We start from the raw sequence: 86,230 nt of genomic DNA on the forward strand, positions 1-86,230 counted from the left end.
AACATCACTGCTCGGGGAATCTTTGGGATTGAAGCTCGTTCCAAACCATCAGAGCAAATAAATGACATTACTGCCAGTTCAGACCTGGGTTTATCGGGTACTATTAATCTGAATTCTCCTGATAACAGTTCGGTACAAAACAGCCTCAGCCAACTCTCTCAAAACTTGGTTGACTCTAATGCCCTAATTGCCAGTAGTTGCATAGTCCGAAGCAATCAAAAACAACAAAACAGTTTTACCATCACAGGTACTGGTGGTTTACCCAACCGTCCCGGCGATCTGTTAGTGTCAAATTATGCAACTGGTTCTGTAAGGAATGTTACCTATAGCAATCAATCCAGTTCTATCAATTCGGGAATCTGGAAAAAAGGTGACCCAATTATCGAACCTCAAGGTGTTTATCGCACGACATCAGGGCAAATAGTTTTAAGCCGCGAATGTCGGTAGAAATTGCTACCCAATTACAACTTTTTGACAACCGTAAAGATCGGTATCCAGATGAAAACAGCGATCGCTAGTTCGCTCCAAATCCACATTTTCTTGACAACCATGAATATTCTTACTCAGCAATATCAAAGTCATTTAACACTAACACTTGCAATTCTGTAATGCGCCTAAATATTACATCATTGGTTAAAAATGCTTCACAGCCTGCTGCCAAGGCAACAGCAATTTGAAAAGCATCAAGTAATTGTAAGTTGTATTTGGCTCGGATTTGAGCAGCACCTATTGCTATGCTTGAGTCAGGAACGGACTCAAAAATCATGTTATTACTACCAAGCAAAAGGTTTATGAAGTTTTGCTGTAACCGTATCTGTCCTAAACGATAAGGATGTACTAAACATTCAGCTAATGTGACTGGTGAAGTAACTCCTAATACTAAACCATTTTGAATCCGCTCAAATACCGATCTAACAAATAGAAAGTATTGTGGGTTTTGTTCGACAAAGTATATGACTGGTGCGCTATCCAAAAACAAGAGCGTTACACCCTCTAAACTCTCTTCAAGATTCACTGTTTTTCCTAGATTCTATCTCTTCAATTTCTAGTTCTGGAAACTCCCCACGTCTCATGCGTGTTATGTATTCCTGAGCATCCATCCCTCCTAGGTGATTCGGTGCGATGCCAGCAAATTCCATCACATTATGGTGTGGTTTAGATGTAATTTCACAAAGGCTCAGTTTTTGTAACAAATATGAGATTAAACGCAACTGCTCATCAGGTGCTAGTGTGTCCACTTGTTTCTTTAAATCGTTTAATTTTTGAGACATTTTGGATTATTCTCGCTTTTTTGTGCTTTTTCTTCCTAAGATACACGGAGCGATGGCAAATAGTAATAAGGGATTATGTCAGTGTTTTGCTGCTTCAATTCCCTGCCGATGCCTGAATCGGTTGCACACTGAGGTGATAGCCGAGATTGTGCAGGATAAGGCGACCCAATTATCGAACCTCAAGGTGTTTATCGCACGACATCAGGACAATTAGTGTTAAGCCGCGAATGTCGGTAAAAATTGCTGCCCAATTACAACTTCTTGACAACCGTAAATATTGGTATCCAGACGAAAATAGCGATCGCTTATCTGGAAAATCTTGCTAACAAATCTTCACGAGATAAATTGGACAATTGCAGTAGTAAACTACTCATCACGTTATACAGAGTGATACGAGTGCCTGCGATCGTGAGCCCACGTTCTGTTCGGATAACTGTCCCTTGTTGGTCAGGTGCTCAAGTCATACCTGTAGCATTTTGAATATCAACTTCATAATAACCTACGGGTAAACTAAATCTGTACAAATGTATACAAAGGGCAACAGAAGTGTCTTAGCAATCCTAAATCATTTGTAAATTCTCTCAATACTACAAGAGTTCTCGAATTTTTGTGGGTTGGGATCGCCCTGAAGAAACTTAACAAATGCCTGTAAATGTTGGGTTTCGTTCCTCAACCCAACCTACTTACCTTCGTATTTTTACACAAAACCTACGCAGTATTGAATTCTCTCTTCTCTCTTTTCTTCGTGCTCTTTGCGTCTTTGCGGTTGATAATTACAGTATTTCACGCGTTGTAGATCCCCCAACCCCCCTTTTTAAGGGGGGCTATGCGTAAGTCCTGCTGGTCACTGGTCACTGATTACTGGTCACTGAAAGGAGGTAATTCTCCCAGAATTGTAAAGCGAATGTGATTAATCGCTAACTCCCCAATGGAAACATCTTCTTTTGTCAGCTTTGCACCTTTACTCGTCAAAGTTTCAAAAGAAATACCTTTGCCAATTTCAACGTGATACCAACCCAAGCCCATAAAAAAGCGAGTGGGATAGGGTCCGCCATAACCCATATCATCAGGATTGGATTCCATTGGTATCCAACCAAAACCAGGTACGTAGAACTCCAGCCAAACATGATTGTACTGAGGCTGCATGGGAACTTGCTGGTATTCAGCATAGCTTGGGCATTTATACCGACCTACTGTACGGCAAGGAATACCATTTAATCGGCACAAGGCAAGCAAAACACCCACGTACTCGCCACAGGAACCCACACCCCGTTCTAAAACAATATCTGGTGTATCTATGTGAGGTTTAATACCATAGGACAACTCGTCATAAACGTAGTTGCGAATGCTATACATTTTTCGCAGCAAATTGGTTTCCGTTCCTATGGCTTCACGGGCGGCGCGACGGACAATACTGGTATCCATTGCCAAATCGTCATTGTCCACTAGATAACCCTCTTGTAGCTCTGGCGAAGGTTCGGCAATATCTTCTACATCTGACGGGGTAAGACGATACTTAATTCCTCTGACTTCTAAAATTGCCTTCCAACCAAATAAATGTCGTTCGCCTGGAGTGAGGGCATCAAATTTAAAGACTGCTACTCTTTGGCCATCGACTATCTCTTCTGTAAAAGGTAAACCAATGGGTTCGACGTGTTTCACCTTTTGGCGATCGGTTTCTGATGGCAATGCAATGCGCCATTCCACCTCTGGTATGTAGACTTCATCTAAAGGCGCAATTTCCTCTACATAAGACATCTCTAGGAGATAACCGTTAGAAAGGGCATAGCGTTTCTCTCGATTGTAATGGTAATGTAACGGATGAATAAAAGTGCGATCGCGATATGATAGCTCGTGACTTGGGTCAGCATTCGGATTATCTCGCACATAAGGCTCTTCAGAAGCATAGGCGATGTGGAGAGTATTCTCCCCCGTCTCGGTATTTTTGTAGATCGCTATGCCTGAAGGCTCATCAAACGGCGTCAGTACGCTAAATTGAACTTCCCCAGTCGCTCTATCAATGCAGTACACAGTTTGCTCCGTGCGATCGCAAACCCAAAGCGTTTCTTCATCCACTGCCAAATTTTCTACTCCAACCCCAGGTGCGTAAAACTGAGTAATTTGTTTGCGTGTATTGCGGTCAAAAATCAGTATATCTCCCAGCTTTTGGCAACTGACATAGACAGTAGATTCCCAAACAGCAATACCATCAGCTGGATACGGCAAGGTGACAAAGTGCTCCAATCCCAACGATGCCAATTTACACAAATAAACACTATTATCCCGAGTCACCCAAAGAGTATCATCCCATACTGCCAAACCAGTCACGCCCGTAAATTCACGGTTTTGATGGGGATTGAGAACTTTTGTATTATCAGAGTGGGGGTCAATTGAGAGCAAATGACCTTTAGCAGTATCAATAGCAATGAGTGTATCCTGGATAAAGGTAATGCCACAGAGGGCGGCAGCGCTATGGGGTCGAATTGTCCTTTGCCCAATCATTTGGTTAGTAGGAAAACTGGGGAGTGCAAAAGTCATATTAAACTAATTTATTCAACTGTTTAACATCTTAGGAATGAAATTGTTATGGTTAGGTGGTATGAAAATAGGGGTTAGGGAGTTGTAGAGACGCGCCATGGCGCGTCTGTACGGGAGTAGGGAAAATAACTGAATGCCCAATGCCCAATGCCCATGCCTAACCTAATGTAACTTTATGTTGATGGTTTTCCAGCCCTTGCTCATCTATGATCGAAGTTTGTAACCATTTCCTGTGACCAAGACGATGTCCGCTCATTCTCTATCCGAACAACCCGCCGCTTGGCATAGTTTAGAAGTTGATAAATCACTAGAACTGCTGAAAACAAACGCAAATACTGGTTTATCTCCCCAAGAAGTACAACAACGGTTGGAACAATATGGTCCAAATGAACTAGAGGAAACTGCTGGACGCAGTGCGTGGCAGATTCTGATAGATCAGTTCACAAATATCATGTTGTTGATGCTGATTGCCGTAGCCATCATTTCTGGGGTTCTAGACTTGATAGCTTGGCAACAAGGCACATTGAAACCTGGGGAGTTACCATTTAAAGATACGATCGCTATTCTAGCGATTGTTATACTCAATGGCATACTCGGTTACGTTCAAGAAAGCCGTGCGGAAAAAGCCCTAGCAGCTTTAAAAAAACTCGCCTCACCCAACGTGCGCGTCCTGCGCGACAGTAGACCAGTAGAGGTGCCAGCGCAAGAGTTAGTGCCAGGAGATGTCATGCTAGTGGAAGCTGGCGTCCACGTGGCAGCAGATGGACGTTTAATAGAAGAGTCCAACCTGCAAATACGGGAATCGGCGCTGACAGGTGAAGCGGAAGCAGTCAACAAACAGGCAAAAGTTACATTGCCAGAAGAGACATCCTTGGGCGATCGAGTTAATTTAGTCTTTCAAGGTACTGAAATTGTCCAAGGACGCGCCAAAATTCTAGTGACCAACACTGGGATGAAAACTGAATTGGGTAAAATTGCTACCATGTTGCAAGCGGTAGAAACAGAACCTACCCCCCTGCAACAGAGGATGACCCAACTAGGTAATGTCCTGGTAACAGGTTCTTTGATTCTGGTAGCCATTGTTATCGGAGTAGGTCTTCTCCGTGGAGGTAACTTACAAGAATTGTTGGAAGTTTCCCTCAGTATGGCAGTCGCCGTAGTGCCAGAAAGCTTACCTGCCGTTATTACTGTTACCCTGGCACTGGGAACTCAGAGAATGGTACGCCGCAACGCGTTAATTCGGAAACTACCTGCGGTAGAAACTTTAGGTTCCGTCACAACCATCTGTTCCGATAAAACTGGGACTCTCACACAAAATAAGATGGTGGTACAGTCAGTTTACACAAATTTTTCTGCTCCAAGTTCAAGCCCTAGTAGGGATTTAATTTCTGAAGATGGAAACCACTCACCTCAATCGCCACAAAATACAAATAACCAATCGTTGAGCGTTACAGGTTCTGGTTACGACCCAATTGGAGAGTTTCAACTTCAAGGTCAAAAAACGGAAGCCCAAGAGTATCCAGAACTTCAAGTGCTACTAGTTGCCTGTACTTTATGTAATGATTCCTTTTTACAACAAGATAAAGGACAATGGAAAATTTTAGGCGACCCAACAGAAGGTGCTTTGGTGACACTTGCTGCAAAAGGAGGAATCGAAAAAGACCAATGGGAGAGCAAGTTACCTCGTGTTGCTGAGTTCCCCTTCTCCTCAGAACGCAAGCGCATGAGTGTAATTTGTCAAGTGGAGCAAGTAGAAACAGGAATATCGCCAGTATCAGAAGTTGACCCCATTATCAATCACGTGGTGCAACCGTCAGAACGGTACTTAATGTTTACCAAAGGTTCACCAGAGTTAATACTTGCACGTTGTACTCATATTTACGTAGGGACTAGCGCCATCCCAATCAATGACGAGCAACGCAGCCAAATTCTGGCAGAAAATGACACAATGGCAAGTAAAGGTCTGCGGGTTTTGGGTTTTGCTTACAAACCTCTTACCGAAATCCCACCGGAAGGTTCAGATGAAGAATCCGAGAAAGAATTAGTATGGTTGGGATTGGTAGGAATGCTCGATGCACCCCGTCCAGAAGTTAGGGTTGCAGTGCAAGAGTGTCGAGATGCGGGAATCCGCCCAGTTATGATTACTGGAGACCACCAACTCACCGCACGCGCAATTGCTGTAGATTTGGGGATCGCTCAATCGGGCGATCGCGTCCTGACAGGTCAAGAATTGCAGCGAATGAGCGACACAGAACTAGAAGAAAACGTTGATTTGGTGAGCATCTACGCTCGAGTCGCTCCCGAACACAAACTTCGCATCGTTCAAGCACTGCAACGCCGGGGTCGATTCGTCGCCATGACAGGCGATGGTGTCAACGATGCACCAGCCCTTAAACAAGCTGACATTGGTATCGCGATGGGTATCACCGGTACTGATGTAAGTAAAGAAGCCAGTGACATGGTACTCCTCGATGACAACTTTGCCACGATTGTCGCCGCTACGAAGGAAGGTAGAGTTGTCTACACCAACATCCGCCGCTTTATCAAGTATATCCTTGGTAGCAACATTGGTGAAGTGCTGACAATTGCCGCAGCACCTATCATGGGATTGGGAGGTGTACCTCTAACACCACTGCAAATTCTGTGGATGAACCTTGTAACAGACGGTTTACCAGCTCTGGCATTAGCTGTAGAACCTGCAGAACCTGATGTGATGAAACGCCCGCCGTTCAGTCCCCGTGAAAGCATTTTTGCGAGAGGCTTGGGTTCTTACATGATTAGGATTGGTATTGTCTTTGGTATCATTAGCATTATTCTCATGGCATGGGCTTACAATCACGTTAAAGTCGTGACTGGTCCGGGACTCGATCCAGAACGGTGGAAGACGATGGTCTTTACTGCGTTATGTATTGCCCAAATGGGTCACGCATTAGCAATTCGCTCTAACTCTCAACTGACCATTGAGATGAATCCTTTTTCAAATCCATACGTACTAGCAGCTGTTGTTGTGACGAGTATTCTGCAACTGCTGCTAGTTTACGTACCACCTCTGCAAGCTTTCTTTGGAACTCATTACTTAACTTTACCAGAGTTGGGAATTTGTCTTGGCTTTAGTGCCTTAATGTTTGTGTGGATTGAAGCGGAAAAACTTTTCTTCCGATTAACGGGTAAGAAAATTGTTTAGGGACTGGGAATTGGGTACTGGGGATTGGGGATAGGGAGTTTTGAAGCACCCAAAAATTTCCGACTCCTCAAAGGATACAGAGTCGCGAATGATAAGTCTGACCCCCCATCTCGTTCCCAGGCTCCGCCTGGGAATGCCTTATGTAGAGGCTCCGCCTCTTATAGTTCAAAAAAATAATTTTTAACCGCAAAGACGCAAAGAGCGCAAAGGTAAGAAGGCAACAGGGAGAAGTTAAATTAAGTATTGTATAGTTACCAAATAATTCTACAAGTTGAGCAATTTCTCTTGAACTGCGAAATCTTCCAGTTGTTTTATAGCATTCCAGTCAATGGCAGCAACCCATAAATTTTCTTCTGTTGAATATTGCACTACCCCATCTACTTCTAAATCCTCACTATATAGTGTAAGCAATTGACCATCTTGCAACTCAAAGTTTTGACTGGCTAAGTCCTCAATTGTACCAATACAATTTAGACGTAGGCGTCCCTGAATGTCAGCGTTATGAAAATCTGCAAAAACTTTAGGATGGTTCATGTTACTGGCTCCCATAATTAATTTTGATAGATGGGGTTAGGAATTGTGGGTGTCAGAAGAGCGCTTACTTGTTCTGGAGTCAAGCCAGTCAAAGTAGCATGGTAAAAACTTCTTCCAGAGGTTCTAATGACATCGCCACCAGCTTTTCTCACTTCACTAACTGTAGTTATGCCAACTTGCTGATGAGGAATAGCTGATACTAATTCACTTATAGACAAGCCTACTCCACATTCGACTGAAATGCCAGTTATGCCGCTTGGGTGCGTCCCTGTTCCACGCTTGATATCTTCTGGACGATTGCGCCCTCCTCGCACGACTAAAGCTTCATCTAAGATTCTCTCCACATACACTCCAGTTGAAAAATAAATAAGCTTTTGAAACAAAAAAACATGACAGCAGGTGAGTTAGTCTGTGTACCATAACATTTGATGAAAGTTAATGTAAATGTTTCCATAATGTAAAATTGAACCAGTCACCCATCCCTCATCTATTTGAAAACTCTTCTCCTCCAACAATTTCGTAACTACAAAGAACAACAGGTTGAATTTACTATTCCTAAAATAAGATGATCGCACCGCATGGCACGCGATCGCCAAAAAAAATCATTTTTAACCGCAAAGACGCAAAGAGCGCAAAGGTAAAAAGGTAACAGGGAGAAGTTAAATTAAGTATTGTGTAGTGTGAGTAGCCCAAGCAAAGCTTGTCCAATCCAAAATCTAAAATCTAAAATCCACGCATGGTATAACCCATCCCTCATGTACTTGAAAACTCTTCTCCTCCGACAATTTCGCAACTACAAAGAGCAGCAGGTTGAATTTACTGCTCCTAAAACAATATTGGTAGGTAATAATGCTCAGGGGAAATCAAATTTGTTGGAGGCGGTAGAATTACTGGCAACATTGAGATCTCACCGCATGGCACGCGATCGCGATTTAATTCGAGATGGGGAAGAAACATCTGTACTTGTGGCGTCTTTAGAGCGACAAGCTGGGGTCAGCGATTTGAGTATCATCCTACGTCGGAATGGTCGTCGCACTGTTTCTCTAAATGGTGAGAATCTCAGGCGTCATATGGATTTTCTTGGCGTTTTGAATGCGGTACAGTTTTCCAGTTTAGATTTGGATTTAGTTCGTGGAGGTCCTGAAGGTCGCCGTCATTGGCTGGATACACTTTTGATTCAACTGGAACCTGTTTACGCTCACATATTACAGCAGTACAATCAGGTGTTGCGACAGCGCAATGCTTTTTTAAAAAGCTTTCAGCAGCAAGCGATTAGCCATCAGCCAAAAGAATTAGCTCTTTGGGACGCACAGTTAGCAACCACAGGTACGCGGGTGATAAGACGACGCGATCGCGCTTTAACGAGACTTGCTCCCATAGCGATCGCTTGGCATTCTAGCATTAGTGGTAGCACAGAAATTTTACAACTTAAATACTCGCCTAATGTGCCTTTAGAGCAAAACAATTTAGAAGAAGTACAGCAAGCTTTTTTAGACAAAATTCAACAGAGAACTGTCGCTGAGTTACATCAAGGAACTACCCTTGTCGGTCCCCATCGCGACGAAGTAGAGTTAACAATTAATCATACACCTGTCCGTCAGTACGGTTCTCAAGGTCAACAGAGAACGTTGGTACTAGCACTAAAACTTGCAGAATTACAACTTATCGAGGAAGTTGTTGGAGAACCACCTTTGCTCTTACTAGATGATGTTTTAGCAGAGTTAGATTTATCTCGGCAAAATCAACTTTTAGATGCCATTCAAGCTCGTTTTCAAACTCTAATTACCACCACACACTTAGGTTCTTTCGATTCACAATGGTTAAATTCTTCCCAAATTCTTTCAGTAAATGCAGGTCAAATATCGAAAGAGCATTAGTTGTTAGTTGTTAGTTCTTAGTTGTTAGACTGGTCACTGGTCACTGGTCACTGGTCACTGTTCATTGTCTTTCAAATCGCTTAAAAACATTTAAAACTAACAAACACAACAATGCTCCTATTAATCCTAGCTGCCACAAACCACAACCGGCAGCAATTCCGAGAGCAGAGGAAACCCAAATAGCTGCTGCTGAAGTTAGCCCTTGAATTTCAGATCGGGTTGATTCGTGAGAAGATTGACGTAAGATTTCCCCTGCACCAATAAATCCTACACCAGCTGCAATGCCTTGAATGACTCGTGATAGAGGTTCCGCCTCCGGAGACACATTGAATTGCAAGACTATTAAACTGAACAGAGCAGCACCAAAACTAACCAGCATATGAGTTCTTAACCCTGCAGGTTTATTGCTCAGTTGACGTTCTATGCCAATAATTGCCCCAACAAACAGAGCAAGGCAGAGTCTGAAGGTTATGTTTAACCAATCGTTCGATGCAAGGTAGTAAGTAGTGGGCAACGTTTAATCCTTTTGAATCCCCGATAAGAATCAATATACTACAATCACCACCGCACCTAGTGGTAATATCCTGATAGATACTTTCGGAGTTGAAAGTACTTTCATCACCAGCGTTCGTATTTTCTTTAATAGATCTATCAATAATTACGTAATTGAGTGGACAAACTCTACTGGCTTAATCAAATTAAACTCCAAGACCGCACCAAAGTTGGTGATAAAGCATTTCAGTTGAGCAAATTAATACAGCGTGGATATCCAGTGCTTCCTGGTTTTGTGGTGTCAGCAAGAGTTATGCAGGAATTTTTAGAAACTCTCAATAGTTCAGAAGCACTAGTTGCTGACTTACCCTACTCTTCCTTTCACTTAGATGTAGCTAATTGGCGTCAACTTCAACAAGTGGCTAGGCTTTTTCGTCAAGAAATTACTCAAGCCAATCTACCTCCGGGTTTGCTTAGCTCTATCTTGGAAGCGGTTAGAGAACAAGAAGGCACAGACGACCATCATCTCATTTTTCGCCCCTCTGTTGTCGCACCCACTGCAAAACAAGGGTTGGGTAATATATCTGGACTGCTTGAATCCCAAGTTTGCTCGTGTGACGAAGAAGCGATTGCACTTGCTTTGAAGCAAACTTGGAGCCAGATGTTTCGCGCTAAGAGTTTACTTTACTGGCAGTGGGCAGGAATCGATCTCAGACAAATAAATTTGGGAGTTTTGGTACAACCTTACAGAAATGCGATCGCTAGTGGTGTACTTAATGCTACCTCTTTTGAATGGGAAATCTTGGCAACTTGGGGATTAGGTATGTCCATTTCCCAAGGGGATGTATTACCGGATGTTTTCTACATCCAACCAGATACGGGCAATGTCCGAGAACAGCAAATAGGTAATAAAACTATAGCTTACCGGACTTATAATGCAGCATCAATTATGATGTCGGAACCTTCGGACATCATAACTGACCTGTTGGCAGAAGAGCAACAAAAACAATATGCACTGACAGAGGAATATTTACAGCAACTCATTCATCTAGCGAGTCAGCTAGTTAAAGAAATAGGTGCAAACTTCACAATAGAATGGACGATTTCTTATGAAACCACAACAGGAGTGTTGTACATAACACAGATTAACACCCCTCAATCTGCTATTCCCAATGTCTCCTCAATCAAAGGATTGGGCGCAGCAACAGGACGCGTGTCAGCAACTGCTTATGCGATCGCTAATTCACAACCAAAGCCAGAAAAAATCCCAAAAGGAGCGATTCTCGTCTTACCAAGCATAACGCCTGATTGGTTATCGCTTCTACAACACGTTGCAGGTATTGTGACAGAGCAAGGAGGGTTAACCAGTCATGCAGCTATTCTTGCCAGAGAATTAAGTATTCCTGCAGTAGTGAATGTAAAAGATGCGACAAAAATTATCCAAACTGGGGAACGATTGCAGATAGATGGCGATCGGGGAGAAATTTATCGTGTTGCACGAGGCGAAGAGGAGGTAAAGCAAGAAGACGAATCAGTTCAAAATTCAAAATTGAGAAATACTCCCTCACTCCCTCACTCCCTCACTCCCTCACTCTCGTCTCACCTACCCATTATTGCAACTCAACTGCTTGTGAACGTGAGTCAGCCAAGTGCGATCTCAAAGGTGCATTCTTTGCCTGTGGACGGTGTGGGGTTATTAAGATCGGAACTGATGGTTCTCAATATATTAGAAGGGAAGCACCCTAGTGTTTGGATAAGGGAAGGAGAACGAGTACAATTACTAGAACGGTGGTACGATGCGATCGCGCAATTTGCTAGTGTTTTTGAAACAAAACCTGTTTTTTATCGGTCTTTGGATTGGCGAGAGTCGGAACTGCGATCGCTGGAAAGCAGTTCACACACTCCTGTACAATCAGTGTTAGGAGAACGCGGTACGTATAGCTACCTGATAAACCCTACAGTTTTTGAGTTAGAACTGGCAGCTTTAGCAAAAGTACAGAAAGCAGGTTACAGCAATATTCATCTTTTGTTACCTTTTGTTCGGACAGTCGAAGAGTTTTCTTTTTGCCGCCAAAAAGTTGAGCAGGCGAAATTAACTCAGGTAAGGCAGTTTCAATTGTGGATTATGGCAGAAGTTCCAAGTATTCTTTTCTTGCTGCCAGAATATGTGAGAGCAGGCGTGCAGGGAATTTCCATTGGTACAAATGACCTAACCCAACTTCTACTAGGAGTCGATAGAGAACAAGGACACTTGGCAAAAGCATTTAATGAAAGCCATCCAGTTGTGATGGATGCAATAGCTCAACTTATCAAAATGGCACAAAAGGCAAATATTCCTTGTTCGCTCTGCGGACAGGCACCAGTATTGTATCCTGAAATTATTGAGCAACTGGTGCGATGGGGTATCACTTCTATCTCTGTAGAACCAGAAGCAGTAGAAAGGACATATCGAGCGATCGCACGCGCTGAGCAAAGGGTGATTTTGGAAGCAGCGCGACGCTGGTTGAAGGATTAAGAGTAAAGTATCAAGGATGAAATAAAGGTCATGAATGAAACTTTAACTAATTTTCTCTTTGGATATAAAAAATACATACAAACATTACACTGCTCCCACAGTAGTTATACTACTATATTTGTAGTGTTGGTAATCATACATTTGTGAATACGGATATTTGTGCTAATGAATTGAAGTCTCCCGTAAAAATACAGAATTTTTTATATATTTGAACCACAATCAAACGTAAGGGTGCTCAGTCCGTCTACCCTAACAATGTGGTCTATTTGCTCAAAAATTACTGTCAATCAAGTCACGATTCAGTTTTTGTTGCAGCTATCTCCATAACATTACAAAAAAAGCTTTCAAGCTCTTCATTGCAATACGATTGGAAAGTACTTATTGATTTTTCTTCAACTCATGAATATTACCGATCCGCTCCCTCATAATACAGACAATTTGCAGCCTTTGTTGAGTCAAACTTCTGCATTTGCCGAACCTCATTCAATCCATGACTTGTCCCGGCACTCTAAACATTTAGTTTTTATTGACTCAAAAGTTGAACAGATTGATACATTAATAGCGGGTATCAAATCTGCTGAATTTGAAGTTACAGTGCTAGATGGCGATCGCGTCGGTATTTTCCAAATCAGCGATGTCCTCAAACAACATAGCAACGTTAGCAGCGTTCACATTTTTTCTCATGGAAAAGTGAATCATGTGGAGTTGGGTAACACCTCTTTGAACCATGACACTCTAATTAATTATCAAGACGAGCTGAAATCTTGGAGTCAGTTCTTGTCGGAAGATGCAGATCTACTCCTCTACGGCTGCAACGTGGGACAAGGCGATGCTGAATTGGCTTTTTTACAACAGATGTGACAGCCACCAGTAGCAGCACGCGTTTGGAGTTTCAAGGTGGTGGTACTAGCGATGGTAAAAGTGCTTTGTTGGACAATGTTCAAGTGCGGGAAATTCTTTCTACAACCGCGACCATCGCCCTTGAGCAAAATACTTATAGTGTTAATGAAGCGAATGGAGTTTTAGAATTTGCTGTTGTCTGTAGTGGAAATACGAGCACATCTGCCTCTGTGGAATACGAAATTTATGATGGTACTGCCACATTAAGAACTGACTTTAATGGCACAGATGGCACAGATGGCAGAGTTGGCACAATTCACTTTGCTCCTGGCGAAACCCGTAAAACCGGCAACATCTCCATAATTAACGATATGTCCACCCAATTCATTCAGTTTCTGCCATCACGATTTGGGCGCTTCCTCGTATACTTCCTGAACCAAACGATTTTTAGGATTGCTCCCTCAACACTTTTTCTTCCTCATCTATCTAATCTCTCCGCGTCTGGGCGTCCCTAAGTCTCCGCGTCGCACTTCGAGCGTGCCATTCGGGCCTTACCCCGTGCACTGATTTAAGACCACCAACCAAGGCGTATGGTGGGGGCGGTGTGTACCCGGTTTGGGCAAAACAGAGCAGAACCATGTGGATAAAATAATGTACAAAAAATCACGCTTGCCTTCTGCACCCCGCAACAAGGTCATGCCTTGCCCGAAGGGCTGGTCAAAAGTTTTAAGCGAAACTTCTTTCGGCAAGCTCCCGTGTTATCCAACTTTTTCGCGTTGCTCCTCTCCTCTGAGAATCCGAGTTACTCCCGCTAGCACCATCGCTGCACCCACAAAACCAACAATTCCGAACGACTCGCCGAGGAAGAAAAATGCAAAAATAGCCCCGAAAACAGGTTCTGTAGCGCTGAATATCGCAGCTTCGTGAGAGGGAATCCAACGCTGTGCAATAGTCTGAAGCAAGATGGCGAGGGCGCTACAGGCGATACCCATGTAGGCGATATAGCCGAGCGTCTCAGGATGTGCCTTCACGACCTCAAACTGCTCAGTCAGCGTAGGGGCAGCCCATAATAGACTCAGCAATGCTATAACCCAAAATTGGATTGCCGCCAGGGAGGCAGGGGGATGGCGCGGTGCGAACACTCCAAGCGCAACGATTTGAGTTGCGTCTATGAAAGCACAAGTGAGCAGCCAAAAATTGCCAGCCAGAGGCTCTCCACTCTCCAAAATTATGAGTCCGATGCCAACAAACGCAAGCAGACACGTTGTTGCAACCCTGGTGGATAGACGCTTGTTTAACAGAAACTCGAACAGCATCACAAAAACTATGTTAAGACCGAAGATGAATGAAGCTCGGTTGGCAGAGGAGGTTAAAAGCCCAATTGCCTCAGTAGCGTAGATACTGAACAACAAAAGTCCAAGGATAGCTCCGTCACGGATTAGCTTAGTATTCAGGTTGCGAATAAATGGGGTGAAAATGATTGCCGCGATTGTACAACGCATGAACAGCTGCCCGGCTGGCGAAAGGTTAGCGATGACTTCCTTGATTGCCGTAGGCGCTGAACCAAGCAATAAAGCTACACCCAAGCTGAACAAGTAGCCCAAGAAACGTCGGACATTTTTTGAGAGAGATAATTTCATTTACTGTTACTATGATATTTTACTGGAGTTTAGACTAGTTAGAAGTGCGAAACTTCAAACTAGTACATGAAGGCAGAAGTAAAAAGGCAGAGAGCAGAAGGCGTAAACGCTTACTACTGAAGCTTTTATTTCAATGCTAATGGTATGGTTATTCCCGCCGCACTGTACTAGTCTAAACTCCAGATTTTAACAAACCCCAGATTAGCTTCAAATGAAAAAGAACGTATGATTGTTCTCGAAACTTGAAACGATCACCAATTAGTAAATGGAGACGATGTAGATTATGAGATGGAATCGATGGGTAAGCATGGTGTTCTGCATGGTAGTTTGAATTCCAGAGTATGTACCGGAGAAAAAAATTTGAGGAAGTGCTGCGGGTATTGCATAAAACATTTGCTCCTTGGTCGCAACCATAGTGATCCAGAGAATTTAACCAGAACTCCATTGGTAAAAAAACTATTAGCGGAATCCAGTAAAGCCGAATAGTGTAATCAGGCCAAAGAGCAGTTGCGGTGACTATCATTAAAAGCCACACTAACAGAGCAATGTTATCAAGGTGTACATCACGACGCGCTTTCTCTGAACGTATAAAGTCAGGGAAACGTCCAAATGCTGCGCGTACAGACATCAACCAGAAGGGGATAGAGAAGCTTGTGCCCGGAAGATTCTGAACATAATCCCAGAGATTTGAAAAAACTCTTGGCGACTCTGGGTCTCCTTGTGCATTTGCATACCTGTGATGTTCAAAATGAAAGTACTTGTAAAGTGTAAAGTTGAGAAGAATGATTAATGACCAAAAGATACCTGCTAAACGATTGACTAGAAGAGACTTTCTGAAGGAAGCATGAGTACAGTCGTGGCAAGCATTAAGACATCCACCAAGAATGCATCCTTGAAACCACCAGACGACAAGCCAAACCCACCAGATATTCCACCAAATTCCCACTGCTCCTAGAAAAGCATACAGGCTAATATTGAATAGACTTTGAAGGCAGGTTTTGACTGAGTCGTGTTTTCGGAGTTCCTTGAGAGTCTCACTATCAATCAATCCAACAGAGATAGAAAGTTCTTCGAGAGTTTCACTGCCAATCTGTTCAACCGAAATAGTTGAATCTGGAATACTAGTCATTGCTTTCTCCCTAAAATACTTAAGAAAAGAATCATTGAACTGCCAAGCTTAAAGCGGGTTGTTGTGTTTGTCCACTTGAATTATGTTTGGACGATGTAAATAAGCTTCTTCTGGTGTCATCACGGCGTAGGCTATCACTATAATCTCGTCGGTAGGCGCATTTAGACGAGCTGCCGGACCGTTCAAACAGATGATGCGGCTTCCCCATTCACCAGGAATAGTGTAAGTTTCCAGACGCGAACCGTTGTTGACGTTGACTACCTGTACCTTTTCACCAGGCAATATATTAGCAAGCTTTAGTAATTCTTCATCAATGGTAATCGAACCTTCGTAGTACAAGTTAGCATCAGTGACTGTTACGCGATGCAACTTGCTTTTAAACATCGTAATAAGCATTTTTCCTCCTCGTCATCAAATTTATATCAACTTGAAAGATTTTATCTACCTAGGGCTTGCTGAACACAATTGGAGGCTAGAACAGATAAGGGTTTCAGACCTTTTTTTGCTAAACAAGTGCAAGTTTATAATATCTATAGTCTCAAAAACCTTGCATTTTCGTCAGCGATCGCTGGGTAAATTGAGAAACTAAGGGATAAAACTACCACTTTGTCAGCTGTGTGGCTTCTAGAGTCGCTAGGCTCAACTTTTTCAGCAAGCCCTACCTAAACAGTTGCATTTACAAGCGCTTTTCTACCAGGACTGCCTCTTTATGAGTTTTAGCAATGCTGGAAAAGATTCGCTCGCCTTCAAACTCAAAAACATCATAATCAATGGCGTATTTTCGTTGATATCCCATCTCTTCCAAGGCAATATACCTTGTGAAAATTTGCGTACAAGTTGTAGCGACCCGCTTGTAATTGAAACTTGCTGCTACCTCCAGCACCTTTTTTTCCAACGCTAAGACAATAGCAGTGCTGTCTACATCGGAAGCTGCGCCTGATAGCTGAACGTAAAGAATATCTCCTGGCTTTACCTCGCCATAACTGCTTTTGTACATTTCTTCGAGAGAGTGCCACAGTGCAAAAATCGGAGTCATGGATTCTGGCAATTCACTGTCACCGTTGTCCTGTTTCTCAACTTCTGCAAGCAGGTAATTAGCAAAATCCTCACTCAAACAGTATCCAACGACTCGCCCAGAAGCCTTCTGAACCGCGACATAGGAAAGATTTTTTAGCCTGCGCCTGCAACAGATTGCAGCGTAAACATCAAACTCTTGTTTCGTAATCCCTAGCGCCACTACTTCGGGTTCTCTTGTTGTAAAAGACTCACTGACTAATTTCACGGTCTTTTCCAAGTACTTATTTTCAAAAGGAACAATCTCAACATCCGTCAGGCGCACCTCATCAACCGAACATAGTTTTGCTCTTTTGTATTCGTCGAAAAGCCTAGCTAAAGAGGCAAGGGACGGGTCATTGACAAAGTTGGGAATGGGAAGAAGCACCCCAAATTTTTCCTTCAGCATTTCTAAGAAAGCCACAACAGACAAAGAGTCGCCGCCGAGTTGAAAGAAATTATCTTGCCTGCTGACTGGGGAAACACGAAACATTTGCTGCCAAATGTCTGCCAGCAATTTTTCTGTCTGACTTTGGGGTAGGAAATGTGGTTCTATAACTCTGAAACTCCAGGAACTTATGCGAGACAATGCTTGACGATTTACCTTACCATTTGGGGTCAGGGGTAGTTCATCCATCACCACGAACTGTGTTGGCACCATATAGTTAGGTAGCTTGGAAAGGGCGTACTTTTTCATCTCATCTACGTTGACAGTAGAAGGTACAACAAATGCCACCAACTGCTTTGTTTCTGGTAAACTCTCATTCTCGCAAACCACGACGGTTATGTTAGAGACGGACTTGTCGAACTGTCCCAAGACAGACTCAATCTCCTCTAGTTCAACTCGAAACCCCCGGAGCTTCACTTGATTATCAATACGACCCACATAATACAGAACGCCATTGTCGTTCTGTATTACCAAATCTCTTGTTTTGAAGAGTAAGCCGTTGTCAGAAAATGGATTTGGGATGAATCGTGCTTTGGTCTCCTCAGGCTTGTTGTGGTATCCCCTTGCCAGAACTGGACCACCCACCCACAACTCGCCCACCTTACCTGAGGGAACTGGTTGCAAATTCTCGTCCAAAATGTAGCTCTCGACATTGAGAATCGGTTGACCGATAGACACGCTGCTATCCAGGTTTCCTAACTTCCCAGAAAACTCGGCACAGGTTACATCACCAGCTACCTCGGTACTGCCGTAGAGATTCAGCAAGATACCGCCAGATACGCTTTCTCTAAATTTCTGCAATAGATTGGGGGTAAGCTGTTCCCCGCTGACTGTCCAAATCTTTATGGCAGGGAGGGCGTTCCCTAAGTCTGGGCGAAAGAGGAGAAGAGATTGGAGTAAAGAAGGCACCAAGGTGAGGCGCGTCACGGACGTTTTTTGAAGTATGCGAATTATCTCGTGAGGATTGGCACTTGCCTCATGGGGAAGAATAACCGTTTTGATGCCTTGGAGTAGCCCCCCAAACATCTCCCACACTGAGTCTACAAAGTTAAGAGTGGTTCGGTGACAGCAAACTTCGTCAGAGTTAAAGGGGTATTGGTTCCACATCCAAACAAAGCGATTGACTGTAGCCCGATGAACGCCACAAACTCCTTTAGGTGTGCCAGTGCTGCCAGAGGTGTAGAGAATGTACATCAAGGATTCGGGTGTGATGGGAACATCCAAGTTACTGCTGTTCTGTTGCAATAGGGATGCGTCGTCTAGCAGTAGCGTATGTCCCGCCAACGAGGGAACATGGGTATTGAGCAGGGCTTTCTCTGTTATCAGCACCGACAAGCCTGAATCCTCAATAATGAACTGTTTCCTGGCTTCTGGAAAGTCCGGATCTACGGGAACATAAGCTCCTCCTGCCTTCAAAATACCGAGGATGGCAATTACCGCCTCTGGGGAGCGTCGCAAGCACACACCCACTGGGGTTTCCAAATCTACACCTTGTGCTCGTAGGGCATTTGCTATCTGGTTAGCCCGTGAGTTCACTTGTCTATAAGTGAACTCTCTTTTTTCCATAGCAAGAGCTATCTTTTCCGGTGTTTTAGTTGCCTGCTTTTGGAATAGCTGGTGGATGCACTGATTTGAGAAATAGCCCGTCTTAAATGCAGCGAGCGCCAATGCAGTCTTAGACAACTGTTGTTGTAGTTTTTCTAGTTGATTGGTCATCGGTTAGATACAATAGACTTTAAGAGGTGGTATACCGTTGAAGCCAACAGATGAATACGTATGAGTGTATGCACCTGTACTGAGGATGTCGATGCGATCGCCAATCTGTAGGGAAAGCGGTAGTTTATAGCCTGCCCGCTCGTAGAGGATGTCGGCACTGTCACAAGTTGGACCTGCCAACACCACAGAACCTACTGCACTGCCATCGTAAGGAGTACGAATGCGGTACTTGATACATTCATCTAGGGTTTCCATCAGACCATTGAATTTGCCTACATCAAGAAATACCCATCGCTGATCGTCGGTGTAGGATTTCTTAGCAATCGACACGACTTCAGACTGGATTGTCCCAGCGTCTGCTACGAGGAATCGCCCTGGTTCCAGCATCACTTGTGGTGGATTGTCACCAAAATGATGGCTTATAGCTGTTTGAATGGCTTCTGCGTAAACTTCTTCACTTGGGATAGGCGATTGATATTGCGCGGGAAAGCCACCCCCCAAGTTCATCACCTGCAAGTCAATACCTTGTGCAGCGAGTTTCGAGAACAATAGAGCTACTTGGTGAATTGGCTCATTCCACTGGGTTGGATCAGTTTGCTGGGAACCGACGTGAAAAGCAACACCGTAAGGTTCAAGACCCAAAGTGCGGCTATGTAGGAGAAGGTCAAACGCCATATCCCACGCACAGCCAAACTTGCGAGCCAGTGTCCACTCTGCGCTTTGGGTTTCAATCAGCAGACGGCAGCAAACGCGGCTACCAGGAGCGTGAACCGATAGCTTTTCCAGTTCCCCCCAGCTATCAAAGCTGTACAGCTTCACCCCTAACTGATATGCACGGGCAATATCTCTTGCTTTCTTCAATGTACTACCGTAAGAAATTTGTTCCGGTCGGGCACTGACAGCGAGACACTGCTCAATCTCACCAATACTGGCAGCATCAAAATTTGCTCCAAGCTTAACCAAAAGCCTCAAGATTTCCGGTTCGGGATTAGCTTTAACAGCGTAGTAAATTCGCGCTTTCGGCAGAAGTTTATGTAGGGTTAAATATTTTTCTGCTATTACATCCAAATCGACAACTAGAAATGGCGTGTCTAGCAATTTACTTTTTAGGAACTGCTCAACTTTTAGAGTCACTAATCTTCTCCTCATTCTCAGAAACTTTATCTGGAAAAGGTTCCAGGCATTTTTGACAAAAACAATTCAAAATTCAAAATTGAATGAAAAATGCTCGTTGTGGGTAGGCTACCCACTTTCAAAAAAGAACAAACAGAAAGCGCAGCGCGAGGTATAAAGCGTCCACATTCTAAGGCCCTCGGATTTATCCGTGGGGTCTTTAATGAGCGAATTTTGAATTGATAATTTTGAATTCCCGCTTGATCCAGTGACGGATAAGAAATTTTGACAGAGTGTTGAATGGCTTCTTTTGCCGTCAATCTAGGTTACATCAGCCTTTTATGAAATCGTGGTGAGAAATCCGGACTACGCTACTCTTACGCCTGGTTAGCAAAAGTTTGCAATGCAGAGATAGCCTCAAGAAAATGAGGAGATCGCTCGCAGAATGCAGAGAATACAGCCTAACTTTTGCAGATAATTTCGCTGTGTATAGCAATCCGGAATCAAAGGTTAATCCCATTTGTTTTGTGGTTGCTACAAACAGTTAATTATGTATTTGTATGATATCAGTTGCTTGTTGTTAATACTAATTTAATATTTTCAAGACCATCAGGGCGATATGTCCAAAGATAGATGTTCTCCTTTTGATTGACTATAGTAAGCATTAATTACCCCGAATAAAAGACAAACAGCAATGAATGCTCGGCTGGAAAACTCTACTGGACACCTCTTGCCTCTGCTTAACGGCAGAGACCTTATCCGGAGCGATCGCACCCCCAACTCACTCACCAACAACTTTCACCACCTTCCTGGCTGACTGATTGCCAATCTATACACTTAGAGAGCGTTAATATATTTGAGCTAACCAAATTGTAGGATAATTGCTCTGTTTTTACTCTATAAATTCACAGCCGACTGTTTAAAGTATAAAGTTGCCGGATTTAAATTAAAGTAAAAGCATGCCACTGCGGCAATCAATTCCTTTAAGTCACACTGAGCAGCATAACACTGTTTGAAAAATGTTTGTTTTTCCAATCTGGCTGCGATCGCTCCTAGTAATTCTTCTATTGTACAAGGTTTAGTAAGATAGTCATCTGCTCCCAAATCCATGCCTTTGCGAATGTCAGATCGAGTCGCTTTATTAGTGACAAAAATCAAGGGAATTGTTGCTGTTATAGGATTTTGGCGCAATGCAGTTAAAACCCTGTAACCATCAATATCCGGCATTATAATGCCGCTAATTATTAAATCGGGCAAGTGTTGTTGTGCCCACTGAATGCCGACAAGTCCATTTTCTACACCAATGGGGTCGAATCCTTTTTCCTTGAGGCATTCGAGGAAGATGTTGCGGCTCTCGATCTCCGATTCAATCACTAAAATCTTTGTCATTGTCTTCTCCGCACGATTTAGACCCGATTATCATTAGATAATAGGACTTACGCATTGACAGAAAGCATTAGATATGGGTTGGGTATTTTTAGCGTCTCAACGTTTGATTTTTTAACACATGAAAACTTCATCACCTACCGTAGGGGCGCAATGCCTTGCGCCCCTACAAGCCTGAAATGACCATTATTCGTTGAGCCATATGAATGTTAATTTGTACAGTGCGTAAGTCCTAAAAACCCTGTAACCATCAATATCGAGTATAAAATATACCTGTAGCTATCCTCAATCATTCAAGATAAAATTAGAAACCCGACAACTCATGCGAAGTCGGGTTTCTGAAACCGCGATCGGATGAATATTAAAAATTTATTACCTAGCTAATCAAAGGATGGCAAGGAAGTCCTTATCACATAAAGCATGACTGTGATTTTATAGGTAAGAAACCCCAAAAATATAGGCAGGATTTCCAATTGCTCTAACCGACTTGCCAATATACTCAAGCCTATCAACAAAGCGAAGCGTCCTTTGCTGAGTTGTGTTTTTTCTGAGCCTAATTGCTCTACATCTTTAACCAACATCCTTAAGTAAAGCAGTCCCGCGCATGCTCCCATTAAATAGTTTAGGGCAATATTGGCGGAATAAAAAATCCACACGCAGCCAAAAGAAATTCCTATCAATGCCAGGGTTATCAGCAGTAACTCTTGTACGAGTTGGTAAAACTCTACCATTGAGGAATCTGTGTCTGTTGTGTTGTCAGAAACAGATTGAGATTCGGCATCAATTTTTGGTGTTTGTTTAACGTCTTCGCACATGATGCGATCGCTTTTTTCAGCCCGATTTGCATTAGTTATATTATTACTAGAAAAGCCCTCTAAGTCTAATTGCTCTAACTCAATTAATGAAGAGCGTTCTAGCATAGCACTGTGGAGTCTTAACATAATTAGGGTGTAGGGTGTAGGGTGTAGGGTGTAGGGTGTAGGGGAAAGAACTCCCTTCTCCCTTTGGGAGAAGGGTTGGGGATGAGGGTATATTAAAGTATATCTTTTAAAGCGCGAGTCCACATCTCGGCAACAAACTTATTACCCTCATCATTAAAGTGAAGCCCGTCACCATTAAAAATCTCGCCTTTCTTCATTTGAGCAATGATTGCACCATGCATATCAAGGAAGACGATTCGCTTGCCTTTTTTAGAAAGTTCCGTGACACGATTCTTGAGAAATGCGTTGGCTGCAGTTCTAGTTTTATTGGCATCAACGCCATTTTGAATATCCCATTTAAAGGGAGGCATTGAGGCGACTACAATTCTGGCATTGGGACTTACCAAGAAGATTTCATCAATAATCCCTTGAAGCGATTTTGTGAGAAAGCTAGAGGTATTATCCCCTCTTACATCACTACCAAAGAAATCATTGGTGCCAAGCATCATAAGCACTACATCAGGCTTAGTTTCTTGAACCCAGTTCCGAATGCTTCCTGGCTTTCCTTCCCAGCTTGGTAGACGAACATTTGCGCCCGGTTGTTGCAAAACTTGTGCCGCCGACCAACCGCCGTGACACTCATGATCTGGGTCTTTATATGCACCGTCTTTTTTGGTTCCTACCCAATCTATGGTAGAGCCAAATTTGGTCTTGGCTACCGTACTACGCAAAACAGCAATATTGCCTGCACACAGCGAGTCTCCCAAGGACATCACTTTGGTAGCAGCAGTAGCAGTGCTAATCGGGAAAAAACACAATATTGTGGCAGCTAGATCTATAAGACCCCACTTACCTCTAGGTGTTTTTTTACTTACGGACTCGCTACTCTTGTTTTTAGTTAACAAATGACAGGCTTGGTTTTGGATAGCCATTACAGATTTTTTAGCGTACTTTCCCATCAATAAAAGTATAGTTATTTTGCTCTAATCCACCAACGGACTATCTTCAAATTAGATTCTATTTCCTTCCAACTGTCTGCTGTAGAATCTGTTTTTTTTATCGCTCCAAGTGTTTTATCTACATAGTCTAAATTTGTAATACCTATCTGTTTTTTTAAGTCATCATTGGTTTGAATATCTTCTTTAAAATATTCCAAATGATTAGGTAACTCTCCTTTCTCTCTTTTTGGTAAGTTGGGAATTTTATCAAGTTGTTCTTTAAGTTTGTCTACTGCTTCAATGGCTTCTTTTTGGCTTGGCTTCTTAGCCTGTATTGTTAAATCTTCTTGACGGAATTCTTTTTCCTCTCCAGAACTATCTAATTTGACTTTCATTTGTGGGTTTGAGAAGATGGCAAATAATCCATTATAAATGTTATCATCAATAACTTCGCCTTGTCCATTTGGAGTTATAACTCTATCACCTTTTTCAATGCTCATAATTGATATTCCCTCTAAATAGTTATGAAGAATTCCCTGTTTATCCGGGTTCTTATTTATTGTAACTGTTGTTAAGGGTTAGTGTAGAACGAAGAACAACTTCCAATTGAAGATTCGAAGCTCCGCCTCAAGTCATTCATTCCCAGACGGAGGCTGGGAACGAGGAACAACGGGGTTACGTGAATGATGCTTTAGAAGATGAACTCAAACACTCATTTCCTCTTGCAGATTGTAAGTAACGATAAAGACGATTGACTGCATTGATATAGGCGTAAGCTGATGCAACAACAATGTCCGTGTCGGAAGACTGTCCGGAGAAAATGCGGTCTTGATGGCGCAGGCGAACGGTGACAGTTCCCAAAGCATCAATTCCTTCTGTCACAGATTGGACGGAAAACTCAATTAATTGGCTAGATATTTGCACCATTCGAGCGATCGCTTTATACACTGCATCCACAGGTCCCGTACCGACTGCCGCATCAGTCAAAATTTCTCCACTTGGGGTCACAATCGTGATAGTTGCTGTTGGACAAGTGCAATCTCCACAAGTCACTTGTACGTGTTCTAACTGAAAACCGCTTTCTACTTGAATTTGAGTTTCATCTCGGACAATTGCCTCAATATCCCAATCGGACATTTCTTTTTTCTTATCAGCAACTTCTTTAAACCTGATGAAGGCTTTATGAAAGTCCGCTTCGTTGAGGTCAAACCCCAATTCTTGCAGCTTGCTTCGGAAGGCGTTACGTCCTGAGTGCTTACCCAACACGATACGATTTTCTGGCAACCCAATGTCCGCAGCATCCATGATTTCGTAAGTTTCTCGGTGCTTAATCACACCGTCTTGATGAACTCCCGATTCATGGGCAAAGGCGTTAGCTCCAACGATCGCCTTATTTGGCTGTACTGTGATACCTGTCAATTGAGAAACCAAACATGAAGTTTTATAAATTTCTTGAGTTTTGATATTGACAAGTGGTACATCGCTCTCCGTAGGACGACCCAAGTAGGGATTGTAATAGGGTTTGCGAACCTGTAAAGCCATGACAATCTCTTCTAATGCGGCATTACCAGCACGTTCGCCAATACCATTAATTGTACATTCTACCTGACGGACTCCATTTTCAATTGCTGCCAATGCATTGGCTGTGGCTAAACCCAAATCGTTTTGAGTGTGAACGGAAAGAATCACCTGTTCTATATTGGGTACGTTCTTCCGAATTCCCTGAATCAACTTTTCCATTTCTTTTGGCGTGCAGATTCCAACGGTATCGGGAACGTTAATTGTGGTAGCACCTGCAGCAATTGTTTTGGACAAGACTTGGTAAAGAAACTCTGGCTCGGTGCGGCTTGCATCCATCGGTGAAAATTCCACATCTTGCACGAAGGACTTGGCATAAGCAACCATTTCTTCTGCTATTGCCAGAACTTGGTCGCGGGACTTTTTCAACTGGTATTTGAGATGAATATCTGACGTGGACAGAAAAACGTGAATTCTCGGATGAGCCGCCGGTTGCAGTGCTTCCGCAGCAGCTTTAATATCTTCGCGAATGGCTCTTGCCAAACTGCAAATGATGGAACCACCTGGTACCCCAACTTGTTTGGCTATGGTTCTGACAGCTTCAAAGTCTCCTGGACTTGCGATCGCAAATCCGGCTTCAATGACATCAACTCCCAGAAGAGCTAGTTGGTGAGCGATCGCTAACTTCTCTTCTACATTTAGTGTAGCTCCAGGTGATTGTTCTCCATCTCTAAGGGTGGTGTCGAAGATAACGATTCGGTCTGGGTCGGAAATACTCATAACTAGCTCCAGAAGAGTCAACTTTGTATATTGTATACAAAAAATCGTATACAATATATATTATGCATGAAAAAAGTTATGAACTTAAATGACCTAGCAGCCAACGTGCGGCAACAACAACGTAGTACCCCAGATTTAATTGCCAACACCTTACGAGAAGCGATTTTGCGAGGAATTCTTCAGGAAGGACAATCTCTCAGACAAGATGAAATCGCTACGCAATTTGGAGTCAGCCGCATCCCTGTAAGAGAAGCGCTAAGACAACTAGAGGCAGAAGGATTAGTTACGTTTCATCTCAATCGAGGGGCGATGGTATCGGTACTGTCACCAAATGAAGTGCAGGAAATTTGCGAGATTCGTTCCGCTTTAGAACTGACAGCCATTCAACTTGCGATTCCCAATTTGAGTGAATCCGATTTAGAAAAAGCAGGCATGATTTTAGATGAAATCAATCGAATCAAAGATGCTACTGACTGGGCAAAGCAAAATTGGGAATTTCATGCAGCACTCTACACCCAGGCAAATCGACCGCGATTGCTCAAAATGATTCAAAATTTACACACCAATCTTTTTCGCTATGCTCACCGTCAGATGGGACAAGATTATTTAGAACGCACCCAAAAAGAACACTATCAACTTCTAGATGCTTGTCGGCAAAAAGATACAAAAACTGCTGTTAGGATATTAAAACGACATATTGATGCAGCCGCAAATCAGTTACAGTCGTCGGTGTAGCCTAATTATTTTAATTGTCTTGCGTTATCTTGCATTGCAAGGCATACTAAAAGTAGTGAGCATAACTATAATCCCGAATCATGATCAAAGAAAATATTACTTTCCGCCTTGAGAGTGACAAGCGTGTTATTTTAGATACTATTGCAGCTGGTCTTGACCGCGATCGAACTTACGTGCTGAACGAAGCCATTGACCTTTATCTTGAGGTTTACCAGTGGCAGATAGCAGAGATTAAGGCAGGGATTGCCGAAGCTAACGCCGGAGACTATGCTACTGATGAAGAGGTTCAAGCTGTTTTTGCGAAGCTGACCAATGCCCATTAAATGGTTAAAGAAAGCCCTTCGCAATGTAGAACAGGCGCATGACTATATCGCTAGAGATAATCCAACAGCTGCTATGCGCGTTGTGTTAAAAATTCAGGCAGCTGTTGCCCAGCTTGAGAACTCCCCTAATATAGGCAGACCTGGACGGGTTGAAGGAACAAGAGAACTAGTTGTTTTGCAAACACCTTACATCGTAATTTACAGGGTAACATCGACGACAGTAACGATCGTTCGGGTCTTGCATTCGTCTCGGAAGTACCTTTCTTAAACCAAGATATTTTCTAACATTTCTGAGTAACTGTTAACGGAAAAGTATCAGGTAGTTTCTTCGGCAATAAACTCATGCTGACAATGGAAACTTCCTTGCAAATTAATTATAGTCTTCAGTACGATTCGGTTATTTGTCGTTTGTTGCTAATCTCTGTAATACAAACTTTTAGGCTATAATCAAGTTGGAAATATCTCAATAACATAGCTATGTCAACCAAAACACTCGATCTTAAAGAATTACAAATGAGTGTGACAGAATTACTCTCATTGATTCAAGCTGACCAAGAGATAATCATTACTGAGGGTGACACACCTGTGCCTCTGTTAACAGTACTTAACCCTGTAAATAAAATTCCTTCAGAGTCAGGAAAAACACCTCAACCAGGATTAAATTTAGGTGCAATGAGAATGAGTAATGATTTTGACCAACCATTATCAGATGATTTTTGGTTACAAAATCCATGAAGTTACTATTAGATACACATACGTTTATTTGGTGGGATAGCGAACCCTCAAAACTCTCGAAAAAAGTATTAGAGTTGTTAATAGATAAAGATAATGTTAGGTTACTAAGTGTTGTGAGTCTTTGGGAAATACAAATTAAGCATCAACTAAGCAAACTTACATTAGATAAAGCTTTAGGAGAAATTATTTCTATTCAAAAAAAGAATTATATTGAAATATTACCAATAGAGGTTAGTCATGTTTTAGCTTTAGATGGTTTGCCTATTCATCATAAAGATCCTTTTGACAGATTATAGATTGCTCAAGCAAACATAGAAAATGCTGTGTTGATTAGTTGTGATTCTGTTTTCAGTAATTATTCAGTTAAAGTAGAATGGTAGATGATTCTCAGCGATCGCCTTCTATGTACTCGATCGCCAATCACTTCCTTCTCAAAGCTGTTGCAAGACACAGACAGATTGAAAGTGTGGCGATCGCAAAACCAGGTGATAAATTCTTACAGAGGATTGCTATCCAACAGATAACAACCCAGCTGATACCTGTTTCTGCCCAAATAACATATGATGGCTCGTAGTAAAGTTTTTGATAGAGAGTCGTATAATTTTTGATTAATGACACATAGATACAAGCAAGAGTAGGAATGATAATATTCATTGCTGTGTCAACAAATATAGTAGGGATCTGAACGGGTAAACTTGTAAAAATTTTCATAACGTTTCCAACAAAGAGAATCACACATAACTGTAGCCAAAGCTTTGTGTCAAACATTACCTCCTCCCATAACTTACCCAGGACATACACGCGATTGTTTTTCCAATCATTAGTATTCCCAGATCGTAAGGGAGAATAACAACTAGCCGATTTTGTAGGCGTTAAACTCACGTTAGCTTTAATCACTCGTTTGATTGCCATCGCCAACTGCACCAAACGCTCAACCTGTATTCAGGTTTATCCCTCAGACTACCTGGTTTATCTCCCGGAGCGAATGCTTGGCTCAACCTCATGTTGATGTGTGCGGGAATTGGTAGTCCTGGTACTCTGGCGGAAGTGTTTCGCGGATATAAGGGCGACGCAAAAGCACCTCAGTTAATTGGCGATGAAGAAATCGTTCAGGCTGCTCCTTTGCCTCCACTGAAAGGTTCATTCTTCAAATGGGCTGGTGGGAAAGATTTTCAGCGTCCGTTTGAGCTAGCAACTTTACGATTGCGAAATATGGGAGAAGTGCTAAGTAACTGGAAGACGTATGTTCCCAATCCTGCTTATCTTACCCAACGAGGAGCAACTTCCCTGTTTAACGATCGCGGAGAATTGCTTTACGAGCATCGCGATCGCGAAGCGCAAGCTGTACCCAGCTTATCGCGCCATCCTTGGTTTTGCTGCTGATATGAGTCATCCCCTGTCTTTTCTCCAGAGTTTACCGATGAAAACTGAAGAAAAACTGTAGCAAAGGGATTGGCGTCATAAGTCAATTTTACGGCACGCTCGGTCAATGAGTTTTAGAGATGCACTGCGTATTCTTTGAAGTGTGAGTTGAAACGCAAGTAAAACCAAACGCTGAATACGCAAGGAGATTTCTCATGACCTTCACAAAACTAAATTCTACAACAGATGCAATTGAAACCTCTGAAGTTATTATCAACCCAGTGACGGGTGACCGCATGACAATTACGCATTCATCTCTCCACAGTCACCATGAAAACTTTCAATGTTGTTTTGACTTGCCACCTGGAGCGCACGGTGCGCCACTTCACTATCATAGAGGTATGGCAGAGACTTTTGAGGTGTTGGATGGTGAATTAGAGATGGAATTGGGAGCAAAAAGCAATGTCAAAATTTTACGCCCTGGTGAAGTGGTTTACGTTCCCCCCAGAATGCTTCATAGTTTCCGCAACGCCTCTAATAACTGGACAACTTACAGAACTGAAGTGCGATCGGGCGCATCCTTCGAGCAATTTATCAGAGGAATGTTCGGTTTAGCAATTGATGGCAAGGTTAACTCCACTGGAACGCCATTGAATCCTCTGCAATTTGCCTTATTGATTGAAAAAGCGGATTTAGTGATAGCTGACGCACCTGCATTTGTCGAATCCATCGTTAAAAGACTGGCTCAAATAGCTAGATGGATGGGCGTGGAAAAATCTTTAGTTAAGTATTGGTAAGCCTAAGATGCTTTGTAGAATTTAAGTTGTTTCTCAATTGTACTCTTAGGGACTTCCAAAAAAATATTCAACTTTCTCTTGTGGTGCGGGCGTCCCCGCCCGCCACTAACACTCAGATTTTTCGTAGTATGACTCAGAACTTCTTAGATGTACTTCTCAAGATAGACCAACTGAATAAAGTGGCACAAGCTTTGCGTAAGTATCTTCTTTGAGCATGAAGCATGAAACAGACAACGCCACAAAAACTTACCTGAAATTAAAAATGTTTGAATTACAGGGTTATGACAAATTTCACCAACTTCGCAAACTAGATTACCGTCCGTCAAATCTTGGTTTTGGAGCTAATGTAAAAACAGGTGATATAGTTCGATTTGCTAGTAGAATAAGGTTGGCTAAAAGTTTTAGAGGCATTAAAGTTGAGGGTTATTCACAAGAGACTGTTTCTGGCTATGATGCTTTTTTCATAGTCTTCCTAACTCATTCGGCTTTGGAGCAGTTTCTTAAAATCAACTCGCTTGATTCAAAAACTCTATGTTCTCTTATAGCTACCTACAATTCAGAAAAAGTCATTCAAGAATTTATAAAAAAAGATAAGGAAGGAAAACTTTATAATTTTCTCTATGAGAAATTACAGGACAAGAAGCTAAAAGCCAAGTTGAACGAGTGCCGGAACCAGAAAAATACAAATGTAGCTGACCTTTCTGCCTCAATCCGACATATATTTGCTCATGGTTATCTATGCGCTCATACTAACGGTATATATCCTAAAAATGTCTCTTCTATCTGTACATCTATATCTGATTTTCTCTTGAATTTTATGGATGCTGAGTTTTCAAAAAAGATAGAAGAGTTTTATAAGAAATTATACATGAATTGACCCTTGAAAGTTGGAAGTTATTTGATAAAAGGAATGAGCGCTTCAGCAAATATTTGAAAATGATCCCAGCAACTTCAATAGCGATCGCATAAATCATTATTTTGTTGGCTCTATAATTCTTCATAAAAGCACACATTTTATGTTATAAATAACTAGAGTGTCCAAAATGAATTCCAAAATAGCAGCGATGAAAGTCAAGTACGCTATTAATCTCAGTAAAGGGCTAACTTTTCCTTTTATTTTAGGCTTGATGTTTTTCTATCAAAACTTCACGTTAGGGCCCTATGTTTACTTAGCATTACACGGTACTTATGGGTTCCTTTGGTTACTTAAAGACCGCATTTATCCAGACAAGCAATGGGAGCAACAAATTCCCGTACCCTTAAGTATTTTTACGTTTGGATTGGTATGTTTGTACTGGATAGCACCATTGATTCTGATTAGTAGCGGCAGTATACCATCTCTGCCCTTAGTAGCGATCGCCATATCCCTCAACATTTTAGGTGTGTTTTTACATTTCGTAAGTGATGCTCAGAAATACTTTACTCTTAAGTATCAACGCGGACTCATCACAGAAGGCTTTTTTGCTCGCTGTCGCAATACTAATTATTTAGGAGAAATATTTATCTATAGCGCTTTTGCCATGCTAACTCAACATTGGTTCCCGTTCTTGATTCTTGGCAGTTTTATCATTGGAATTTTCATTCCAAATATGCTTAAGAAAGACCAGTCTCTTTCTCGTTATCCTGAATTTGCTGAGTACAAAAGTCAATCGGGGCTAATATTTCCAAAGTTGTTTGGTTCTACAACTCCCAAACAAGAGGACTCTACAGCACAAACATAAAACTTATCTCACAATAACTTATCCTGTGTATCGACACTGAAAGGTCAGATTAAGATAGTATCATGCGATCGCGGCGGGTTAGAATCTGTTTGGTAATTTCTACCCATATCTAGACAATAGTGCGTAAGTCCTATAGATGACCAAATCTATCATTTTTTAGCCCACTGAAGAATAAACTTATCAGCGTCCATCTGCTACAGGGTGCGGTTAATTCTATCTTCTCTGTATCTTATGAAATGGGCAATTATTTCTACCGTGGCAGGTTGAGAAAATACACACAGCCACGGTCAAAATCTCTAAATTGAAAGAATAAATAGCTCTTACAATCTGTTTTGCCTACATCTCATACAACAGAGATTAATAACGAAAAATTGCTGCTACAGGCGTGCTAAACGGAATTTGTTCCGTGCCAATAGTGTAAACTGTCCCACCGTTAAGCAAAGTGTAGGCTGCGGCAAAATCTAATAAATCGTCATCACCAGTTTCTTCTTCTTGATGCAAGAAAACTGTATCTGAAGACGGGTCAAAAAGTCCCCATTGCTCCCGGTTGGCTGCAACTATTAAAGAATCAATTCTTTGGTAATAAGCTGCAGGGATGATTTCTTTGAGGTCGTTGGATGCTTTGCCAGTGTTGGAACCATAAAGCATATTAAATCTTTCCACAACCTCTTGCTGCGATCGATAAAAAAGAGGCTCAACAATAGGCCAAGCGCGTTCGTGCAGTCGATCTGCACTTAGAATTTCTTGATTCCCAGAGATACCATCTTCTATTAAATGCTGGTAAGTATTTGCTTCTCTGTACAATGGCATTAAGTACTCTACCCCAGCCAGCATCAAAGGCGCTGTTTGGTTTCGGAGTTTCTCTTGCAATGCACCATTAACGGCGTGGAAGAATTGCAGGATGCTTTCCTGGTGTTTATCCCTGTCAGGGCTACCCTGTCCGTGAAAAGCTCCGGGCTGTTGAAAAGAATTGGAAGTTCCTCCTTTAGAAGTCCCAATACGGAACTGACCGTCTTGGGAAGTTTCATCGTAATTGAGAGCTTCATCTAAACTAGACGGCATATTTTCTACCTCGACTTCTTGAAGACCGTAGCGATCGCCCTCAAAGAACCGGACATCTTTTTGACTCAAAGCCAAGAGATAAAAACGCCCATCGCCATTTAAAATTGGTAGCAGTGGCTTAATATGAAATCTGTCTGTTACCACAACCATCTCATCAAATTCTAGAGGCAAAGTATAGTAGCGAAAAACGTCATTGGAAATAAAAACTGCCAGTCCTTGGTCTCCTGTTTGTTCCCAAAAATCTGTCTGATCGAGTGAATGGGATTTTGCTAGTAATGCAACAGCATCATTATGCTCAATTCCAGCATCAATTAAGCGAGCTTCAGCATCTTTCACCAAGTTTTTAAACCGAATAGAGTTTTGTCTTACCTCCGGTCCGGCTGTTTGGATTGGCATATAAATTGAAACAGAATTTTGTCTTGGCAGTTCTAGTAATGTCTTGATTTCCTCTCTAGAAATTAATGCCATGCTATATACCTCCTAAGGATGAGAACACACATCCCAAATTAGACCGCTACTATTCCAACGGTCTGATGGGATGTTTTTCCCAGATTACTCAATCTGGCTTTATTTCACGTCAAATAACGTGAAGTTTCATCTTTCTTATGGCAGGCAATAGATGTAAAACTTTTTCCCGACCTTATTCCCTTATCTTCTGGCATTTAACTGTCCTTTTTTTTCCGCCAGTTCTCTAGAGCACTAATCACAAAACTAGCTATCTCAATTAGGCTTGACACAATAAGTCAGAAGAATCTAAATGTAGTGACAGGAAAACAGACAAAAAGGATTTAAACCATATAGTCGTTAGTAAGCGAGCTATAATTGGTGTAATGCTCAAACCGCGCCATCTCCTTCAAAGTTCCAGATTTTCTTGGGATGAATGCCAGAACCGAGCAACACTAATTTGCTTCTTATCCTCTTCGACTCGATACACAATACGATATGGCTTGAGAATAACTTGCCGAATATCAGAACTGTTGAATTCCGGCACCATCTGACCGAACAATCGCTTCTAAATCTCCAAGTGCTTTCGGAGACAATATTACATTGTAGTCCATTCTGCCATCATTTGCTCTACGGACTCCACAGATATACCCTGTCCCCGATCGATTTCGTCTAAACCTTCTTTAACAGCCGCAATAAACTCTATCTTCCGCACTATTTCGCGCAAAGATATGGTCGTAGGTAAACGCTTTACAAGTTCAAGCACTGCTTCTTTGTCACTCATTACAAATCATAGCTTGTTTAGATGGACATAGATATTATACGCGGAAATTTGCGAAATATTGCAGCTTTACTATTTCTAAGAAGTTGTCTAGCTTGTGCTGGATGAATTGGGTCGAAGGGGTCAGCTAACTAAATATTCGGGGCATGAAGCCCCGTCACTAAGCGTGCGGGGTGCTGACTAAATATTAGGCGGATCTGGGTTAACGTGCTTTGGGTTTGTAATCATATCACTTTTGCCTTGGCTGGTAAACCCCAAAGTCACGCGTTTCATAATCCAATGCAACACTGCTAGTACTCCAAAAGTAATAGCAATAATAACTAAAGGTTGTTTGCCCAAAATTTCTTCTATACCCTTGGTCAGCACAGTATCCAATTGAGTGACAAAATCCCAACTATTAAAACGCAAGAATCGCCCCCAATACACCCCAATGGCGCAGAGAGCATGAGTCGCCATCTCAACTCCTAAAATCCATTGGCTCTTGCCTATCCTATGTAGGTAATAACCTAAGTTAATTAAAGATATAACGTAAGCTTCAAATCCTGCTAAGATGACTAGTAGATACAGTGGTATGAGTACAAGGGTTATCATCCATATGGATTGGATTGTACGGACATCATCTATCAAGTGGATGACATCGGTTAACAAGTAAGGGGCATTAGGTAGAAAAGCAAAGAAAACTAGGAATCCCAGCCACCAAACCCAAGACCGTCCTCGCTTAACGCGAAATAGCCACACACTCAAAGCCAATGGTATAAATGCCAGAAATAGATTCCAAGTCATCCAACGCATATTAATTTGCAGGACTTGTATGACTCTGGCTATCAATTCAATCATTTCCTCTTTCATAGCTGCTTCCCTAAAAAGCGTGTAAATGGTTTAAAGACCCCATGTATTTTTAAGCTAGCTGATGATCTGACAAAACGTCATCAGGTAATTGGGCATTGGGCCTTGGGCATTGAAAACACCTTCTTCTTACTAACTATAAGGACAACTTTGCGAGATTAGAAGTTTCATCTCTGGAATGTTGCCCTTACTTAGCTATTATATTACTCGTTACCCACTTAGTTTAGTTTTTAAAATGGCATCAACGGAGCATCACTCGACTGCGGGGACCGATTGATGGTTTGGGTATATATATTTTTTTCCTGCACTGGGTTGAATTTTTCATGTTATCTCGCGAACATATAGCGGAAGCAAGGGTAGAGGGGTCAGTTCGACTCGTGTTTAAGGAATTTCCATTGCTAAACTCTACCTGAGGCAAAGTAGAGGGTGATGGAGAATTAGGCTCGTTGACATCTATGCTGGGTGTGGTCAAAGGTATCACATTGCTGTTATCAACGCTGTTATCAACAATGGGTGTAGTAGGTGCTGGTGTGAAATTACTAGCAATGGGTGTAGTAGGCGGTAGTGTGGGATTGCTAACAATGGGTGTGGTAGGCGGTGGTGTGGGATTGCTAACAATGGGTGTAGTAGGCGGTGGTGTGGGATTACTAACAACTGGTGGTAGGGGTGGCGGTGGTGTGGGATTGCTAACAACTGGTGGTGGTGGGGGCGGTGGTGTGGGATTGCTAACAATTGGTGGTAGGGGTGGCGGTGGTGTGGGATTGCTAACAATTGGTGTGGTAGGTGCTGGTGTGGGATTGCTAACAATTGGTGGTAGGGGTGGTGGGGGTGTGGGATTACTAACAACTGGTGGTGGTGGCGGTGGTGTGGGATTGCGAACGATGGGTGTGGCGTCTGTAGGTACTTTAATCGTCAATCTCACTAAAGGGCTGTTTGCCATTTTTAAGGACGTGACGCTTGGTTTACCTGGTATATCGGATCGCAAATCAAAGACTGTGGGACTTTCACCACCGTTGCGATCGCTATATCGAGGTCCTTGTCCGCTAACTTCAAATGTCCCCTGGTACTGCTGTCCTGTTTTTGGATCGGTCACAACACCAGTGTAAAAAGCTTTTGTCAGTCCAAACTCATCTTGAACGACACCTTGAAATTTTGTTTCTGGTATTTTGCCTTGGTAGCTATAAGGTGTTAGCTGACCATCTGATAGTGCTGGTGAAGAGAGAATGCCATCCAGTGAGATGACGGGAATTCCTTTAAAATCAACGTAGTACCCCAGGCTACCATCGGCGCGTGTTTGAACTTTAACAAAATTAGATGTGTATATGGGGACAAAATTAGGATTCTGCTTGGTGCCTATATTTCGCATATAAGTACCGTTGGAGTCAGTATCTATACGGGTGACCCTGTTGTTGAAGTTAGGGTTAAAGCTGGGGAGTTGAATAGTGCCTGAGAGTCTGCCTGTGCTTTGTATTGTTAATTGTGCGGCTGCTTTGGGAGCTTCTAAATTAATTATGGCTGAAACTAGGCTACAACTGCTAAGGAGGAGTAGACCTAATTTAGAGATTTTGTTTTTTGAACCGCAGATGAACGCTGATGGACGCGGATAGTTTGAATCTGCGTGTATTTGCGGATATATGCGGTTGCCGTTTTGAATTGGTTTTTGACCAGACGCAAGGAATTGCATTGGGAATGTGTTTGGTGGATTATAAAGTCATAAAAATCACGTCTGATTCTATGGGATGTGTTGGACTCACCCTTGTTGCCTGTTGATTGATTGCTGATTGTCTACGTATGCTTTAAAGCATTTGATTACATTTACACAAGTGTGAAATTAAAACCGGAAGGTTGCTCTCACTGTTCCAATAACTAAAGTGTCGTTGGCTGAGTTGTGATCTGGGTTGAAGAGAACTAGTAAGCCGGGAGTGATGGATAAATACTCATTCAATTGGGCGCGATAAAAAAGTTCTAAGTGTAATGCACTGTCGCTGCGTCCTCCTGGTGTTCCGCCTTCGGAAAAGTTGGGAAGATTGTATTCTTCTGGTAAGGTGCTGGAGGTAATTTTGGGTGGTTGACCGACGAGAATTCCTCCGAGATTACCTTGCCGGAGTAAGTTGGGAAATGCAGCAAATGCCATCCAGTTGGTTGTTTTTACGCTTCCAGAGAGTTCTTCTGGATTGGAAAAAGTCCAGCCTCCCCAACCACCTAACTGAAAGTTGGGATTGATGCGCCATGCTACAGTTGCTCCTACAGCATGAGTGTTGAAGGCAACGGGTGGTGCAAATGGAGAGATTAATTGAGCATCGCCGATACCAGTTCCTAACAAGCCATCGGGAGAGTGGGAGTAAAGATAATGAATGCCTACATCAATATTGTTGGTTGGTGCAAGGCTTAACTGAGCGCCAGCCGTATATCTACCACCAAAGAGTCCACCAGCTTGAGCATTATTGGGAAAACTGGGTATTTCCGCACTGTAGACTCCTTGTAAACTGATGCGATCGCTGATTTGCCAGTCAAAACCTATGCCGCCCGTACCGTTACCGATTGCCAAAATAGGATTGCGCTGACCAAATAAAGAGATAGCTCCTTCTCCAGAACCTTCTAAAGGGTTTATACCACGGAAGGTGTTGCTTGGGTTCACACCTGCTGTACCAACGACAATGCCAAAGTTATTGGAGACAGGGAATCGGTAAGACAACTCGTTAAGCACTAAATCTTTGTCTGTGTCTAGTTCATAACCCAAGCGTCCCATATTGGTAAATACAAATGGTGCATTAGAGCCTAAGTTTCCCGCAGTTAGACCAGTTAGGAGTAAATCTCTTCCCGTGAATGAAGTCGCAAGTGTTAATTGTACGTTATTTGCAAATGTGAAATTTGTTTGTGCGTTGCGTTCGGGTATACCGTCTCTAGGAAACAAATCAATATCAGCTTTGTTCGAGCCTTGCAAGCCAAAAATGACTTGTCCAACAAGTTTAGTTGTTGTGGAAAACTGGTTTTTTGCAACTTGTGATGTTCTGCCTTCCAAAGAAGCAACACGCTCTTGAATTGTCTTTAACTCCGCCTGAAATTCCAATTGCAGCTTTTCTAACAGAATTAAATCTTCGTTAGTCAGAGCGTCTTTTGTACTATTGCCAATCAATTCGCTGATTTTTTCCAAGCAAGCCGCTAATCCTGCAGCAAATTCATAACGATTGATAGCTCGATTACCTCGATAAGTGCGATCGGGATACCCAGCAATACAGCCATAGCGTTCTACTAAAGATTGCAAAGCACTAAAAGCCCAGTCAGAGGGTTGAATATCACCAAGTTGCGATACAGATGTCACTTGGGACATGGGATCGTTTTCTGGGGAATGAGGGAGTGAGGGAGAAAATTCTACCTTGTCCCCCTTGTCTTCCTTGCCCCTCCGTACTTCTACTGCTTGTACTAGGCTGTAGGGGGTTTGAGGATGTTTTTTCTCCGTAATATTACTGAATATTTTTTTACTTTCTATTTTTATGGCTAACGGGGCAGATTGAGGACTACCATCCAGTGGTAGAAATTCGGGTGGTGTCATTTCAGCAGGTTGAATAACTTGAGTTCCCTCCGCGATCGCCGATCCGTTCACCGCTTCTTTTACCTTAATTGGTGGCTGCTCTGGCAGTTTTGGGGCAGATGGTTGCCCTGCTGCCAACACGCCTGCCATTAGCAGACCAATGTCGCTCATTGTATTTATATATAAATTTAGACTTACATTCCTTTTGACAGAGAGAGGCATTGTCAACCCGGAATATTGCTTATTAATAAGTATTAATAATTACTAATAATAAAAATTGTGTTGCAGACACCAAGAGCAAAAAAGTAGCCCTGACATTGATGTCAGGCTAAAAGCTGAGACCATTAGAGATTTCCAGAAATTCATCGGGTGGTTCACCTGCCTACTTAGCGTTAATGGATAACTAAGGCGACGGTTTTTGGCATCGCTCAACTTTATATAAGGGACTTCCAAATAAAAAAATATCCCAAAATTTCTTGTGGTGCGGGCGTCCCCGCCCGCCACTAGCATAGGACGGGCGAGGACGCCCATCCCACAATCACCGGATAATTTATTTCTTGGAAGTCCCTAAGCTTGTGACTGCAAGGATTTTAGATTATTCGCTCACGAAAGTCATGGAAGAGCGATATACTAATAATCAATAATTTTAATTATTGTATCAATTAGGATAGAAATTCCATAGATTAAGGCATCATATAAAAATAAGTTGTACAAATCTTATCTAAAATAGATTGTAAATCTAGCTTTCACATAGCAAGTGTTCAAGTTCTTTTTACACAGATCCTAATAGGCTAATAACTTATGCAATACCTTAAAAAGAATATTACAGCAGTTTTCACCTAAATGAACCACATTATTGGTAGTGGCGCAATGCCTTGCGCCACTACATCTGTGGTCTATTTACCTGAAAATGGCTGTAAGTAAAGCTATTTCATAAGTTGAAAAAGTTCTCTGAAAAACAGGATATCTTGAAAAAAATCCAATGATTGCAAATATTAAATATCAAATATGATCTCTCAAAAAAACAAACGAATTGCAGTTATAGGCGCTGGTATATCAGGAATTGCGGCAGCAAACGTACTTAAAAAGAAGGAATATGAGGTTGTTGTTTTTGAGAAGTCTACAGAGATTGGTGGTGTTTGGGCTGTAGCATACCCGGAAGTTCGCCTTCAGAGCATCAGTGAACAATATTGTTTATCCGATTTTCCCTGGCCTTTCATGCCGGATTTACATCCCACATCAACCCAAATCTTACAATATTTGCGTGCAGCGGTCAATAATTTTCAGATTGATGTTCGTCTCAAACACGAAGTTCTTGCACTTGAAGAACTTGAGGATGGTTGGCGAGTGCAATACCAAAACAAAGATGGTTGTCACGAAGACACATTTGAATATGTTGTAGTTGCCATAGGTCAATATACGCAGAGAAAACATCGCCCAATATTTCCGGGAGAAGCGGAATTCACTGGTGAAGTTGTGACAGAACGAGATATCAAATCCCTCGACATTTTCAATGACAAGCGCGTTGCTGTTGTAGGATTTGGGAAGAGCGCTATCGACATGGCTGTGCTGGCGGCGCAGCGTGGTCGGCAGGTACACCAAGTATTTCGTACACCCAGATGGCTTTTGCCACAAAGGATTTTGGGTATCCACTATACTTACGCCTTATTCAATCGGATAAATTCTTTCATGATCCCAAGTTGGGCGCATCCAACTATGGCAGAGCGCTTTCTCCATAGCCGTCTCAATTTCATTGTCTCCGGTTTTTGGAGCCTGATCGAGTTAATTTTGCGGTTACAAATTCAACGTATCGGTTTTGGTCTCGACCAAGCTGCTGTAAGTAGATTAAAAGCCGTACAACCGACGCATTCTTTAGTGCTTGACATGCGTTCGTCCATGGCGTTAGCACCAGATGCTTATTATAGATTTGTGGCTGAGGGTCGGATACAACCACATCATACAAAATTGTCCGGTTTTTCTCAGGAAACGATAAAATTGGAGCAGGGGGAGGAAATCCACTGCGATGTCGTCGTATTATCTTTAGGTTCGCAGACTCCAGTTTTTCCCTTTCTGCCCGAAAAGTATCGACATCTGCTGGAGGTTCAAAAGGATGGTGTACAATTTTACCGACACTTAATCCACCCAAGAATCCCCAATCTTGCTTTTATAGGTTTCAATCATGGGTTTTTACACGTACCCGGCGTCGAAATTGGCACACTCTGGCTTTGCGCTTATCTAGAAGGAGCGCTTGAATTGCCCTCAGTCGAAAAGATGGAGCAAGACATTGAACACGTCCGCCAATGGAAAAACGCACATATCCACTTTGAACCCGCACGTGGATCTGGGGTTAACGCCCGTTACCAGAAATATATAGACATCTTGCTTCGAGATTTAGAGGTTTCGACCTATAGAAAAATGCCCAATATTTTTGCGGAGATTTTTGACAGATACAATTGCTCTGACTACAAAAATGTAGTTGAAGAATATAACCGCAAGAGAAAAAGCCGGACAACACCTCTGCGTCCGCTTGCAGTTAGGACATGACATGACATTCTATAGGGTAATAGCAAAACGGTACTTACCTATTAGAAAATAGCGCTCAAATTAAAATAGAACTTACGCACGCTCTACGAATTCTTGGCGCTCTTGGCGTCTTGGCGGTTCGATAAATCAAAGTTTCTAGCAATTTTTGCGTAAGCCCCGTAAAATTCATCTTCAAGTTGCTTTATACTAACTTTTATGAACTACAAACAATATTAAAGAATCAATAAATAAGGAGCATCAGTGCGCTCAAAGCTAGTAAGTTTTTGATTATGTTGGTGGTGCAGTTGAAAAGATGGTATGCAACGCCAGATAAACAACAGTCCCACCCACACCTTTTGAAGAACTTATTCGATGACTAGATCCGGTTCTTCACAGAAGTTAAATAGGACTGGCTCAGTTTCTGATTCATCTTCAAATACAGTACTAATATACCATTCACAGGGCGAATCATTCGTATATTCAGCCCAAGCAATTGTGACTGTTTCACCTGAGGGAATTCCCTCATCACTCAGGGTAAATTGAGACCACTCTTCATCATCAACAGATGCCCACAACTCTGTAATTGCTTGTCCAGTTTGATTAGTGACGGTAAACGTAAATTGGTCTGACATGGATATTCTGCCTTTTTTGATAACTACATTGCATCGTTTCAGCCACCGATTATAGCCTGTTTTTTTTCAGTTGCTATAGATTTGGATTAAATAAATATCACTGCGATAGTAGTAATATTACTGAGTAGAGACAGAGAGGAGAAGGTAAGAATGCATAATACGTAATTTCTAATGTACTTTCCTAATCCCTAACCCCTCTTTGCTCTATTCTGGCTGGTTACAGTACTTATTCAAATCTGATGCCGCACCATCTAACTGCTTAGCAGCATTTGCTGCTGCTGTCAGGGCTGTATCGATATCTCCTCTCGCCTTTTGAATTTTGACTCGACCTTCTGATGAATTTTTTGCTACCTTAGCAGAACCCAAAGCTTGACCTGCTTGAGCAATCGATTTGCTAACAGTCTCAAACACCTTGACAAAACGGTTCTGAAATTCCTGTAGCTTCGGATCTTTGAAGTTCTGTTCTTCAATCTCTTTACTTACAGCTTGCAAATCCTTTGATAGTTGTATGCTGGTTATAACCTGCTGCCCTTTATTCTTATCAATAAGCTCAGTTCCTTTGTTAACCACTTCCATCAATCGTTGACACTGATTAACTTTGCTTTCATTACAAGCAGTCATGAGAAAAGCAATACTCAAGCTGATAGGAAAAATAACAGTATATTTACTTAAGATAAACATATTCAGTATCGTTATAGATCGAACCCAGATAATAATACCCAAAGATTTAACGGTTCTCACCATTGTTCCTGTCATTGTTATCAATTAGCAAGCAATTTCTTATAACCTAGGTATGAAAAGGTAATTTTTTGCTTATCCCCAATCCAAAATCCAAAATCCAAAATCCAAAATCCAAAATCCAAAATCCCCAAATCCCCCCCCATCGCATTGAAATCTAAAGAAACTCTAAGCTTAACTAGAAGTTTACGGATATCGCATAATCTGTCTAAAGAAAATCGTTAAATTACGGATATACAATCGTGTTGGCTTTTATTTCATACTCAGGATGGATGCATGGGATATTTCAACTCCATCTAGGATTGCATATTCCGGATGGCTTTTTGAATTTACCTGTTATCGCTGTAACTTGGGCGATCGCGATCGCATTGATTGCTGTTTCGCTGTCAAAATCGCAAGCAGAATACCAGGAAAGAGCTGTACCCCTTATGGGAGTGTGTGCGGCTTTTATCTTTGCTGCTCAAATGATTAATTTCCCGATTCCTGGAGGCACTTCCGGGCATCTTTTGGGCGGAACTTTAGCGGGAGCTTTATTAGGTCCCTGGGCTGGTTCCTTGGTGATGGTAGCCGTTTTTATTGTCCAAAGCGTCTTTTTTCAAGATGGCGGTTTGACAGTGTTAGGAGCTAATATCCTGAATATGGGCTTAATTGGGACATTTGCAGGTTATTACTTATACAAAGCTATCCGAATCGCCATAGGTCGCAATAAACTATCAGGCATGGTGGTTGGCGCGGCGGTTGCAGCCTGGACAAGTGTAGTTGTAGCCGCACTTGTGTGTGCAGTACAACTAGCCATATCTGGAACAGTTCCGTTATCAGTAGCATTGACAGCAATGACAACTTGGCACATACTTATCGGTATCGGTGAAGCCGCAATCACTGTGATCTCACTTTCGTTTATTTGGCGGACTCGACCCGATATGTTCTACGATCCCCCACGCAAATCTGTTGTCTCTCGACCTTTGTCTCCACATCAATAACGATTAGAGAGTAATTTGAGAAATCTTATGAGTCACAATATGATAAGCGATCGCAATCGTGCTTTCGTCATAGCAGGTTTGGGTGTTGCCCTACTGATTGCAATTTTCCTCTCTCCTTTTGCCAGCAAAGATCCCGATGGCTTAGATCGAGTCTCCCAGGATCTCAAATTTGAAGATAAAGCAGTTGAAGATGCACCAGCTAAAAAACTTCCCTTCCACTCTTTTTTTGATGAATACGCTCTTAGAGGTGTCCCAGAAGGTCTAGCTACCCCCATTGCTGGGGTAGTGGGAACTCTAGCAACTTTTGGTTTGGCTTGGGGAATTGGCAAACTCGTTGTCCGTGGTTCAAGTTCATCTCACCCCGAGTATGATGATTCCAACGAAGTATGAAGTATAAACTGTGAAGGATGAAGGAAGCAAAAGATGAAGGAAGCAAAAATCGTTAGATGCTGCTGCATATTGGGGCAATAGCTCTTGATGTCGATAGTAAAAAGTTCACACCCTGGCACCAACTTGCTCCCCGTACTCGCATCCTATGTACGTTGATGCTCGTTTTTGCCACAGTCATAACCCCGAATGGACATTGGTGGACTTGGTTAATTTATGGCTTGGCTGTGGTAGGCGTCATATTACTCAGTCAAGTTACCCTCAGGGTGCTATTGAAACGGTTAGCCGTTGAGTTCAGGTTTATTGGTGTCGTCCTTCTAGGAACTTTATTCCGAAGAGGTGATACGGTACTTTGGGCTTGGGGTCCGCTACAAATCACTACTCTAGGGCTGATTGTTTTGGGTAGTGTAACGTTCAAGACATTACTCTCACTGTTGATGTTGAATTTGCTGACTCTAACAACTTCAGTACCAGCGCTACTCAATGCCCTGATAGAACTGCGAACCCCACCACTGTTAGTAGCAATTTTGGCATCAATGTATCGCTACATTAACGTTTTAATTAACGAGTTTAACACCATGAGACGAGCCGCCGCATCTCGCAACCTTATGAGCAGCAACAGTAATATCAGGTTAGTCGTTGGCAACACAATTGGATCTTTGTTCATCCGCACTTACGACCGAGGTAACCGCATCCATCAAGCAATGCTGTCACGCGGTTATCAAGGAGTCCCACCAATAGAACAAGTACCGCAGGGTGGACGACGTGATGCGATCGCTCTCACTTTAACGCTAATTGTGTCACTTTTTGGACAAGTTATTTATTTGGTTAGTGGTTAGTGGTTAGTGGTTAGTGGTTAGTAGCTAACTATTGTACGGGCGCAATGCCTTGCGCCCCTACTAACAACCAACAACTAACAACCAACAACCAACAACTAACACTTCAACAATGCATCATAATCCAGTCACTATTACAAATCTAAGCTATACCTACCCTGATGGGACTCAAGCCCTTAAGGAAATTAATCTATTTATCAAACCAGGAGAACGAGTTGCATTGATTGGAGCAAATGGATCGGGAAAATCTACCTTACAGTATCACCTCAATGGCATTATCTTGCCTCAAGAAGGAGAGGTGACTATTGGTGAATGGGTTGTCAAACCTGAAAATTTGCGAGAAATTCGGAATTTTGTGGGGCTAGTATTTCAAAATCCAGATAACCAGTTATTTATGCCAACAGTATGGGAAGATGTTGCTTTTGGTCCGATGAATTTGGGATTGCGAGATAAGGAACTCAAAGAGCGCGTTCTTCAAGCAATGGCAGCAGTCGATATCGATCTAGAATGGTATGGACAGCGAAATACTGATAATTTGTCTGGGGGTGAAAAAAAACGTATTGCGATCGCAGGGGTTTTAGCTATGAACCCGCAGGTTTTGGTATTTGATGAACCTTCTGCTCAATTAGATCCGCGATCGCGCCGTCAGTTAATTGATTTACTACAAACTTTACCTCTTACTCAACTGATTGCCACTCACGATTTAGATTTAGCCTTAGAGCTTTGTTCGCGGACTATTGTATTAAGTAGGGGACAAATTGTGTTTGATGGTAAGACTGAGAAGGTGATGAACAATTCGGAATTTTTGCGGGATCATGCTCTAGAACCACCTCTAAGTTACAGTCGTCCTTATTGTCTCATTGAACACGCACCTACAGCTCCATCTAAAGCGTCGGTACAGCGATCGGTTGTTCAAAATCTGTAATTAGACAAATTCTTAAAATAATTAAAACCTTGATTCAGTACACTAACAGCTAAAATTAAAAGATTCCTTTTTAAAAGGAGATATCTATGACCCAAGCCATACCAAAATTAGTCACTTTTGAAGAATTTTTGAAATGGAAGCCTGAAGTAGGTCGATACGAACTGCATAATGGAGTAATTGTTGAGATGCAACCAACGGGACCACATGAACGAATCAAAGGTTTTTTAGCTTCTGAATTAACTGTTGAGTATAAACGGTTGAAATTGCCTTACTTCATACCCAATCAAGCACTAGTAAAACCACCTGGAAGTGAATCAGGGTATTTACCGGATATCTTGATAATAAATGACGAAAATTTAGCAGCAGAACCATTGTGGGAAAAAGAATCAACAGTTACTCAGGGTGCATCAGTTCCTCTGGTTATTGAAGTCGTCAGTACTAACTGGCGTGATGATTACTTGAAAAAGTTCGCTGATTATGAAGAAATGGGTATTCCTGAGTACTGGATTGCGGACTACGCTGCTTTGGGTGGCAAACTTTTCATCGGCAATCCCAAGCAGCCCACTCTCTCGATTTATGAATTGATTGACGGTGAGTATCAGCGAGTGACGCAGTTTCGCGGAGACGATCGCATGATCTCACCGACTTTTCCTGAATTAAATTTGACCGTGCGGCAAATTTTTCCAGCAAAAATTTAGGGAGTATCCCAATTTGGCAGATTGCCCTCAGAATGGAAGCATCCCGTTTTGGCAAAAGCCTGCAAGAATGGAATTCTGGGGCTATACATATACAAACAAAGTCCACCTACGTGGACTTTTATATTAAGTCCGCGTAGGCGGACGAGCGTTTCGCGATCAATACTGCGTAGGTTTTGGGTAAAAATCCGAAAATACGTAGGTTGGGTTGAGGAACGAAACCCAACATTTACAGGACATTGTTGAGTTTCCCCAAGGGGAAAGCCCAACCCACAAAATTCTTATCCGAGTAGTATTGGTTTCGCGATTACGAACATTGCTTGGTGTTGTTTTCTGTCACAAATAACGGAATGACTTTAAGATTCGTTGTCGCAACTGTTCTAACGCAGGCTCTTCTTCAACGATCCCATTAGCAAATAATAGCTCATATATGAGCGGTACTCCTAACTGTAACTCTTCTAAAATATCCTGTTTTGCAAATATATACTGTGGCGTTCCTTCTAAGACAAGTTGCCCTTTATCCATAACAAAAACCCAGTCTGCCCAACGGTAAACTAAGTCTAAGTCGTGGGTGGCCATCAGAGTTGTTGTTCCAGAAACATGAATCTTTTTTAGAGTTACCATTAGGTTCCTGGTATGTAATTTATCTAGGTAAGCTGTAGGCTCATCTAGCAACAGTAACTCAGGTTGTAATACCATAACATCTGCTATAGAAACTCGTTTTTTTTGTCCCAAACTCAGATGATGAACTGGTCTTTCTGCAAGTTCAGTTAACCCAAACTCTACTAAAGCTTGTTCAACTTTGTGTTGAATTTCTGCTTCTGGTAACCCTAAGTTACATAAACCGTAAGAAATGTCTTCCTCAACAGTAGAAGCAACTAACTGTTGTTCTGGATCTTGAAAAATCAACCCGACTTTTTGTCTTAATTGTATTAAAGAATTGCGGTCATACTTGAGATGGTTACCTTTCCAAAGTATGCTTCCCTTTTGACTTTTGTATAAACCATTAGCTAACAAAAATAGTGTGGTTTTACCACAACCATTCAGACCAATTAATGCACATCTTTTATTGGCAGGAATTCTAAGTGTTAGTCCATTCAAGGCAGGTTGTTTTCCGCCTGGATAGGTATAGTAAACTTGCTCAAATTCGAGTAACCATTCCTGCATAGTATCCCCATTCCAAACCGATCAATAATGCACAGCCAAAAATTGCTTCCATAATAAAGCGCTTGGATTGATGATAGCGATGGGGATGCCAAACCCGCAATTCTTCACTAAAACCTCGTGCTGCAAGACTTAAAGAAACTTGACGATAATTCTTTATAGTTCGATTGAGCAGCTGTCCTATCAACAGCGCCAAGCTTTTCATGCCAACGGAAAAGGTACGATAGCCGCCACGTGCTTGTTGGGCAATCCATAACTCAGTCGCCGTATTTAATAGTACAAAAATAAAGCGGTACATGAGTAATAAAAGCTCAGTTACAAGCACTGGAACTCCCATACGACGGAAAATGTGTAACAGTTCGGTGAAGGGAATAGTGAGTATAATAAAGTACAAGCAAGAACCAGAGGCAAGCGATCGCGACAAAATGGTTAATCCTTGCTCAATACCCCGATGACTAATATATAAATAATAAGAACCAAAAGTGACACCAAAAATTGAGTCGCTTTGCTGCACTATATGAATGTGAGCAATATCAACTCCATTGATGGCTAAAGCTGGAAAACTAGTCAGCCAAAATAAAGCGGCAAAATAAACTAGGTTCAAATAAGTTTTAATAGGAATTCCTGCATAAAGCACTATCCAAATACTTATCCAAACCGCAATCAGAACTTGAACAAGTGGATGGGCAACGGTAGAAATAAGTAACAGAGCAGTAGCAAATAGTAATTTTTGCTCTGGTGGCAACCAACGCAAGCGATTAGTATAAGCTAATGTATCAATGTGAATTTTCATTCTCCTTCTTACTGAGTTCCGAACGCCCCTTATATAATCCAATAACATAGCCAATTGCACCTGCGCCTGCTGCTGCTTGTACGGCAAACAATAGACTTTCTACTTCTTTCCCAGGCAACTCAATTAAAGGATTGAACCAAGGTTTATACTGGGGCTGTATCTCTTTGATAGCCTCTTCTGCTTGACCATCTGCACCGCCAAATTCCGAGTCTTGCTTTACAATCAACGGTGCGATCGTTAATACAACTACTGCTAGTAGCAATAGCCAGTTATTCCATTTTTTCATTGGTCAGTAGTTAGTTGTTAGTTGTCACTGGTCACTGGTCACTGGTCACTGTTTATTAGATTTAACATTTTTAGTTCCTCACGACCATAGCTAAAAAGCCAGTTCCATACCAACACTGTTAACAATCCTTCACTAATAGCTAAGGGTACTTGCGTGACAGCAAAGATTCCAGCAAATTTGACAAATGAAGCGATAAAACCACCTGTAGTCGCTGGAAATGCTAAAGCTAATTGTATGGAGGTAATCAGATATGTTATCAAATCTGCTAGAGATGCTGCTAGAAATATCGCTAACCTTTGTTTACCAGTTTGCATGACCAAGCGATACACCCAAAAAGCGACGAATGGTCCGGCGATCGCCATTGAAAATGCATTGGCTCCTAGTGTAGTCAAGCCGCCATGGGCTAGCAACAGTGCTTGAAATAACAGAACTAAACTACCCAGCACTGACATGGCTAATGGTCCGAAGAGGACTGCACCCAATCCCGTACCTGTGGGATGGGAACTGCTTCCTGTTACTGAGGGCATTTTTAATGCTGATAGTACAAAGGTAAAAGCTCCGGCCAATGCTAAGAGTAACTTTAGTTCTGGAGTGGCTTTGGTAATGCGAGTTAGCGATCGCAACCCCAGAACAAAGAACGGTAGTGCTACTACCCACCAGAAAATTGCCCACCCCAATGGTAAAAAACCTTCCATAATATGCATAGCGTAAGCTGGTTTGGGTAGGCACACAATTAAGTAGAAGCTTACGGCTGCTATTAAGATAAGATTTACAAAGTTTGATGAGTTTTTTAATTTAAGAGCCATTTTTGACACAATATGTACCTGCAGATGCGTAAGCGGGTAAGGTTTGAGGGTCGCCCCTCGCCCCTCCCCTAAGAACCGTGCGTGACTGTTTCCAATCACACGGCTCAAGCCTTACTTCAAGCTAGTTATCTTGGATTTGGAATGTACCTGCTTGTGACACGGAGTGTGTAAGTGCTTGAGGTTTTCTGAGTCGTCAGAACCACCCTCAGCCACAGGTACTATGTGATGAGTTTCTATTGGTTCTCCGTTGAATAGGTTATCACCACACACAGGGCTTCTGACCGATTGAGCTAAAAGTTTAAGTTTAAATCGGTGCGGGTTCTAACTCAAGAAGAATTATGAGCGGCAGAGGTTCCCCATCCCTGTTCCCAAGCACAAGCGAGGAGAACTTTAGTCAATAATAATCAAAAATTATCATTTTTACGAAAAGCTATAAATTAATTAATTTTTTGAGGGTAGATTTTTTTCGTAAAAGTATGTATTCTCAGATAAGTGTGTAAAGCGCGTGTAAAGTGCGTGCTCCCTAAGTGAAGTTTCTCTTAAGTATCAGGGAACCCATTTACCTAATGGGAGAGGGCTTCTTTTGACAGTTCCCAGTGTTCAGTTCTCAGTTATCAGCTTTTATATCTGTTGTTTGTTCACTGTTTGCTGATTAAAGGTTTTCCTCCATCATCAATAGCTGCTTCTTGAACACCAAATGAGGATTTATTATGGTGCGAGATTCGCGTGTTGATTCAGGTTTTGGGGAGTTTCCAAAACATTTACATATTTCCAAAGTTCTGGTCTATCGCAGTAAAGCAATGCTGTTTTTGGTAGGGTGGTTTATCAGTTGGATAGTTCTCTCTTTTATGTGGAGAAACCAACCAATTAGAACCAAAACAATATTTGTTTGGATGTTACTTTTAGTCATTGTTGCCACTGCTATGAGTTGGCATCCTCTATTCCCATCTCTACAAATAGTCCAATAAAAATGCATGAAGGAATTGAGGAATGCAGAGACCAACAAAACAAAGCTTGATTGGAATAATACAGAAAAATATGTGGATGTTGATAGGAATTTTTGCTCTCATACCTGTCATGTATCATATTGCTACAATTCCAATCCATCAGGAAGATTTTTTCAGATCTCATGTCAACTATTTGATTAAAGAGGAGGTCATTAAACAACCTTCTCTCAAATAACGTTCTCTTTGCACAACATATGGCATTTTATTTCTCCCAGTTTTAAATGCACCCCCTTAATAACCGAATTCGGTTATTAAGGGGTTTTTTACAGTGACCAGTAGGTTGGGTTGAGGAACGAAACCCAACATTGACAGGCATTTGTTGAATTTCTCCCCAGCGCTCCCAACCCACAAAAATTCTTATCCAAGTAGTATCGATCGCTGACCAGTAAACAGTGACCAGTGACCAATAATATCCCCTTATGATTTAGTCCGCGTAGGCGGACTTCGTTTGTGTAGCTGTGATTTCCAATCACTTGGTGTTTTTTCAAATTGGGATACTCTCTATTTATAAGTTCCTGAATTCTGAATCAATTTCTTTTTTCCATGAATATTAGTTCTGCCTTACCTACGTTTGTCATTACACTCCGAGAAGGAGTGGAAGCCGCTCTTGTTGTTGGGATCGTACTGGCTTTGCTAGACAAAGCAAAGCAATCTCGCCTTAATCCATGGGTTTATGCTGGTATTGTTACTGGTGTTGCTATCAGCGCCCTGATAGGTTTTCTCTTCACTTGGGTTATCCAAGCCCTAACCGCAATTAATCCTCAGTATACCCCTGTAGTTAAACCATTGATGGAAGGTGTATTTAGCGTATTGGCGATTATCATGCTTAGCTGGATGCTGATTTGGATGACCAAACAAGCTAAATACATGAAAGCTCAAGTTGAGGGATCTCTCTCTAGAGCCTTAAAACAAGACTTAAATGCTGGTTGGGGTGTTTTTACTCTCATCTTAATTGCTGTTGTACGTGAGGGCTTTGAAACTGTACTGTTTATTGCTGCTAACTTTCAACAAGGTCTCATTCCTGCTATTGGTGCTATTGCTGGTATCATAGTGGCAGCCATCATAGGTGTACTGTTATTTAAGTTGGGTGTTAAAATCAACATTCGGCAGTTTTTTCAGGTCATAGGTGTTTTACTGGTACTGATTGTAGCTGGGCTAGTTGCAACAGCGTTGCTTAAGTTCGATCGCGCAACTGCGGCTTTTGCCATTAGTAATCCTGCTTCTGAAAGTTTCTGTTTCTATTACGATCGCTTTACCGAAATCCACTCTTGTATACTTGGTCCAATGGTGTGGAACACTGCTAATATTCTTCCCGATCGCGAATTTCCTGGTGTTGTGCTTAAATCTTTGTTTGGCTACAGAGAACATCTCTATCTCGTGCAAGCCATTGGATATGTTGTGTTTGTAGTGACTGTTGGAGGTTTATATTTCCGCACCCTCCTGGGCACAGATAGTGTAAGCACTAAAAATTAGCTACTCTTACAGAAATAGGGATTGATTAGTAGGGAACTGCAAACAAGAAATCATCCCCGGAATGTGGGATGGGCGTCCTCGCCCGTCCCTTATAAATAGCAAGCGGTGAGTCTAGTAGTCCACCACACCAACGCCTGCTAGGTTATTAAAAAACCACAAAGACGCTCATAGCACAAAGTAAGAGGGACATATGATGAGTTTGAATGTGGTTTTACCTAGCAAACTTAGTGTGGCGAAGTACTATGCCTACGAGCGTCGGCACGCTATGTGCAAGGCATGCTACGCGAACGCTAGATACAGAGTATTTTTTATCGCTAAATACAGAGCATTTTTTATCCCGATCTGCGATCGCAGATCGCCGTCTACGCATTTCCCAAGACTGTGGGCGATCGCCGCCCGTGGGACGCTCCTCAGGAACAGACACGTACTCCACTAGATGTACTTTTTACACATAAAAAGGCGATCGCTATCAAACATAAGTCCTTGCTAGCCTGTGTTATACTGTGCAACGCCGCACAGAAAAGTTTTTGTTGGTTAAAAAAGTCACTAAATATCTTCTCAAAAATCAAAAACTCCCTGAGAATGAGAACTGGTGGTAGGTATCAACGGAGGGTGCGATGTTTGTCAAGTCTTTGAGTGGGCGCTGGTTTTGTGGATTGGGTATAGTAGGTAGCGCGATCGTGTTGTCAGCTAATTGTTCAGAAGCACAAATCATTCCGGATAACACTCTGGGGGCTGAAAGTTCAGTCGTGACTCCCAATGTCGTTATCAGAGGGATACCCAGCAATCGAATTGATGGAGGTGCTACAAGAGGGGCAAACCTGTTCCACAGTTTTCAGGACTTCAATATTGGTGAAGGTAGAGGTGCTTATTTTTCAAATCCAGTAGGCATTGCAAACATTCTCAGTCGCGTCACTGGGAGTAATCCCTCAAACATTCTGGGGAGACTCGGTGTGTTGAGTAATGCCAACCTGTTCTTTATAAATCCCAATGGCATTATTTTTGGACAGAATGCCCGATTGGATGTGGGTGGTTCATTTTTAGCAAGTACGGCAAATAGTCTAGTCTTCGATCAAAATTTTGAGTTTAGCACTACAAATCCGCAAGCACCGCCACTGTTAACAGTAAAAGTTCCCAATGGCTTGCAGTTTGGAGACAATTCTGGAAGCATCAGAACTCAATCTACTGTTCTTCAGGTTCCGCAAGGAAACACTTTAGCACTGGTAGGTTCTGAGGTGCGTCAATGTTAATTCATCAGGTGTTGGCAATGCTGGTGGGATCGAAATAAAAACGAATAACCTTTCTCTCACTAATGGTGGACAAATTGGTGCAAGTATCTTTGGAAAGGGGAATGGTGGACGTGTGATTGTTAATGCGACTGGTACTATCAGAGCAGACGGTGGAAATAAGAATGAAGCCACCGGAATTTTTAACGATGTTGAGAAAACAGGTGTGGGTAATGCTGGTGGGATCGAAATAAACACCAATAACCTTTCTCTTCTTAATAATACTCAGCTATCTGTTGTATTGTAGCCCATCCGTCATTTTTCCAGAATGCTTGAAACAAACAGTTAGTGAAAGCTCAAGTCAACTTCCGTCTATTTTTCTGTAAAAGAATGCAAGGTTTACGTAAAACTTGCCACTTCTTGATAAAACTTTACATTAAAAGTAATATTTAGGAACTCCCTTTATATAGCGGTTTTCAGTTGGCTGCAATACATTAATAATGATTTTGTGGAAAGGGCGGGACGCCCGTTTTAGGCGGGCATCTTGCCCGCCCCACAAGAACTGTATTGGGTTCAAGTGAAAAGCGCTATATCTATCAGTCCACCGCTCTACCACTACTAACAACTAACAACTAACCCCTCAAATGATTCGCGTCAAACAGTTGTTTATTCACCCATTTAAAGGATTAACTCCCCAAAAGTGCGATCGCGTTGAGTTGCGCTCCGAACATGGCATACCGGGAGATAGAGCTTTTGCCTTAATGTTTGATGATGAGGGCAAATACTTTGAACCCACAACAGTCCCGTGGATGAAGAAGCAACACTTTGCCATGCAAAATGATTGGTCGGGCCTAGCAGCACTCGATTGTTCTTATGAGCCAGAAACAGGGATTTTGACAGTCAAACGTAAAGGCGTGGAGTTATTAGTTGCTGATACACATAGCCCCACTGGACGCGATCGCATTGGTAGTTTTTTCACCGGGTACTTAGCAGGAATTTATCCCAGTCAAACCGCCAGACACCCACATCGCACACCCATAAAGATTGTGGGTGATTTTGGCAAAACTCGCTATCCAGACAGAGAAGCGGTACATATTTCCTTAGTGAGTCAAGCAACTATTGACAACTTGAGTGAGTTAGCTGGGCGTTCAGTAGATGTGCGCCGCTTCCGTCCCAATATTGTTTTAGATGGTGTCCCTGCTTGGGGAGAATTTGACTGGTTGGGAAAAGAAATGCAACTCGGTACAGCCCGAATTGTTGTTACAGACCGAATCCGTCGATGCTTAAATATAGAGGTGAATCCTGAAACAGGAGAGAGAGACACTGCCTTACTTCCTTTGCTACAAAAAAATTTTCAACATACGCAAACTGGTGTGTTGGCACGGATTGTAACCAGTGGTAGTGTGGCAGTTGGAGAGCTTCTAGAGTAATTCTAAGTACTTATGCGTGTTTCTAGCGTATTGATTCAATAATAACTGTTGTTGCTATTAAACAAAGCAAGAGAAGACCCAAGCGCCAAACACTAGCAATCACAAACCTCAGTAGAAATATAGCAAAACTTGCTGCACCAAAAGTCAGTGATAAAACGTAGGCGATCGCAAACCCAAATAGAAACAGGAAAAAATATTTGAGGAACCTAGAAGCCAAGTTAAATAAACGGCTGTGTCGATCGTTGTTCATGATGATAACCTCAGTTTAAAAATGGGGAGTAGGGAGTAGGGAGTGGGGAGTAGGGGATAAAGAGAAAGCAGTTAAATAAAAAAGTCGATGAGTGATTGAATCACTTCATCGGCTTGTAAACTTCTCGTTTCTTGAAAGCCCGTATGTCTCAACAAACTACAAATATTTAGTTGTGTTTTCAATTTCGCCCAAGCTATCAGTTTTCTCAACTGTTATATAGCTGCGCTGGATATCTTCAAGAGCGATTTTTGTGGCTGAGCCTCCATCCCACCCAATTTTCCAGAACTTTTTCGTAGGTCTGCTGAATTTTATCTAGTTCTTGTGTACTAAGATGATAGCGTTGGCTAATGTGTCCACCCAGTTCAACGATAGTTTCGTAATTGCCTTTTTTGCTGCGGATAACAAACTCACCGTGTTGTGTCACGGATAAGGTTTCAATGAGTAAAAAGTTAAGGTGAGAAAAAACTGGGTGCAATTCAATTGAGCAAGTTTGCTGCGGAAAAATGCCAATATTTCCTTCATCTTGCAGCCTAACCAGAGGCAACGCGTCCAGAGGTTTGTCTTCAATCTTTAAGTGCATTCTGATGCCATGAGAATCACTGAAGAATTCAGGAAATCTTGAGCGTGAGAAGGTCATATCAGTTCCTCCATAACGTTGACTGCTGATTGCGACTACAGTTACTCAATCTGTGGGTGGAAAGCTGCAAATTATTTATGTCCCAAGGTAACACTCCGAATGTTGTTACCTCACATATATATAACTTGCCTGTAATATACTATATATTTTTTTTTCATGGCAAGTATTTAGGCTTGAATCTACCTTAAGGTATACATGATGTAAATTATTTTATAGTTTAGCTACAGTTTTTCTCACGATGCTATAATTCAGTAACCAGTGACCAGTAACCAGTGATTGGGAAACTAAGCTCTCATCCCTAATTCCTGTGTGAGAAAACAAGCGAGTCAATAAAATTCTCAGATTGAGAGATTAAGTCCTGACCAGTTACGCAGACGGTACAAGCCCCTAAATCTATTTATGGAAAAAAAGAAATTAATTTATTGTTCTAATCCTCTACTTATCAGTATAGAGATTAACTGATTACTGGTCACTGGTCACTGATTACTGGTCACTGGTCACTGTTAAAAATACTCTTTTCTCAACTATTCAACTATGTTATAAAAAGTTATCTCACATACTAATATGTTGTGTGGAGTAAAGATCGCATGGAAAACGCTACCAATATGTCTCAGCTTCCAGAAACTTTTATCGTAGAGGTAGCAACCAGATCTGGTGTTACTAAAACAGAGTTAGATGCTTTATTGTTGGCATTAAGTAATTTTTCAGGTACTGAAATAGCTTCCAAATTAGAAATTTCTCAAGCAGCAGTGAGAAAAAGATTGGGAGAAAGCTACCGTAAATTTGGTATAGAGGGGAGCGGGAACAAAAAACTCAACAACCTCAGGCAACAGCTCATAGCTCAATACCAAAATCAAGCAAATATAAATGTAGCTGTTGGCAAGATACCTCAAGAAGATTGGGGTGAGGCTGTTGATGTAGATGGTTTTTGGGGTCGCGAAGAGGAAATTGCTAAGCTAGAACAGTGGATTGTGGGGGATAATTCTCAGCGCTGTCGGATGGTAGCAGTGTTGGGAATAGGAGGTATAGGTAAGACAGTCTTAGCAGCACAGCTTGCCAAAAAAGTACAGGAAAATTTTGATTATCTCTTTTGGCGATCGCTGAGCAGTGCTCCACCTATAAGTGATATTCTCACACAGCTACTCCGCTTTCTACCGAAAGATCCAGAACACGAGTTGCCAGACAATGACAACAGCAAAATACTGTGGTTGATCAATGTCTTGAGAGAACACCGTTGTTTGATCGTTTTAGATAAAGTGGAAACCGTGCTTCGCAGTGGTAAAGGTAGGGCATATGAAAGGGCGGGTGAGTATGAAGAAGGATATGAAAAGTATGGCTACTTCTTTAAGAAAATAGCCGAAGCAGGACATGAAAGTTGTCTTTTGCTTATTGGTCGAGAGAAGCCCAAGCAAGTTGCAATATTGGAAGGGAAAAATTTACCAGTCAAGGTGTTGCACCTTTTGGGAATGAATTTGGAAGAAGCAAGGGCAATGCTGAAAGATAAGGGATTTTCTTGTTCGGATGCTCAATTACAGGAATTAGTAGAGAGATACTCCGGTAACCCACTAGCCTTAAAGATAGTCGCTACCACTGTTTATGATTTATTTAGTAATAATATTGCTGAATTTTTAAACCAAATTCACCAGGAAACAGCCGTTTATGGTGATATTCGGTCTCTTTTAGACCAGCAATTTAATCGACTGTCAGAATTAGAGAAACAACTGATGTACTGGTTGGCAATTCATCGCGAATATGTTTCATTTACAGAATTAAAAGCAAATTTAATTACTTCAGAACCCGCAACTAGAGTGTTAGAAGCTGTAGAGTCTTTACTGCGGCGATCGCTAATCGAAAAAGAAGCGGGTTTGGGTAGTTTTCGTCAACAGTCTGTGGTCATGGAATATGTGACAGAACGAATCATAGAGCAAGCTTTTGAAGAAATCAGCCAAGGAAGAACCAATGAATTTCTGAATGCTTACCCATTGATGAAGGCACGATCTCTCGAATATATCCACAAAACTCAGGAAAAACTGATTCTGGAGCCATTAAAAAATAAACTACTTAACATTTTTGGCGACCAATTAGAGTCTCATCTACGTCGAATGTTAGCGAATTTACAGACATATAATCCTTTAAAAAAGGGATATGCTGCTGGGAACTTAATCAATTTATTGCGTCAAATTCAGATCCACAAAACTCAAATTGACTTAAGTGGACGTGATTTTTCAGACTTAACTATTTGGCAAGCCTATCTCAAAAACGTTAAATTACAGGATACCAGCTTTACAAACGCCGACTTGACTGGTTCGGTATTTACTGAAACAATGTCGAGTTTAGTATCAGTGAGATTTAGCCCCAACGGGGAGTATTTTGCTATTGGTACAATTAGTGGAGAAGTTCGTCTGTGGCGGACTGTAGATATTAAACAAATTCGTATTTTTAGAGGACACACTGCTTGGGTTTGGGCATTTGCCTTCAGTGCAGATAGTCAACTTTTGGTAAGTGGTAGCGCAGATTACACCATCAAAGTGTGGGATGTGCATACGGGTATATGTTTAAAAACTCTGAGCGAACACACTAATAAAGTGTATACTGTTGCTTTCAAACCTAATAGCTGGATTTTAGCAAGTGGTAGTGAAGACGAAAGCATTAAACTGTGGGATGTTCGTACAGGAGAATGCATAAAAACTCTTAACGGTCATGAGGACTGGGTTTGGTCAGTGACCTTTAGTCCCACTGACAATGGTATACTAGCCAGTTCCAGTGCTGATGGTAAGATTAAAATATGGGATATTAACACTGGTGAATGCCTGAAAACTATAGAAGGGCATAGTGGTGAGGTTTACTCTGTTGCTTTCAGTCCAAACGGTCAACTATTGGCTAGTAGCAGTGAAGACCGAACTGTTAAACTTTGGGATGTGGAGCGAGAAAAATGCCTGAAAACATTCATTGGTCATCAGAAAATAGTTTATTCAGTCCGCTTTAGTCCAAATGGAAAAAGTCTTGCGAGTTGCGGCGAAGATCGCACCATTAAAATCTGGAATGTTCGTACAGGTGAATGTTTGAGGACTTTAGAAGGGCATAACAGTCAAGTGTGGGCGATTGCATTTACATCTAGTCCCGATGGACGTACTTTAATTAGCAGTAGTGACGATCAAACAGCAAGACTGTGGGATGTAGACACAGGAAATTGCTTGTATGTTTTGCAAGCGTATACCCGTGGCGTTTATTCAGTTGCATTTAGTCCCAATAGCGAAATTCTAGCAAGTGGTGGTGATGAGCCGACAATAAAGCTATGGAAATTAGGTACAGGAGAATGTTTCCCCATTGAAGGACATCAAGGACGCCTGCGTTCCGTTGCTTTTAGCCCTGATGAACGAGTTCTTGCTAGTGCAGGTGGTGACAATACCATAAAACTCTGGGATATTACAGACATTAGCAACAGTAAATGTATCCGAACACTCAAAGGTCATAGTAACTGGGTGTGGACAGTTGTGTTTAGTTCAAACGGGCAAATTATAGCTAGTAGTAGCGAAGACAAAACAGTACGAATCTGGGATTCTCACACAGGTGAGTGTCTGAAAGTTTTAGAAGGACATACTCATTGGGTTTGGACAGTAGCAATTAGTCTTGATGAGAGCACACTTGTCAGTGGAAGTGCTGACAGTACAGTCAAGATCTGGGATCTTCATACAGGTGAGTGTATTGACACTTTAGAAGACCATAGAGATTTAATTTGGTCGGTAGCAATTAGTCCCAACGGACAATTTTTAGCAAGCGGTAGCGAAGACCAAACGGTTAGGCTGTGGGACATCAAAACAGGTAAATGTCTCCATACCTTGGAAGGACACAGCAAACAAGTTTATTCAGTAGCCTTTAGTCCGGATGGGCAAACCCTTGCAAGCGGTAGCGGTGACGGAACCGTTAAATTATGGCAAGTCAAGACAGGTTTTTGTCTGGATACCCTCACACGGGGACACACAGCAGCAATCCGTTCCGTCGCCTTTAGTACTGATGGTCGGCTCTTAGCAAGTGGTAGTGAAGATGAGAACATTCAACTTTGGGATGTCCAAAAGTGTAGCCGATTGCGGCAAATTAAATCCGATCGGGTTTACGAACGCATGGAAATTACAAATATTATTGGTTTGACAGACGCAGAAAAAGCTTCTTTAAAGGCTTTGGGTGCAATAGAAAAAGGAGAGTAATTTCCCAATCAATCCCTTTTTAGCCTTAGCGATTGGAAATCGCAGCTATACAAACGCTCGTCCGCCAACGCGGACTTAGGGATGTCCAAGAAATAAATTCTCCGGTGATTGTGGGGCGGGCGTCCTCGCCTGCCCTCTTGCTAACGCCCGCCCTCTTGCTAACGCCCGCCCTCTGGCTAACGCCTGCCCTCTGGCTAACGCCTGCCCTCTGGCTAACGCCTGCCCTCTGGCTAACGCCTGCCCTCTGGCTAACGGGCGGGACGCCCGTACCACAAGAAATTTGAGGAGATTTTTTTATTTGGAAGCCTCTTAATTAGATAATAAAATTGCCGATCTTTGGTTCTTGCTACCGTAATTAACCCAATGAAAACAGCCCGTCGAAAAGCCCCAGTCAGTCGCCGCATGGTGAATCGGCATGGAAGTTTCAACGTCGTGCGTAAAGGAATCTCTCACAAACATTGGCACGATCCGTACCATTTACTACTCACTCTTCCTTGGTATTACACCTTACTAGTCATTAGTTTGGGGTATATCATAGCCAACGCCCTATTTGCCTTGGCATATATTATTGGAGGCGATGGTATAGAAAATGCGCGTCCGGGTAACTTTTTTGACGCCTTCTTCTTTAGTGTTCAGACAATGGCATCAATTGGTTATGGGGCAATGTATCCCAAAACACCGTATGCAAACTTCTTAGTCACTATTGAATCATTACTGGGGTTGATAGGACTGGCAATGGGAAGTGGGTTAATGTTTGCTCGATTTTCGCTTCCTAGAGCACGAGTCATGTTTAGCAATATTGCAGTTATTACACCATATAACGATGTCCCAACTCTCATGTTTCGGGTTGCTAACGAACGGGAAAATTGGATTTTAGAAGCACAAGTCCGGGTTACTTTAGCACGTACTGAAATTACCAAAGAAGGTGACGTAATGCGTCGGTTTTACGATATGCCTCTTGTTCGCAGTCAGTCGCCACTTTTTGCCTTAACTTGGACAGTAATGCACGTTATTGATGAGAATAGCCCTCTTTATGGAGTGACATCTGAGGAAATGGTAGAAGATGAGATGGAAGTGGTGGTTACTTTCACAGGGCTTGATGAAACTGTTTCTCAAACCATCCACGCCCGTCACTCCTACATATCTGAGGAAATTGTTTGGAATATGAGGTTTGTCGATATTTTAGGGAAAACAAAGGATGGCAGTCGCTGTATCAACTATGCCCGGTTTCATGATGTTGTTTCTTTGGATGAAGAAAAGAATGGACTGGGAGGTTGTTAGTAAGCTGTCGCGTCTGGACAGCAGTCCAGGAACGAGAAATACTGGTGGAGCGATCGCCATCTTCACCGAATTCTTCGTGCCGTGGAAGCCCCTAGCTGAAGGCATGGGGTTGCTTACATAAAATCTAATTAATGCGTTAATAAATCATACCGCAAGCATAAGCTCGTTTAAGTGCAAATCACTTTACAGGTAGAGGACGCTTTTTAACCAACCTTTTATCTTTGAATAACTAGGAATAATCATTTGGGAGAAAAAAGTATATGGGTTGGTTAAAAAGACTGTTTGGACTAGAAAAACCACAGAACGCACAAGTGAATCCCACTCCACAGCCAGCAGAACAAACTCGTTCTGCAACTCCCGCAGCCACTGAAACAGTTTCCCCAGAACGTTTGGGATTGAATGGAGAGTACGATCAAAGCGGTTTGGCTAAGCGAGTTGCGCTTGCATTTGACCAAGATAATCAACTTGATGATATCGATACTCTTTGGGTAGCGCAAACAGGTAGCACTGTAGTCCTAAAGGGCAAAGTTCCCAGCCAAGACATTCTGCAAAAAATGGTTTCTGTAGCACGTTCGGTCAACGGTGCAACAGAAGTTGATACGAGTCAAGTGAGCGTCGGCTAGTCAGTGACCAGTGATCAGTGAGCCTAATTGGTCACTGGTCACTGGTCACTGGTCACTGATTAATTTCAGCCAATCCAAAATCACTTGGTTGATTAATTCTGGGTGTTCATCATGAGGACAATGCCCCACATTCTCGACATCCAGCACCTCTAACTTCTCATTGTACTGAGCAAATTGACGGGCAAGTGCAGGGGGAACAAGCCTATCTTTTTTTCCCCAAATCAACAACATTGGAATTTGTAAAGTTGGCAAGACGGTTTTGACGCTAGGACCAAAGTTTGCGTCTATAGTCGCTCTAAAGAGGGCAGTAAAAGCACGCGCAGAACCTCTATCTTGTGGTGGCCCTGTTAAAATCTCTATTAGTTCATCGGTAATAGCCTCTGGGTTAGCATAGGCAAGACTTGCCCAGCGACGTACTACACCAGGTCGGCGGATGACGTTAAACAAGGGTTGAAGCAACAGTGGGGAAGCAACAAAATTTTTGATGCCTGCTACAACGGGTCTTAATATAGGAGGTAAAGCTTCTCGTTCCAATGAGGGATCGGGCAAGTTTATCATGACCAAGCCCTGCACCATATCGGGATAGGTGGCAGATGCGGAGAAGGAAACCAGCGAACCAAGGGAATTACCTACTAAGATGGCTGGTTGGTTGATGAAGGTTTTCCAAAAATCGTAAACTTGGTCTGCCCAAAGCTGCACGCTGTATTTAACTGGGGCTTTTTCAGAAGCACCCCAACCCAACATATCAAGAGCGTATACTGTATGATGTTCGCCTAGCACCTCTAAATTGTGTCGCCAGTGACCAATAGAGGCACCAAACCCGTGTAGCAAAATGACAGGGGTTGTTTTGCGATCGCTATGCCTTTGACGAATATAGGTATAGCGAGTTTGCCAACCCCGCCAAACCCAGTCTCTTTGATTTCCAACTCGTTGTTGCCAGTGTCCTACTACATTCACATCCCTCTCCATCGCTCGTGCAAAATATCTATCAGACGATTCACTCATCACTGCTGACAAAAGGTAGTTTCTACATATATTCTAGATTAGGGAAAAAAGCTCATCCCACGTGTTATCCGCGCATACACTTCATTTTTTCAACAAACAAGATGTATATCATACAATCTTTCAACTCTATACTTTGTATAATATAAACTCTCTAGTTACGTTAAAATACGGTTAAAGAAATGTAAATGACTTGACAAAAATTGTGGCAATAGTTAAATAATACTACTGTGGTGTAATTTAAATTAACGATAGGACAGAAATCGTCTCAGAGTGGGTAGAATGAGGAGTACAAGGACGACAATGAAAATGCGCTATAGATATAGTTACTCTAGAACTATAGCTTTCTTTGCCAGTTCTCAGTTATTTTAGTATTCTCTCTCTGACTCGTACTACTAACAACCTAACCAATTTCTTAACAACAGATCCCACAAAATCCATGTCTGTGATTGAAAAGAAAAGAAATCGCGATCTGCCTCAAATTAACGAACGTATTCGCTTCCCGAAGATTCGGGTTATTGACACTGATGGCGCTCAACTGGGAATTTTAACACCCCACGAAGCACTGCAAATGGCAGAGGAAAAAGAACTTGACCTTGTGCTGCTAAGCGACAAAGCAGACCCGCCTGTTTGTCGAATTATGGACTACGGGAAATACAAGTTCGAGCAAGAGAAGAAAGCGCGGGAGGCTCGAAAGAAGCAGCACACGGCTGATGTCAAAGAAGTTAAGATGCGTTACAAGATTGAAGAACACGACTACAACGTGCGAGTCAAACAAGCAGAGCGTTTTCTCAAAGATGGTGATAAGGTGAAAGCGACTGTGATGTTCCGAGGTCGAGAAATCCAGCACAGCGACATGGCAGAAGAACTGCTCAAGCGAATGGCTACAGACTTAGATTCAGTGGGTGAAGTCCAACAAGCGCCCAAGAAAGAAGGGCGAAACATGATGATGCTGATTTCCCCCAAGAAATAATTTTTAGATTTTGGATTTTAGATTTTGGATTTTGGATTAAAGCCAAGAGAAACAGATGCTTCCTCCGTTCTACCAAAGTGAAGAATAGCTCTTTCCCCCCTTCTCCCTAAGGGAGAAGGGTTGGGGATGAGGGCAAGCCAAAATCCACAATGACAAATCATGCATATGCTGATAGTCCTGAGCTCTGAGTGGGCAAACTATACTCAGTTGCTCAGGGCTTTTGCTTTGGTAACCAGTGACCAGTGACCAGTAACCAGTGACCAGCGACCGATGATCGATGACTAGTAATAAAATGCATGGAACTAAAAAATCACTTGTGGACTCCAAATAAAGGTGTTCTACCACGACTCTTACAATGGGTGAATCTTCGACCTGAGGAGAGCGATCGCACTTGGCTTATGTTCGCTTTTTATACAGCTACTTCAGTAGGATTGCGATGGTCTGAAGATAGTACGGTAGCTTTATTTCTAGATAAATATGGAGCGCAGCACCTACCTTGGATTTATATAGCCAGTGCAGTCAATGGAACTTTGTTGGTATATTTATACTCTTGGTTGCAACAAATTTTTCCCTTGCGTCAGATTATAGTGGCGATTGCACCTTGTATGTTTGTGCCACTGATTGTCTTCAACTGGGGAATGCAATTTCCCTACTTAGGGGTGATTACCATATTTCTCCTCAGGCTTTGGGTAGACGCCTTTTATATCGTTAACGAACTCAACACCTCCATCGCAGCCAACCAGTTATTTAACATTAGAGAAATTAAACGTGCCTACCCACTGGTCAGCAGTGGTATTTTAGTTGCTGATGTCATTAGTGGCTTTAGCCTACCTTTTTTATTAATCTTTGTCGGGCTGGAAAATGTAATTATGCCCTTTGCTGGTATGTTTATCGCACTAGGGGCGCTAATTCTTTGGCATCTAAGTAGAAACTACCAACAAGTTTTCCCCGACGCCCCATTACGAGAAGTTCCAGAAGTCCGTCACTCTCAAGGACGTCATCTTTCCGGTCCCCTCAAGCAATATACTTTACTGTTATTTGGGTTTTTTACCCTGCTGCACCTCATTGGCGTATTGATAGATTTTCAGTATCTGACTCAGTTGGAGTCAAACTTTGAGGGTAAAGACATCGCTAGTTTCCTTGGTCTTTTGGGTGGTATTACGGGAATATGCGAATTGGTGATGCAGCTATTTATTTCCAGCAGAGTTCTCGAACGTTTTGGAGTCTTTTTTAGTGCTGCCACTTTACCATTAAGTGTAGGCATTCTCATGCCAGTTGCGATCGCGCTCCTCAATTTTCTTCCAGGAAGCCAGTCACAAAAATTTTTATGGGGTTTGGTCATTCTTAAATTCTCAGATGAACTTCTGCGCTACACCTTAGTTACAAGTAGCGGACCTTTATTATTCCAACCAATTCCAGACAAAATTCGCAGCTACGTACAAGCACTATCAGGTGGTATAGCAGAAGCCTTTGCCACAGGAATAGGGGGAGTTTTCATTTTAGTCTCCTTCTGGTTTGCCACATCATTTACACTCTCCAAACACAACTTCATTTTGCTTGCAGAAACAATTGCTATTGCTTTAGTTTGTGTGGGTGTTGTTTTAGTCATGCGATCGCGCTACGTTAACTTGCTAGTCTTAAGTGCAGGACGGGGAAATCTAAGTGGCGCAGATGTAGATTTACGTGCATTCAAGCAAGCCGTCATCAAAGCTTTAGGCGAACAAGGTACAGAAGCAGATAAACATTCCTGTATTGAACTTTTATCTCAAATTGACTCTAAAGGAGCGGGGGAAATTTTAGCCCCCTTGCTTGTCAGGTTACCACCTTCATTACAAATTCATAGTTTAGAAGTCATGCTTGCAGGCGGTGCAAATCCTGCCTACTTACCAGAAGTGCGGGCGTTATTGGATGCATCCACCGAAAGAGTCGCTGCTTGTGTTTTTGCTCTTGCTTTGCGTTACCTATGGCTTGCAGAATCAAATCCAAATCTTGCCCAACTAGAAAAGTATCTAAAACACCAACAACACTCCGTAATTCAAGCAACTGCTGCTGTACTTTTGTTGCGTCATGGAACGCCAATGCAAAAAGTTGAAGCAATACATATTTTGCGGCGGATGCTGACCCATAAAAATGAACGCTTGCGAGTCAATGCAGTCAAAGCGCTATCAGAAGCCGTTTATTTACAAGAACTACGGATTTACATTCCCAACTTATTACAGGATGAATCTTTACGCGTCCGGTGTGCAGTCCTAGAAATGATTGCAGGAACCCATTTAGAAGAATATTATTCAGCATTACTGAATGGGCTTTACTACAAATCAACCAGAAATAAAGCCATCCAATCTCTCGTGCATCTAGAGAATGAAGCCCTACCCATGTTGGTTAGCTTAGCCACTAACATTTACAAACCAGAAGTTGTGCGGATGTACGCTTGGCGGACTATCGGTCAAATTTCTACCTTGGAAGCAATGGATGCTTTATGGCAATATTTAGAAACTTCCAAAGGTACAGCCAGGTATCATATCCTTCGTACCTTACTTAAAAGATATCAACAAGAAGGAATTGTCAATTTATTAGATAAGTCTCTTGAAAGTAAGGTAAAAAGATTAATTGATAAAGAATTACGCTTTTTGGGTTATATTTATGCCGCTTATATTGATTTTGAAGCACGAGACAAGCTTCTAAATTCTCAAGTTAGTGACAAATTAACTATTGTGTGCAATTTACTCCAACGCTCACTTTTAGAATTAGAAATTGATGTAAAAGAACGATTATTAATGCTATTAGAATTACTTTATTCTTCAGAAAATATTAAAGCAGCAGCCTTTAATCTTAGATCGGAATCTGTAAAGAATTGGGCAAGAGGGTTGGAGATTTTAGACCATACTGTAAAGTTACCTAATAAATCTGTATTACTGAATGTGTTAGATAAGCGAGCGCCCAAAGAAAAATTGCAAAAAATTGTAGAAAAAGGAATATTCGAATATCAACAAATGGAATTAGGCGATCGAACCAGAAGTTTAATAATAGATAAAGAATCGCTTTCCGATTGGTGCTTGGCGTGCTGTTTCCATTTTGCACGAGTTGCTCGCATACGATTAACTAGCGAACAAATTTTAGAGAGTTTGCGCCATCCCACAGGCTATGTCAGAGAAGCAGTTATTGCATACTTATATGTAGTTTCCCGCCGTGTTCTTCTAGAACTTATACCCCAATTACAAAACGATCCACACCCCCTTGTTGCTGCTCAAATCAAACGTCTTATAAACAACTAACAATTATGTTAACCAGCGTCGATCGTTTATTATTCGTCCGAAAAGTACCAATTTTCAAAGAATTACGAGATGATTTTCTTGTTCGTTTAGCTTCAGTCATGGATGAATTATCTTTTCCTACCCATTACACTATTTTTAAGCAAGGCGAACAAGGACGATCGCTTTATATAGTTGTTTCAGGACGCGTGAAAGTTCATATAGGAAATCAACAATTAGCTATTTTTCCCAAAGGAGAATCTTTTGGTGAAATGGCAGTTTTTGATGCCCAACCCCGTTCCGCTTCTGCGACGACTTTAGAACCGTGTGATTGTTTGGAACTCACACAAGAGCAACTGTACGATGCTATAGAAGAAACTCCTGAAATTGCAGTGAATATTATTGGCGTGCTATCAAGGCGTATTCGCGAGTTAAATGAAAAAATTAATGCTATGGGGACAAGAAATCACTGAGAAAATTGCTCGGTTAGATTCCCGACTTCTCCAAGAAGTCGGGAATCTAGAGCGTCAGTCCACTAAGGGACTTCCAAATCAAAAAGTCTTCAAATATCTCTTGTGGTACGGGCGTCCCCGCCCGTCACTAGTATAGAACGGGCGGGGACGCCCGTACCACAAGATTGGATAACTTATTTCTTGGAAAACCCTAATCCCAAAAACCCGTGCTCTAGCAGCACATCAAGAAATTCAAACAGTGATTTTTGTACCGTCAAACTTGGTAAACGTAAAGCCGTCAAATCTTTCGTTGAACCCTAGCCTTTCATCTTTAAGGATACTAATAGCAACCTCTTCTCCTAAAGCTAAGCCAGCTGCAATATCAGAACGCCAGTGGATACCAGCAAGAGAGCGACCAAAAGTATAGTTAACTGCAAACTTGTTCAACTCGCCACCTACTGTCAGTGGTACTCCTCTGTAAGGAATCACTTTTGTAGGATCGTTGGGATCGGGTACCACAGGATTGGGAATAACAAAGTTCTCATCAAAGAACGCTTTCAACAGTGTGGCTGAGACACCAGCAATAGAGGCAGAACCAGCAGTGTAGGCGGAATGGAACGGTGCTCCTTCTGGGTATGCATGGGGTAATAAATAGGTACCAAAGGTGTTAAAACTCTCAGCTAAGGCTCTGGAATTTAATAACTCAGAATGAATTGGGTAGTCAATTTTGTTGATGAGCTTATTGTAGACTAACCCAGCATATGCTTCTGGTCGCAAACGACGATGTAAGTAAAACTTACCCCAATAAGAGGCTCTGATTGCCCGCGAAGGAGCTAGGAGAAGTAAGGCTTGAAAGTGTGCTGCTGCTAATGTAGCAGCTGAACCCACTTGAGTTCTGGAGCTGATATAGGGATTGCTTGGATTCAAGGGTGTGCCAATACCACCGAGAGTCGCTAGAACTCCATAAAATAGAGCACCATTAATACGCCCGTATTCAGTAATATCACGTATACTAGAGATGTAGCGGCGTGTTGGATCAAACCTAATGGATTTGCCAGAACTGCCTCCATTCTGCACCGTCAACCACTCGTTGTAATCGGTAAGGAACTCATTGCCAGGAAGAGCAGTACGAATTAGGGGAGAAATAAATTGAGTGTTTAAAGGAATATCCAGTAACGAAAACTGTGAAACGTAAGGACCCTCTGTTACACCAGGTGGGACAACGTATTTTGTTGTTCTGCCGGATGGGTCATTCTTGTCAACATAGTTAACACTGGCACGAAACAGGGTTTGAGGAGTGATAACACCATTTTCTTTCGGTCCTTGAAATGCTGACAGTTGGTTGAGGTCTTCAATTGCTGCCAAGATTTTCGGATTGTCAGTGTCGTTCTGGAACTCTCTAAGAGAAACTTCTCGCAGTAAAGCAGCCCAGTAGAGTTCAACTGCCTCAGCAGCTTGTTCTGCACTATCTAAAGTTGCTGGTACTGGAGTCGCTATTTGAGCAGCATTGATCCCCTCAAGGCTGATTGCTAATGGTCCTTGAGGATTCACAAGTTTTCTTCCGCCACCCAAGATAATATTTTCAAAGTCGTCAGGGTTTAGCGTTGTTAGTGCTTGAATAAAAGAGTTGTAAGCTTCTAGTTGGACTTCACCTCTTTCATTGTGAGGTAATCCTCTGGTATCAGTTGCGATTTTGTTAGCATAACGTTCTTCATCTCCATTAGTCGGATGCGGCGGAATGGCGATCGCTTGCTGATTTTTTGCTGCTTCAAGACGCACTTGATAGGCTTTCTGAACAAAATTATCATAGTTGAACGCTCTCACATGCCTGCCTTTTTCTTGTGCAAAGACAATATTTCCTTTTCTTACAGAGGAGAAAAGAGGAGACATTACCCCACCCGCAACACCAGTAACAGTTAACACACTAGCGCGACCTAGAAATGAGCGTCTACTCACTTGACTAAATAATGAACGTCTACTGTTGTATTTATCCGTATTCTGGCTAGAATCCATTTTTTGCTTCTTTGTGTATTGTTGGGAAGTTCAATCGGGAATAGGTAACATGACTTTCTCTAAACAAGGCACAAGAAAAGCCACTGTTTAGAGAAAGTCTAAATCAAAAGTCTTATAACTTGATGTGTTAACCGTATTTTTCTAAGTTAGAATATGCCATAAAAAGATATCAAAAGCAAGTTATTTTTGTGAAACGTTGTAACTTAAAGAATACTAAGCCTACGTGCTAGTTAGCCAGATTCCCGACTTCTTAAAGAAGTCGGGAATCTGAATCGCCATCAAATTTTTTTTAATAAATTTTTTTTATTCTTTTAAAAAGAAAGAATATTTGCTCTTATTTTGCGGAGATTTTAATATTAAGAACAAGCTACCTTGGTTAAGAAAAATCCTAAATGCGATTAATACATCTTGCCTGGAAAGAAAAACAATTGAATCAACTTTTGAAAGTCTCTCACTTCTGGAAGCAGCGAAAGACTATATAGATATTTTTGGAGATTTGCGAGCAAAAACTATGAGTTGGATGATTGGTACTTTAGTTATTGGGATTTCTGCTGCGTTTGCAACTACCTTTGATGACAATATATACTTGACGGCTTTCTTTGGAAAAGTCAATCATATCTTTCGTCCCAAGCATATTATCATCGGTGAATTTGTTGGATTTACAGCACTAGTAGTTGCCAGTTTGCCTGGTTTTTTCGGTGGTTTAGTTCTTCCAGAAGCTTGGATTGGGTTGCTAGGTATCCTTCCAATTATGATTGGTATCAGTAATTTCATGAGTCGAAATGATGATGAAGACACAATACAAGATGTGTCAATTAACCTAGGTCATTCAATTAATCATAAACGGCATAAGAAATCATTATTTGCGACTCTACGCGATCCTCAAACTTATCGCGTTTCAGCAGTCACTATTGCTAATGGAGGAAACAACATTGGTATTTATGTACCACTGTTTGCCACTACCAATCTTCCAAGTTTAGGAGTGATTTTGTGTGTTTGCTATTTGACTGTTGGGTTGTGGTGCTTCCTTTCTTACAATTTGACTCGTAATCCTCTCATGGCTCCACTTCTGGCTCGGTATGGTCGAAAAATATTCCCATTTGTATTAATCTGGCTGGGATTTTCTATCATGATGAAAAGTGGAACTTTTCAACTTTTCCCTGGGGTGGCAATGCTTTTCAATTAGGTTTTGAATTTTGCATTGCTTTAGGAATGATTTATAGCAATTCCCACTTTCGTGAGGTACAGAATAATAAATTAACCGCACCCTGTAGCGGATGGACGCTGATAAATTTGTACCTCAACAGACTAGGAAACGCTATAAGCTTGTATTCCTAATATCAAAAAATTGACTAGTTCTTGGGCAAAGGCATCATCTAACGTCGCGTGCTTTAGCAGTAATCGATACCAAATAGGACCGTAAATCACATCAAGCACCAGTTCCAAATTTACGTCAGGACGAACTTCACCTCTTTCAATGCCTCGCTCTAAAATAGTTTGAGTCACTGCTCTACGACCTTGAATAAACTGCTCGCGAAATGACTCGGCTAAAGAAGGATCGATTTGTGCTTCGGCAATCAGTGCTGTAACAGCAGTACCTGTCGTTGTTGTTGTCAGCACTGCAAATAACTGCTGTAGAACTTGATATAAATCTTGTTTGACTGAACCCGTATCCGGTGTGGGGATATTCTGCGTAGCTTTTTCTGAGTATGCTTCCATTATGACTGCTGCCTTAGAAGACCACCAACGGTAGATAGTTTGTTTGCCTACGCCTGCACGCGATGCGATCGCCTCAATACAGATATTGCCGTAACCTTTCTCCTCTAATAGCTCAACAGCTGCTTTGAGAATTGCTTGATGGGAGTGCTGATTGCGCCTACGCATCACAGGTGCAACAGTCGTCGATGGTGTATAAGTACTTTTGCTTTTTAGTAGTTGTGACATGGGCGTAAACTCCAGTTGTGCAATCTTTCTTATTTACACGTTACGATCTGTCTCAGTATACATTGACAAGACGATACGGTTCGTTAATATAAAGATAACAGAGTTGTTGAAATTAGCTATTACAAAAGCATAGGAGTCAAAATTATGAAACGGTTGATTTTAGGTAGCCTATCTTTATTGCTTGCCTCTACTGTTGGTACATCTGTAGTTCGAGCCGATACTTCAGCATACAACCCGGCGGCTGTAGGTAAGACTCCCTCTTATATTGCTCGAACTACACCTTTCAATCTCGTGAACATGGCTTATCAGGGTCAGTTTCAAAATCAAGGTATTCCTGGGTACCAAGATCTTATCCAGGCTTATTCAGCAAAACAAATCAGCGTTGAAGATATTGTTCGCGGTGCCATCAATTCTAAGAAACTGCCATCAGAAGCTCTTTCTGACAAGGGATATCTCAATGCTGTTACAACTCATCTCAATAATTACCGAAATACTCAAAATTACTAAAATCATCTAAACAATGGGAGTGAAACTAGGTTCGATCGCAATTAAATACAAGTGATGTCTGAAGTAATACTCAGGTATATCGCTTTTAGTAGCCAGCATTTTTATCCACAATGTTGCGTAAAAGCTTGTTGTGACAATATCGGGTCAAATTATCCAAAAAAAGGGCTAAAGAGCGTTCTTTGACTCTCGGAGAATGACCGGAACAATGAGGTGTTACAAAGACATTATCTAGAAACCACAACGGACTTTCTGGTGGGAGTGGTTCTGTAAAAACTGTGTCTAAAGCGGCACCTGCAATCCAATTTTCTTTCAGCGCTTGTAACAGGGCAGGTTCGTCTACAATTGCACCACGAGCAATATTAATAAGATAGGCGTTAGGTCGCATAAGGCGTAGCGCTTCTGCATCGATCATGCCCTTGGTTTCACTAGTTAAAGGTGTGGCAATGACAACATAATCTACTTCCGGAAGGAGCGATCGCCACTCATTGACACCTACAATTTTGTCAAAGTTAAGTAAGGGTTTGGGGTGACGACGGCTGCCATAAATTCGCATCCCAAAAGCTTTGGCACGGGCAGCAATTTCTTGCCCAATACCGCCCGCACCGATAATTAACACAGATGCATCCCACAAATCCTGGGTTTGAAAACCTCTTTGCCAACGATGTTCTGCATGCATTGCATACAGGTGACGCAATTGCTTAGCATGAGCTAGCATAAAAGCGATCGCAAATTCAGCAATCGGAATAGCGTGTACCCCTGCACCATTGGTAAGGATGAGATCGCGTTCTAAATAGATGGGTGTCAGGATATGATTGACACCTGCATTCGGCGCATGATGCCAATGCAGTTGAGGTGCTGCTGCTAAGACTTTGTGTAAGGTAGTAGGTTTGAGAAAAAACCACGAAAAGTAAACTTCGGCATTGATAGCATCGTCGTCTAAATTGCCCTCGTTATCCACGCGTACAACTTCTGCTTCAGTTGGTAAATGAGGCACCAGTTCGTCAGCAACCTCTACAGGTAAGATAAGTTTCATAAATGTGACCTACCTCCAGTTTTACTATTGTGAGGCAACCCAATCATTTATTTTAAAGTCAGACCGGGTTAATTTTTGTGAAACTAAAAACTGTTTGGTTCCTTCTAGAAGTGCCAGCCCTTGTTTTGGGAATGGTTCTTCTGGAAATTGCTTTATAGGAAAAGAAGCTTTGACTATATCGACTGAGTATCCTGATACTTGGGAATGAAATTGGTAATATGCTTCTGGATTTGCTTTAATACTTTTGACTGAAGCAAGTTTTACTTGATTCCAAGTTTGAGGTAGTTTAGGATACTGAGTCAAAAAAGCTTCTGTTGCCACAGTTACACTTGTTCCCCGTAAATCTGGATGCTTGCTCGCTTCATCAATGACAGGAAAACCTTTTGAACTTAACAATGGACCTGTACCTGTGGATGCTGCGATCGCTGCAACATCACCTCTTTGTAGTGCAGCTTGGGCTTCATTGGGCAATAAATGAACCACTGTGACTTGATTTTGAAGACCTGTCTTTTGTAACAGTCCCATCAAATAGCGATGCATATACGAACCTTTTGAGGTCGCTACTTTTTGTCCTTTGAGTTCCGCTACAGAACGGACACCATTTTTCTTCGCCAGCAACCAAGCATTCATCCCTACCTGTTCTTGACTGATTAAACGGGTAGGCATACCGTTAGCTTTGGCAACGAGTGCAGGTGTATCGCCGTAGATACCGACATCCAATTGTCCCGCTACCAAGGCTTCATTCAGGTTGGGACCGTTAGGAAAACTGAATGTCTTTACTTCTGTAATTCCCAGTTTCCGCAATTCAGGTAAGAGTTTACCTTGTTGAATTGCCCAACCTGTGGGGCCTGTTGGAATTTTAGCGTTGTTAATACTGATAATACCTAAACGCAAAGTAGTTGTCTTAGCTGCTCCTTGTTTGTTGTAAGTTGTTGACGGAGCGATTTGACTAGAACTACGACCTGCACTGGTAAGTAAAACAACAGAGACAGTCAGAATAGATAGTATAGGGAGTTGATTTCGCCGCTTTTTCATGACTTCATAGCTTTGAGCAATTGATAAGTGGAATCTTGTTTTGCTGTGTTTGTGTTTCCGCGTCCCCAACCAATGTTTCGACGGTAACTACCTAAAAGTTCAGTTTCCTTAAGGGATTCTTCGTCTATGGCTGTCAAAGGCTCAACCTGTGGTGCAACGTACAGAGCATCTACTGGACAGTACAATTCACACATAAAACAGGTTTGACAGTCACTTTGTCTGGCAATAGTCGGTGGTGCATCGGGTACTTTGTCAAAGACATTTGTCGGGCATACGTTAACACAAATGTTGCACTTAATACATCGAGATTCGCTTACTAATTCAATCATGTGAATTTTGGATTTTGGATTCTCGTTCCCAGGCGGAGCCTGGGAATGCCTTTCCTAGAGGCTCCGCCTCCCATCTTTCGCAAAGCAGAGTCTTGCAGTATACATTCCCAGGTAGAACCACCGGAACGAGGTGAACGAGATCAAACTTCTTCCTTCTTTCTCCTTTCTTCTTCCTTCGTTCAAGCTGCTTTCACCCAAACACGATCCAAACCCCCACTAATAAAATAGTGCTGCTGGTTTTCATCTAGTTCTGGATAGTCTGCATATTTGTGCATCCCACGTGTTTCTTTACGTTCCAAGGCACTGCTATACATCCATCTTGCAGTGGCTACCATTGCAGCGGATTCTCTAACTCGGAGAATGTTGTCATCATCTGCAACACTTGTGCGAATTTCTTGCCAAAGATGATTTAATCTCTGTAATGATTCGGTTAATCCTGTTTTGTTGCGGAAATAATTGCGATCGTAGGGGAAAACTTCTGCTTGAGTCGCTTGAATAATTTCTTCAGTATTAAGTCGGCGTTGACTACCGTTGGTAAATCCAGCTTGACCCACAGCCTCAACTTGTCTTTGATTTGCTTTTTCACCTAAATTACGAGCAGATTCAGCAGCAGATTGTCCAGCCCAGTATCCTGAAGAGATTGCCCAAGCAGCATTATGGCTACCACCACCTGTAAAGCCGCCACAGATAAGTTCTCGTGTTGCTGCATCTCCAGCAGCATAGAGTCCAGAGACAGAAGTTGCACAAGTATCATCAACAATCCGGATTCCACCTGTACCGCGTACAGTTCCTTCCAATCGGAGTGTGACAGGAAAGCGTTGTGTAAAAGGATCGATACCAGCACGGTCAAAAGGTAAAAAGAAGTTGGGTTGTGCTAGACGCATATGCGCCCGCATTTCTTCAGAAGCTTTATCTATAATGGCGTAAACAGGTTGCGTTAACAACGTTTTGGCAATAACGGAACGTCCTCTTTGTGACCCCGCACCTGGTATGGGAGTGCCATCTTCGTAGGTAAATGTTGCCCAGTTGTAAAATAAGGTTTTGGTGACAGAAGAAAAGGCAGGTGCAATGCCATAGGCGTTGGAAAACTCCATACCTGACATTTGAGCACCTGCTTCACCTGCCATCAGGTATCCATCCCCTGTTAACACATTGCACCCTAAAGCTTTACTTAAAAAAGCACAGCCTCCAGTTGCAATGATGACTGCGTGCGATCGCACAATCCATTTTTTCCCCGTCTCACGGTTGATTCCTGTTGCACCCGCGACACTACCCTCTCCGTCTACTAAAAGTTGTAACGCTGGACTGCGATCTAAAATTTCCACCCCTACCCGTCTGATTTGTTTTCGCATCAGGCGCATATACTCTGGTCCTTGAAGACTACGCCTGTAAGATCTACCCTCATCATCAACAGGAAACGGATAACCCCAATCCGCTAAGAGGTTAACGTTTGCATAAGTTTGGTCCAGTACTCGCTGCATCCAGTTACGGCTGGACAAAAATCCCCCTAAAGCCTCTCGACTCGCCATTGCAGCTTCCCGACTTTCAGGCTCTGGTGGCACATACCACACACCGTTACCTGATGCTGCTGCACAACCACTTGTACCACAGTAGCCTTTATCTACTAAAACAACCCTTGCACCAACAGATGCAGCACTCCAAGCTGCCCAAGTACCAGCCGGTCCACCTCCTACGATCAACACATCCGCGTGCAAGTTCGGTTCAAATTCGGTGGTAGATGCTTCCCTTGACAATCGTAAATTCTTACTCATCCAAAGCCTCTTCAATATTTTAAAACTTATCTACAAGTAGAGCTAGGTCAGATTCCTGACAACTTTTACGGCGCTGTTGGCGAATGATGGATCTGATCCCTCACCTCGATCCGGTGGAGAGCGATCGGGAGAGGTGACATCTCTCATTCGCGACTTTGTATCTTTAAAGAAGTCGGGAATCTTGCAACCAAAATTTTGACTCTTCAACAAATGTACGGTTACTTGGTAAATTTACAGTAATTTTGAGATACAAAAAAAGCTAGCACGATTTAATAAAAAAATCAAGGGCAGCTTTCTTGAGTAGAAATAATACCAACTTGCCTTATTTAGGGTGCTGGATTAGGGTAACGAGTATGAACAGCATCCAATTCGGCTATGATATCCTTGTCCAATACTACATTTACGCTTTCTAAATTTTCTTTAAGTTGTTCCAACGTTGTTGCTCCAATAATAGTACTGGTGGCAAACCAACGACTGCGGACAAAGGATAATGCTAGATGTGAAGGTTTTAGATTATATTTGTGGGCGATTTCTACATATGCTGCAACAGCTTCACTAACATTTGGTTTGAGATAACGCTGTCCAAAGCCAGGAAAAAGAGTCAGTCGTGTATCCTCCAGTGGTTTATTATGTACATATTTGCCAGATAATAAACCGAACCCCAATGCACTATAAGCTAACAAGCCAATATTTTCGCGATAACAAGCCTCTGCATGAGCGGAATCAAACACGCGGTTTAATAAATTGTAAGCATTTTGAATGGACACAACTTTAGGTAATCCCAATTGCTGTGCTGTACGACTGAACTCACAGACTCCCCACGGGGTTTCATTACTTAAGCCCAAGTAACGAATTTTCCCAGCTTTGATAACATCTGCGATCGCTTCTAATTGTTCTACGATTGGAATGGTGTGTCGTTCAAAAGTTGGATTATACTCTGTTTGACCAAACAGAGGAATATAGCGATCGGGCCAGTGAAATTGATATAAGTCAATATAGTCTGTTTGTAAGCGTTTAAGACTATCATCTACTGCTTGTTTGATATGAGCACGGTTAATTTTTAAATTTCCTTCCCGCACCCATTTAAATCCTCTTCCTGGACCTGCAATTTTTGTAGCAATAACAAGTCGATCGCGCTGTTGTTTTTTCAGCCATTCTCCGATATAAGCCTCTGTTCTTCCTTGTGTTTCACCACGAGGTGGGACTGGGTACATCTCCGCCGTGTCAATAAAGTTGACTCCTTGAGTAGTAGCATAATCTAGTTGCTGATGAGCATCTTCAATAGTATTTTGCTGTCCAAATGTCATAGTTCCCAGACAAATTTCTGAAACCTTAAGGTCACTATTGGCAAGTTGATTGTATTTCATGGTTCTTAAGTTATCTAACCTCGGTACAAGTCTTTATCAATACTACTCGGAATGACGAACAGTTCAACCTACAGAGACGTTAGATGTAACGTCTCTACGGGAGTTTCCAATTTTGCGATTTGCAAGCTACCTGTCAGTATTAGATTTTCTATGATTTTTATATAAAACCACAAATTTTTATATTTTACTATAAACTTATAGATTTACCGGAGTTAATGTTTATTTTTTTACCTTAAACATCTATTGAATAGAAAATTAAGTATCTAGGTGGAAATAGAAATCATTATATTAAAAACTGTAAACACATTAGAAATCCTTACCAAGGACAAATGACAAATGACAAATGACACTATAGCTTTAATTAACAAAAATTATAGAAAAATGTAATCAAAAATACTTTATTATCGGCAATTTTTGTGAAATGCTTCTATCTAACAGTAAAAATACTGTAATAAAATCAATTTACAGTAGTTTAATTTTGAACTAGTTGTTTTTGGTAAAATTGCAGCGTTGTAAGCAATGCCAACCATAGTAGTGGTATGACTTGTGTAGCTATAACAAAATGAAAAAAACTCTGTGGAATATATTGCTCACTCTACCAAGATTTTTAGTGCTACTTTTCGTAGTAGCTAATACAAAAGCCTTTGGACAAGAACCCACTTCAGAATCTCATCGAGATCTTCGTGTTGCAGAATTACTAGAACCAGTTGAGACAGAGAACCAGGAGTTAAAACCACAACAGAGCGATCGGTTCATCTCACAAAATTCACCTCAGATAATCCCTATTGAACCTGTAAAACCATCGTCAGAACCACCCGTCACATCTGTTTCTCAGCTTTCTGATGTACAACCAACGGACTGGGCATTTCAAGCACTCCAGTCCTTGGTTGAGCGCTATAGCTGTATTGTTGGATACCCAGATAGCCAGTATCGTGGCTATCGCGCTTTGACTCGCTATGAATTTGCGGCTGGGTTAAATGCGTGCCTAGACCAAGTTAACCAACTCATCGCTTCATCCACAGCAAATCTAGTCACTCAAGAAGATTTAACAACTCTACAACGACTAAGTGAGGAATTTCGTCCAGAACTTGCTGAATTAGCAGGAAGATTAGACAACTTAGAAGCCAGGACAGCACAAGTCGAAGCGAATCGGTTTTCAACAACAACAAAACTAGTAGGTAATGTAATTTTCTTAGCAGCTGATGTTTTTGGCGATCGTGTCAACAATACTCCAGCTGATGATACGGAGGATGATGCGAATGCCTTTTTTGCGTACCGCGCTCAGCTATCGTTTCAAACCAGTTTTAGTGGTAAAGACCAACTCAATGCTGGATTACGAGCAGACAGTATCCCTAACTTGGGAGCCTCTACGGGAACAAACATGACTCGTTTTGCTGTAGATGGATCTGCTCTTTTCCCGGCGAATGATTTGTATTTAGACAACTTGTACTATCGTTTTCCAATTGGTAGTAAAGTGAATGTTTGGGTAGGGACTCGGACAATTAATTTCCCAGTTTATGTTCCAACGCTCAACCAGTTAAATGGAAACCCTACACAGGGTGGTTTCTCTCGATTTGGACAATTTAATCCAACAGTATACAGACCTGGATTTGATGGTGCAGGCGCTGCTGTAGCTTATAGGTTCAACGATCGACTACAACTACACCTGGCTTGGATTGCAGATGGCTTGGTTAGCAACCAACCGAATAATGGGATTTTCAATAATAGTTCCCAAGCAGCGATCGCTCAACTTTCCATCACTCCTAATAAACAACTGGATTTAGGGCTAACTTATACCCGCAAATACTATCCTACAAATTCTGGTAATAATTTAACTGGCGGAACAGGTAGTGCTTTTGCGCGAAATCCTTTTGGGCAAAATGCCACAATATCCGATAATTTTGGACTGGAATTTAGCTGGAAAGTTAATCCACGCTTTACTTTCGGCGGATGGTTTGGTTACACTCAAGCAAATCAAGTAGATGGCGGTGATAATGATGCGAATATCATTAATTGTGCGCTTACATTTGCCTTTCCAGATTTGTTTTCCAAAGGAAATCTAGGTGGTATTACTATTGGTATTCCCCCAAAAGTGACTAGCAATGACTTCATAAGTGCTGGACAACAACGAGAGGACCCTGACACATCTTTACACCTCGAAACTTTCTATACTTTTCGGATAAATAATAACGTCAGAGTGACTCCAATTATTTATCTGATTACCAAGCCAGAACATAATGATAACAATGACCCAATTTGGGTAGGTGTTCTTCGAACCAGTTTTGCTTTCTAAATAAAATTTTCAAGGAGTGGAGTTCTATCATGAATTGGATTTGGCAGCAGTTAGAAACATGGTTATTATCACTAAAATCCCAATTCTTTAACAGGAAGCATCACACAAAACTATTTACGGGAGCATTTGTAGCGGGTGTGTGTCTCAGCTTGTTATTCGCAGATCATATACCCAATTCTACAAATTCTAATCTAGCCATTGCTGGTTCTGTTAGTAATAAAGCTAACGATAAAGCTTCTGTGGTCAGATTTGGTTATCAAAAATCAGCAATTTTATTAAAAGCAAAAGGTGTTTTAGAGAAACGACTAAAGCCAGAGGGAGTGAGTGTTGAGTGGATAGAGTTTCCAGCCGGACCTCAACTATTAGAAGCAATGAATGTCGGAAGTGTTGACTTTGGTCATACAGGAGAATCTCCGCCAATTTTTGCTCAAGCTGCGGGAGCTAGCCTAACTTATATAGCTGGTATTGCAGCCAGTCCAGCAGGTTCAGCCATCCTAGTTCCTAAAGACTCTCCTACCAAATCAATCGCTGACCTAAAAGGCAAAAAAATTGCTTTTCAAAAAGGCTCTAGCGCTCATTATCTACTTTTGAAAATTCTAGAAAAAGCAGGATTGAAATACAGTGATATTCAACCTGTGTATTTGCCACCAGCAGACGCCCGTGCTGCTTTTGTTCGAGGAAGTGTCAATGCGTGGGTAATTTGGGATCCCTTCTATGCAGCAGCAGAAAAAGATGCCAATGTTCGAATTTTAATTGATGGCAAGAACATTACCAATCAGGGTGGGTATTATCTAGCGAGTCGCAAATTTGCTGATAATAATTCATCAACGATTAAGGCAATACTGGAAGAAATTAAAAAGTTAGATGATTGGTCTAATAAGAATAAAGATGAGGTAGCAGCCACTCTTGCACCTGTTTTAAAAATAGATTTAGATGTCATGAAAAAGGCAACTCAGAGAAAAATCTTTGGAGTTGTACCGATAGATGGAAAGTTAATTGCAGCACAACAAAAAGTCGCTGATACCTTTTATCAGTTGAAACTCATACCTAAACAAATCAATGTGCGAAATGCCATGCTTACACCAGCACAATATGCTGCATTCTCACCTAAAAAATAAAGAGAAAGACTCAGATCCCCGACTTCTTAAAGAAGTCGGGGATCTGGTTTCTCACGAATGATTTAGGACTGCTATAGGAATCATAAATGATTTCTGAAAATATCTCAGTACTGTAGGGTGGGCAATGCCCACCACAATCTTTATGTGTGCGGCATAGCCCTAACTACGTATATTTCAAAAATCAAATAGGAGTCTTATATAGTTGGTTAAAATTAAGTCCAAGTAAGGCTTTTTCAATCCAAAATCCAAAAATGGTATGTTTAATGGCTGTAAGATTTTTGGCTTCTTAATCGAATTTACCCCCCTTTATCCCCCCTTATAAAGGAAGGGAACACGAACTAAGTTTCTTCCCTTCTTAATAAAGGGGGAAACAGAATTTCCGGTTCCCGGACCTTTCCAAGGGGAGGGTTAGGGTGGGGTAAAATGTGTATACTGTAGCTTTAAAAAGGGGGCTATGCGTAAGTCCTATTCTTAAAGAAACTACGGTTCTGAATAGGGATTTAATTGAAAGTAATCTTTTTTTACAAAAAATCCTTGCTTTTTTCATAAAACTGTGTAAGTATACTAAAAAATAAGTACGGCAAATACACAGATTAACCGTAAATTAAATTTCAAAGGACAACTTAACTATTACTCCATCACATTAGTGTGAAAGGCTCTTAGATTCCCTAGATTCCCGACTTCTCTAAGAAGTCAGGAATCTAACTAACCTAACTCCAACAGGAAATCATTGATATCTATTTTTATTCATAAATAAGTTGATGTGATGATTGGAGGCTATTTATTCAGGAGGTTTTGACATGAAATCTGAACACCGTGGAATGCATTTAAGACTTGAAGGGTTGAAAAAGTCCTTTGGAATCAAAACAGTTTTGCAGGGCATTAATTTAGATATATTGCCAGGAGAATTTGTCGCGATCGTTGGTCGCAGTGGCTGCGGTAAAAGTACAATGCTACGCCTGATTGCTGGACTAGATTTGCCAAGTGCAGGAGGTATTTTTTTAAACGGTCAACAATCCCATCGGATTAGTCCAGATGTGCGAATGATGTTCCAGGATGCGCGTTTGTTACCTTGGCAACGGGTGCTGGCGAATGTGGAATTAGGCTTGTTGGGTTCCAATTCTAAAGTGTATGCACGGCAAACAGCTTTGCAAGTTTTGGATGCCGTAGGACTCCAAGACCGAGCCGACGAATGGCCTGCCGTCCTCTCTGGCGGACAACGGCAACGGGTAGCCTTAGCTAGAGCATTGGCAAGTCAGCCTTCGCTGATGCTGCTAGATGAACCATTAGGGGCTTTAGACGCTCTGACACGGATAGAAATGCAGCAATTAATGGAGAGATTATGGCTTGAGCAAAAATTTACAGCACTATTAATTACTCATGATGTTGAGGAAGCAGTCGTCCTAGCAGACCGCGTTGTACTGATTGAAAACGGTCGAATCGAACTGGATGTTGAAATTTCTCTACCACGTCCCAGAGTCAGGGGAAATACCGTGTTTGCCCAGACAGTAGACAAAATTTTACAGCGTGTGATGGGTAAGCAGAACGAAGAACACGAACTCGTCACAGAGCGACCATTGGTTCTAGGATAAAAACCCAGTTTCTACAAAAAAACCTAGTAGTCCACTACATAAATTCTGATGGGTAAAACAATGTTCAACCTCATCTTCTCCTTCTCTTCCTCTGCGCCCTCTGCGCCTCTGCGGTTTTTTATCTAACCCCTCAAATTCAATGCGATGTTCTGACTCCGGTCACTGGGATGTGCCAGATATTACCGCAGTTGTTGCTAATTCTTACTCTTTTGTAGAACGCGGTATTATCACTGAAGAAGACTTACATTATTTCTTGTCGATTCACCACTAGAGTTGTATATCAGTCTCAATCGAGACTTCTTTAAAGGTACTGCTGTTGAGAAAGCTGCCAATGAGTATTTAGTGAGTGTGAATCGTTAGACCAGTCATGACTAAGGATGGTAATTGTCCATATTGTCGTTCCTTTCTCCTCTTCCCTCACTTGCCATCCTTGGTCTTTTCTATTGGAATAATCAAACTATGGTGCAACTTTTAGTTAAAGAATCAAAAAACTGGGTAGCAATTGCGTCTTCCATATCCAGCAAACTAGCTGCAAATGCTGTAGAACGCGACATCAAAGGGGGACTACCAGAAGAGGAAATTCAGCACCTGCGCTCCGGGGGGCTGCTACCTTTGGTAGTACCTAAAGAATATGGTGGCATTGGGGCAACCTGGGTAGAAGGATTAAAAATTGTCCAAGAACTCTCTCAGATTGATGGCTCTGTAGGACAACTGTATGGTAACCATCTCAACCTGACCGCTTTAGGTCATGTCTCTGGAACAAGGGAACAAAAAGACAGATACTACCGGGAAACTGCCGAAAAGAACCTTTTCTGGGCAAACGCTATTAATACGCGAGATTCCAGACTAAAAATTGCCCCAGATGGCGAACACTTCCGTGTTAATGGAGTAAAAAGTTTTGGCACGGGTGTTGCTATTGCCGATGTGCGGGTATTATCTGCAGTGCAAGATGGTGTAGAAATTCCCTTTTTGTTCGTCATTCCTAAAGATAGAGAAGGTGTGGTTTCTCATCAAGATTGGGACAATTTTGGACAGCGACGCACGGACAGCAGTACCTTTACCTTCCACAATGTCTTGGTAAAGCAAGATGAAATTTTGGGATATCCTAATCCTCCTGATAGTGCTTTTGCTACATTTTTGGGAATCATCGCTCAATTAACGAAAACCTATGTATATTTGGGAATTGCTTCTGGATCGCTAGCGGTGGCTAAGGAATACACCATAACCCAAACAAAACCTTGGATTACCTCTGGGGTAGAACGCGCTACAGCCGACCCTTATATTTTGCATCAGTACGGAGAATTGTGGACGCAACTGCAAGCAGCCATTGCCATTGCCGATCGCACCGCAGATCGAGTCCAACAGGCTTGGGAAAAAGATGTGAACTTAACTTCGCAAGAAAGAGGAGAAGTTGCGATCGCAGTTTTTGCCGCCAAAGCCTTTGCCACAAGAGTTGGACTGGATATTACGACTTCTATTTTTGAAGTTATGGGAACCCGTTCTACAGCTACTAAACACGGCTTTGACCGTTATTGGCGAGATTTCCGTACCTTCACATTGCACGATCCTGTGGATTACAAATTGCGTGATATTGGCAACTGGGTACTTAATCAAGAGTTACCCCAAGCAACGCAATATTCTTGACAGATTTGGGCAACGCCATACCTCCCACAGCTGCATAAGATGGGTTATTACCCATCTTATTTCTTAAATTTTAACACCTAAAGAATACGCCGAAATTACTCCCCAAGAAGTTCTAGCGAAAAAATAGCCATGGTAATTTTGGATTTTAGATTTTGGATTTTGAATTTTGGATTTTGGATTGAAAAAGAGTCCTACATGAGTTGGGAACAAAAAGATGACAATTTTTACAGATTTACGAGTGCTTGGATGAAACCTTAGTCGAGATAATTTGTAATTCATAAAATGAAAACACTACCTGCTTACGACCCAACATTATTTGAAGGTGCTGCTTGGTATTATTCTCGTTACAGACCAAAGTACCCGCCTGTTTTATTTGAGCTGCTTGTAGAAAAATTTCATCTTAATGGTACGGGACGACTTCTTGACCTTGGTTGTGGCGCTGGATTGATTGCTATTCCTTTTTGTCACAATTTTCAAGAAGTTATTGGCATAGATCCTGACTCAGAGATGCTTAAAGAAGCACAACTACAAGCCAAAGCAGAGGGAGCAACAAATATCAGTTGGGTTCAACAACGAGCAGAATCTCTCTCTCCCGCCGTAGGTCAGTTCCGTTTAGTCACAATAGGTAGAGCTTTTCACTGGATGGAACGAGAACTCGTACTTGAAAAGATTTATGAGTTACTATCTGACGATGGTGCTATAGCCATTATCAAAACTCATGAAGATCCCTGGAACAGTAACCATCCATGGAAAACAACCGTAATTTCAGTTGTTAAGCGGTGGTTAGGAGAACAGCGTCGCACGGGTCAAGGTGGAAAGGGTGTTTGGACACCTATTGAGGTCTCCCACGAAGAAATCTTGGCGAAATCTCCTTTTCCTCGTCAAGCCCAATATGAAGTCAAATACGAAAAATCTTGGACAGTTGACAGTTACCTTGGTTATCTCTACTCTACAGCTTTTTGTTTACCCTCTTTTGTAGGAGACAACCGTGAAAATTTTGAAACTGATTTAAGAAGTTCTTTATTGGCTGTCGAACCATCAGGAAAGTTTACTGAAGAACTACCAATTACTGTCATTGCTGCTTGGAAGAAAGCATAAAAAAGAATTCGGAATAACTGCCAATTACTGTAAATGGTTTAAAATTAATTATGAACCGGGAACATCTACAGCAACGTCGTCTCTTTTTAAAGAGATTTATGCAGTATTCTCTGCTAGGAATATCTGGTTTCTCAGTTCCACTTATTGAAGAATTTGTAGAGAAAGCTCAAGCAGAAACAAAACCCTCTGGAATTAATACTAATGTCGTCCGAATGGGTTATCAAACGAGTGGCGATATTATTAGAATTAAAGGAGTTTTAGAACCACGTCTCAAAGAATTGGGCGTTTCTGTAGAGTGGGCACCTTTTCCTGCAGGTCCTCAACTGTTAGAAGCCATGAATGCCGATCGGGTTGATATTGGAAGTGTGGGAGAAACGCCTCCAATATTTGCTCAAGCCGCAGGAGCACAGCTTGTCTATATTGCTGGGCGTAAACCCAGTAAGGGTGAAGGTAGTGGTCTTATAGTTAGGCAAGATTCCCCCTTTCGGCGAGTAGCCGATCTTAAAGGTCAAAAAGTTATCTTTCAAAAGGGATCTGCTTCACACTATCTACTTTTAAGAGCTTTGCAAGAAGCAGGGTTAAAATTCAGTGATGTTCAAGCTGTCAGTTTGACTCCAGCAGAAGCCCGTGACGCATTTCTACAAAAAAAGATTGATGCTTGGGTAACTTGGGATCCCTTCTATGCTTTTGTGCAAAAAAATGCTGGTGCTCGTACTTTAAGAAATGCAGCACGAATTGCTACGCAGGGAGGATTTTATTTATCAAGACGTGAATTTGCCACACAAAATCCTGGAGTGGTAAAAGTCATTTTAGAAGAAATAGACAAGTTAGGACAATGGGCTGAAGCTAATCCAACTGAGATTGTAAAAATTCTGGCTCCTGAGTTGAAACTTGAGCCATCTCTATTAGAAGTGGTAGTGCGTCGCCGTACTTATAGTTTGAGGAAGCTGACGCCGAGTATTGTTAAAGAACAACAGCGCATTGCTGATGCATTTTATCAGGAAAAAGTCATACCTCGAAAAATCGATCTCAAGCAAGCGCTACTTACCCCTCAACAGTATGCAGCGATTACTCCTGCAAGATTAGTTAGTCAAAGATAAGTAGATAGGCATAAATAAATTGAAGCAACCTTCGCGGCGGACGTTGTGTAATTAATTCTGTCCAGTTACTTATAAGTGGCAGCAAAACAAACTCAAATGTATTGCAATACTGCTCGGTTAAGGGAAAGTGAAGCCTAAAATTCCGAAGAAACTGTTCTCGTTTTATTTACGAGAACAAAAATGAGAGAAATTTGTATAAATGAACCCACAAGAGATGAGCAAGTATCTCTCAAGAATGTTTATATTTAATTGAAAAAATCTCTAAACCTTGTCCCTTTTAATTTTCTATCTAGTTCAACTATCTTCTACTACTAGATGATGTCAACTAGCGGTTGTAAAAATTGTAAAAGATAGTTGTTGCCGGGGAGTATAATTATTTCTATGACATCGTTTTTTAGTTTTAAATTTAGAACGAGTTTTCTTGATTACCCTCGGATTAGTTCTGCCTGAGGTTGGTGGTATTTGTAAGTCTAAGATTTCCCAGATTAACCAGCTAAAATATATATTCATATTCTCAAGAGAATGATTAACTTGCTGTTGAAACTGAGGAATAGCACGTCTGACAACTCTTAGTCGGATA

82 protein-coding genes and 4 pseudogenes (1 of these 86 running past the window's edge) are annotated in these 86,230 nt (G+C 41.9%); 42 read left to right on the forward strand and 44 right to left on the reverse strand.

All coding sequences use genetic code 11. From position 1 onward, the window contains the following. Positions 1-447 carry the end of a beta strand repeat-containing protein gene (locus WA1_RS32545; RefSeq protein WP_017747311.1) on the forward strand. The gene continues 4,089 nt to the left of window position 1, outside the view, so only the last 447 of its 4,536 coding nucleotides appear in the window; its start codon lies beyond the left edge, outside the window; its stop codon occupies positions 445-447. Between the two features lie 112 nt (positions 448-559). Here the strand turns inward: WA1_RS32545 and WA1_RS32550 are convergent, their stop codons facing one another. The 3 genes from WA1_RS32550 to WA1_RS32560 form a co-directional block, all read right to left on the reverse strand. After that, a complete protein-coding gene (locus tag WA1_RS32550; protein ID WP_017747310.1) occupies positions 560-1,015 on the reverse strand; it encodes a type II toxin-antitoxin system VapC family toxin in 456 nt (151 codons plus the stop codon). After that, on the reverse strand, positions 1,005-1,271 hold the full coding sequence (locus WA1_RS32555) for a hypothetical protein (protein ID WP_017747309.1): 267 nt from the start codon (positions 1,269-1,271) through the stop codon (positions 1,005-1,007). The genes WA1_RS32550 and WA1_RS32555 overlap by 11 nt, the downstream gene beginning before the upstream one ends. Before the next feature lie 858 nt (positions 1,272-2,129). Continuing rightward, complete coding sequence (locus WA1_RS32560) at positions 2,130-3,809, reverse strand: transglutaminase domain-containing protein (RefSeq protein ID WP_017747307.1); 1,680 nt, start codon at positions 3,807-3,809, stop codon at positions 2,130-2,132. Positions 3,810-4,053: 244 nt separating this feature from the next. On the opposite strand from WA1_RS32560, the gene WA1_RS32565 reads away from it, so the two are divergent. After that, positions 4,054-6,993 (forward strand): cation-translocating P-type ATPase, encoded by a 2,940-nt coding sequence (locus WA1_RS32565; RefSeq protein WP_017747306.1) that lies wholly within the window; start codon positions 4,054-4,056, stop codon positions 6,991-6,993. A gap of 264 nt (positions 6,994-7,257) precedes the next feature. Here the strand turns inward: WA1_RS32565 and WA1_RS32570 are convergent, their stop codons facing one another. Beyond that, positions 7,258-7,527: a hypothetical protein gene (locus WA1_RS32570; RefSeq protein ID WP_033336310.1), complete on the reverse strand. Its 270-nt coding sequence runs from the start codon at positions 7,525-7,527 to the stop codon at positions 7,258-7,260. 17 nt (positions 7,528-7,544) lie between these two features. Continuing rightward, complete coding sequence (locus WA1_RS32575; RefSeq protein WP_017747304.1) at positions 7,545-7,871, reverse strand: hypothetical protein; 327 nt, start codon at positions 7,869-7,871, stop codon at positions 7,545-7,547. Positions 7,872-8,282: 411 nt separating this feature from the next. Here WA1_RS32575 and recF point away from each other — a divergent pair, with 411 nt between their 5' ends. Further along, the gene (gene recF, locus WA1_RS32580) at positions 8,283-9,404 is read left to right on the forward strand and encodes a DNA replication/repair protein RecF (protein WP_017747303.1); all 1,122 of its coding nucleotides are present in this window, start codon (positions 8,283-8,285) and stop codon (positions 9,402-9,404) included. A gap of 61 nt (positions 9,405-9,465) precedes the next feature. On the opposite strand, the gene WA1_RS32585 is transcribed toward recF, so the two are convergent. Further along, complete coding sequence (locus WA1_RS32585; RefSeq protein WP_017747302.1) at positions 9,466-9,918, reverse strand: MgtC/SapB family protein; 453 nt, start codon at positions 9,916-9,918, stop codon at positions 9,466-9,468. A gap of 156 nt (positions 9,919-10,074) precedes the next feature. On the opposite strand from WA1_RS32585, the gene WA1_RS32590 reads away from it, so the two are divergent. The 3 genes from WA1_RS32590 to WA1_RS32600 all read left to right on the forward strand — a co-directional run bounded on the left by WA1_RS32590 (position 10,075) and on the right by WA1_RS32600 (position 13,766). Further along, a complete protein-coding gene (locus WA1_RS32590; protein WP_017747301.1) occupies positions 10,075-12,411 on the forward strand; it encodes a putative PEP-binding protein in 2,337 nt (778 codons plus the stop codon). Positions 12,412-12,810: 399 nt separating this feature from the next. After that, entirely contained in the window at positions 12,811-13,272 is a 462-nt protein-coding gene (locus tag WA1_RS32595; protein WP_017747300.1) for a DUF4347 domain-containing protein, read from the forward strand. Further along, a complete protein-coding gene (locus tag WA1_RS32600; protein ID WP_017747299.1) occupies positions 13,269-13,766 on the forward strand; it encodes a Calx-beta domain-containing protein in 498 nt (165 codons plus the stop codon). Before WA1_RS32595 ends, WA1_RS32600 begins: the two co-directional genes overlap by 4 nt. A 243-nt stretch (positions 13,767-14,009) precedes the next feature. On the opposite strand, the gene WA1_RS32605 is transcribed toward WA1_RS32600, so the two are convergent. From WA1_RS32605 to WA1_RS32655, 10 genes are all read right to left on the reverse strand, one after another. Beyond that, positions 14,010-14,891 carry a DMT family transporter gene (locus WA1_RS32605; RefSeq protein ID WP_017747298.1) on the reverse strand — a complete coding sequence of 294 codons (882 nt, stop codon included), beginning with the start codon at positions 14,889-14,891 and terminating at the stop codon, positions 14,010-14,012. A 172-nt stretch (positions 14,892-15,063) separates the two neighbouring features. After that, positions 15,064-16,020: a fatty acid desaturase gene (locus WA1_RS32610; RefSeq protein ID WP_017747297.1), complete on the reverse strand. Its 957-nt coding sequence runs from the start codon at positions 16,018-16,020 to the stop codon at positions 15,064-15,066. A gap of 48 nt (positions 16,021-16,068) precedes the next feature. Beyond that, positions 16,069-16,416, reverse strand: a complete 348-nt coding sequence (panD, locus tag WA1_RS32615) for an aspartate 1-decarboxylase (protein ID WP_026135089.1) — start codon at positions 16,414-16,416, stop codon at positions 16,069-16,071. A 280-nt stretch (positions 16,417-16,696) separates the two neighbouring features. After that, positions 16,697-19,237: a non-ribosomal peptide synthetase gene (locus WA1_RS32620; RefSeq protein WP_017747295.1), complete on the reverse strand. Its 2,541-nt coding sequence runs from the start codon at positions 19,235-19,237 to the stop codon at positions 16,697-16,699. A gap of 3 nt (positions 19,238-19,240) precedes the next feature. Further along, on the reverse strand, positions 19,241-20,371 hold the full coding sequence (locus WA1_RS32625; RefSeq protein ID WP_017747294.1) for a type III PLP-dependent enzyme: 1,131 nt from the start codon (positions 20,369-20,371) through the stop codon (positions 19,241-19,243). Positions 20,372-21,247: 876 nt separating this feature from the next. After that, positions 21,248-21,739, reverse strand: coding sequence for a response regulator transcription factor (locus WA1_RS32635; RefSeq protein WP_017747292.1), 492 nt, complete (start codon positions 21,737-21,739; stop codon positions 21,248-21,250). A gap of 377 nt (positions 21,740-22,116) precedes the next feature. Beyond that, positions 22,117-22,551, reverse strand: coding sequence for an ATP synthase subunit I (locus tag WA1_RS32640; protein ID WP_033336305.1), 435 nt, complete (start codon positions 22,549-22,551; stop codon positions 22,117-22,119). Positions 22,552-22,769: 218 nt separating this feature from the next. Further along, positions 22,770-23,588, reverse strand: a complete 819-nt coding sequence (locus tag WA1_RS32645) for a GDSL-type esterase/lipase family protein (protein ID WP_158516724.1) — start codon at positions 23,586-23,588, stop codon at positions 22,770-22,772. 41 nt (positions 23,589-23,629) lie between these two features. Then, positions 23,630-24,094, reverse strand: a complete 465-nt coding sequence (locus tag WA1_RS32650) for a hypothetical protein (RefSeq protein ID WP_017747289.1) — start codon at positions 24,092-24,094, stop codon at positions 23,630-23,632. Positions 24,095-24,269: 175 nt separating this feature from the next. Continuing rightward, a complete protein-coding gene (locus WA1_RS32655) occupies positions 24,270-25,892 on the reverse strand; it encodes a 2-isopropylmalate synthase (protein WP_017747288.1) in 1,623 nt (540 codons plus the stop codon). Between the two features lie 78 nt (positions 25,893-25,970). On the opposite strand from WA1_RS32655, the gene WA1_RS32660 reads away from it, so the two are divergent. From WA1_RS32660 to WA1_RS32680, 5 genes are all read left to right on the forward strand, one after another. Continuing rightward, the gene (locus tag WA1_RS32660; RefSeq protein WP_026135087.1) at positions 25,971-26,627 is read left to right on the forward strand and encodes a GntR family transcriptional regulator; all 657 of its coding nucleotides are present in this window, start codon (positions 25,971-25,973) and stop codon (positions 26,625-26,627) included. 80 nt (positions 26,628-26,707) lie between these two features. After that, positions 26,708-26,950 carry a CopG family ribbon-helix-helix protein gene (locus WA1_RS32665; RefSeq protein WP_017747286.1) on the forward strand — a complete coding sequence of 81 codons (243 nt, stop codon included), beginning with the start codon at positions 26,708-26,710 and terminating at the stop codon, positions 26,948-26,950. Continuing rightward, positions 26,940-27,218: a type II toxin-antitoxin system RelE/ParE family toxin gene (locus tag WA1_RS32670; RefSeq protein ID WP_017747285.1), complete on the forward strand. Its 279-nt coding sequence runs from the start codon at positions 26,940-26,942 to the stop codon at positions 27,216-27,218. The genes WA1_RS32665 and WA1_RS32670 overlap by 11 nt, the downstream gene beginning before the upstream one ends. A gap of 209 nt (positions 27,219-27,427) precedes the next feature. Further along, positions 27,428-27,685, forward strand: coding sequence for a type II toxin-antitoxin system Phd/YefM family antitoxin (locus WA1_RS32675; protein ID WP_017747284.1), 258 nt, complete (start codon positions 27,428-27,430; stop codon positions 27,683-27,685). Then, a complete protein-coding gene (locus tag WA1_RS32680) occupies positions 27,682-27,981 on the forward strand; it encodes a type II toxin-antitoxin system VapC family toxin (protein WP_017747283.1) in 300 nt (99 codons plus the stop codon). The genes WA1_RS32675 and WA1_RS32680 overlap by 4 nt, the downstream gene beginning before the upstream one ends. Positions 27,982-28,105: 124 nt before the next feature. Here the strand turns inward: WA1_RS32680 and WA1_RS32685 are convergent, their stop codons facing one another. Continuing rightward, positions 28,106-28,597, reverse strand: coding sequence for a hypothetical protein (locus WA1_RS32685; protein ID WP_017747282.1), 492 nt, complete (start codon positions 28,595-28,597; stop codon positions 28,106-28,108). A 3-nt stretch (positions 28,598-28,600) separates the two neighbouring features. Here WA1_RS32685 and WA1_RS32690 point away from each other — a divergent pair. The 4 genes and pseudogenes from WA1_RS32690 to WA1_RS32710 form a co-directional block, all read left to right on the forward strand. Further along, positions 28,601-29,129, forward strand: a pseudogene (locus WA1_RS32690) (AhpC/TSA family protein); the annotation flags it as partial. Between the two features lie 133 nt (positions 29,130-29,262). Continuing rightward, positions 29,263-29,844, forward strand: coding sequence for a cupin domain-containing protein (locus WA1_RS32695; RefSeq protein ID WP_017747280.1), 582 nt, complete (start codon positions 29,263-29,265; stop codon positions 29,842-29,844). 214 nt (positions 29,845-30,058) lie between these two features. Then, a complete protein-coding gene (locus tag WA1_RS32705) occupies positions 30,059-30,721 on the forward strand; it encodes a hypothetical protein (RefSeq protein WP_017747278.1) in 663 nt (220 codons plus the stop codon). A gap of 187 nt (positions 30,722-30,908) precedes the next feature. Then, positions 30,909-31,565 (forward strand): methyltransferase family protein, encoded by a 657-nt coding sequence (locus tag WA1_RS32710; protein WP_026135086.1) that lies wholly within the window; start codon positions 30,909-30,911, stop codon positions 31,563-31,565. A 357-nt stretch (positions 31,566-31,922) separates the two neighbouring features. Here the strand turns inward: WA1_RS32710 and WA1_RS32715 are convergent, their stop codons facing one another. The 7 genes and pseudogenes from WA1_RS32715 to WA1_RS32735 form a co-directional block, all read right to left on the reverse strand. Continuing rightward, complete coding sequence (locus WA1_RS32715) at positions 31,923-33,095, reverse strand: baeRF7 domain-containing protein (RefSeq protein ID WP_017747276.1); 1,173 nt, start codon at positions 33,093-33,095, stop codon at positions 31,923-31,925. A 385-nt stretch (positions 33,096-33,480) separates the two neighbouring features. Then, complete coding sequence (locus tag WA1_RS53590) at positions 33,481-33,621, reverse strand: type II toxin-antitoxin system RelE/ParE family toxin (protein WP_017747275.1); 141 nt, start codon at positions 33,619-33,621, stop codon at positions 33,481-33,483. Positions 33,622-33,669: 48 nt separating this feature from the next. After that, complete coding sequence (locus tag WA1_RS32720; RefSeq protein ID WP_017747274.1) at positions 33,670-33,855, reverse strand: hypothetical protein; 186 nt, start codon at positions 33,853-33,855, stop codon at positions 33,670-33,672. Positions 33,856-33,896: 41 nt separating this feature from the next. Next, positions 33,897-33,962, reverse strand: a pseudogene (locus WA1_RS61880) (RRXRR domain-containing protein); the annotation flags it as partial. Between the two features lie 70 nt (positions 33,963-34,032). Then, positions 34,033-34,701, reverse strand: coding sequence for a DUF1361 domain-containing protein (locus tag WA1_RS32725; RefSeq protein WP_017747273.1), 669 nt, complete (start codon positions 34,699-34,701; stop codon positions 34,033-34,035). A 238-nt stretch (positions 34,702-34,939) separates the two neighbouring features. Beyond that, the gene (locus WA1_RS32730; RefSeq protein ID WP_017747272.1) at positions 34,940-36,382 is read right to left on the reverse strand and encodes a hypothetical protein; all 1,443 of its coding nucleotides are present in this window, start codon (positions 36,380-36,382) and stop codon (positions 34,940-34,942) included. Positions 36,383-36,529: 147 nt separating this feature from the next. Next, positions 36,530-38,401, reverse strand: coding sequence for an iron uptake porin (locus WA1_RS32735; RefSeq protein WP_017747271.1), 1,872 nt, complete (start codon positions 38,399-38,401; stop codon positions 36,530-36,532). Between the two features lie 837 nt (positions 38,402-39,238). On the opposite strand from WA1_RS32735, the gene WA1_RS32740 reads away from it, so the two are divergent. Next, on the forward strand, positions 39,239-40,774 hold the full coding sequence (locus WA1_RS32740; protein WP_017747270.1) for a flavin-containing monooxygenase: 1,536 nt from the start codon (positions 39,239-39,241) through the stop codon (positions 40,772-40,774). Between the two features lie 344 nt (positions 40,775-41,118). Here WA1_RS32740 and WA1_RS32745 read toward each other — a convergent pair whose 3' ends face one another. Both WA1_RS32745 and WA1_RS32750 read right to left on the reverse strand, forming a co-directional pair. Continuing rightward, positions 41,119-41,385 carry a hypothetical protein gene (locus tag WA1_RS32745; protein WP_017747269.1) on the reverse strand — a complete coding sequence of 89 codons (267 nt, stop codon included), beginning with the start codon at positions 41,383-41,385 and terminating at the stop codon, positions 41,119-41,121. Positions 41,386-41,589: 204 nt separating this feature from the next. Beyond that, positions 41,590-42,141, reverse strand: a complete 552-nt coding sequence (locus WA1_RS32750; RefSeq protein WP_017747268.1) for a hypothetical protein — start codon at positions 42,139-42,141, stop codon at positions 41,590-41,592. Positions 42,142-42,365: 224 nt separating this feature from the next. Between WA1_RS32750 and WA1_RS32755 the strand changes: the two genes are divergently transcribed. The 5 genes from WA1_RS32755 to WA1_RS32775 all read left to right on the forward strand — a co-directional run bounded on the left by WA1_RS32755 (position 42,366) and on the right by WA1_RS32775 (position 45,949). Beyond that, a complete protein-coding gene (locus WA1_RS32755) occupies positions 42,366-43,103 on the forward strand; it encodes an energy-coupling factor ABC transporter permease (protein WP_201789132.1) in 738 nt (245 codons plus the stop codon). 27 nt (positions 43,104-43,130) lie between these two features. Next, entirely contained in the window at positions 43,131-43,493 is a 363-nt protein-coding gene (locus tag WA1_RS32760; RefSeq protein ID WP_026135083.1) for a PDGLE domain-containing protein, read from the forward strand. Between the two features lie 56 nt (positions 43,494-43,549). After that, positions 43,550-44,329, forward strand: a complete 780-nt coding sequence (gene cbiQ, locus WA1_RS32765) for a cobalt ECF transporter T component CbiQ (protein WP_017747264.1) — start codon at positions 43,550-43,552, stop codon at positions 44,327-44,329. A 109-nt stretch (positions 44,330-44,438) separates the two neighbouring features. Continuing rightward, positions 44,439-45,251, forward strand: coding sequence for an energy-coupling factor ABC transporter ATP-binding protein (locus WA1_RS32770; RefSeq protein WP_017747263.1), 813 nt, complete (start codon positions 44,439-44,441; stop codon positions 45,249-45,251). Positions 45,252-45,337: 86 nt separating this feature from the next. Then, positions 45,338-45,949 carry a Uma2 family endonuclease gene (locus WA1_RS32775; RefSeq protein ID WP_017747262.1) on the forward strand — a complete coding sequence of 204 codons (612 nt, stop codon included), beginning with the start codon at positions 45,338-45,340 and terminating at the stop codon, positions 45,947-45,949. Positions 45,950-46,282: 333 nt separating this feature from the next. Here the strand turns inward: WA1_RS32775 and WA1_RS32780 are convergent, their stop codons facing one another. The 5 genes from WA1_RS32780 to WA1_RS61885 all read right to left on the reverse strand — a co-directional run bounded on the left by WA1_RS32780 (position 46,283) and on the right by WA1_RS61885 (position 49,265). Beyond that, complete coding sequence (locus tag WA1_RS32780; protein WP_017747261.1) at positions 46,283-47,113, reverse strand: energy-coupling factor ABC transporter ATP-binding protein; 831 nt, start codon at positions 47,111-47,113, stop codon at positions 46,283-46,285. After that, positions 47,088-47,903: a cobalt ECF transporter T component CbiQ gene (gene cbiQ / locus WA1_RS32785; RefSeq protein WP_017747260.1), complete on the reverse strand. Its 816-nt coding sequence runs from the start codon at positions 47,901-47,903 to the stop codon at positions 47,088-47,090. Before cbiQ (WA1_RS32785) ends, WA1_RS32780 begins: the two co-directional genes overlap by 26 nt. Continuing rightward, positions 47,887-48,189: an energy-coupling factor ABC transporter substrate-binding protein gene (locus WA1_RS32790; protein WP_017747259.1), complete on the reverse strand. Its 303-nt coding sequence runs from the start codon at positions 48,187-48,189 to the stop codon at positions 47,887-47,889. The genes cbiQ (WA1_RS32785) and WA1_RS32790 overlap by 17 nt, the downstream gene beginning before the upstream one ends. Before the next feature lie 38 nt (positions 48,190-48,227). Further along, complete coding sequence (locus WA1_RS32795) at positions 48,228-48,995, reverse strand: energy-coupling factor ABC transporter permease (protein WP_017747258.1); 768 nt, start codon at positions 48,993-48,995, stop codon at positions 48,228-48,230. A 111-nt stretch (positions 48,996-49,106) separates the two neighbouring features. Further along, positions 49,107-49,265 (reverse strand): HNH endonuclease, encoded by a 159-nt coding sequence (locus WA1_RS61885; RefSeq protein ID WP_081402983.1) that lies wholly within the window; start codon positions 49,263-49,265, stop codon positions 49,107-49,109. A gap of 440 nt (positions 49,266-49,705) precedes the next feature. Between WA1_RS61885 and WA1_RS32800 the strand changes: the two genes are divergently transcribed. From WA1_RS32800 to WA1_RS32810, 3 genes are all read left to right on the forward strand, one after another. Then, positions 49,706-49,963, forward strand: coding sequence for a hypothetical protein (locus WA1_RS32800; RefSeq protein WP_017747257.1), 258 nt, complete (start codon positions 49,706-49,708; stop codon positions 49,961-49,963). A 22-nt stretch (positions 49,964-49,985) separates the two neighbouring features. Next, complete coding sequence (locus WA1_RS32805; RefSeq protein WP_017747256.1) at positions 49,986-50,177, forward strand: hypothetical protein; 192 nt, start codon at positions 49,986-49,988, stop codon at positions 50,175-50,177. 368 nt (positions 50,178-50,545) lie between these two features. After that, positions 50,546-51,475, forward strand: a complete 930-nt coding sequence (locus WA1_RS32810) for an FTR1 family iron permease (RefSeq protein WP_017747255.1) — start codon at positions 50,546-50,548, stop codon at positions 51,473-51,475. A gap of 211 nt (positions 51,476-51,686) precedes the next feature. Here WA1_RS32810 and WA1_RS55695 read toward each other — a convergent pair whose 3' ends face one another. Continuing rightward, on the reverse strand, positions 51,687-51,908 hold the full coding sequence (locus tag WA1_RS55695) for a hypothetical protein (RefSeq protein WP_148662810.1): 222 nt from the start codon (positions 51,906-51,908) through the stop codon (positions 51,687-51,689). A gap of 184 nt (positions 51,909-52,092) precedes the next feature. On the opposite strand from WA1_RS55695, the pseudogene WA1_RS32815 reads away from it, so the two are divergent. From WA1_RS32815 to WA1_RS32820, 3 genes and pseudogenes are all read left to right on the forward strand, one after another. Further along, a pseudogene (locus tag WA1_RS32815) lies at positions 52,093-52,713 on the forward strand (filamentous hemagglutinin N-terminal domain-containing protein); the annotation flags it as partial. A 124-nt stretch (positions 52,714-52,837) separates the two neighbouring features. Further along, entirely contained in the window at positions 52,838-53,008 is a 171-nt protein-coding gene (locus WA1_RS57435; protein WP_017747253.1) for a hypothetical protein, read from the forward strand. Between the two features lie 337 nt (positions 53,009-53,345). Beyond that, the gene (locus WA1_RS32820; protein WP_017747252.1) at positions 53,346-54,131 is read left to right on the forward strand and encodes an MOSC domain-containing protein; all 786 of its coding nucleotides are present in this window, start codon (positions 53,346-53,348) and stop codon (positions 54,129-54,131) included. A 22-nt stretch (positions 54,132-54,153) separates the two neighbouring features. On the opposite strand, the gene WA1_RS32825 is transcribed toward WA1_RS32820, so the two are convergent. Then, complete coding sequence (locus WA1_RS32825; protein WP_017747251.1) at positions 54,154-54,381, reverse strand: hypothetical protein; 228 nt, start codon at positions 54,379-54,381, stop codon at positions 54,154-54,156. Positions 54,382-54,616: 235 nt separating this feature from the next. After that, positions 54,617-55,018 carry a hypothetical protein gene (locus WA1_RS32830; RefSeq protein ID WP_017747250.1) on the reverse strand — a complete coding sequence of 134 codons (402 nt, stop codon included), beginning with the start codon at positions 55,016-55,018 and terminating at the stop codon, positions 54,617-54,619. A gap of 587 nt (positions 55,019-55,605) precedes the next feature. Between WA1_RS32830 and WA1_RS32835 the strand changes: the two genes are divergently transcribed. Continuing rightward, positions 55,606-59,223, forward strand: a complete 3,618-nt coding sequence (locus WA1_RS32835) for a WD40 domain-containing protein (RefSeq protein WP_017747249.1) — start codon at positions 55,606-55,608, stop codon at positions 59,221-59,223. Between the two features lie 75 nt (positions 59,224-59,298). Here the strand turns inward: WA1_RS32835 and WA1_RS55700 are convergent, their stop codons facing one another. Continuing rightward, positions 59,299-59,496 carry a hypothetical protein gene (locus tag WA1_RS55700; protein WP_148662811.1) on the reverse strand — a complete coding sequence of 66 codons (198 nt, stop codon included), beginning with the start codon at positions 59,494-59,496 and terminating at the stop codon, positions 59,299-59,301. 90 nt (positions 59,497-59,586) lie between these two features. Here WA1_RS55700 and WA1_RS32840 point away from each other — a divergent pair, with 90 nt between their 5' ends. Together WA1_RS32840 and WA1_RS32845 are read left to right on the forward strand one after the other, a co-directional pair. Then, complete coding sequence (locus tag WA1_RS32840) at positions 59,587-60,504, forward strand: ion channel (RefSeq protein ID WP_017747247.1); 918 nt, start codon at positions 59,587-59,589, stop codon at positions 60,502-60,504. 260 nt (positions 60,505-60,764) lie between these two features. Continuing rightward, complete coding sequence (locus WA1_RS32845; RefSeq protein WP_017747246.1) at positions 60,765-61,127, forward strand: BON domain-containing protein; 363 nt, start codon at positions 60,765-60,767, stop codon at positions 61,125-61,127. A gap of 45 nt (positions 61,128-61,172) precedes the next feature. Here the strand turns inward: WA1_RS32845 and WA1_RS32850 are convergent, their stop codons facing one another. Next, positions 61,173-62,084 carry an alpha/beta fold hydrolase gene (locus WA1_RS32850; RefSeq protein WP_017747245.1) on the reverse strand — a complete coding sequence of 304 codons (912 nt, stop codon included), beginning with the start codon at positions 62,082-62,084 and terminating at the stop codon, positions 61,173-61,175. Positions 62,085-62,568: 484 nt separating this feature from the next. Between WA1_RS32850 and infC the strand changes: the two genes are divergently transcribed. From infC to WA1_RS32865, 3 genes are all read left to right on the forward strand, one after another. Beyond that, positions 62,569-63,102, forward strand: a complete 534-nt coding sequence (infC, locus tag WA1_RS32855) for a translation initiation factor IF-3 (protein WP_017747244.1) — start codon at positions 62,569-62,571, stop codon at positions 63,100-63,102. A 296-nt stretch (positions 63,103-63,398) separates the two neighbouring features. Then, positions 63,399-66,377, forward strand: coding sequence for a hypothetical protein (locus tag WA1_RS32860; RefSeq protein ID WP_017747243.1), 2,979 nt, complete (start codon positions 63,399-63,401; stop codon positions 66,375-66,377). 5 nt (positions 66,378-66,382) lie between these two features. Beyond that, positions 66,383-66,826: a Crp/Fnr family transcriptional regulator gene (locus tag WA1_RS32865; RefSeq protein ID WP_017747242.1), complete on the forward strand. Its 444-nt coding sequence runs from the start codon at positions 66,383-66,385 to the stop codon at positions 66,824-66,826. A 231-nt stretch (positions 66,827-67,057) separates the two neighbouring features. Here the strand turns inward: WA1_RS32865 and WA1_RS32870 are convergent, their stop codons facing one another. Then, positions 67,058-68,818 carry a vanadium-dependent haloperoxidase gene (locus tag WA1_RS32870; RefSeq protein ID WP_017747241.1) on the reverse strand — a complete coding sequence of 587 codons (1,761 nt, stop codon included), beginning with the start codon at positions 68,816-68,818 and terminating at the stop codon, positions 67,058-67,060. 511 nt (positions 68,819-69,329) lie between these two features. Between WA1_RS32870 and WA1_RS32875 the strand changes: the two genes are divergently transcribed. Further along, on the forward strand, positions 69,330-70,004 hold the full coding sequence (locus WA1_RS32875) for a cadmium resistance transporter (protein ID WP_026135081.1): 675 nt from the start codon (positions 69,330-69,332) through the stop codon (positions 70,002-70,004). Positions 70,005-70,126: 122 nt separating this feature from the next. On the opposite strand, the gene WA1_RS32880 is transcribed toward WA1_RS32875, so the two are convergent. Then, complete coding sequence (locus tag WA1_RS32880; RefSeq protein WP_017747239.1) at positions 70,127-70,762, reverse strand: TetR/AcrR family transcriptional regulator; 636 nt, start codon at positions 70,760-70,762, stop codon at positions 70,127-70,129. Between the two features lie 144 nt (positions 70,763-70,906). Between WA1_RS32880 and WA1_RS32885 the strand changes: the two genes are divergently transcribed. Then, the gene (locus WA1_RS32885; RefSeq protein WP_017747238.1) at positions 70,907-71,269 is read left to right on the forward strand and encodes a hypothetical protein; all 363 of its coding nucleotides are present in this window, start codon (positions 70,907-70,909) and stop codon (positions 71,267-71,269) included. A gap of 85 nt (positions 71,270-71,354) precedes the next feature. Here WA1_RS32885 and WA1_RS32890 read toward each other — a convergent pair whose 3' ends face one another. The 5 genes from WA1_RS32890 to WA1_RS32910 form a co-directional block, all read right to left on the reverse strand. Continuing rightward, positions 71,355-72,302 carry a D-2-hydroxyacid dehydrogenase gene (locus WA1_RS32890; RefSeq protein WP_017747237.1) on the reverse strand — a complete coding sequence of 316 codons (948 nt, stop codon included), beginning with the start codon at positions 72,300-72,302 and terminating at the stop codon, positions 71,355-71,357. Positions 72,303-72,326: 24 nt separating this feature from the next. Continuing rightward, positions 72,327-73,337 carry an ABC transporter substrate-binding protein gene (locus tag WA1_RS32895; protein ID WP_017747236.1) on the reverse strand — a complete coding sequence of 337 codons (1,011 nt, stop codon included), beginning with the start codon at positions 73,335-73,337 and terminating at the stop codon, positions 72,327-72,329. After that, the gene (locus tag WA1_RS32900; protein WP_017747235.1) at positions 73,334-73,666 is read right to left on the reverse strand and encodes a 4Fe-4S binding protein; all 333 of its coding nucleotides are present in this window, start codon (positions 73,664-73,666) and stop codon (positions 73,334-73,336) included. Before WA1_RS32900 ends, WA1_RS32895 begins: the two co-directional genes overlap by 4 nt. A 179-nt stretch (positions 73,667-73,845) precedes the next feature. Beyond that, positions 73,846-75,438 (reverse strand): FAD-dependent oxidoreductase, encoded by a 1,593-nt coding sequence (locus tag WA1_RS32905; protein WP_017747234.1) that lies wholly within the window; start codon positions 75,436-75,438, stop codon positions 73,846-73,848. Between the two features lie 326 nt (positions 75,439-75,764). After that, positions 75,765-76,805: an NADP(H)-dependent aldo-keto reductase gene (locus tag WA1_RS32910; protein WP_017747233.1), complete on the reverse strand. Its 1,041-nt coding sequence runs from the start codon at positions 76,803-76,805 to the stop codon at positions 75,765-75,767. Positions 76,806-77,367: 562 nt separating this feature from the next. On the opposite strand from WA1_RS32910, the gene WA1_RS32915 reads away from it, so the two are divergent. The 7 genes from WA1_RS32915 (at position 77,368) to WA1_RS32940 (ending at position 85,650) form a co-directional block, all read left to right on the forward strand. Continuing rightward, entirely contained in the window at positions 77,368-79,098 is a 1,731-nt protein-coding gene (locus WA1_RS32915) for an iron uptake porin (RefSeq protein ID WP_017747232.1), read from the forward strand. A gap of 29 nt (positions 79,099-79,127) precedes the next feature. Next, complete coding sequence (locus WA1_RS32920; protein ID WP_017747231.1) at positions 79,128-80,216, forward strand: sulfonate ABC transporter substrate-binding protein; 1,089 nt, start codon at positions 79,128-79,130, stop codon at positions 80,214-80,216. Between the two features lie 800 nt (positions 80,217-81,016). Continuing rightward, positions 81,017-81,808, forward strand: coding sequence for an ABC transporter ATP-binding protein (locus tag WA1_RS32925; protein WP_017747230.1), 792 nt, complete (start codon positions 81,017-81,019; stop codon positions 81,806-81,808). A 139-nt stretch (positions 81,809-81,947) separates the two neighbouring features. Continuing rightward, positions 81,948-82,079 carry a hypothetical protein gene (locus tag WA1_RS60510; protein ID WP_272819279.1) on the forward strand — a complete coding sequence of 44 codons (132 nt, stop codon included), beginning with the start codon at positions 81,948-81,950 and terminating at the stop codon, positions 82,077-82,079. Between the two features lie 188 nt (positions 82,080-82,267). Beyond that, positions 82,268-83,452 carry an acyl-CoA dehydrogenase family protein gene (locus tag WA1_RS32930; RefSeq protein ID WP_017747229.1) on the forward strand — a complete coding sequence of 395 codons (1,185 nt, stop codon included), beginning with the start codon at positions 82,268-82,270 and terminating at the stop codon, positions 83,450-83,452. 282 nt (positions 83,453-83,734) lie between these two features. Then, complete coding sequence (locus WA1_RS32935) at positions 83,735-84,550, forward strand: class I SAM-dependent methyltransferase (RefSeq protein ID WP_017747227.1); 816 nt, start codon at positions 83,735-83,737, stop codon at positions 84,548-84,550. Between the two features lie 50 nt (positions 84,551-84,600). Continuing rightward, entirely contained in the window at positions 84,601-85,650 is a 1,050-nt protein-coding gene (locus WA1_RS32940) for a sulfonate ABC transporter substrate-binding protein (RefSeq protein ID WP_026135079.1), read from the forward strand. A 321-nt stretch (positions 85,651-85,971) separates the two neighbouring features. Here WA1_RS32940 and WA1_RS60515 read toward each other — a convergent pair. After that, positions 85,972-86,230 (reverse strand): annotated as a pseudogene (locus tag WA1_RS60515) (IS4 family transposase); the annotation flags it as partial.

The organism is Scytonema hofmannii PCC 7110, assembly GCF_000346485.2.
In the GTDB taxonomy this organism is placed as follows: domain Bacteria; phylum Cyanobacteriota; class Cyanobacteriia; order Cyanobacteriales; family Nostocaceae; genus Scytonema; species Scytonema hofmannii.

Bases quoted from the DNA above. Each gene is read 5' to 3' on its own strand.
- WA1_RS32555 (WP_017747309.1), bottom strand. From the start codon at position 1,271: ATGTCTCAAAAATTAAACGATTTAAAGAAACAAGTGGACACACTAGCA.
- WA1_RS32560 (WP_017747307.1), bottom strand. From the start codon at position 3,809: ATGACTTTTGCACTCCCCAGTTTTCCTACTAACCAAATGATTGGGCAA.
- WA1_RS32565 (WP_017747306.1), top strand. From the start codon at position 4,054: ATGTCCGCTCATTCTCTATCCGAACAACCCGCCGCTTGGCATAGTTTA.
- WA1_RS32570 (WP_033336310.1), bottom strand. From the start codon at position 7,527: ATGAACCATCCTAAAGTTTTTGCAGATTTTCATAACGCTGACATTCAG.
- recF (WP_017747303.1), top strand. From the start codon at position 8,283: ATGTACTTGAAAACTCTTCTCCTCCGACAATTTCGCAACTACAAAGAG.
- WA1_RS32595 (WP_017747300.1), top strand. From the start codon at position 12,811: ATGAATATTACCGATCCGCTCCCTCATAATACAGACAATTTGCAGCCT.
- WA1_RS32605 (WP_017747298.1), bottom strand. From the start codon at position 14,891: ATGAAATTATCTCTCTCAAAAAATGTCCGACGTTTCTTGGGCTACTTG.
- WA1_RS32610 (WP_017747297.1), bottom strand. From the start codon at position 16,020: ATGACTAGTATTCCAGATTCAACTATTTCGGTTGAACAGATTGGCAGT.
- panD (WP_026135089.1), bottom strand. From the start codon at position 16,416: ATGCTTATTACGATGTTTAAAAGCAAGTTGCATCGCGTAACAGTCACT.
- WA1_RS32620 (WP_017747295.1), bottom strand. From the start codon at position 19,237: ATGACCAATCAACTAGAAAAACTACAACAACAGTTGTCTAAGACTGCA.
- WA1_RS32635 (WP_017747292.1), bottom strand. From the start codon at position 21,739: ATGACAAAGATTTTAGTGATTGAATCGGAGATCGAGAGCCGCAACATC.
- WA1_RS32640 (WP_033336305.1), bottom strand. From the start codon at position 22,551: ATGTGCGAAGACGTTAAACAAACACCAAAAATTGATGCCGAATCTCAA.
- WA1_RS32645 (WP_158516724.1), bottom strand. From the start codon at position 23,588: ATGGCTATCCAAAACCAAGCCTGTCATTTGTTAACTAAAAACAAGAGT.
- WA1_RS32650 (WP_017747289.1), bottom strand. From the start codon at position 24,094: ATGAGCATTGAAAAAGGTGATAGAGTTATAACTCCAAATGGACAAGGC.
- WA1_RS32655 (WP_017747288.1), bottom strand. From the start codon at position 25,892: ATGAGTATTTCCGACCCAGACCGAATCGTTATCTTCGACACCACCCTT.
- WA1_RS32660 (WP_026135087.1), top strand. From the start codon at position 25,971: ATGAACTTAAATGACCTAGCAGCCAACGTGCGGCAACAACAACGTAGT.
- WA1_RS32665 (WP_017747286.1), top strand. From the start codon at position 26,708: ATGATCAAAGAAAATATTACTTTCCGCCTTGAGAGTGACAAGCGTGTT.
- WA1_RS32670 (WP_017747285.1), top strand. From the start codon at position 26,940: ATGCCCATTAAATGGTTAAAGAAAGCCCTTCGCAATGTAGAACAGGCG.
- WA1_RS32675 (WP_017747284.1), top strand. From the start codon at position 27,428: ATGTCAACCAAAACACTCGATCTTAAAGAATTACAAATGAGTGTGACA.
- WA1_RS32680 (WP_017747283.1), top strand. From the start codon at position 27,682: ATGAAGTTACTATTAGATACACATACGTTTATTTGGTGGGATAGCGAA.
- WA1_RS32685 (WP_017747282.1), bottom strand. From the start codon at position 28,597: ATGGCAATCAAACGAGTGATTAAAGCTAACGTGAGTTTAACGCCTACA.
- WA1_RS32695 (WP_017747280.1), top strand. From the start codon at position 29,263: ATGACCTTCACAAAACTAAATTCTACAACAGATGCAATTGAAACCTCT.
- WA1_RS32705 (WP_017747278.1), top strand. From the start codon at position 30,059: ATGAAGCATGAAACAGACAACGCCACAAAAACTTACCTGAAATTAAAA.
- WA1_RS32710 (WP_026135086.1), top strand. From the start codon at position 30,909: ATGAAAGTCAAGTACGCTATTAATCTCAGTAAAGGGCTAACTTTTCCT.
- WA1_RS32715 (WP_017747276.1), bottom strand. From the start codon at position 33,095: ATGGCATTAATTTCTAGAGAGGAAATCAAGACATTACTAGAACTGCCA.
- WA1_RS53590 (WP_017747275.1), bottom strand. From the start codon at position 33,621: ATGGTGCCGGAATTCAACAGTTCTGATATTCGGCAAGTTATTCTCAAG.
- WA1_RS32720 (WP_017747274.1), bottom strand. From the start codon at position 33,855: ATGAGTGACAAAGAAGCAGTGCTTGAACTTGTAAAGCGTTTACCTACG.
- WA1_RS32725 (WP_017747273.1), bottom strand. From the start codon at position 34,701: ATGAAAGAGGAAATGATTGAATTGATAGCCAGAGTCATACAAGTCCTG.
- WA1_RS32730 (WP_017747272.1), bottom strand. From the start codon at position 36,382: ATGCAATTCCTTGCGTCTGGTCAAAAACCAATTCAAAACGGCAACCGC.
- WA1_RS32735 (WP_017747271.1), bottom strand. From the start codon at position 38,401: ATGAGCGACATTGGTCTGCTAATGGCAGGCGTGTTGGCAGCAGGGCAA.
- WA1_RS32740 (WP_017747270.1), top strand. From the start codon at position 39,239: ATGATCTCTCAAAAAAACAAACGAATTGCAGTTATAGGCGCTGGTATA.
- WA1_RS32745 (WP_017747269.1), bottom strand. From the start codon at position 41,385: ATGTCAGACCAATTTACGTTTACCGTCACTAATCAAACTGGACAAGCA.
- WA1_RS32750 (WP_017747268.1), bottom strand. From the start codon at position 42,141: ATGACAGGAACAATGGTGAGAACCGTTAAATCTTTGGGTATTATTATC.
- WA1_RS32760 (WP_026135083.1), top strand. From the start codon at position 43,131: ATGAGTCACAATATGATAAGCGATCGCAATCGTGCTTTCGTCATAGCA.
- cbiQ (WP_017747264.1), top strand. From the start codon at position 43,550: ATGCTGCTGCATATTGGGGCAATAGCTCTTGATGTCGATAGTAAAAAG.
- WA1_RS32770 (WP_017747263.1), top strand. From the start codon at position 44,439: ATGCATCATAATCCAGTCACTATTACAAATCTAAGCTATACCTACCCT.
- WA1_RS32775 (WP_017747262.1), top strand. From the start codon at position 45,338: ATGACCCAAGCCATACCAAAATTAGTCACTTTTGAAGAATTTTTGAAA.
- WA1_RS32780 (WP_017747261.1), bottom strand. From the start codon at position 47,113: ATGCAGGAATGGTTACTCGAATTTGAGCAAGTTTACTATACCTATCCA.
- cbiQ (WP_017747260.1), bottom strand. From the start codon at position 47,903: ATGAAAATTCACATTGATACATTAGCTTATACTAATCGCTTGCGTTGG.
- WA1_RS32790 (WP_017747259.1), bottom strand. From the start codon at position 48,189: ATGAAAAAATGGAATAACTGGCTATTGCTACTAGCAGTAGTTGTATTA.
- WA1_RS32795 (WP_017747258.1), bottom strand. From the start codon at position 48,995: ATGGCTCTTAAATTAAAAAACTCATCAAACTTTGTAAATCTTATCTTA.
- WA1_RS32800 (WP_017747257.1), top strand. From the start codon at position 49,706: ATGGTGCGAGATTCGCGTGTTGATTCAGGTTTTGGGGAGTTTCCAAAA.
- WA1_RS32805 (WP_017747256.1), top strand. From the start codon at position 49,986: ATGCAGAGACCAACAAAACAAAGCTTGATTGGAATAATACAGAAAAAT.
- WA1_RS32810 (WP_017747255.1), top strand. From the start codon at position 50,546: ATGAATATTAGTTCTGCCTTACCTACGTTTGTCATTACACTCCGAGAA.
- WA1_RS32820 (WP_017747252.1), top strand. From the start codon at position 53,346: ATGATTCGCGTCAAACAGTTGTTTATTCACCCATTTAAAGGATTAACT.
- WA1_RS32825 (WP_017747251.1), bottom strand. From the start codon at position 54,381: ATGAACAACGATCGACACAGCCGTTTATTTAACTTGGCTTCTAGGTTC.
- WA1_RS32830 (WP_017747250.1), bottom strand. From the start codon at position 55,018: ATGACCTTCTCACGCTCAAGATTTCCTGAATTCTTCAGTGATTCTCAT.
- WA1_RS32835 (WP_017747249.1), top strand. From the start codon at position 55,606: ATGGAAAACGCTACCAATATGTCTCAGCTTCCAGAAACTTTTATCGTA.
- WA1_RS32840 (WP_017747247.1), top strand. From the start codon at position 59,587: ATGAAAACAGCCCGTCGAAAAGCCCCAGTCAGTCGCCGCATGGTGAAT.
- WA1_RS32845 (WP_017747246.1), top strand. From the start codon at position 60,765: ATGGGTTGGTTAAAAAGACTGTTTGGACTAGAAAAACCACAGAACGCA.
- infC (WP_017747244.1), top strand. From the start codon at position 62,569: ATGTCTGTGATTGAAAAGAAAAGAAATCGCGATCTGCCTCAAATTAAC.
- WA1_RS32860 (WP_017747243.1), top strand. From the start codon at position 63,399: ATGGAACTAAAAAATCACTTGTGGACTCCAAATAAAGGTGTTCTACCA.
- WA1_RS32865 (WP_017747242.1), top strand. From the start codon at position 66,383: ATGTTAACCAGCGTCGATCGTTTATTATTCGTCCGAAAAGTACCAATT.
- WA1_RS32870 (WP_017747241.1), bottom strand. From the start codon at position 68,818: ATGGATTCTAGCCAGAATACGGATAAATACAACAGTAGACGTTCATTA.
- WA1_RS32875 (WP_026135081.1), top strand. From the start codon at position 69,330: ATGAGTTGGATGATTGGTACTTTAGTTATTGGGATTTCTGCTGCGTTT.
- WA1_RS32880 (WP_017747239.1), bottom strand. From the start codon at position 70,762: ATGTCACAACTACTAAAAAGCAAAAGTACTTATACACCATCGACGACT.
- WA1_RS32885 (WP_017747238.1), top strand. From the start codon at position 70,907: ATGAAACGGTTGATTTTAGGTAGCCTATCTTTATTGCTTGCCTCTACT.
- WA1_RS32890 (WP_017747237.1), bottom strand. From the start codon at position 72,302: ATGAAACTTATCTTACCTGTAGAGGTTGCTGACGAACTGGTGCCTCAT.
- WA1_RS32895 (WP_017747236.1), bottom strand. From the start codon at position 73,337: ATGAAAAAGCGGCGAAATCAACTCCCTATACTATCTATTCTGACTGTC.
- WA1_RS32900 (WP_017747235.1), bottom strand. From the start codon at position 73,666: ATGATTGAATTAGTAAGCGAATCTCGATGTATTAAGTGCAACATTTGT.
- WA1_RS32905 (WP_017747234.1), bottom strand. From the start codon at position 75,438: ATGAGTAAGAATTTACGATTGTCAAGGGAAGCATCTACCACCGAATTT.
- WA1_RS32910 (WP_017747233.1), bottom strand. From the start codon at position 76,805: ATGAAATACAATCAACTTGCCAATAGTGACCTTAAGGTTTCAGAAATT.
- WA1_RS32915 (WP_017747232.1), top strand. From the start codon at position 77,368: ATGAAAAAAACTCTGTGGAATATATTGCTCACTCTACCAAGATTTTTA.
- WA1_RS32920 (WP_017747231.1), top strand. From the start codon at position 79,128: ATGAATTGGATTTGGCAGCAGTTAGAAACATGGTTATTATCACTAAAA.
- WA1_RS32925 (WP_017747230.1), top strand. From the start codon at position 81,017: ATGAAATCTGAACACCGTGGAATGCATTTAAGACTTGAAGGGTTGAAA.
- WA1_RS60510 (WP_272819279.1), top strand. From the start codon at position 81,948: ATGCGATGTTCTGACTCCGGTCACTGGGATGTGCCAGATATTACCGCA.
- WA1_RS32930 (WP_017747229.1), top strand. From the start codon at position 82,268: ATGGTGCAACTTTTAGTTAAAGAATCAAAAAACTGGGTAGCAATTGCG.
- WA1_RS32935 (WP_017747227.1), top strand. From the start codon at position 83,735: ATGAAAACACTACCTGCTTACGACCCAACATTATTTGAAGGTGCTGCT.
- WA1_RS32940 (WP_026135079.1), top strand. From the start codon at position 84,601: ATGAACCGGGAACATCTACAGCAACGTCGTCTCTTTTTAAAGAGATTT.